This window comes from Bradyrhizobium sp. USDA 4506, assembly GCF_054058795.1.
In genome coordinates this window covers 5,268,239-5,382,955 of record NZ_JBSSBM010000002.1, presented here as the reverse complement: position 1 = coordinate 5,382,955, position 114,717 = coordinate 5,268,239, and the positions used below count along the sequence as shown (strand labels likewise).

General features: G+C 65.3%; 101 protein-coding genes and 2 pseudogenes (1 of these 103 running past the window's edge). 63 read left to right on the top strand and 40 right to left on the bottom strand.

The window, feature by feature from the left end:
• A protein-coding gene (locus ACVIHF_RS27650; protein WP_253607096.1) for an amidohydrolase family protein crosses the window boundary here: on the bottom strand, positions 1-587 show its 5' portion. The gene continues 940 nt to the left of window position 1, outside the view; 587 of the gene's 1,527 nt are visible here — the first part of the coding sequence; its start codon is at positions 585-587; its stop codon lies off the left edge, out of view.
• A gap of 213 nt (positions 588-800) precedes the next feature.
• Here ACVIHF_RS27650 and ACVIHF_RS27645 point away from each other — a divergent pair, with 213 nt between their 5' ends.
• The 4 genes from ACVIHF_RS27645 (at position 801) to ACVIHF_RS27630 (ending at position 4,595) form a co-directional block, all read left to right on the top strand.
• Positions 801-1,817, top strand: a complete 1,017-nt coding sequence (locus ACVIHF_RS27645; RefSeq protein WP_456792883.1) for an alpha/beta hydrolase — start codon at positions 801-803, stop codon at positions 1,815-1,817.
• A 106-nt stretch (positions 1,818-1,923) separates the two neighbouring features.
• Positions 1,924-2,361 (top strand): VOC family protein, encoded by a 438-nt coding sequence (locus tag ACVIHF_RS27640; protein WP_253607098.1) that lies wholly within the window; start codon positions 1,924-1,926, stop codon positions 2,359-2,361.
• A 29-nt stretch (positions 2,362-2,390) separates the two neighbouring features.
• A complete protein-coding gene (locus ACVIHF_RS27635; protein WP_253607099.1) occupies positions 2,391-2,879 on the top strand; it encodes a VOC family protein in 489 nt (162 codons plus the stop codon).
• Between the two features lie 411 nt (positions 2,880-3,290).
• On the top strand, positions 3,291-4,595 hold the full coding sequence (locus ACVIHF_RS27630) for a phospholipid carrier-dependent glycosyltransferase (RefSeq protein ID WP_253607100.1): 1,305 nt from the start codon (positions 3,291-3,293) through the stop codon (positions 4,593-4,595).
• 62 nt (positions 4,596-4,657) lie between these two features.
• Here the strand turns inward: ACVIHF_RS27630 and ACVIHF_RS27625 are convergent, their stop codons facing one another.
• The gene (locus tag ACVIHF_RS27625; protein WP_253607101.1) at positions 4,658-5,290 is read right to left on the bottom strand and encodes an OmpA family protein; all 633 of its coding nucleotides are present in this window, start codon (positions 5,288-5,290) and stop codon (positions 4,658-4,660) included.
• Between the two features lie 159 nt (positions 5,291-5,449).
• Between ACVIHF_RS27625 and ACVIHF_RS27620 the strand changes: the two genes are divergently transcribed.
• From ACVIHF_RS27620 to ACVIHF_RS27555, 14 genes are all read left to right on the top strand, one after another.
• The gene (locus ACVIHF_RS27620) at positions 5,450-5,692 is read left to right on the top strand and encodes a hypothetical protein (RefSeq protein WP_253607102.1); all 243 of its coding nucleotides are present in this window, start codon (positions 5,450-5,452) and stop codon (positions 5,690-5,692) included.
• A 78-nt stretch (positions 5,693-5,770) separates the two neighbouring features.
• Entirely contained in the window at positions 5,771-6,934 is a 1,164-nt protein-coding gene (locus tag ACVIHF_RS27615; protein ID WP_456792882.1) for a winged helix-turn-helix domain-containing protein, read from the top strand.
• Positions 6,935-7,102: 168 nt separating this feature from the next.
• Positions 7,103-8,266, top strand: a complete 1,164-nt coding sequence (locus tag ACVIHF_RS27610; RefSeq protein WP_253605569.1) for an IS4 family transposase — start codon at positions 7,103-7,105, stop codon at positions 8,264-8,266.
• A gap of 316 nt (positions 8,267-8,582) precedes the next feature.
• The gene (locus ACVIHF_RS27605; RefSeq protein ID WP_456792881.1) at positions 8,583-9,908 is read left to right on the top strand and encodes an MFS transporter; all 1,326 of its coding nucleotides are present in this window, start codon (positions 8,583-8,585) and stop codon (positions 9,906-9,908) included.
• Positions 9,909-10,146: 238 nt separating this feature from the next.
• A complete protein-coding gene (locus ACVIHF_RS27600) occupies positions 10,147-11,253 on the top strand; it encodes an efflux RND transporter periplasmic adaptor subunit (protein ID WP_456792880.1) in 1,107 nt (368 codons plus the stop codon).
• A 55-nt stretch (positions 11,254-11,308) separates the two neighbouring features.
• A complete protein-coding gene (locus tag ACVIHF_RS27595) occupies positions 11,309-14,446 on the top strand; it encodes an efflux RND transporter permease subunit (protein ID WP_456792879.1) in 3,138 nt (1,045 codons plus the stop codon).
• A gap of 21 nt (positions 14,447-14,467) precedes the next feature.
• Complete coding sequence (locus ACVIHF_RS27590) at positions 14,468-15,076, top strand: TetR/AcrR family transcriptional regulator (RefSeq protein WP_141340507.1); 609 nt, start codon at positions 14,468-14,470, stop codon at positions 15,074-15,076.
• A gap of 130 nt (positions 15,077-15,206) precedes the next feature.
• Complete coding sequence (locus ACVIHF_RS27585; protein WP_253607107.1) at positions 15,207-15,830, top strand: flavin reductase family protein; 624 nt, start codon at positions 15,207-15,209, stop codon at positions 15,828-15,830.
• A 354-nt stretch (positions 15,831-16,184) separates the two neighbouring features.
• Positions 16,185-17,426, top strand: a complete 1,242-nt coding sequence (locus tag ACVIHF_RS27580) for an SMP-30/gluconolactonase/LRE family protein (RefSeq protein ID WP_253607108.1) — start codon at positions 16,185-16,187, stop codon at positions 17,424-17,426.
• A 210-nt stretch (positions 17,427-17,636) separates the two neighbouring features.
• Entirely contained in the window at positions 17,637-19,904 is a 2,268-nt protein-coding gene (locus ACVIHF_RS27575; RefSeq protein WP_456792878.1) for an acyl-CoA dehydrogenase, read from the top strand.
• Positions 19,904-21,187, top strand: a complete 1,284-nt coding sequence (locus ACVIHF_RS27570; RefSeq protein ID WP_456792877.1) for an acetyl-CoA C-acetyltransferase — start codon at positions 19,904-19,906, stop codon at positions 21,185-21,187. The genes ACVIHF_RS27575 and ACVIHF_RS27570 overlap by 1 nt, the downstream gene beginning before the upstream one ends.
• 2 nt (positions 21,188-21,189) lie before the next feature.
• Positions 21,190-23,286 carry a 3-hydroxyacyl-CoA dehydrogenase NAD-binding domain-containing protein gene (locus ACVIHF_RS27565; RefSeq protein WP_456792876.1) on the top strand — a complete coding sequence of 699 codons (2,097 nt, stop codon included), beginning with the start codon at positions 21,190-21,192 and terminating at the stop codon, positions 23,284-23,286.
• Positions 23,287-23,312: 26 nt separating this feature from the next.
• Positions 23,313-23,744: an acyl-CoA thioesterase gene (locus tag ACVIHF_RS27560; RefSeq protein ID WP_212057558.1), complete on the top strand. Its 432-nt coding sequence runs from the start codon at positions 23,313-23,315 to the stop codon at positions 23,742-23,744.
• Positions 23,745-23,920: 176 nt separating this feature from the next.
• Positions 23,921-24,115 carry a hypothetical protein gene (locus ACVIHF_RS27555; protein WP_057016955.1) on the top strand — a complete coding sequence of 65 codons (195 nt, stop codon included), beginning with the start codon at positions 23,921-23,923 and terminating at the stop codon, positions 24,113-24,115.
• Here ACVIHF_RS27555 and ACVIHF_RS27550 read toward each other — a convergent pair.
• The gene (locus tag ACVIHF_RS27550) at positions 24,091-24,222 is read right to left on the bottom strand and encodes a hypothetical protein (RefSeq protein WP_256521284.1); all 132 of its coding nucleotides are present in this window, start codon (positions 24,220-24,222) and stop codon (positions 24,091-24,093) included. The two genes, ACVIHF_RS27555 and ACVIHF_RS27550, sit on opposite strands and share 25 nt — an antisense overlap.
• Positions 24,223-24,282: 60 nt before the next feature.
• On the opposite strand from ACVIHF_RS27550, the gene ACVIHF_RS27545 reads away from it, so the two are divergent.
• From ACVIHF_RS27545 to ACVIHF_RS27500, 10 genes are all read left to right on the top strand, one after another.
• Positions 24,283-25,092 (top strand): DeoR/GlpR family DNA-binding transcription regulator, encoded by an 810-nt coding sequence (locus tag ACVIHF_RS27545; protein WP_456794131.1) that lies wholly within the window; start codon positions 24,283-24,285, stop codon positions 25,090-25,092.
• A gap of 75 nt (positions 25,093-25,167) precedes the next feature.
• A complete protein-coding gene (locus ACVIHF_RS27540; protein ID WP_456792875.1) occupies positions 25,168-25,965 on the top strand; it encodes a hypothetical protein in 798 nt (265 codons plus the stop codon).
• Positions 25,962-26,231, top strand: a complete 270-nt coding sequence (locus tag ACVIHF_RS27535) for a hypothetical protein (protein WP_456792874.1) — start codon at positions 25,962-25,964, stop codon at positions 26,229-26,231. Before ACVIHF_RS27540 ends, ACVIHF_RS27535 begins: the two co-directional genes overlap by 4 nt.
• 200 nt (positions 26,232-26,431) lie before the next feature.
• On the top strand, positions 26,432-27,976 hold the full coding sequence (gene glpD, locus ACVIHF_RS27530) for a glycerol-3-phosphate dehydrogenase (RefSeq protein ID WP_456792873.1): 1,545 nt from the start codon (positions 26,432-26,434) through the stop codon (positions 27,974-27,976).
• On the top strand, positions 27,973-29,112 hold the full coding sequence (locus tag ACVIHF_RS27525; RefSeq protein ID WP_456792872.1) for an ABC transporter ATP-binding protein: 1,140 nt from the start codon (positions 27,973-27,975) through the stop codon (positions 29,110-29,112). Before glpD ends, ACVIHF_RS27525 begins: the two co-directional genes overlap by 4 nt.
• A 12-nt stretch (positions 29,113-29,124) precedes the next feature.
• Positions 29,125-30,210 (top strand): ABC transporter ATP-binding protein, encoded by a 1,086-nt coding sequence (locus ACVIHF_RS27520; RefSeq protein ID WP_456792871.1) that lies wholly within the window; start codon positions 29,125-29,127, stop codon positions 30,208-30,210.
• A complete protein-coding gene (locus tag ACVIHF_RS27515) occupies positions 30,210-31,112 on the top strand; it encodes a carbohydrate ABC transporter permease (protein WP_028338609.1) in 903 nt (300 codons plus the stop codon). The genes ACVIHF_RS27520 and ACVIHF_RS27515 overlap by 1 nt, the downstream gene beginning before the upstream one ends.
• Complete coding sequence (locus ACVIHF_RS27510; RefSeq protein WP_028333212.1) at positions 31,112-31,918, top strand: carbohydrate ABC transporter permease; 807 nt, start codon at positions 31,112-31,114, stop codon at positions 31,916-31,918. Before ACVIHF_RS27515 ends, ACVIHF_RS27510 begins: the two co-directional genes overlap by 1 nt.
• Before the next feature lie 9 nt (positions 31,919-31,927).
• Positions 31,928-32,254 carry a DUF2160 domain-containing protein gene (locus ACVIHF_RS27505; protein ID WP_304496918.1) on the top strand — a complete coding sequence of 109 codons (327 nt, stop codon included), beginning with the start codon at positions 31,928-31,930 and terminating at the stop codon, positions 32,252-32,254.
• 115 nt (positions 32,255-32,369) lie between these two features.
• Complete coding sequence (locus tag ACVIHF_RS27500; protein ID WP_453965503.1) at positions 32,370-34,112, top strand: ABC transporter substrate-binding protein; 1,743 nt, start codon at positions 32,370-32,372, stop codon at positions 34,110-34,112.
• A gap of 197 nt (positions 34,113-34,309) precedes the next feature.
• On the opposite strand, the gene ACVIHF_RS27495 is transcribed toward ACVIHF_RS27500, so the two are convergent.
• From ACVIHF_RS27495 to ACVIHF_RS27480, 4 genes are all read right to left on the bottom strand, one after another.
• The gene (locus ACVIHF_RS27495; protein WP_057016961.1) at positions 34,310-35,413 is read right to left on the bottom strand and encodes an alkene reductase; all 1,104 of its coding nucleotides are present in this window, start codon (positions 35,411-35,413) and stop codon (positions 34,310-34,312) included.
• Between the two features lie 85 nt (positions 35,414-35,498).
• Positions 35,499-36,359: an SDR family NAD(P)-dependent oxidoreductase gene (locus ACVIHF_RS27490; protein WP_229189532.1), complete on the bottom strand. Its 861-nt coding sequence runs from the start codon at positions 36,357-36,359 to the stop codon at positions 35,499-35,501.
• Between the two features lie 100 nt (positions 36,360-36,459).
• Positions 36,460-36,963, bottom strand: coding sequence for a DUF1993 domain-containing protein (locus ACVIHF_RS27485; RefSeq protein WP_253607114.1), 504 nt, complete (start codon positions 36,961-36,963; stop codon positions 36,460-36,462).
• A 351-nt stretch (positions 36,964-37,314) separates the two neighbouring features.
• Positions 37,315-38,628: a lytic murein transglycosylase gene (locus ACVIHF_RS27480; RefSeq protein ID WP_456794130.1), complete on the bottom strand. Its 1,314-nt coding sequence runs from the start codon at positions 38,626-38,628 to the stop codon at positions 37,315-37,317.
• Between the two features lie 182 nt (positions 38,629-38,810).
• On the opposite strand from ACVIHF_RS27480, the pseudogene ACVIHF_RS27475 reads away from it, so the two are divergent.
• From ACVIHF_RS27475 to htpX, 3 genes and pseudogenes are all read left to right on the top strand, one after another.
• A pseudogene (locus ACVIHF_RS27475) lies at positions 38,811-39,197 on the top strand (hybrid sensor histidine kinase/response regulator); the annotation flags it as partial.
• A 147-nt stretch (positions 39,198-39,344) separates the two neighbouring features.
• The gene (locus ACVIHF_RS27470; RefSeq protein ID WP_456794129.1) at positions 39,345-40,496 is read left to right on the top strand and encodes an ATP-binding protein; all 1,152 of its coding nucleotides are present in this window, start codon (positions 39,345-39,347) and stop codon (positions 40,494-40,496) included.
• A 242-nt stretch (positions 40,497-40,738) separates the two neighbouring features.
• Positions 40,739-41,668: a zinc metalloprotease HtpX gene (gene htpX / locus ACVIHF_RS27465; RefSeq protein WP_141340519.1), complete on the top strand. Its 930-nt coding sequence runs from the start codon at positions 40,739-40,741 to the stop codon at positions 41,666-41,668.
• A gap of 195 nt (positions 41,669-41,863) precedes the next feature.
• Here the strand turns inward: htpX and ACVIHF_RS27460 are convergent, their stop codons facing one another.
• The gene (locus ACVIHF_RS27460) at positions 41,864-42,814 is read right to left on the bottom strand and encodes an aldo/keto reductase (protein WP_253607117.1); all 951 of its coding nucleotides are present in this window, start codon (positions 42,812-42,814) and stop codon (positions 41,864-41,866) included.
• 395 nt (positions 42,815-43,209) lie between these two features.
• On the opposite strand from ACVIHF_RS27460, the gene ACVIHF_RS27455 reads away from it, so the two are divergent.
• Positions 43,210-43,545 carry a GYD domain-containing protein gene (locus tag ACVIHF_RS27455; protein ID WP_028333204.1) on the top strand — a complete coding sequence of 112 codons (336 nt, stop codon included), beginning with the start codon at positions 43,210-43,212 and terminating at the stop codon, positions 43,543-43,545.
• A 569-nt stretch (positions 43,546-44,114) separates the two neighbouring features.
• Here the strand turns inward: ACVIHF_RS27455 and ACVIHF_RS27450 are convergent.
• Positions 44,115-45,368 (bottom strand): Spy/CpxP family protein refolding chaperone, encoded by a 1,254-nt coding sequence (locus ACVIHF_RS27450; protein WP_253607118.1) that lies wholly within the window; start codon positions 45,366-45,368, stop codon positions 44,115-44,117.
• Positions 45,369-45,835: 467 nt separating this feature from the next.
• Positions 45,836-47,278 (bottom strand): helix-turn-helix domain-containing protein, encoded by a 1,443-nt coding sequence (locus ACVIHF_RS27445; protein ID WP_253607119.1) that lies wholly within the window; start codon positions 47,276-47,278, stop codon positions 45,836-45,838.
• A gap of 426 nt (positions 47,279-47,704) precedes the next feature.
• On the opposite strand from ACVIHF_RS27445, the gene ACVIHF_RS27440 reads away from it, so the two are divergent.
• The 3 genes from ACVIHF_RS27440 (at position 47,705) to ACVIHF_RS27430 (ending at position 49,476) form a co-directional block, all read left to right on the top strand.
• Positions 47,705-47,914, top strand: coding sequence for a DUF4170 domain-containing protein (locus tag ACVIHF_RS27440; RefSeq protein WP_016839740.1), 210 nt, complete (start codon positions 47,705-47,707; stop codon positions 47,912-47,914).
• Between the two features lie 211 nt (positions 47,915-48,125).
• Positions 48,126-48,701: a hypothetical protein gene (locus ACVIHF_RS27435; RefSeq protein ID WP_456792870.1), complete on the top strand. Its 576-nt coding sequence runs from the start codon at positions 48,126-48,128 to the stop codon at positions 48,699-48,701.
• 22 nt (positions 48,702-48,723) lie between these two features.
• Entirely contained in the window at positions 48,724-49,476 is a 753-nt protein-coding gene (locus tag ACVIHF_RS27430; RefSeq protein ID WP_456792869.1) for a glycine-rich domain-containing protein, read from the top strand.
• Here ACVIHF_RS27430 and ACVIHF_RS27425 read toward each other — a convergent pair.
• Positions 49,473-50,360: a metallophosphoesterase family protein gene (locus ACVIHF_RS27425; RefSeq protein WP_456792868.1), complete on the bottom strand. Its 888-nt coding sequence runs from the start codon at positions 50,358-50,360 to the stop codon at positions 49,473-49,475. The two genes, ACVIHF_RS27430 and ACVIHF_RS27425, sit on opposite strands and share 4 nt — an antisense overlap.
• Before the next feature lie 147 nt (positions 50,361-50,507).
• Here ACVIHF_RS27425 and ACVIHF_RS27420 point away from each other — a divergent pair, with 147 nt between their 5' ends.
• The 3 genes from ACVIHF_RS27420 to ACVIHF_RS27410 all read left to right on the top strand — a co-directional run bounded on the left by ACVIHF_RS27420 (position 50,508) and on the right by ACVIHF_RS27410 (position 51,979).
• Complete coding sequence (locus ACVIHF_RS27420) at positions 50,508-50,996, top strand: NUDIX domain-containing protein (protein ID WP_016839736.1); 489 nt, start codon at positions 50,508-50,510, stop codon at positions 50,994-50,996.
• A gap of 39 nt (positions 50,997-51,035) precedes the next feature.
• Positions 51,036-51,548, top strand: a complete 513-nt coding sequence (locus ACVIHF_RS27415; RefSeq protein WP_456792867.1) for a GNAT family N-acetyltransferase — start codon at positions 51,036-51,038, stop codon at positions 51,546-51,548.
• Between the two features lie 113 nt (positions 51,549-51,661).
• Positions 51,662-51,979: an EthD family reductase gene (locus ACVIHF_RS27410; protein ID WP_028338624.1), complete on the top strand. Its 318-nt coding sequence runs from the start codon at positions 51,662-51,664 to the stop codon at positions 51,977-51,979.
• A 180-nt stretch (positions 51,980-52,159) separates the two neighbouring features.
• On the opposite strand, the gene ACVIHF_RS27405 is transcribed toward ACVIHF_RS27410, so the two are convergent.
• From ACVIHF_RS27405 to ACVIHF_RS27380, 6 genes are all read right to left on the bottom strand, one after another.
• Positions 52,160-54,529: a TonB-dependent receptor gene (locus tag ACVIHF_RS27405; protein ID WP_456792866.1), complete on the bottom strand. Its 2,370-nt coding sequence runs from the start codon at positions 54,527-54,529 to the stop codon at positions 52,160-52,162.
• 119 nt (positions 54,530-54,648) lie between these two features.
• Complete coding sequence (locus tag ACVIHF_RS27400; protein ID WP_225158576.1) at positions 54,649-55,071, bottom strand: DUF2946 family protein; 423 nt, start codon at positions 55,069-55,071, stop codon at positions 54,649-54,651.
• Between the two features lie 164 nt (positions 55,072-55,235).
• On the bottom strand, positions 55,236-57,299 hold the full coding sequence (locus tag ACVIHF_RS27395) for a hypothetical protein (RefSeq protein WP_253607124.1): 2,064 nt from the start codon (positions 57,297-57,299) through the stop codon (positions 55,236-55,238).
• 120 nt (positions 57,300-57,419) lie between these two features.
• A complete protein-coding gene (locus ACVIHF_RS27390) occupies positions 57,420-60,230 on the bottom strand; it encodes a DUF4159 domain-containing protein (RefSeq protein ID WP_253609896.1) in 2,811 nt (936 codons plus the stop codon).
• Positions 60,230-61,171 carry a DUF58 domain-containing protein gene (locus ACVIHF_RS27385; protein ID WP_456792865.1) on the bottom strand — a complete coding sequence of 314 codons (942 nt, stop codon included), beginning with the start codon at positions 61,169-61,171 and terminating at the stop codon, positions 60,230-60,232. Before ACVIHF_RS27385 ends, ACVIHF_RS27390 begins: the two co-directional genes overlap by 1 nt.
• Positions 61,171-62,175 carry an AAA family ATPase gene (locus ACVIHF_RS27380; protein ID WP_028333192.1) on the bottom strand — a complete coding sequence of 335 codons (1,005 nt, stop codon included), beginning with the start codon at positions 62,173-62,175 and terminating at the stop codon, positions 61,171-61,173. Before ACVIHF_RS27380 ends, ACVIHF_RS27385 begins: the two co-directional genes overlap by 1 nt.
• A 241-nt stretch (positions 62,176-62,416) precedes the next feature.
• Between ACVIHF_RS27380 and ACVIHF_RS27375 the strand changes: the two genes are divergently transcribed.
• The 4 genes from ACVIHF_RS27375 to ACVIHF_RS27360 are packed head-to-tail and all read left to right on the top strand — an operon-like array spanning position 62,417 to position 65,239.
• Positions 62,417-63,058 (top strand): DUF1285 domain-containing protein, encoded by a 642-nt coding sequence (locus ACVIHF_RS27375; protein WP_016839726.1) that lies wholly within the window; start codon positions 62,417-62,419, stop codon positions 63,056-63,058.
• A gap of 32 nt (positions 63,059-63,090) precedes the next feature.
• The gene (locus ACVIHF_RS27370; protein ID WP_371852161.1) at positions 63,091-63,726 is read left to right on the top strand and encodes a CoA pyrophosphatase; all 636 of its coding nucleotides are present in this window, start codon (positions 63,091-63,093) and stop codon (positions 63,724-63,726) included.
• On the top strand, positions 63,723-63,986 hold the full coding sequence (locus ACVIHF_RS27365) for a DUF6111 family protein (RefSeq protein ID WP_253607126.1): 264 nt from the start codon (positions 63,723-63,725) through the stop codon (positions 63,984-63,986). The genes ACVIHF_RS27370 and ACVIHF_RS27365 overlap by 4 nt, the downstream gene beginning before the upstream one ends.
• A complete protein-coding gene (locus tag ACVIHF_RS27360) occupies positions 63,983-65,239 on the top strand; it encodes a CCA tRNA nucleotidyltransferase (protein ID WP_456792864.1) in 1,257 nt (418 codons plus the stop codon). The genes ACVIHF_RS27365 and ACVIHF_RS27360 overlap by 4 nt, the downstream gene beginning before the upstream one ends.
• Positions 65,240-65,394: 155 nt before the next feature.
• On the opposite strand, the gene ACVIHF_RS27355 is transcribed toward ACVIHF_RS27360, so the two are convergent.
• The 6 genes from ACVIHF_RS27355 to ACVIHF_RS27330 form a co-directional block, all read right to left on the bottom strand.
• Positions 65,395-65,643, bottom strand: coding sequence for a DUF2158 domain-containing protein (locus tag ACVIHF_RS27355; protein ID WP_225647785.1), 249 nt, complete (start codon positions 65,641-65,643; stop codon positions 65,395-65,397).
• 141 nt (positions 65,644-65,784) lie between these two features.
• On the bottom strand, positions 65,785-66,525 hold the full coding sequence (locus ACVIHF_RS27350) for an HAD family hydrolase (RefSeq protein WP_283068709.1): 741 nt from the start codon (positions 66,523-66,525) through the stop codon (positions 65,785-65,787).
• The gene (hemF, locus tag ACVIHF_RS27345) at positions 66,516-67,412 is read right to left on the bottom strand and encodes an oxygen-dependent coproporphyrinogen oxidase (RefSeq protein WP_176937031.1); all 897 of its coding nucleotides are present in this window, start codon (positions 67,410-67,412) and stop codon (positions 66,516-66,518) included. The genes ACVIHF_RS27350 and hemF overlap by 10 nt, the downstream gene beginning before the upstream one ends.
• Positions 67,413-67,414: 2 nt before the next feature.
• Positions 67,415-67,780: a 6-pyruvoyl trahydropterin synthase family protein gene (locus ACVIHF_RS27340; RefSeq protein WP_092126881.1), complete on the bottom strand. Its 366-nt coding sequence runs from the start codon at positions 67,778-67,780 to the stop codon at positions 67,415-67,417.
• Positions 67,781-67,807: 27 nt separating this feature from the next.
• Entirely contained in the window at positions 67,808-68,440 is a 633-nt protein-coding gene (gene queE, locus ACVIHF_RS27335) for a 7-carboxy-7-deazaguanine synthase (protein WP_456779282.1), read from the bottom strand.
• Between the two features lie 10 nt (positions 68,441-68,450).
• Positions 68,451-68,936: a tRNA (cytidine(34)-2'-O)-methyltransferase gene (locus ACVIHF_RS27330; RefSeq protein ID WP_456779283.1), complete on the bottom strand. Its 486-nt coding sequence runs from the start codon at positions 68,934-68,936 to the stop codon at positions 68,451-68,453.
• 277 nt (positions 68,937-69,213) lie between these two features.
• Here ACVIHF_RS27330 and petA point away from each other — a divergent pair, with 277 nt between their 5' ends.
• The 3 genes from petA (at position 69,214) to ACVIHF_RS27315 (ending at position 72,746) form a co-directional block, all read left to right on the top strand.
• Positions 69,214-69,744, top strand: coding sequence for a ubiquinol-cytochrome c reductase iron-sulfur subunit (gene petA, locus ACVIHF_RS27325; protein ID WP_016839713.1), 531 nt, complete (start codon positions 69,214-69,216; stop codon positions 69,742-69,744).
• Between the two features lie 72 nt (positions 69,745-69,816).
• A complete protein-coding gene (locus ACVIHF_RS27320; protein WP_026193258.1) occupies positions 69,817-71,889 on the top strand; it encodes a cytochrome c1 in 2,073 nt (690 codons plus the stop codon).
• A gap of 182 nt (positions 71,890-72,071) precedes the next feature.
• On the top strand, positions 72,072-72,746 hold the full coding sequence (locus tag ACVIHF_RS27315; protein WP_092085947.1) for a dienelactone hydrolase family protein: 675 nt from the start codon (positions 72,072-72,074) through the stop codon (positions 72,744-72,746).
• Positions 72,747-72,913: 167 nt separating this feature from the next.
• Here the strand turns inward: ACVIHF_RS27315 and ACVIHF_RS27310 are convergent, their stop codons facing one another.
• Complete coding sequence (locus ACVIHF_RS27310) at positions 72,914-73,909, bottom strand: VOC family protein (protein WP_456792863.1); 996 nt, start codon at positions 73,907-73,909, stop codon at positions 72,914-72,916.
• A 356-nt stretch (positions 73,910-74,265) separates the two neighbouring features.
• Here ACVIHF_RS27310 and ACVIHF_RS27305 point away from each other — a divergent pair, with 356 nt between their 5' ends.
• Both ACVIHF_RS27305 and ACVIHF_RS27300 read left to right on the top strand, forming a co-directional pair.
• Positions 74,266-76,431, top strand: a complete 2,166-nt coding sequence (locus tag ACVIHF_RS27305; RefSeq protein ID WP_456792862.1) for an anthranilate synthase component I — start codon at positions 74,266-74,268, stop codon at positions 76,429-76,431.
• A gap of 115 nt (positions 76,432-76,546) precedes the next feature.
• Positions 76,547-77,086: an adenine phosphoribosyltransferase gene (locus ACVIHF_RS27300; protein WP_018273383.1), complete on the top strand. Its 540-nt coding sequence runs from the start codon at positions 76,547-76,549 to the stop codon at positions 77,084-77,086.
• A 157-nt stretch (positions 77,087-77,243) separates the two neighbouring features.
• On the opposite strand, the gene ACVIHF_RS27295 is transcribed toward ACVIHF_RS27300, so the two are convergent.
• From ACVIHF_RS27295 to ACVIHF_RS27260, 8 genes are all read right to left on the bottom strand, one after another.
• Positions 77,244-77,912 carry a P-loop NTPase family protein gene (locus tag ACVIHF_RS27295; protein WP_076830282.1) on the bottom strand — a complete coding sequence of 223 codons (669 nt, stop codon included), beginning with the start codon at positions 77,910-77,912 and terminating at the stop codon, positions 77,244-77,246.
• Between the two features lie 60 nt (positions 77,913-77,972).
• A complete protein-coding gene (locus tag ACVIHF_RS27290; protein WP_016839706.1) occupies positions 77,973-78,716 on the bottom strand; it encodes a P-loop NTPase family protein in 744 nt (247 codons plus the stop codon).
• Between the two features lie 225 nt (positions 78,717-78,941).
• Positions 78,942-80,168, bottom strand: a complete 1,227-nt coding sequence (locus tag ACVIHF_RS27285) for a M48 family metalloprotease (RefSeq protein ID WP_456792861.1) — start codon at positions 80,166-80,168, stop codon at positions 78,942-78,944.
• Between the two features lie 167 nt (positions 80,169-80,335).
• Complete coding sequence (locus ACVIHF_RS27280; protein WP_016839704.1) at positions 80,336-80,896, bottom strand: LemA family protein; 561 nt, start codon at positions 80,894-80,896, stop codon at positions 80,336-80,338.
• Positions 80,897-81,137: 241 nt separating this feature from the next.
• Positions 81,138-82,103, bottom strand: coding sequence for a small ribosomal subunit Rsm22 family protein (locus tag ACVIHF_RS27275; RefSeq protein ID WP_456792860.1), 966 nt, complete (start codon positions 82,101-82,103; stop codon positions 81,138-81,140).
• A gap of 152 nt (positions 82,104-82,255) precedes the next feature.
• Positions 82,256-85,720, bottom strand: coding sequence for a chromosome segregation protein SMC (gene smc, locus ACVIHF_RS27270; RefSeq protein ID WP_253607132.1), 3,465 nt, complete (start codon positions 85,718-85,720; stop codon positions 82,256-82,258).
• A 334-nt stretch (positions 85,721-86,054) separates the two neighbouring features.
• Positions 86,055-86,711 (bottom strand): DsbA family protein, encoded by a 657-nt coding sequence (locus ACVIHF_RS27265; RefSeq protein ID WP_028338651.1) that lies wholly within the window; start codon positions 86,709-86,711, stop codon positions 86,055-86,057.
• A gap of 122 nt (positions 86,712-86,833) precedes the next feature.
• Positions 86,834-87,313 (bottom strand): DUF721 domain-containing protein, encoded by a 480-nt coding sequence (locus ACVIHF_RS27260; protein ID WP_028334785.1) that lies wholly within the window; start codon positions 87,311-87,313, stop codon positions 86,834-86,836.
• A gap of 142 nt (positions 87,314-87,455) precedes the next feature.
• Between ACVIHF_RS27260 and mutY the strand changes: the two genes are divergently transcribed.
• Both mutY and ACVIHF_RS27250 read left to right on the top strand, forming a co-directional pair.
• The gene (mutY, locus tag ACVIHF_RS27255; RefSeq protein ID WP_076830294.1) at positions 87,456-88,547 is read left to right on the top strand and encodes an A/G-specific adenine glycosylase; all 1,092 of its coding nucleotides are present in this window, start codon (positions 87,456-87,458) and stop codon (positions 88,545-88,547) included.
• Between the two features lie 147 nt (positions 88,548-88,694).
• A complete protein-coding gene (locus ACVIHF_RS27250) occupies positions 88,695-89,114 on the top strand; it encodes a PaaI family thioesterase (protein WP_456792859.1) in 420 nt (139 codons plus the stop codon).
• A 138-nt stretch (positions 89,115-89,252) separates the two neighbouring features.
• Here ACVIHF_RS27250 and ACVIHF_RS27245 read toward each other — a convergent pair whose 3' ends face one another.
• Complete coding sequence (locus tag ACVIHF_RS27245) at positions 89,253-90,518, bottom strand: flavin-dependent oxidoreductase (protein ID WP_456792858.1); 1,266 nt, start codon at positions 90,516-90,518, stop codon at positions 89,253-89,255.
• Between the two features lie 170 nt (positions 90,519-90,688).
• Between ACVIHF_RS27245 and ACVIHF_RS27240 the strand changes: the two genes are divergently transcribed.
• Positions 90,689-91,306, top strand: a complete 618-nt coding sequence (locus ACVIHF_RS27240) for a glutathione S-transferase family protein (RefSeq protein ID WP_456792857.1) — start codon at positions 90,689-90,691, stop codon at positions 91,304-91,306.
• A 165-nt stretch (positions 91,307-91,471) separates the two neighbouring features.
• Here ACVIHF_RS27240 and ACVIHF_RS27235 read toward each other — a convergent pair whose 3' ends face one another.
• A complete protein-coding gene (locus tag ACVIHF_RS27235; protein WP_456792856.1) occupies positions 91,472-92,386 on the bottom strand; it encodes a LysR family transcriptional regulator in 915 nt (304 codons plus the stop codon).
• 151 nt (positions 92,387-92,537) lie between these two features.
• Between ACVIHF_RS27235 and ACVIHF_RS27230 the strand changes: the two genes are divergently transcribed.
• Positions 92,538-92,960: a nuclear transport factor 2 family protein gene (locus tag ACVIHF_RS27230; RefSeq protein ID WP_057016996.1), complete on the top strand. Its 423-nt coding sequence runs from the start codon at positions 92,538-92,540 to the stop codon at positions 92,958-92,960.
• Positions 92,961-93,038: 78 nt separating this feature from the next.
• On the opposite strand, the gene ACVIHF_RS27225 is transcribed toward ACVIHF_RS27230, so the two are convergent.
• Together ACVIHF_RS27225 and ACVIHF_RS27220 are read right to left on the bottom strand one after the other, a co-directional pair.
• A complete protein-coding gene (locus tag ACVIHF_RS27225) occupies positions 93,039-93,725 on the bottom strand; it encodes a glutathione S-transferase family protein (RefSeq protein WP_092087369.1) in 687 nt (228 codons plus the stop codon).
• A 136-nt stretch (positions 93,726-93,861) separates the two neighbouring features.
• Positions 93,862-94,158: a hypothetical protein gene (locus ACVIHF_RS27220; RefSeq protein ID WP_456794128.1), complete on the bottom strand. Its 297-nt coding sequence runs from the start codon at positions 94,156-94,158 to the stop codon at positions 93,862-93,864.
• An 83-nt stretch (positions 94,159-94,241) separates the two neighbouring features.
• Here ACVIHF_RS27220 and ACVIHF_RS27215 point away from each other — a divergent pair, with 83 nt between their 5' ends.
• Positions 94,242-96,194 (top strand): EF-hand domain-containing protein, encoded by a 1,953-nt coding sequence (locus tag ACVIHF_RS27215; protein WP_456792855.1) that lies wholly within the window; start codon positions 94,242-94,244, stop codon positions 96,192-96,194.
• 52 nt (positions 96,195-96,246) lie between these two features.
• Here ACVIHF_RS27215 and ACVIHF_RS27210 read toward each other — a convergent pair whose 3' ends face one another.
• Positions 96,247-97,380: a site-specific DNA-methyltransferase gene (locus tag ACVIHF_RS27210; protein WP_057016998.1), complete on the bottom strand. Its 1,134-nt coding sequence runs from the start codon at positions 97,378-97,380 to the stop codon at positions 96,247-96,249.
• Positions 97,381-97,762: 382 nt separating this feature from the next.
• Between ACVIHF_RS27210 and ypfJ the strand changes: the two genes are divergently transcribed.
• Both ypfJ and moaB read left to right on the top strand, forming a co-directional pair.
• The gene (gene ypfJ / locus ACVIHF_RS27205; RefSeq protein WP_028334795.1) at positions 97,763-98,701 is read left to right on the top strand and encodes a KPN_02809 family neutral zinc metallopeptidase; all 939 of its coding nucleotides are present in this window, start codon (positions 97,763-97,765) and stop codon (positions 98,699-98,701) included.
• A gap of 174 nt (positions 98,702-98,875) precedes the next feature.
• Entirely contained in the window at positions 98,876-99,439 is a 564-nt protein-coding gene (gene moaB, locus ACVIHF_RS27200) for a molybdenum cofactor biosynthesis protein B (RefSeq protein ID WP_225647769.1), read from the top strand.
• Positions 99,440-99,639: 200 nt separating this feature from the next.
• On the opposite strand, the gene ACVIHF_RS27195 is transcribed toward moaB, so the two are convergent.
• Together ACVIHF_RS27195 and ACVIHF_RS27190 are read right to left on the bottom strand one after the other, a co-directional pair.
• Complete coding sequence (locus ACVIHF_RS27195; protein ID WP_456792854.1) at positions 99,640-100,581, bottom strand: bifunctional helix-turn-helix transcriptional regulator/GNAT family N-acetyltransferase; 942 nt, start codon at positions 100,579-100,581, stop codon at positions 99,640-99,642.
• 21 nt (positions 100,582-100,602) lie between these two features.
• A pseudogene (locus ACVIHF_RS27190) lies at positions 100,603-101,197 on the bottom strand (glycosyl transferase).
• A 164-nt stretch (positions 101,198-101,361) separates the two neighbouring features.
• On the opposite strand from ACVIHF_RS27190, the gene ACVIHF_RS27185 reads away from it, so the two are divergent.
• From ACVIHF_RS27185 to ACVIHF_RS27170, 4 genes are all read left to right on the top strand, one after another.
• Positions 101,362-102,528: a PA0069 family radical SAM protein gene (locus ACVIHF_RS27185; RefSeq protein WP_456792853.1), complete on the top strand. Its 1,167-nt coding sequence runs from the start codon at positions 101,362-101,364 to the stop codon at positions 102,526-102,528.
• A gap of 121 nt (positions 102,529-102,649) precedes the next feature.
• The gene (locus ACVIHF_RS27180) at positions 102,650-103,096 is read left to right on the top strand and encodes a VOC family protein (RefSeq protein WP_438078598.1); all 447 of its coding nucleotides are present in this window, start codon (positions 102,650-102,652) and stop codon (positions 103,094-103,096) included.
• 94 nt (positions 103,097-103,190) lie between these two features.
• Entirely contained in the window at positions 103,191-103,967 is a 777-nt protein-coding gene (locus ACVIHF_RS27175; protein ID WP_076830319.1) for a ribonuclease HII, read from the top strand.
• Between the two features lie 321 nt (positions 103,968-104,288).
• Positions 104,289-105,797, top strand: coding sequence for a glycosyltransferase family 39 protein (locus tag ACVIHF_RS27170; RefSeq protein ID WP_456792852.1), 1,509 nt, complete (start codon positions 104,289-104,291; stop codon positions 105,795-105,797).
• A gap of 141 nt (positions 105,798-105,938) precedes the next feature.
• Here ACVIHF_RS27170 and ACVIHF_RS27165 read toward each other — a convergent pair whose 3' ends face one another.
• Positions 105,939-106,775, bottom strand: coding sequence for a uracil-DNA glycosylase (locus ACVIHF_RS27165; protein ID WP_456792851.1), 837 nt, complete (start codon positions 106,773-106,775; stop codon positions 105,939-105,941).
• Between the two features lie 185 nt (positions 106,776-106,960).
• Here ACVIHF_RS27165 and ACVIHF_RS27160 point away from each other — a divergent pair, with 185 nt between their 5' ends.
• The 5 genes from ACVIHF_RS27160 to ACVIHF_RS27140 all read left to right on the top strand — a co-directional run bounded on the left by ACVIHF_RS27160 (position 106,961) and on the right by ACVIHF_RS27140 (position 114,593).
• Positions 106,961-108,619 carry an electron transfer flavoprotein-ubiquinone oxidoreductase gene (locus ACVIHF_RS27160; RefSeq protein ID WP_253607147.1) on the top strand — a complete coding sequence of 553 codons (1,659 nt, stop codon included), beginning with the start codon at positions 106,961-106,963 and terminating at the stop codon, positions 108,617-108,619.
• Between the two features lie 434 nt (positions 108,620-109,053).
• A complete protein-coding gene (locus ACVIHF_RS27155) occupies positions 109,054-110,838 on the top strand; it encodes a tetratricopeptide repeat protein (RefSeq protein WP_212056442.1) in 1,785 nt (594 codons plus the stop codon).
• Positions 110,839-111,149: 311 nt separating this feature from the next.
• Positions 111,150-112,037 (top strand): 4-(cytidine 5'-diphospho)-2-C-methyl-D-erythritol kinase, encoded by an 888-nt coding sequence (locus tag ACVIHF_RS27150; protein ID WP_456792850.1) that lies wholly within the window; start codon positions 111,150-111,152, stop codon positions 112,035-112,037.
• Between the two features lie 329 nt (positions 112,038-112,366).
• The gene (locus ACVIHF_RS27145) at positions 112,367-113,374 is read left to right on the top strand and encodes an IS5 family transposase (RefSeq protein WP_253604163.1); all 1,008 of its coding nucleotides are present in this window, start codon (positions 112,367-112,369) and stop codon (positions 113,372-113,374) included.
• A gap of 292 nt (positions 113,375-113,666) precedes the next feature.
• Positions 113,667-114,593 (top strand): SMP-30/gluconolactonase/LRE family protein, encoded by a 927-nt coding sequence (locus tag ACVIHF_RS27140; RefSeq protein WP_057019121.1) that lies wholly within the window; start codon positions 113,667-113,669, stop codon positions 114,591-114,593.
• Positions 114,594-114,717 lie beyond the last annotated feature (124 nt).

The following is a 114,717-nucleotide window of genomic DNA, read 5'->3' as shown; positions in this document are numbered from 1 at the left end:
TGCTCGTTGGTCAGGAACCAGTCCTGCTCGATATCCGACGGCGCCGAGGAGATCAGCGCGATCTTGGTGTCGGAATCGAGAAACATCTCCTTCTTGTAGTTGTCGAACTTGAGATCCTCGATGGTCTGCTCGTGATCGTTGAGCTCCTTGTTCCAGCCGGCCTTGCCGACCGCCTTGCGCATTTCCACAAAACCCATGATGCGGGTGTCGTCGCGCAGGAAATGCGTGTGCATGTCCATGATGAACTGGTCTTTCAGGGAGTTGGCGCGCTCCTGCGCCATTGCGGGTGTCGCGGCCTCCGCCGGCGTCACGACGAATAGCTCCCCGTAAACCTGGTTCATCGCGACGAAGGAGGCGGCCATGCCGGCCGCGGTCTGGAAGAATCTCCGGCGATCGAGGCCCTGCTTGCCGCCGAGATCGTCGGCCATCGCGAGCAGCCGCGCCTCGACCTCGCGCTGACGTTCGTTCTGCGGGTCGGGATAGAATTCGTCGCTGGAGACGATCTGGGTCGGGATCGGCGTCTGGTGCTGGCACAGTTCGGAGGGCATCAAGGCGGCAAGTTCATCGTCGGTGAGATTGCTGCTCATTCTTCGCTCCCGCTTCTCGCCGGATTTTTCCGGTCGGATCGCGGAGACTAGGACCAAGTCCGCCCGTCGTCCGCGCCGTTTGCCGGAAACCGCATTCACAAAATCGTGCATCGGATTGGCGGACGCGAGATGCGCCCGTCGCGCAACCGGACATGCGCGCTGCTATGCTCGATCGCACCGGATCGGACGAAGAAATCCGGAAGGGAGCGAACCATGATGTCATCTGACCATTCGCGGCGCAGCATGATCAAAGCCATCGGCATTGCAACGGCCGCCGGCGTGTTCGGCGCAGCGTCGGCACAGGCAGTGCCCGCGGTTCCTGTCGAAGGAGAAATATGGAGCAACGAATACTGGGCGAAGAAGGGTGACATCCCCTTGTGGATGTTCCGCAAGCGGATCGGTGCGCCGAAGCCGGGCGAGCCCGCGCGGCCGGTGGTGTTCTTCGTCCACGGCTCGTCGGTGACATCACGGGTGTTCGACCTCACGGTGCCGGGCAAGGGCGAGTATTCGCTGCTGAACACATTTGCCCGCTACGGCTTCGATTGCTGGACCATGGACCACGAGAACTACGGCAAGTCCGGCCGCACCTCGGGCAATGCGGATATCGCGAGCGGCGTCGAGGATCTGAAGGCCGCGGTCGAGGTGATCGCGCGCGAGACCGGGCAGGGGCGATACCACTTCGTCGGCGAATCCTCCGGCGCGTTGCGGGTCGGCGCTTTCGCAATGGCCGCACCCGAGCGCATCGACCGCCTGGTGTTCGCGGCCTTCACCTACAAGGGCGAGGGCTCGCCGACGCTGGCAAAGCGCGCCGAGCAGCTCGCATATTATCGCAGCCACAACATGCGCAAGCGCGACCGCGACATGATCCGCTCAATCGCAACCCGCGACAGGCCCGGCACGTCGGACCCCGCCGTGGTCGAGCTGCTGGCCGATGTCGAGATGCAGTTCGGCGACCAGATCCCGACCGGCACCTATCTGGACATGACCGCCAATTTGCCGGTGGTGCATCCGGAGAAGGTGCTGGCGCCGGTGCTGCTGGTCCGCGGCGAATATGACGGCATCGCCGCGGTTCCGGACCTCGAGGAGTTCTTCAACAAGCTGCCGAACGGCGATCGGCAGTTCATCATCCTGCCCGGCACCGCCCATTCGGTGGCGCTTGCCACCAATCGGGAGCTGTTCTGGCATGTGACGCGGGCATTCCTGACCATGCCGACACCGATTGTGACCTGACGTCACCCTGCGGCAGGACGCCGCAAGAAAAATCGGCGCGGTGATGTCGGGACGCGGCGAGGCGGTTCGTCCTCGGGGCACAACCCCGCGAAAAGGAGCGCCTTTCATGGCCAAGCCGACAATGATCTTCGTCAACCTGCCGGTCAGCAATCTCGCCCACGCGACCGCCTTCTATGAGGCGATCGGCGCGACCAAGAACGCGCAATTTTCCGACCACACCGCCTCCTGCATGGTGATCTCCGACACGATTCACGTCATGCTGCTGACGCACGACAAGTTCCGCGAATTCACCCCGAAGAAAATTGCCGACACCAAGTCCACGAGCGAAGTGCTGATCTGCCTGTCCGCCGACAGCCGCGACGCGGTCGACGGCTACGTCGCCAAGGCGAAGGGCGCGGGCGGCAGCGCCGATCCGTCGCCGCAGCAGGATTACGGCTTCATGTACGGCCGCAGCTTCGAGGATCCCGATGGTCACATCTGGGAAGTGATGTGGATGGACGTCGAGGCGGCGATGAAGGCGCAGTCCGCCGCGGCGACCGCCTGATCGCATCCCGTCATCACGAGGAGCTCAGCATGTCCAAGGTATCTCCCTGCCTGTGGTTCAACGGCGAGGCCGAGGAGGCCGCGAACCTCTACGTCTCGCTGCTGCCCAACTCTCGGATCGAGACGGTCCAGAAGAACGTCATCGACAGCCCCGGCGGAAAGGCCGGCACGGTGCTGCTGGTCGAATTCACGCTCGCCGGTCAGCGCTTCATGGCGCTGAACGGCGGGATGAGGATGGAGCATACCCACGCGGTCTCGTTCGCGATCGACTGTGTCGACCAGGCCGAGGTCGATCGCCTGTGGGATGCGCTGCTCGCGGCCGGCGGCACCGCCGAGCAGTGTGGCTGGCTGCGCGATCGTTATGGCGTCGCTTGGCAGATCGTGCCGGCGGCGGTCCGCCAATATCTCGGCGGGCCCGACGCCGCCGGCGCCGCGCGTGTGATGCAAGCCGTGCTCGGGATGATCAAGCTCGATATCGAAGGTCTGCGCCGGGCCTATCAGGGCGAGGCGGCGGCGTAAGGCAAGGCTTCGCTGGCATCGCCCGGCGCGCCGCCTTCGCTAAAGCTTCGGCGCGTCAGGGATTCGTGGCCTCGTCGAAGCCTTGGCGTAGACGGGACCGGGCGATCCAGCATTCCAGAGACTTCGGTGCTCCGCCGACACGCGGCGTACTGGATGCCCCGCATGAAGCGGGGCATGATAGTGCGCCTGCCACCGTGAACCCGGCTGCGGCCCGGCGGTGCCGTCCAAGGAACGGGTCGGTGATCCAGCCGTTGTGACGCGGAAGCCAAGTCGGCCGCCACAATCGAACCAGCCCTGGTTGCCAATTGTCGGCACGATGGTTCCGTCACATGACCGTGGCGACGGATCGCGGATGCAGCTGATATCGTATATTTGTCGCAAGCTGCGTTCCCCTCGCACCGTGCTTGCCCTTTGAACATCGTATCCAAATCTCCTTCTGTTCCGCGACGTCCCGCCGCGCGCACGGCGATCGTCGCGGCAATCGTCTTCATCGTCGCCCATGTCGTGCTGCTGCTCGGGATCACGGCGCCGGACAAGCTCTATTTCGACGAGGTGCATTACGTGCCGGCGGCGCGGCAGATGCTGCTGCCGGTGCGCGAGGGGGCGATCCTCAACCCGATGCATCCGCCGCTCGCCAAGGAGATCATCGCCCTCTCGATCAAGGCATTCGGCGACGTGCCGCTCGGATGGCGCTATCCCGCGGCGCTGTTCGGTGCGCTGGCGCTGGTCGGCGTCTATCTCGGCGGGCTTGCGCTGTTCGCGTCGCAGCAACGCGCGATCGCTGCCGCGCTGCTCGCCTTCTTCAACCAGATGCTGTTCGTGCAGTCGCGGATCGCGATGCTGGATATTTTCGCACTCGCCTTCGGCCTGTTCGCGATCGCGGCGTTCGTCCACGGCTTCAGGCAAAAGCAGCCGCAATCCGCCTTTGCGTTGGCGGGCCTCTTCGCGGGGCTTGCCAGTGCCTGCAAATGGAGCGGGCTGTTCGTGCTCGCGACCTGCATCGCGATCGTCGCTGTGATCCGCCTGATGCAAGGCTGGCGCACGCGCTTTGCCGACGGCAATGCGGAGGATTGGTACCGGCCGGAGCTATGGCCGGATTTTCGTCTTCCTCACTTCATCGTCTGTTTCGTGCTGATCCCGGCGGCCGTTTATCTCGCGACCTTCGTGCCGCTCTGCGGCCTCTCGTTCACGGATATCATCGAGGCGCAGCGCCGCATCTTTGCCGACAACACCACGACCGCCATCGCGGGCCACACCTATATGAGCTCGTGGCCGTCCTGGCCGTTCCTGCTGCGCCCTGTCTGGTACCTGTTCGAGAAGGTCGGTGATGACAGGTTCGCCGCGATCGTGCTCCTCGGCAACCCGTTGGTGCTGTGGCCGGCATTGATCGCGCTGATCATTGCGCTGCGCGACTGGATCGTCGGGCGCGGCCGTGATGCATTTCTCGTGCTGGCGTTCTACCTCGGCCCGTATCTCGCCTGGGCGCTGCTGCCGCGCACGCTCGGTTTCATCTATTACTATCTCCCCGCGGCGACCACCGCGAGTTTCGTGCTGGTCTACGCCTTGACGCGCAAGGGTGCGCCGCGCTGGCTGCTGTGGGCGTTCGTTGCGGTTGGATGCGCAGGGTTTGTTGCGATGCTGCCGGTCACGGCTGCTGTCATCGAGACGTCGATGGCGACGTTCAACCGGTTGATGCTGTTTCAGGGCTGGATATGACGGTCTTTAAAGCAAAGTGATCCGCCTGCCGGGCATGGCAGGCGGATCGAGGCTGCGGGAGGTTACTGCGAGGCGGTCTTGGTATCCATGTTGACGACCTGCACGCGTCGATTGGTCGGGTCCATCGGCGCGCTCGGGTCCTTCGGCCGGGTCTTTCCGTAGCCGACCGTCACGAGATCCGAGCCGTTCAGGCCGTAATGCTCGACCAGAAATTTCTTGATGGTGTCGGCGCGGCGCTCCGACAGGTCCTGGTTATAGGCCTCGCCGCCGATCGCGTCGGTGTGGCCGGCGACGACGAAGGTCGAGCCCTTCATGCTGGCATCGGACAGTGCCTTGCCGAGCTCCTGCATCGCCTGGGTCGAGCCCTTGCTGATGTCGGCCGAGTTGTAGTCGAAGTGGATCTCCAGATCGATCTTCGGCTTGTTCGCCGCGATGTCGGCGATCTCCTGGCGTTCAACGCGCGACAACGAACGGGTCTGCCGGTTGCGGACGGTGTTGAGGAAGCTTGCCTCCTTGGCGGAAGCCGCGAGGTCGACCTGCGTGCCGGCGGAAAGGCCGCGGGTGGCCGACTTCGGCTTCAGCGCATTGAGAATCTGTGCGGCCGGAACGGCCTCGCTGCCGGCCAGTGCGACGCCCGCCGTCATCGACAGCGCGGCGCCGATTGTCAGAAAAGACAAGGAAAAAGAGCGGGTCATGGTTTTCGTCCTCAAATGTCGGGCTAGCCAATCCGGCTTGCTGTCGTTTTGATGCTGGAAGAATAGGACCGGTTCAAAGCCCGGAATGTGATCTGGGTCACGGTTGGGTGTGCCGCCCCGCCTTGCGCCAGGCAGGGCAGGCGGGAGAGCGAGGACATCATGGCCCACGTCAATCGCGTCCTCCGCTCGATCAATGACGAAGCCGCCTCGCGCTACGTCGATATCTTCCTTCGCCCGGACGGCACCATCGGCTTCGAGGAATATCGGCGGGACGCCGAAGATGGCCGCGGCTGGTTTCCGGTTGGCGGGCATTCGTCCCGCATCTTCCATGGAGAAAGCGCCGCGCTCGCGGCGGCGACCAGGGACGTTCCGTGGTTGCGGCGGGTCGTCGGATCGACGTAGCCGCTCCGAATGATGCGGAGCTGATTTCCGCCGCGCGGCTCTCCACAGCTGCGCGAATCTCACTACATTGCTGGGGCAATGTCCCGCGCCGCCGAACCCCTTTTGTTGAACAATGCTGCCGCCCGCCATATCTGGCTGCGCGCGCAGCGGCTCGATACAAAGGTGCCGTTCGGCGAGGGGGCGTCAGCGGTGGCGGCCGCCGTCGATCATCTCGGCTATGTGCAGATCGACACCATCAACGTGATCGAGCGCTGCCATCACCACATCCTGTTCAGCCGCATTCCGGACTACCGCCGCGCCGACCTCAAGCAGGCGCAGAGCCGGGACAAGAGCGTGTTCGAGTACTGGACGCACGCGCTGTCCTACATTCCGTCCAAGGACATCGGCTTCTTCCTGCCGGCGATGAAGGCGCACAAGCGCGAGGGCCACAAATGGTTCTCGTCGGTGACCCCGGCGGATACGCGCAAGGTGCTGCGGCTGCTTCGTGCCGGTCCGCTGACGATCCGCGACATCGATGACGACGTGCTGACCGAGAAGGAGCATCTCTGGCAGAGCCGGAAGCCCTCCAAGCGTGCGCTGCAGCTCGCCTTCTACGGCGGCGTGGTCACGATCAGCGAGCGCGCCGGCATGCTGAAGACCTATGAGCTGATGACCCGGCACTTCGGCTGGGACAAGCCGCCGAAGCCGGCCCCGGCCTCGGCAAGGATCGCCTATCTGCTCGACCGCGCGCTGCGCTCGCAGGGCATCGTCAGCCTGGATTCTATCTGCCATCTCGATGCGCCGAGCAAGAAGGCGGTGCACAGCCTGATCGAGGCGCGCCTGCGCCGCAAGGAACTGGTCCAGGTCGCGCTGGAAGGCGCTGGCAAGCAGGAGCATTGGGCGCGGCCCGAGGTGCTGGACGCGACCGGCGAGGGTGATCCCACCCTGGTTCACATCCTTTCGCCGTTCGATCCGCTGATCATCCAGCGCAAGCGCACCGAACTGTTCTTCGGCTATGGCCACCGTTTCGAGGCCTATGTGCCGAAGGAGAAGCGCCTGTTCGGCTATTTCGCGCTGCCAGTGCTGGTCGGCGACGACATCGTCGCCGCCCTCGACCTCAAGACCGACCGGCAGAACAAGAAGCTCCTGATGCAGAAATGGAGCTGGGTCGGCAACGGCAAGAAGCAGGCGGCACGCAAGGAGCTGAAGCGCCGCATCGAGGAAGAGCTCGACCGCTTCGAGCGCTTCCAGCTCGCGGACTAGCTTCCATCGATGATCAGATTGGGTTGAGTAAGCATCAGCATCGCATCTGCGTTCCCTCTCCCGCTTGCGCAGGGGTGTCCGGGGAATGATTCACTGTGTCGCGGTGCATGCTCGGCAGGACCGAGGCAAATCGGTCTTTTCTGGTTGTCGAGACACAGAGGGCCGAGCATGCGATATCGCGGTAGCATTTTTGGAAGGCTGCTTGAACCGATCAATCGACGGCAGTTTCAGACGGTTGTGGATCGTCTGGACGGGGATGCCTACGACAAGTCGTTCAGGAGCTGGGATCATCTGGTGGCGCTGATCTATGCCCAGCTTAGCGGCAACAGCAGTCTGCGCGGGGTGGTGACTGGCTTCAACGCCAATTCGCAGCATCACTATCACTTGGGAACCGGCAAGCTGTCGCGCTCGACGTTGTCCGATGCCAATGCCCGCCGTCCGATCGGCATTTTCGCGCAAACCTTTGCGGCGCTGTCGGCGATGGCGCGTCGCCAGCTGCGGAGTGAAGGCATGGAGATGGTGCGTCTGATCGACGCCAGTCCGATCCCGCTCGGCAAGGTCTGCAGTTGGGCGACGTGGAACGGCCGCATCCGCGGCATGAAGCTGCATGTCGTCTACGACCCAAGGAGCGATGTCCCGACCTGCGTCGAGATGACGGCCGCGAACGTCAATGACATCGAGATCGGCCGACAGACCCCAATCCAGCCCGCCACCACCTATGTGTTTGACAAGGGCTATTGCCGTTTCGACTGGTGGCAGAAGATCAATGATAGCAAGGCTTTCTTCGTTACCCGGGCGAAGACGAGCATCCGTCTTCGCTCGCTCAGGCATCGCGCCATCCGCAAGCGTAACGGGGATGGCTTCGAAATCCTTGCCGATGACGAGGTGAAGCTCACCAGCAAGGGCGATTCGCGCCTTCCAATCCCGCTCCGCCGCATCAAGATCAGACGCGAGAAAGGCGGCAAGATCACACTCCTGACCAACGACCTTGTCCGTAGCGCCGTCGAGATCGCCGCCCTCTACAAGAGCCGATGGCAAATCGAGCTGCTGTTCCGCTGGATCAAGCAGCATCTCGATATTCGCAAGTTCCTCGGCGCCAACGACAACGCGATCCGCCTTCAGGTGCTCGCTGCGATGATTGCCTACCTGCTGCTGCGCATCGCCGCTCACACCAACTGCATCAAAATGCTCCCGCTCAGGTTCGCCGAACTCGTCGGCCAGCTCCTGCTCACGCGTCGATCCCTCGCTGCCATCGACAAACCTCCGCCCATCAACCCCAGCCGTCGGAAATCAACCATCTCACCTGACCAGATGGAGCTCCGCTATGCCTGAATTTCCCCGGACACCCCTGCCGCTTGCGGGGCAGGGCTAGGGTGGGGGCTCTCTCCACGAGTCGTATCGCGGAGAGAGCCCCCACCCGGTTCGCATCTGTCGATGCGAACCGACCTCCCCCGCAAGGGGGAGAGGTGCAGCGAGTTCGCCGCGGGACCCGATTCCACCTAACCGCATCGCGCTTCAGCACTGTCGCCGCTGGTCGTCCGTTTGTCGCTTGGGGTTCCCGTTTGCGCTGTGAGCTATGAGTTTTTGCCATTGCTCAAAGCGGAGACAGCCAATAATCCTCACGGCAAGCAACACCCGGGGAAAGCTCATGAGCCAGACAGCAACCATCGCGCCGGATCGCGGCGCCCGCAGCGAGATCGAGACGTCGACGATCCGCGCGATCTCCTGGCGGCTGATCCCGTTCCTGATCCTGGCCTACTTCTTCTCCTATCTCGACCGCGTCAATCTCGGTTTCGCTGCGCTCACCATGAACAGCGAGTTGAAGTTCTCGCCGGTGGTGTTCTCGTTCGGCGCTGGCATCTTCTTCATCGGCTATTTCATCTTCGAGGTGCCGAGCAATCTGGCGCTGGAGCGGTTCGGCGCCAGCAAGTGGATCGCCCGCATCATGGTGAGCTGGGGCATCCTCTCGGCGTTGATGGCGGCGGTCTATGACGAGCACAGCTTCTACGCGCTGCGCTTCTTCCTCGGCGTCGCCGAGGCCGGCTTCTTCCCCGGCATCATCCTCTATCTGACCTACTGGTACCCGGCCGAGTATCGTGCGCGCTTCCTCGCCGCCTTTGCGCTCGCGGTGCCGATCTCGACCGTGATCGGCGCGCCGATCTCCGGCCTGTTGCTCGGCCTCGACGGCGTGATGGGCTTGAAGGGTTGGCAGTGGCTGTTCGTCATCGAGGGCATTCCCTCGGTGCTGCTCGGCATCGTCACCTGGTTCTATCTGACCGACCGGCCGGAGAAGGCCGATTGGCTCTCGGCCGAGCAGAAGGCGTGGCTCAAGGCGAAACTCGACGCCGAGGTCGCGGCCAAGCAGGCGGCGAAGCATTTCACGCTGGGCGAGGCGCTGTCCTCGCCGAAGGTGCTGGCGCTCAGCGCGATCTATTTCGGTTTCGTCGCCTCGCTCTACGGCATGCAGTTCTGGCTGCCGCAGATCGTCAAGGCGTTCGGTTTGACCAACGCGCAGACCGGCTTCGTGACCGCGATCCCGTACGCATTCGGCACCGTCGCGATGATCCTGTGGGCGCGCCGTTCCGATGCCACGCGCGAGCGCGTGTTCCATGTCGGCGCGCCGCTGCTGCTGACCGCGCTGGCGCTCGCCGTCTCCAGCTACATCACCGATCCGGTCATGACGATGGTGGTGCTGACGGTCGCCGCGATCGGCGTGTTCTGCACCTTCGCGGTGTTCTGGACGCTGCCGACCGCCTGGCTCTCCGGCACTGCCGCGGCCGGCGCGATCGCGCTGATCAACTCGATCGGCAACCTCGCCGGTTTCGGCGGGCCCTATCTGATCGGCTGGGTCAAGGAGGCCACCGGCAGCACGTCGACCGGCCTGCTGGTGCTGTCGCTGTTGCCGCTCGCCGCGGGCCTGCTGGTTTTCCTCGGTAGCCATGAGACCAAGACCGAGTTCGCCGGCGCGAAGTAGCTCGCCCTCAAATCACGTGCTCCCGTAGCCCGGATGGAGCGCAGCGCAATCCGGGGACCCTCCCGCCACCGGTGAGGTCCCGGATTTCGCTCCGCTTCACCCGGGGCTACGCATTTTCCGAACTCCGCACCCGCCAAATCCGATCCCGCTCACGAATTGGTTATCACTGACGAATATTGACATTTATCAGTGATAAATCGATACTCTTCATCAGTCGTCAGCCCGATGGAGATTTCAGATGTTCGTTCGTTCCGTTTTCTCGAGCTATTACAGGCTCTTAACCGGAGCGTCGCTGGCTTTCGCGGTGTTCGCGCTGACCGGCTGCAATGAAAAGGCGGCTGAAAACGCCGATCCGGGACGCCCCGTTCTGGTGGCGACCGTCCATTATGAAGCTGAAACCCCTGAGCGCAGCTTTGTCGGCACCATCAAGCCCCGTATCGAAGCCGATATGGGCTTTCGGGTCGCCGGCAAGGTGGCCAAGCGGCTGGTCGAGGTCGGACAGACAGTCGACGTCGACCAGCCCTTGGCCACCCTCGACGAGGTCGACCTGAAGCTGCAGGCCGAGCAGGCGGAGGCGGAATTCCGCGCCGCCACCGGCGTGCTGGCGCAGGCCGCCGCCGCCGAGCAGCGCGCCAAGGATCTGAAGGCCAAGGGCTGGACCACCGACGCGGCACTCGATTCCGCCAAGGCTGCCGGCGACGAGGCCCGCGCGCGGCTGAACCGTGCCGAGCGCTCGGTCGAGCTGACCAGAAATTCCCTCTCTTATGCAACGCTGGTGGCCGACACCCGGGGTGTCGTCACAGCGACCATGATCGAGCCCGGCCAGGTGGTTGCCGCGGGCCAGGCTTCGATCCGTGTCGCCCGACTTGGCGAGAAGGAAGCTGTCGTCGCGATCCCAGAGACGCTTCTTGCTCGTGCCAGGTCGGGCGTAGCCACGGTGACGCTGTGGTCGGACGCCAAGAAGAGCTATGCCGCCAGGCTGCGCGAGGTCGCGCCGCAGGCCGATCCCGCCACCCGCACCTATCTCGCAAAATTCTCGCTGCCGGACGCGGACGAGGCGGTCTCGCTCGGCATGACCGCGACGCTGACGCTGGCCGACAAGGCGAGCGAGCGCGTCGCCAAGTTGCCGCTGTCGGCGCTGTACAGCCAGGGCGGCGATCCCTCGCTCTACATCGTCGACGACAAGGGCGACATCGCGCTGCAGCCGGTCAAGGTGAAGGCGTATGAGAGCAACAACGTCGTCATCTCCGGCGGCGTCGACGATGGCGCCAAGGTGGTCGCCCTCGGTGTGCAGAAACTCGATCCGAGCCAGAAGGTGCGGGTCGTGTCGTCGCTGTCGTTCTAACCCTCGCATAGCAGCGGAAACGGTTCTGGGACTGGTCTAGAACTTGGAGAGTTCGATGAAGCGCTTCAACCTTTCAGCCTGGGCGGTCAGCCATCCGACGCTGGTCCTGTTCCTGATGATCATCCTCGCCGCCGCCGGCTTCTTCTCCTACGAGAAGCTCGGCCGCGCCGAGGATCCGTTCTTCACCGTCAAGGTGGTGAACGTCTCGGTGATGTGGCCGGGCGCGACCTCGCAGGAAATGCAGATGCAGGTCGCCGATCCCATTGAGAAGAAACTGCAGGAGCTGCCGTTCTTCGACAAGGTGCAGACCTATTCCAAGCCGGGCTTCACGGCGATGCAGGTCTCCTTCAAGGATTCGACTTCGCCGAAGGACGTGCCCTATCTCTTTTATCTGTTGCGCAAGAAGCTGGTCGACGTGCAGGGCGAGCTGCCCTCCGGCATCCTCGGTCCCGTCGTCAACGACGAATTCTCCGACGTCGATTCGATCCTCTATATGATGACCGGCGACGGCGCCAATTATGCGCAGCTCAAGAAGGTCGCGGAGGGTTTTCGTCAGCGCCTGCTGAAGGTGCCGGGCGTCACCAAGATCGATCTCTACGGCACCCAGGACGAGCGTATCTTCGTCGAGTTCTCGCATGCCAAGCTGGCGACGCTCGGCATCACGCCGCAGGCGCTGTTCGATTCGCTCGCCAAGCAGAATAACGTCACCCCGGCCGGTACCGTCGAGAGCTCATCGCAGCGCGTGCCGCTGCGCGTCACCGGCGCGCTTGACGGCGTCAAGGCGGTTGCCGAGACGCCGGTCGAGAGCAACGGCCGCGTGTTCCGGCTCGGCGATATCGCGACCGTAAGCCACGGCTATGTCGATCCGCCGAGCTTCAAGGTGCGTCAGGAAGGCAAGCCGGCGCTCGGCATCGGCGTCGTCACCGCCAAGGGCGCCAACATCCTCGAGCTCGGCAAGGAGGTCCAGAAGGCGACCGCCGAGTTCCTGAAGGCGGTGCCGCAGGGCGTCGATGTCCAGCAGATCGCCGACCAGCCCAAGGTGGTCGAGCACGCCGTCGGCGAGTTCGTGCACTCCTTCGTCGAGGCGCTCGCGATCGTGCTGTTCGTCTCCTTTGTCGCGCTCGGCTGGCGCACCGGCATCGTGGTCGCGCTGTCGGTGCCGCTGGTGCTCGGCATCGTCTTCATCGTGATGAACGCAATGTCGCTCGACCTGCACCGTATCACGCTCGGCGCGCTGATCATTGCGCTCGGCCTTTTGGTCGACGACGCCATTATCGCGGTCGAGATGATGGTGGTGAAGATGGAGCAGGGCTGGGACCGCATGAAGGCGGCGTCCTTTGCCTGGGAATCCACCGCGTTTCCGATGCTCACGGGAACGCTGGTCACGGCCGCTGGCTTCCTCCCCATCGGCTTTGCCAATTCTGCGGTCGGCGAATATGCCGGCGGCATCTTCTGGATCGTGGCGATCTCGCTGGTCGCCTCCTGGTTCGTCGCGGTGATCTTCACGCCCTATATCGGCGTCAAGCTGTTGCCCAACATCAAGGTGCACCAGAACCACGATCCGCACGCGATCTACGAGACGCGGATGTATCGCGGCCTGCGCAGCGTCGTGCAGTGGTGCGTCGATCACCGCATCAAGGTGGTGGCGGCGACCGTCGGCGTCTTCGTTGCCTCCATCGTTGCGTTCGGCCACGTCCAGCAGCAGTTCTTCCCGCTGTCGGAGCGGCCCGAGTTGTTCCTGCAGCTGCGTCTGCCCGAGGGTACCGCCTTCAACGTCACCGAGAAGGCGGTGAAGCAGGCCGAAGGGCTGCTGAAGGGCGATGACGACATCCAGACCTACACCGCCTATGTCGGCCAGGGCTCGCCGCGCTTCTGGCTCGGCCTCAACCCGCAGCTGCCGAACGAGGCGTTTGCCGAGATCGTGATCCTCGCCAAGAACGTCGAGGCGCGCGAGCGCGTCAAGGCCAAGATCGAGCAGGCCGCCGCCGACGGCGCTTTGAACCAGGCGCGGGTCCGGGTCGACCGCTTCAATTTCGGTCCGCCGGTCGGCTTCCCGGTCCAGTTCCGCGTGATCGGCCCCGATGCCAACAAGGTGCGCGACATCGCCTACCAGGTGCGCGACGTCATGCGCCAGAACAAGAACGTCAAGGACGTCCAGCTCGACTGGAACGAGCAGTCGCCCTACCTGAAGCTCGCCGTCGACCAGGATCGGGCGCGCGCGCTCGGCCTGACCCCGCAGGACGTCTCGCAGGCGCTGGCGATGCTGATCTCGGGCGCGCCGGTCACCACGATCCGCGACGGCATCGAGAAGGTCGGCGTGGTCGCCCGCGCGGTGCCGTCCGAGCGGCTCGATCTCGGCCGCGTCGGCGATCTCACCATCACCACGCGCAACGGCGTAGCCGTCCCGCTGCAGCAGATTGCCAAGATCGAATATGCGCATGAGGAGCCGATCCTGTGGCGGCGCAACCGCGACATGGCGATCACCGTACGCTCCGACGTCGTCGACGGCGTGCAGGCGCCCGACGTCACCAACCAGATCTCGCCGAAGCTGAAGGACATCCAGGCCCATCTCGAGCCGGCCTACCGGATCGAGCCGGGCGGGGCGTTCGAGGAATCCGCCAAGGGCAATGCGTCGATCTTCATCCTCTTCCCCGTGATGGTGATGGTGATGCTGACGCTGCTGATGATCCAGCTGCAGAGCTTCTCGCGCCTGTTCCTGGTGTTCCTGACCGCGCCGCTCGGCATCGTCGGCGCCTCGCTGGGGCTCAACGTCGCCAACCAGCCGTTCGGCTTCGTGGCGCTGCTCGGCCTGATCGCGCTCGCCGGCATGATCATGCGCAACGCCGTGATCCTGGTCGACCAGATCGAGAGCGACGTGGCGTCCGGCCTGACCCGGCGCGAGGCGATCGTCGAAGCCACCGTCCGGCGCGCCCGGCCGGTGGTGCTGACGGCCCTGGCCGCCATCCTCGCCATGATCCCGCTGTCGCGCTCGGCATTCTGGGGCCCGATGGCGATCACCATCATGGGCGGTTTGTTTGTTGCGACTTTCCTGACCTTGCTGTATCTGCCGGGCCTTTACGCCCTCTGGTTCCGCAAGACCCTCGAGGAAAGCGGCTCCGAGCAAACCGATACTGCGCCGCAGCATGCCGGCGATGCGCAACGCGCATTTCCACTTGCTGAGGCGGCCGAATAATTGAAGATTGAGCAGGCCAACATGACACTGATCTCGGAACATAGCGAAACCGACACCCGCGAGCGGATTCTCGTGGTGGCGGAGCGCTTGTTCCGGCAGATCGGCTATCAGAAGACGACGGTCGCCGACATCGCCAAAGAGCTGCGGATGAGCCCCGCCAACGTGTACCGCTTCTTCGATTCGAAGAAGTCGATCCACGAGGGCGTGGCCCGCGGCCTGATGGGCGAGGTCGAGATCGAGGCCCGGCGCATCGCGCGCTCGGAAGGGCCGGCGGCGCCACGCTTGCGCCAGATGATGACGACCATCAATCGCATGAACACCGAGCGCTATGTCGGCGATTCCAAGATGCACGAGATGGTCGAGATCGCGATGCAGGAGGACTGGGACGTCTGCGTCGCCCATATGGAGTGTATCGCCTCCATTATCGGCGAGGTGATCGCGCAAGGAGCCGCGTCGGGGGAGTTCGAGATCAAGGACCTGCAGCTCGCCTCGCTGTGCGCCTGCACCGCGATGATGCGGTTCTTCCATCCCCAGATGATCGCCCAATGTGCCACCAAGCCGGGCCCGACCATCGACCAGATGATCGATTTCGTGATCGCCGGCCTGTCGCCGCGCGGCCGCGCCAATTGAGCGCCAGGGCTGACATTTTCGTCAGTTGACTTCCTTGTCATTCCGGGGCGATGCGTAAGCATCGAACCCGGAATCTCGAGATTCCGGGTCTGGTCCTTACGGACCATCCCGGAATGACGAGGACGCAATCGTGACCGTCAAAGACCTGCATTTCTACGAGCCGAAGAACGGCCACGGCCTGAAGCACGACCCGTTCAACGCCATCGTCGCGCCGCGGCCGATCGGCTGGATCTCCTCGCGCGACAAGGGCGGCAACGTCAACCTCGCGCCCTACAGCTTCTTCAACGCGTTCTGCTATGTGCCGCCGATCATCGGCTTCTCCTCCACCAACTGGAAGGATAGCGTCGCCAACATCCAGGACACCGGCGAGTTCGTCTGGAATCTGGCGACGATGGATCTCGCCAGACACATGAACGCGACCGCGGCGCATGTCGCGCGCGATGTCGACGAATTCAGGCTCGCGGGGCTTACGCAGGTCGCCGGCAAGCTCGTCAACGTGCCGCGGGTCGCCGAAAGCCCGGTGTCGTTCGAATGCAAGGTGAGCCAGATCGTCCAGCTCCAGGGCGCCGACGGCAAGAAGGCCGAGGCCTGGCTGACGCTCGGCGAGGTCGTCGCCGTCCACATCGACAAGGCCTTCATCAAGGACGGCGTCTACCAGACCGGCCTCGCGCGCCCGATCGTCCGCGCCGGCCGCCGCGGCGACTACTTCGAGATCAAGCCGGAAAACATGTTCGAGATGATCCGGCCGGATTGAGTGCTGCTCTATCCTCCCTCTCCCCGTTCTTCACGGGGTCGAGACGAGCGAAGCTCGCTCTTAGAGGGTAGGGTGAGGGGCTGCTTCCACCAGTTGTGATGGTCGTGAGACCTGTACCCCTTCACCCTAAATTCAAGCTGCGCTTGAATTTCGACCTCTCCCCGCGAGCGGGGCGAGGTAAGGGACGTTGCTCCGCTGCGGATTCGTGCGCTCCGCAACGACGGCCCGCACCACAACAATGTGAAATTTCCGCGCGCGGGGATGAAAAACCGTCACTCGCAACCTCTCCGAGAGCAGTCTAACCTCCACCCGCCAGGCCGGATCAACGGCCGGCCAACAGAGTGGGAGGATGCGATGACACGCCACGAGCGGAGCGATCCGAACGAAGAACAACGCGATCCGAATGTTTCACGGCGCACGCTGGTTCAGGGACTTGCGGTTTCCGCCGCTGCCGTAGCTAGCATCGGCAACGCGCTGGCCCAGAACGCGCCCGCGCCGGTCGGGCCGCCGACGACGATCACCAGCCCGCCGCGCGACTTCAGTCCGCGCGGTGCGCCGACCACCTATTTCTGGGACCCCGACATCATCGCGGTCGATCCGTCCTTCAACGACCTTGCCCAGCCCAACACCTCGATCAAGCGCCTCTATACCGGCCTGTTGTGGGCGGAAGGCCCGGCCTGGAGTTCGCAGGGCCGCTATCTGCTGTGGAGCGACATCCCTAACAACCGGCAGATGCGCTGGTCGGAAGATGACGGCCATGTCAGCGTCTTCCGCATGCCGTCGAACTACTCGAACGGCAATTCGTTCGACTTCCAGGGCCGCCAGCTGTCCTGCGAGCATCTCACCCGCCGCGTGACGCGCTACGAGAATGACGGCACCGCGACCGTGCTCGCCGACAACTATCAGGGCAAGCGGCTGAACTCGCCGAACGACGTCGTCGCGCATCCGGACGGCAGCTACTGGTTCACCGATCCGCCCTATGGCGGCCAGCTCTATGAGGGCGAGCCTGATGCCGCGGGCGGCCCGAGCAATCCGGCCGGCAAGCTCAATCCCCGGATCGGCCAGCCGGCGGGCTTCGTCCCGGCCAAGCGCGAACTGCCGACCAATTGCTACCGCATCGATCCCTCGGGCCGCGTCGATCTCGTGGTCAGCGAGGACCAGGTGCCGGATCCGAACGGCCTCTGCTTCTCGCCCGACTACAAGAAGCTCTACGTGGTCTCGACCGGCAAGGGACCGGGCGATAGCGGACCCGGCGGCAAGGGTGACGTTTTCGTGTTCGATGTCGGCGCCGACAACAAGCTTTCCAACGGCAAGCGGTTCAGCGATTTTACGATCGACGGCGTGAAGTGCGGACCGGACGGTATCCGCTGCGACGTCAACGGCAATGTCTGGTGCTCGAGCAATGCCGGCCGCGCGGTCGGTTACAGCGGCGTGACGGTGTGGTCGCCGGAAGGCAAGCTGCTCGGCCGTATCCGGCTGCCCGAGGTCTGCGGCAACATCACCTTCGGTGGTCCCAAGCGCAACCGCCTGTTCATGGCCGCAAGCCAGTCGCTCTACGCGGTCTATACCGCAACCCAGGGAGCGGGACCCGCCTAGCTCGTCCTGCATGGGGATGGCGTCTGCGCCATCCCCGGCTACCTGATTGTCGCAGCTCAGCTTTCGGAACTGAACGCGTGGCGTGCCGTTAACAAAATGGCGCCTGGGCCGCGTCAATTTCGCTTTATCTGCGAAGCGAAGTGTTCACCGGTGAACGGCACTTTCCGATAAGATCACCCATCCGCGCCGCCGTTTCATGAGGGATCCGCCATGAGCTTCCGCCGCGACTATATGACAAAACCGATCTTCTCCTGGGCGCGTGGCGTGCTGCCGACGATGTCGGACACCGAGCGCGAGGCGCTGGAAGCCGGCGACGTCTGGTGGGACGCCGATCTTTTCACCGGCAATCCCGACTGGTCGAAATTGCTGGCGTTCGCGCCGGCCAGATTGACCGAGGAAGAGCAAGCCTTCCTGCACGGTCCGGTCGACGAGCTCTGCAGGATGCTCGACGAATGGAAGATCAACTGGGAATGGCGCGACCTACCGCCCGAAGTCTGGGCCTTCATCAAAGCCAAGAAATTCTTCGGCATGATCATCCCGAAGGAATACGGCGGCCTCGGCTTCTCGCCCTACGCGCATTCCGAAGTGGTGCGCAAGATCTCGTCGCGCTCGCTGACCGCGGCCGTCACCGTGATGGTGCCGAACTCGCTCGGGCCGGGCGAACTCTTGATGCGCTTCGGCACCAAGGAGCAGCAGGACAAATGGCTGCCGCGCCTCGCCTCCGGACAGGACATTCCATGTTTCGGCCTGACCAGCCCGGAGGCAGGCTCCGACGCCGCCTCGATGATCGACACCGGCATCATCTGCAAGGGCAATTTCGAAGGCCGTGAGGTGCTCGGCTTGAGGCTCAACTGGCACAAGCGCTACATCACGCTCGGCCCGGTCGCGACGCTGCTCGGCCTTGCCTTCAAGGCCTATGATCCCGATCACCTCGTCGGCAGCGAGGAAGAGCTCGGCATCACCGTCGCGCTGATCCCGACCCATCTGCCGGGCGTGTCGATCGGCCACCGCCACCTGCCGGCGATGCAGGTGTTCCAGAACGGCCCGAACTGGGGCAAGGACGTCTTCATCCCGCTCGACTACATCATCGGCGGCGAGGCACGGCTCGGTCAGGGCTGGAAGATGCTGATGACGGCGCTTGCCGCCGGCCGCGGCATCTCGCTGCCGTCGCTGTCGGCGGCCGGCGCTGCCTATGCCGCGCGTACCACCGGCGCCTATGCCCGCGTCCGCGAGCAGTTCGGCATCTCGATCTCGAAATTCGAAGGCATCGAGGAGCCGCTCGCCCGCATCGCCGGCACGGCCTATCTGCTCGACGCCGCGCGACGGCTGACCTGCGCCGCACTGAACGAGGGGCATCATCCCGCCGTCATCTCCGGGATCATGAAGCTGCACGCCACCGAGAGGATGCGGATCGCGATCGACGACGCCATGGACATCCATGGCGGCAAGGCCGTGATCGACGGGCCGCAGAATTATCTCGGCGGGCTCTACCGCTCGGTGCCGGTCGGCATCACGGTCGAGGGCGCCAACATCCTGACCCGCAATCTGATCGTGTTCGGGCAGGGCGCGATCCGCGCGCATCCCTATCTGTTGCTGGAGATGAACGCGCTCGGCGAGACCGACCGCGACAAGGGTCTGACCGCGTTCGACACCGCGTTCTGGAAACATATCGGCCACAGCTTCGCGACCATGTTCCGCGCCTGGGGCCGCAGCTGGAGTTTTGGGATGTTCGCACCGGCGCCGGATGCCGGCGATGCGACCGAGTTCTATCGCCAGCTGTCGCGCTACTCGTCGGCGTTCGCGCTGTGCGCCGACATGGCGCTGCTCACCCTCGGTGGCGCGCTGAAGCGCAAGGAGATGCTCTCCGCGCGCTTCGGCGACATCCTGTCCGAACTGTATTTGCTCTCCGCCGCGCTCAAGCGCTGGCAGGACGAGGGCCGGCAGAAGGAGGATCTTCCCGCGCTCGAATGGTGCATGGCATCCGGCTTCAAGACCATCGAGAACCGCTTTGCGGAAATCTTCGCCAATCTGCCGAACCGCCCGGTGGCGTGGCTGCTGAAATTCCTGATCCAGCCGTTCGGCGCGCGCGTCACCGGCCCGTCCGATCGCGTCGTGCAGCAATGCGCGCAGCTCGTGCTGTCGCCGTCGGCGGCGCGCGATCGGCTGACGCCGGACCTCGCCTTTGTCGAGGATGACGGCGGCATCGCGCGGCTGGAGAAGGCCTTCCGCCTCGTCACCGAGGCCGAGGACGCCGCCAAGCAGTTGCGCGCGGCGCGCCTGCATGACTGGAAGGAGGCGGTCAAGAAAGGCGTCATCACCGAGGCCGACGGCGAGAAGCTTGCCGCTGCCCACGAGGCCGTCGCCAAAGTCATCGAAGTCGATGATTTTGCGCCGGAGGCGCTGTCCCCGATTTACAAGAAATCCGCCGACGTGCATCAGTTCTTCCAGGAGCTTGGTGAGCAGAGGGCGGCGAGCTGATGGCGCGACCAGTCTTTATTGTCGACGGCAGCCGGACGCCGTTCCTGAAGGCGCGCTCCGGTCCCGGCCCGTTCACCCCGGTCGATCTTGCCGTGCAATGCGGCCGGCCGCTGCTGGCGCGGCAGCCTTTCGCGCCCACCGCCTTCGACCAGGTGATCCTCGGCTGCGTCAACGTGATCGCCGATGAGATGAACCCGGCACGCGTTGCGGCGCTTAGGCTCGGCATGGGCGAGCAGATGGTCGCCTTCACGGTGCAGATCAATTGCGGCTCCGGCATGCAGTCGATCGACACCGGCTACCGCTACATCCGCGAGGGCATCTCCGACCTGATCCTCGCCGGCGGTGCCGAAGCCTTGAGCCACGCGCCGCTGGTCTGGCCCAATTCCGGCGTGCGCTGGTTTGCCGGCTTCGCCGGCGCCAAGGGGCTCGGCGCCAAGATCGCCGCGGCGCTGAAGGTGAAGCCGAGCTACTTCAAGCCGATCATCGGCCTCGAGCGTGGACTGACCGACCCGATCACCGAGCTCAACATGGGGCAGACCGCCGAGAAGGTCGGCCATCTCTTCGGCATTACGCGCGCCCAGTCCGATGCATATGCTGCCGAGAGCCATCAGCGGCTGGCCAACGCGCAGAAGCAGGGCTTTCTCAAGGGCGAGGTCGAGACCGCGTTCTCCCGCGACGGCAAGTTCTTCGACCATGACGACGGCGTCCGACCGGACTCGACCGCCGAGACCCTGGCGAAGCTGAAGCCGGTGTTCGAGCGTCCGTGGGGCCAGGTCACCGCCGGCAATTCCTCGCAGATCACCGACGGCGCCTCCTGGGTGATCCTGGCGTCCGAGAAGGCGGTGGCCAAGCACGGGCTGACGCCGAAGGCCGTCATCCTCGACAGCCAATGGTCGGCGCTCGATCCCTCGATCATGGGCCTCGGTCCGGTGCTGTCGGCGAGCGCGCTGCTCAAGCGCAACGACCTCACCTTGCAGGATGTCGAGACCTGGGAGCTCAACGAGGCCTTCGCCACCCAGGTGCTCGGCTGCCTCGCGGCGTGGAACGACGAGACATTCTGCCGCGAGATTCTCGGGCTCGATGGCGCGGCCGGCGAGATCGACCGCGCGAAGTTGAACGTCGACGGTGGCGCGATCAGCCTTGGCCATCCCGTCGGCACCAGCGGCAACCGCATCGTGCTACATCTGGTCAATGCGATGAAGCGGCTCGGCACCAGGCGCGGCGTCGCCACCGAATGCATCGGTGGCGGGCAGGGCGGCGCGATGTTGATAGAGACGGTGTGATCATGGATTCACGGATCATGGACCTTCTCGCCGATCGCGTGCTCGAACTCGGACCGAAGCCTGCCGCTGACGGTCCCTACAGGAATTTCAAGCTGACGCGCGATGAGGACGGCATCGCCTGGCTGCTGTTCGACCGCGCCGGCGCCAGCGCCAACACGCTGTCCGCCGATCTACTCGAGGAGCTCGATGCTGTCGTCGCGGCGCTGGAGAACCAGCGGCCGACCGGCCTCGTGGTGCGCTCGGCCAAGCCAAGCGGCTTCATCGCCGGCGCCGATGTCAATGACTTTCGCGGCGCCAGCGATTCCAGCGCGGTGGAGACCGCGATCGGCAGCGCCCATGCGGTGATCGACCGGCTCGAGGCGCTGCGCGTGCCGTCGGTCGCCGTCATCCATGGCTTCTGCCTTGGCGGCGGCCTCGAGGTCGCGCTGGCCTGCCAGATGCGGATCGCGATCGACGACGCGCGGTTCGGCTTCCCCGAGGTGATGCTCGGCCTGCATCCCGGTCTCGGCGGCACCGTGCGCTTCACCGAGCTGGTCAACCCGATGCAGGCGATGACCTTGATGCTGACAGGCAAGACCATCGACGCGCGCCGCGCCAAGGCGCTCGGCCTGGTCGACGCCGTGACCCAGGAGCGCCATGTCCGCAACGCGGTGAAGGATGCGGTGTTCGGCCGGCTGAAGCGCGCCAGGCCGGGCGCGCTCAACTCGATTCTCAATCTTGGTCCGGTCAGGGGCTTCCTCGCCTCGCGGATGCGCAGCGAGGCCGAGAAGGCCGCGCCGCGCAAGCATTACCCGGCGCCCTATGCGCTGATCGATCTGTGGGAGAAGCACGCCGGCAACCGCGCGGCGATGCTGAATGCGGAGAAGGCCTCGTTCGCCAATCTGATGGTGACGCCGACCGCGCAGAACCTGATCCGTGTGTTCTTCCTGCGAGAGCAGATGAAGAAGCTCGCCGGCAGCGGCAACAAGGTTGCGCACGTCCATGTTATCGGCGCCGGCGCGATGGGCGGCGATATCGCGACCTGGTGCGCCAACCAGGACATGCTCGTGACCTTGGCCGACATGAAGGCCGAGCCGATCGCGGGCGCCATGAAACGAGCGTCAGAGTTGTTCGGCAAGATCATGCGCAAGCGGATCGACCAGCGCGACGCGCTCGACCGGCTGATCCCCGACATGGACGGCGAGGGCGTCCGCAATGCCGATCTGATCATCGAGGCGGTGCCGGAAAAGCTCGAGCTGAAGCAGAAGGTCTATGCCTCTCTCGAGCCGAAGATGAAGCCCGGCGCGATCCTCGCCACCAATACGTCGAGCATCCCGCTGCAGGATCTGCGCACCACGCTGGCACGGCCGGAGCGGCTGCTCGGCCTGCACTTCTTCAATCCGGTGTCGCGGCTGCAACTCGTCGAGGTCGTCAGCCATGACGGCACCGATGCGGCGATGCTCAAGGAGGCGCTCGCGTTCGTCGGCGCCATCGACCGCCTGCCGCTGCCGGTGAAGAGCTCGCCGGGCTTCCTCGTCAACCGCGCGCTGACGCCCTACATGCTGGAAGCGATGATGATGCTGGACGAGAAGACCGACCAGCGCCTGATCGACGCGGCCGCCGTCGAGTTCGGCATGCCGATGGGGCCGATCGAACTCGCCGACCAGGTCGGCCTCGATATCTGCCTCGATGTCGGCGACATGCTGCGCTCGAAGTTCGGCGACACGCTGCCGCCGACGCCTGCATGGTTGCGTGAAAAAGTCGCCAAAGGCGAGCTCGGCCGCAAGACCGGCAAGGGCTTCTACACCTGGAAGGACGGCAAGGCGGAAAAGGCGCCGCTGCCGGAGACCGGTCCCCGGGTCACCGATGAGATGATCGACCGCTTGGTGCTGCCGATCTCGAATGTCTGCGTCGCCGCCTTGCGCGAAGGCATCGTCGACAATCCCGATATGGTCGACGGCGCGATGATCTTCGGCACCGGCTATGCCCCGTTCCGCGGCGGCCCGCTCAACTATGCGCGCAGCCGAGGCGTCGACGATGTGGTGTCGGCCATGCAGGCCTTGATGCGCAAGTTCGGCGGACGATTTGCGCCGGATCCCGGCTGGGAGGCATTCAAGTGAGCGCTTCGCAAGTGACCGGCTCGCAAGTGACCGACGCCCATGCTCACGCGCCGCTGAGCGCTGACGCCGAGCCGAAAGGCGATCTCTGCATCCGCACGCTGGCGATGCCGGCCGACACCAATGCCAATGGCGACATCTTCGGCGGCTGGCTGCTCAGCCAGATGGATCTCGGTGGCGGCGTGTTCGCCTCCAAGGTGGCGAAGTCGCGCACCGTGACGGTCGCGATCGACGCGATGAACTTCCGCAAGGCGGTCAATGTCGGCGATCTCGTCTCCGTCCACGCCAATCTGGTGCGCATCGGCCGCACCTCGATCACGGTGCATCTCGAGGCCTGGGTGCTGCGCCGCCGCGAGCAGCAGTCGATCCTCGTGACCGACGGCAATTTCACCTATGTCTCGATCGACGAGCAGGGCCATCCGCAACCGATTCAGCGCGACGGCGCGACGATCGAAACCTGACATCCTCCGCGCGCCAGTGCCGCTGATTCGGTGGGAAAGGAAACGCGTCGAAACTGAGTCCGGAGCGTGGTTTGATTGCAAAAACCCGGAGTTTTTGGCGCTTCGCCGCGCAAAATAATCGAGGAACAAACAGCCAGCGACTCCGTTGTCGGGCCGAAGTCAAACCGAGGCTGACAATGTCCGACAGTTACGTGATCGAAGTGAGTTCGCAGACGGCGGGTATCGTGGTGCGCGATACGCGTGGTTATCAGTTCTTTGCTGCATCGCACCTTTTTGACCGCCTTGAAGGCCAGATCTTCCGCAATGCGCGCGAGGCCGAGCGCGCGGCGCGCCGGCTGCTCGCCGGTCAATCCATGCAGATGGCATCGTAGAACGCCTTCGCGTCATTGCGCATGGCCCGGGCGAAGCGTCCACCTTCGCCCAGGCCTTCCCTGACCCGGCACTGCACGTTGACCTCCGTGCCGAACGGTCGCACCATGGGCGACTCGCCGTTTCAAGGGGGCCGCCGTGGCCGGACTCTCCCAATCGCCAGACTGAAATCCTCAACATCGCGCGCGCGTTCGGCCGGGTCATGGTCGAAGACCTCGCCAAGCGGTTCGAGGTGTCGGCGCAGACCATCCGCAAGGACCTCAACGATCTCTGCGACCAGCGCTCGCTGACCCGCATCCATGGCGGCGCGATCATCGCCTCGGGCGTCGAGAACCTCGCTTACGAGGCGCGCCGCTTCGTCGCCGCCGAGGAAAAGAAGGCGATCGGCGCTGCCGCGGCGGCACGGATTCCGAACGGCTGCTCGCTGTTCATCAATATCGGCACCACCACGGAAGAGGTCGCGAGCGCGCTGACCTCGCATGAGGACCTGCTGGTCATCACCAACAACCTCAACGTCGCGATGCTGCTCTACCGCCATCCGCGCATCGAGGTGGTGGTGGCCGGCGGCACGGTGCGCCGCGCCGACGGCGCCGTGGTCGGCTCCACCGCGACCCAGCTGATCGGCCAGTTCAAGGTCGACTACGCCATCATCGGCGCATCCGCCATCGACGAGGAGGGCGCGCTGCTCGACTTCGACTATCGCGAGGTGCAGGTCGCGCAGGCGATCATCGCCAATGCGCGCAACGTGATGCTGGTCTCGGACTCGACCAAGCTGCGCCGCAGTGCGCCGGTGCGGATCGCCCATATGAGCCAGATCCAGACCTTCGTGACCGATTCACCGCTTCCTGCGGGCCTCGCCAATATCTGCCACAGCCGCGGTATCGAGGTGGTCGTCGCGATGGACAAGCCGCAAGTCGATCTCGACGACAACGCCGCCGACGCGGCACCCGCGGCGCTGCGCAGCGCGCAAGGCGCTTGATCTCTCAAGTTTTAGCGAACCTGTTTCGGATGCCTTTCGGCCGCTGTTGTAGCCTGCCTGAGGTGGAGCGGTTCATTGGTCAGCACGCAATTCAAGATCGTCACGGCATTGGGCATGGCGGCGATGTTCGGCGTCGTCTCGTTTGTCCTTGGCTTTAACGTCGCATCCGCGTGCGCGACGGCGCTGGCCGGCGCTGTTTCTGCGCTTGTGGTCATGCGTGCGTTCGATGGTGAGACCCAGCCGCCATCGAAGAGCGTCCGTGCCGACATCTTTCGCCTCGGCAGCGAGAGCCGCCAGGCCTGGCTTTCGGAACTGGAACAGCAGAACGGCCGTGGCAGGAAACTGCTTTACGGACTGTCGCGGATCTTCCTTTCGGGATCGCCGTGTCAGCGCATCGCGAGCGGGGGCTTCCTCGCGCAGTCGGTAATCGGCCTGGTGGCGATCGTCCTGTTCTGGCTTGGCCAGGCGATGGGCTTTGACATGCGGCTGTTCGCAATCCCGCCGTTCGGGAGCCTGTTTGCGGATGGCATCCCGATGTCGGCTGAAGCAATCGCGGGGGTGAGGTTCGAGCACCTCTTCCTGCCGCTGGTCGCGCTCTACGCCGTCACGTTTTCCCTGTTCCTGATCGCATTGCTTGGCGATCTCGCGACCATCCTGCGCGACTGGCGAGAGCAGTGGAAGTATCTCACGATGCCGCTGTTCTGCTTTGCATTCTGGGCACTCCTGGCGCACCGAAAATCATCGGGATATAGCGCCCTGCAAGTCGCGCTCGGCGGCGGACACCTCGGGGCCTATGTCGCGATCTTCGTGTTCTTTCCGCTTTTCTTTCTCGTGCTGTCGGCGTCGCTGCCAGGCAATCGGGCGATCCGATGAACAGGGCTCGCTCGATCGGGCGAATCTATCTCCGCTTCGCGCTCAAATGGTATGCGATCCTTTTCGTCGCATCGTTGGTCTTCTACGTCCTGTTCGCCAGCGGTCACACATTCGTCGCGTCGACCGGTGTGCTCTTGCTCGCCGTCTACTTTGTGCGCGACAGCCGAGCTTGCGCCAAGCGGGTAGGCGGTGAAGTTCACCGTACCTACGATCCCGAAAAGGCTCTGCCGGAATTGCGCGTCGGACGATCGCCACAGCGTCCCTGACCGTCCGCCACCGCCTTGCCTGGCGTCACGCCAAGCGTCGCTCGTCCCGTCCCTCCAAAAGCCCTGACCACGGGCACTCCGCCCAAAGAATCCCCAGCCCGAGTTCCCCATTTTCACTTTGCTTTCGTTTTTGGTTGTGATTTACTCCAATGCGAAAGTAAAACCGTCAAAGCGAAGGCGGTTGCCGGGGGAAGCGTTCTTTGGACCAGATTTACGACCTCGCCATCATTGGAGGCGGCGTTAATGGCTGCGGCATCGCACGCGATGCGGCGGGCCGGGGTAACTCTGTTTTCCTCTGTGAAATGAATGACTTGGCTAGCGGGACGTCGTCCTGGTCGACCAAGCTCGTGCATGGCGGTCTGCGCTATCTCGAATATTACGAGTTTCGTTTGGTGCGCGAGGCGCTGATCGAACGCGAAATCCTCTGGCAGATCGCGCCCCACATCATTCGGCCGCTACGTTTCGTTTTGCCGCACCATGCCGGCCTGCGTCCGGCCTGGCTGCTGCGGCTCGGCCTCTTCCTCTACGACCATATCGGCGGCCGGCATTTGCTGCCGGCGACACGCTCGGTCGATCTGACGCGCGACGTGGTCGGCAAGCCGCTGATCCCGGGCCGCTACACCAAGGGCTTTGAATATTCCGACTGCTTCGTCGACGACGCCCGGCTGGTTGCGCTGACCGCGCGCGATGCCGCCGATCGCGGCGCCGAGATCCGCACCCGTACCCGCGCGGTCGAGATCAGGCAAGTCGACGGCGTCTGGCACGTCACGGTCGAGGACAGCGTCACGGGTGCCCGCGACACGATCCAGTCACGCGTGCTGGTCAATGCCGGCGGTCCCTGGGTCGAACAGGTCCTGGCCTCGGGCGCCGGCGTCAACGCGCGCGCCAAGGTGCGGCTCGTGCAGGGCTCGCACATCGTGGTGCCGAAGCTCCACGACCACGACCGTGCCTACATCTTCCAGAATGCCGACGGCCGCATCATCTTCGTCATTCCCTATCAGAACGACTTCTCACTGATCGGTACCACCGATCGCGACTATGACGGCGATCCGGCCAAGGTGAAGGCGACGCAGGAGGAGATCGAATATCTCTGCGCGTCCGCCAGCGCGTATCTCGCCAAGCCGGTGAAGCCCGAGGACGTGGTCTGGAATTATTCCGGCGTGCGTCCGCTCTATGACGACGGCGCGAGCGAAGCCAAGGCCGCGACCCGCGATTACGTGTTCGAGCTCGATACGCCCGGCGGTGCGCCGCTACTGTCGATCTATGGCGGCAAGATCACGACCTATCGCCGCCTCTCCGAAGAGGCGCTGGAGCGGCTGTCGCCTTATCTCCGCGGCACAAAGGCGCAGGAGGGCTGGACCGGCAAGGCGCCGCTGCCCGGCGGCGACATGGATGTATCCGCGGTCGCGGCGCTGAGCGCCGAATTGATCCGCACCTATCCGTTTCTCGCGCAATCGCACGCCAATCGTCTCGCGCATGCCTATGGCACGCGCGCCAGCAAAGTCTTGGGCAATGCAACATCGACGGCCGATCTCGGCCGCTCCTTCGGCGCCACCTTGACGGAAAGCGAAGTCAGGTACCTGATGGCGAACGAATGGGCTCGGACTGCGGACGATGTCGTCTGGCGACGATCCAAGCTGGGCTTGCGGATGACGGCGGGTGAAATCGCCGCGCTCGACGAGTGGATGCTCGCCAACCGCGTGTCCGGTGAACGTCCCCTCCGCGAAGCGGGAGGACGGGCATGAGCGTCACACTGCAGAATGTCACGCGAACCGTGGATGGCATTCCGACCATCCGCGACGTGTCGCTGACGCTGGAGCGTGGCACGCTCAGCGTGCTGCTCGGGCCGACGCTGTCGGGCAAGACCTCGATCATGCGGCTGCTCGCCGGCCTCGACAAGCCGACCACCGGCCGCGTGCTGGTCGACGGCAAGGACGTCACCGGCGCCGACGTGCGGCAGCGTTCGGTCGCGATGGTCTACCAGCAGTTCATCAACTATCCCTCGCTGACGGTCTACGAGAACATCGCCTCGCCGCTGCGCGTGCAGGGCAAGCCGCGCGCCGAGATCGAGCGGCGGGTGGCGGAAGCGGCCAGCCTGTTGCGGCTCGAGCCGTTCCTGAAGCGCACGCCGCTGCAGCTCTCCGGCGGCCAGCAGCAGCGCACCGCGATCGCGCGGGCGCTGGTCAAGGGCGCCGACCTCGTGCTGCTCGACGAACCCTTGGCCAATCTCGACTACAAGCTGCGCGAGGAGCTGCGCGCCGAGCTGCCGCGCATCTTCGAGGCCTCCGGCGCGATCTTCGTCTATGCCACCACCGAACCGTCGGAAGCGCTGCTGCTCGGCGGCGACACGGTGTGCATGTGGCAAGGCCAGGCGCTGCAAACCGGCGCGACGCCGAAGGTCTACCGCCATCCCGACACGCTGCGCGTTGCCCAGGTGTTTTCCGATCCGCCGCTCAACATCATCGGCATCGAGAAGAAGGGCGCGCAGGTGATCTATGTCGGCGGCGAGCAGGCGCCCGCGGCCGGCCTCTATGCCAATCTGCCCGACGGCCGCTACCGGACCGGCTTCCGCGCGCACCAGCTCGAGGTCGGGAATGTCGCGGCCGGCCGCCACAAATTTTCCGCCGCGGTGACGGTGACCGAGATCACCGGGTCGGAGAGCTTTGTGCACGTCCATGTCCACGGCTCGAACTGGGTCGCGGTGCTGCACGGCGTGCACGAATATGAACCCGGGCAGGTGCTCGATGCCGCGCTCGATCCCGACAACATCTTCGTGTTCGACGCCGCCGACCGCCTCGTCGCATCGCCCGCGACCTCGTTTTCGGGCAACGTGCATCGCAGTGCGCGCGCTGCAAACGCGTCAGCCGGCAACGGCAAGTGAGGGAGATGCTTCATGGCCCGCATTGACCTCGTCGATCTCGCGCACTCCTACGGCGGCAACGACGCGCCGCAGGAATCCTTTGCGCTGAAGCCGGTCACCATGACCTGGCGGCAGGGCGGCGCCTATGCGCTGCTCGGGCCGTCCGGCTGCGGCAAGACCACGCTGCTCAACCTGATCTCCGGCATCGTGACGCCGTCGCGCGGAAAGATCCTGTTCGACGGCCGTGACATCACGCCGCTGTCGACGCAGAAGCGCAACATCGCGCAGGTGTTCCAGTTCCCGGTGATCTACGACACCATGACGGTCGGCCAGAACCTGGCCTTCCCGCTGAAGAATCGCGGCGTCGCGAAGGCCGAGGTCGACGCGCGCGTCAGGCAGATCGCCGATCTGCTCGACCTCACGCCCTATCTCAAACGCAAGGCGACACGGCTCACCGCCGACGCCAAGCAGAAGATCTCGCTCGGCCGCGGTCTGGTGCGCTCCGACGTCGCGGCCGTCCTGTTCGACGAACCGCTAACGGTGATCGATCCCGAGCTGAAGTGGCAGCTGCGCTCCAAGCTGAAGGCGCTGCATCGCGAGCTCGACCTCACGATGATCTACGTCACCCACGACCAGACCGAGGCGCTGACCTTCGCCGACACCGTCGTCGTGATGCACGACGGCCGCGTGGTGCAGAGCGGCACGCCGGCCGAATTGTTCGACAAGCCGGCGCATACGTTCGTCGGCTACTTCATCGGCTCGCCCGGCATGAACATCGTGCCCGCCGAAGTCAGTGGTCACGAGGCGCGGGTCGACGGCCATGTCATCGGCCTGCATCGAAACTATGGTGTGCTACCTGCGGGCAAGAAGATCGAGATCGGCGTGCGGCCGGAATTCGTCGATGTCGTGGCGCCGGCGTCAGGGCTGCTGTCGGCCACCATCGAGCGGATCGACGATCTCGGCCGCATCCAGTTCGCCCGCGTGCGGGTCGGCGATACCAAATTCGCCGCGCGCGTGCCGCCGGGCTTCTCGGTCTCCGGCGACACCGCCGGGCTGATCTTCAATCCCGCGCACGTCCACGTCTATGCCGACAGCCATTTGGTGGAGGGGGTCGCCTGATGGACAAGACGATCAACCAAAAAGCCTGGTTCCTGGTGCTGCCGGTGTTCCTGGTGGTGGCGTTCTCGGCGGTGCTGCCGCTGATGACCGTCGTGAACTATTCGATGCAGGACACCTTCGGCAACAACCAGTTCTTCTGGAACGGGGTCGGCTGGTTCAAGGAGCTGCTCGATCCATCGACCGATCTCGGCGGGCGCTTCCTGGCCTCGCTCGGCCGCAACCTGTTCTTCTCTGCGGTGATCCTCGCGATCGAGGTGCCGCTCGGCATCATCGTCGCGCTGTCGATGCCGCGCGAAGGCTGGAGCGTCGCGGCCTGCCTCGTCATCCTCGCCTTGCCGCTGCTGATTCCGTGGAACGTGGTCGGCACCATCTGGCAGATCTTCGGCCGGCCCGATATCGGCCTGCTCGGCTATGTGCTGAACCACCTCGGCCTCAACTACAATTACGTGTCCAATGAGGTCGACGCCTGGGTCACGGTCATCGTGATGGACGTCTGGCACTGGACCAGCCTCGTCGCGCTGCTCTGCTACGCCGGGCTGAAGTCGATCCCCGACGCCTATTACCAGGCGGCGCAGATCGACGGTGCCTCGCGCTGGGCGGTGTTCAAGGCGATCCAGCTGCCGAAGATGAATCGCGTGCTGCTGATCGCGGTGCTGCTGCGCTTCATGGACAGTTTCATGATCTACACCGAGCCGTTCGTGGTCACCGGCGGCGGCCCCGGCAATTCGACGACCTTCGTCTCGATCGAGCTCGTCAAGATTGCGCTCGGCCAGTTCGACCTCGGCAAGGCCGCGGCGCTGTCGCTGGTCTACAATCTGATCATCCTGATCGTGTGCTGGGTATTCTACACCGTGATGGTCAATGCCGGCTCCGAGCGTCCGGCCAAGGAAGGAGCGGCGTGATGCATTCGATCCCCGGCCGCCGCCTGATCATGGCGCTGTTTTTGATCTTCCTGCTGTTGCCGATCTACTGGCTCGTCAACATGAGCTTCAAGACCAACGCCGAGATCGTCTCGACGATGACGCTGTGGCCGCACACGCCGACGCTGCAGCACTACAAGCGCATCTTCACCGACGAGAGCTGGTATTCGGGCTACATCAATTCGCTCGAATACGTCGTGCTCAACACCATCATCTCGATCGCGGTGGCGTTGCCGGCGGCCTACGCGTTCTCGCGCTACCGCTTCCTCGGCGACAAGCATCTGTTCTTCTGGCTGCTGTCGAACCGCATGGCGCCGGCGGCGGTCTACGCGCTGCCGTTCTTCAACCTCTATTCGGCGATCGGCCTGTTCGATACGCCGTGGGCGGTCGCGCTCGCGCACTGCATCTTCAACGTGCCGCTGGCGGTGTGGATCCTCGAAGGCTTCGTCTCCGGCGTGCCGCGCGAGATCGACGAGACCGCCTTCCTCGACGGCTATTCGTTCCCGCGCTTCTTCATCAAGATCCTGGTGCCGCTGATCGCGAGCGGCATCGGCGTCGCCGCCTTCTTCTGCTTCATGTTCTCCTGGGTCGAGCTGCTGCTGGCGCGCACGCTGACCTCGGTGCAGGCCAAGCCGATCGCGGCGATCATGACGCGCACGGTCTCGGCGGCCGGCATGGACTGGGGCCTGCTCGCCGCCGCCGGCGTGCTCACCATCATTCCGGGCGCGCTGGTGATCTGGTTCGTCCGCAACTACATCGCGCGCGGCTTCGCGCTCGGCCGGGTCTAGGAGGCGATCATGGAATCCATCGCATGGATGGCCTGGACGCTGCCGACCGCGATCTTCTTCGTGCTGCTGGCCTCGACGCTCGGCGTGATGACCTTGCTCGCGGCGGTTTATCCCGAGGCCGAGCGGGTCGGCGTGCTGCGTATCCCGACCACGCGCGGCGATCGTTTGTTCATTTCGCTGGTACTGGCGGCGGTGATCCACTTGGTGTGGATCGGCCTCGTCGGCACCGATCCGATCCTCACCCTGCCGATCGGCGAGGGCGTGGAAATTTCGAGCCTGTGGCTCGCAACGCTGATTTCGCTTCTTTCAGCCGTGGCGATCTTTCGCACCGTCTGACGAAAGCGAAGAAGAGCAGATCCGGGGTCTACCCGGGCCTGGGGTTTTGTTTGTCGCTGCAACCGGAGGAATCATAATGCGACATTTGAGAACGACAAAGGATAGTCTTTTGACTATGACCAGCGCCGCCGCGCTGATCGCGGCCTCGCTCGCGGTCGCCACGCCGGCCCGCGCCGCCGACGATGCCGTGATCCAGAAGTGGATCGCGGAATTCCAGCCCTCGACGCTGTCGAAGGAAGACCAGAAGAAGGAGCTTGAGTGGTTCGCCAAGGCCGCCGAACCCTTCAAGGGCATGGAGATCAACGTCGTCTCGGAAACGATCACGACGCACGAGTATGAATCACAGACGCTGGCCAAGGCGTTCTCCGAACTGACCGGCATCAAGCTCAAGCACGACATCATCCAGGAAGGTGACGTCGTCGAGAAGCTGCAGACCCAGATGCAGTCGGGCAAGAACGTCTATGACGGCTGGATCAACGACTCCGACCTGATCGGCACCCACTTCCGTTACGGTCAGACCATCATCCTGTCGGACTACATGAAGGGTGAGGGCAAGGATGTCACCGACCCGATGCTCGACGTCGACGACTTCATCGGCAAGTCGTTCACCACGGCGCCGGACGGCAAGCTGTATCAGCTGCCCGACCAGCAGTTCGCGAACCTCTACTGGTTCCGCTACGACTGGTTCACCAACCCCGAGTACAAGGCCAAGTTCAAGGCCAAGTATGGCTACGAGCTCGGCGTGCCCGTGAACTGGTCGGCCTATGAAGACATCGCCGAGTTCTTCACCAACGACATCAAGGAGATCAACGGCGTCAAGGTCTACGGCCATATGGACTATGGCAAGAAGGATCCCTCGCTCGGCTGGCGGTTCACCGACGCCTGGCTGTCGATGGCCGGCAACGGCGACAAGGGTATCCCGAACGGCCTGCCGGTCGACGAGTGGGGTATCCGCATGGAAGGCTGCCGTCCGGTCGGCTCCTCGGTCGAGCGTGGTGGCGACACCAACGGCCCGGCCGCGGTCTACTCGATCACCAAATATCTCGACTGGCTGAAGAAGTATGCCCCGCCCCAGGCCCAGGGCATGACCTTCTCGGAAGCAGGTCCTGTGCCGGCGCAAGGCAACATCGCCCAGCAGATGTTCTGGTACACCGCCTTCACCGCCGACATGGTGAAGCCGGGCATCGCCGTGATGAACGCGGACGGTACGCCGAAGTGGCGTATGGCTCCGTCGCCGCACGGCGCTTACTGGAAGGAAGGCATGAAGCTCGGCTATCAGGACGCCGGCTCCGTGACGCTCCTGAAGTCGACCCCGCCGGATCGCCGCAAGGCAGCCTGGCTCTATCTGCAATTCATCATCTCGAAGTCGGTGTCGCTGAAGAAGAGCCATGTCGGTCTCACCTTCATCCGTGAGTCCGATATCTGGGACAAGTCGTTCACCGAGCGTGCGCCGAAGCTCGGCGGCCTGATCGAGTTCTACCGCTCGCCCGCGCGCGTGCAGTGGACCCCGACCGGCAACAACGTGCCCGATTATCCGAAGCTCGCGCAGCTGTGGTGGCAGAACATCGGCGATGCGTCGTCCGGTACCAAGACGCCGCAGCAGGCGATGGACGCGCTGGCCGCGGCCCAGGATTCGGTGATGGAGCGTCTTGAGAAGTCCGGTGTGCAGGGCGCCTGCGGACCGAAGCTGAACAAGAAGGAATCCGCCGAGTTCTGGTACAAGAAGGCCGAGAAGGACGGCACCATCGCTCCGCAGCGCAAGCTCGCGAACGAGAAGCCGAAGGGCGAGACGATCGACTACGACACGCTGATCAAGTCGTGGCCGGCCAACCCGCCGAAGCGCGCCGAAGCGAAGTAAGGCGTAACAGCCCGCGCCATCCGAAGACGACGAAAGGCCGGGAGCGATCCCGGCCTTTTTGCTGATTGCCAGGTCATTCCGGGATGGTGCGCAAGCACCAGACCTCAGGTGCGCAACTGCGCACCGGGGAATCTCGAAATTCCGGGTTCGATGCTTCGCATCGCCCCGGAATGACGATGTGGAGAGAGGAGCGCTCCCTACTCCGCCGCCTCGGTCGCCTTCAGCGTCGGATAATCCGTGTAGCCCTTGGCGCCGCCGCCGTAGAAGGTCGCCTTGTCCCACTCGTTGAGCGGCGCGCCGGTCTTGAGCCGCTCGACCAGATCGGGGTTGGAGATGAACGGCTTGCCGAACGCGATCAGGTCAGCCGCCCCGGCTTCTAGCACCTTCTCCGCCAGCGCGAAGTCGTAACCGTTGTTGGCGACATAGGCCTGCTTGAAGCGCTTGCGCAGCGAGGCGTAGTCGAACGGCGCGATATCGCGCGGGCCGCCGGTTGCGCCCTCGACGACGTGGAGATAGGTCAGCTTCAGCGCACTGAGCTGGTCGACGATGTAGTCGAACAGCGCTTGCGGATTGGAGTCGGTGATGTCGTTGGCCGGCGTCACCGGCGAGATCCGGATGCCGGTGCGATCGGCGCCGGCCTCGGTGGCGACCGCCTTGGACACGTCCAGCATCAGCTGGGCGCGGTTCTCGATTCCGCCGCCATAAGCGTCGGTGCGCTTGTTGGTGCCGTCGCGGGCGAACTGGTCGAGCAGATAGCCGTTGGCGCCATGGATCTCGACGCCGTCGAAGCCGGCCGCCAGCGCATTCGCCGTGCCGCGCTTGAAGTCCTCGATGATCCCGGGAATTTCCGACAATTCGAGCGCGCGCGGCTCGGACACGTCGGCAAACGTGCCGTTCACGAAGGTCTTGGTCTTGGCCTTGATGGCGCTCGGCGCCACCGGCGCGCCGCCGTTCGGCTGCAGTGCGACATGCGAGATGCGGCCGACATGCCAGAGCTGGATGAAGATGCGGCCACCGCGCTCATGCACCCGATCGGTGACCCTGCGCCAGCCCTCGACCTGTTCCTTCGAATAGATGCCGGGCGTGTCCTGATAGCCCTGGCCCTGCTGCGAGACCTGGCTCGCCTCGGTGATCAGAAGGCCGGCGGAGGCGCGCTGGCCGTAATAGTCCACCGCGAGCGGGCTCGGCACCATGCCGGGCGGCACCGCGCGGTTGCGCGTCAGTGGCGCCATCACCAGGCGGTTCGGCAGCGTCAGCGCGCCGAGCTTGTAGGGCTCGAGAAGTTTGGTCGATTGGCTCATGTAAATGTTCCAGAGAATGACTGATGAAGGACAATTGTGCATTGCCGCGACGAGCGCAATGCCCGAGGCATTCGCGCTCCGCAGACTAGCCGCGCACAATTCCGCCCATGTGGCCGGCATCGAGGAACAAGGTGTGCGCGTTGACGTAGGAGGATTCATTCGAAATCAGGAACAGCGCAGTATAGGCGACCTCCCAGCCGGTGCCCTGGCGGCCGAAAGGCACTGTCACGGCGCGGTCCGATCGCCTGCGGCTGGCGTCGCGCCCCATCGGCGTGTCCATGAAGCCGGGCGCGATCACATTGCAGCGAATGCCCTTGTCCTCGCCGGCCCGCGCGATCGCCCGCCCCAGCGCGATCTGCGCCGCCTTGGAGGATTCATAGGCCGGGTTGCGGCCGCCGGCGCGCTGGCTCGCCATTGAGGAGATCAGGATGATCGCGCCGCCCGGCGCCATCACCTCCAGCGCCTTCTGCGCGAACAGCATGTGGCTGCGCACATTGACGGCATAGTCGCGGTCCCAGGCTTCGGCCGTCATCTTGGGCAGCGACAGGCCGGAGGAGATGCCGACATTGAGCGCCAGCCCGTCGAGCCCGCCGAGCCGCTGCGCGCAGCGTTCGACCGCGGGCGCGATCGCCGCGACGTCGGCGACATCGACCACGTCGGTGAAGGCCTTGCCGCCTTCGCCTGTGATCTGCGCGACGGTGTCGTCGGCGGCGTCCTTGTTGACGTCGAGGCAGGCGACCGACGCGCCCTCGCGCGCGAACAGCACGCTCATGGCGCGGCCGTTGCCGATCGGCGGGGCTTCATCCACGGTTGTGCGCTGTCCCGCGCCGACCACGATGACGCGCCGCCCGGCGAGGCGGCCGTGGTTCTTCGCCAGTCCGAGCGCTTCGGCATGCAGCGAAGCGGACGGATCGATGGCTTTCGGTGCGTGGGTTGTGGTCGACATGGCGTGCTCCCTGACGTCTTGTTGTTGTCAGGGAGCAGTAGCACGGGCGAGGGCGTGAAGCGAAAATCCCGTCGCGGGGAATATGGATCGCCGAAGCGCGTCAGCTGACGCCGAGGAAATCGCGCTTGCCGATCTCGACGCCGTTGTGGCGCAGGATGTCGTGCGCGGTCACGGCGTGGAAATAGAAGTTCGGGAACGAGAACGCGCTGAGGAATTGCTGACCCTTCAGGGTCATCGTGCGATCGGGGCCGATCGGGAAGGTGACGTCCCTGGCGTCGGCGCCGTCGAACTGCTCCGGCTTGAACGACTTCACATAGTCGATGGTCTTGGCGAGCCGCTGCTTCAGTTCACCGATGCTCTTCTCGGTGTCGGGCGTCGACGGCACCTCGCTATGGGTCAACCGCGCACAGCCGCGTGCGGCGTGATCGCAGACCAGCTGCACCTGCTTGGTCAGCGGCAGCATGTCGGGATAGAGCCGCGATCCCAGCAGCACCTCGGGCGCGATCTTCTTGGCCTCGCAATGCGCCTCGGCCTTGGTCAGCTCGCCGGTGAGGCTGTTGAGGATCTGCAGGTAGGCGGGGACGACGGCGTCATGAAAGGACATGTGATGCTCCCTGTTCTGATGAAATCCGGATGTTACCGAACGGCGATGCTGCAAGTGGGGCGGCAAGGGGAAGAATACAACTGCGGGGAGCTGTAACACTTGGTCAAATATTTCCCGCGGGCGGCATTCTTGATCCCGTCATCCTGAGGAGCGCGAAGCGCGTCTCGAAGGATGCACGGCCCCAGTGTGGCCGATTCATCCTTCGAGGCTCGCTCCGCTCGCACCTCAGGATGACGGATCGCCAGAGTCTGCGTAGCCCGGATGGAGCGCAGCGCAATCCGGGGAGGCGCATCGGGGCTTGTCCCGGATTGCGCTGCGCTGCATCCGGGCTACGGAAAATGGGCGTTTGCTCTACCGCATCCCCGGTGCCGCGGCATCGGCGGCAGGCTGGGTGCGGCCGCCGCGCATCCGCGCCAGGAGCTCCGCGGTCGGCCAGGAATCCGCCGGCAGGCCGTATTTCATCTGCATCGCCTTCACCGCGCTGCGGCTTGCCTGTCCGAGCACGCCGTCGATCTTGCCGACGTCGTAGCCGGCGCGCGCGAGCAGTCCCTGCAGCTCCTTGATGTCATTGAACGGCAATTGCGCGACCGGACCGTGCGGCCGCTGCATCGGCGGTGCGCCCGCGATGCGGCCGGCGAGATAGCCGGCGGTGGTCGAATAGATCAGCGAGTTGTTCCACTCGGTGTAGGCGGCGAAATTCGCATAGGCGAGGAACGCCGGACCCATCCGGCCCATCGGCAGCAGCAGCGAGGCCGGCATCTCGTCATTCGGCAATGGCTTGCCGTCGGTCAAGCTGACGCCAAGCGATACCCATTTCGATCGCGGCAGCTTGATGGTGAGGTCGGCCTGGTCCCACGGGAAATTTGCCGCCTGCGGCACGCGCACCTCCTGCAGCCACGGCTCGCCGCGCCGCCACTTCAACCCGGTGGCGATGTAGTTGGCGGTCGAGCCGATCACGTCGGGGCCGCTTTGCAGGAGATTGCGATGGCCGTCGCCGTCATAGTCGACCGCGTAATTGAAATAATGCGTCGGCAAGAATTGCGTCTGGCCGAGCTCGCCGGCCCATGAGCCGATCATCTCGTCGGGTGTCAGGTCGCCGCGCTCGATGATCTTCAGCGCGGCGATGGTCTCGCCCTGGAACATTTCGGAGCGGCGGCAATCATAGGCCAGCGACACCAGCGATTTCAGCGTCGGCAAATTGCCCATCTGCACGCCGAAATCGCTCTCCAGTCCCCAGAACGCGGCGATCACCGCCGGCGGCACGCCATGCTCCTTCTCGGCGCGCGCGAATGCCGCGGCATAGGTCCGGATGTATTGCTGGCCCTGCTGCATGCGATAGTTCGCGGCCATGCGGCCGGCGAACTGGGTGAAGATCTGCCCGAACACGCGCTGGCCGCGGTCGCGGTTGACGATGCCCTGGTCGTAGATCAGGTAGGGCGCGGCCTCCGCGATCGTGCGCTGCGAGACGCCAGCGGCGACCGCCTTCTGCTTCAGCTCGGCGAGGAAGCGATCGAAGTTCTGCCCGTTGTGGCAGGACGCAGCCCGCGGCGAGGCGACGGCGGCCGGGCGCGGCCTGACCGGCGCGGGATTTAAGGGGCTGGGCAACGGCTGCTGCGCCGAGGCGAGGGTGGAGAGCGCCAGCGCCCCCGCGATCGCTGCGATCATGATCGGGGCGCGGAGGGGAGAGGCTGGCATCGATGTCACCGGCTGGAAAAAGGGGAATTGAAGCCCAATCTGCATACACCAGGGCGACACCGGGCAACAACGGGGGTAGCGCCGTTAGACCAATTGGGCTGAGGTAGGTTGAGCCGCCACCGCTATGATCGGCCGGTGATTCGCGGGCAGGGGTGTCGGCGGATCGATCACGCCCGGAGGGACCCATTTGGAGTTTTCTCGAGCGTCTCTTGGATTCGTCGACGTTTTCGCCGCACGGCATCTGCCCGTTGTGGGAACCGGAGCTGATCTGGCTCCGCGTGATTTCAGACGCGATCATTGCCGCTTCGTATTTCTCGATCCCGTTCGCGCTGGCGATCCTCGTCTCCAAGCGGCGCGATTTCCAGTTCGGCTGGATGGCCTGGCCGTTCGCCACGTTCATCCTCGCCTGAGGCCTCACCCATGTGTTCTCGATCTACACGCTGTGGGTGCCGATCTACGGTCTCGAGGGCCTGCTCAAGGCGCTGACCGCTGTCGCCTCGATCTTCACCGCAGTGCTGCTCTGGCCGCTGATCCCGCGGATTCTCGCGATCCCGACCGAAGAGCAGTTGCGCGAGGCCCATGTCGCGCTCGCCGAGGAGGGACGCCAGCGCCAGCGCTCGGAATTCCTGCTCGAGCGCTTTCGCGAGGCCGAGGCGAATGAGAGCAAGATCCGTCAGGCGCAGAAGATGGAAGCGGTCGGCCAGCTCACCGGCGGCATTGCGCACGACTTCAACAACATCCTCACCGTCATCACCGGCACGATCGACATCCTGGCCGAGGCAGTCACTCACAACCGCCAGCTCACGGAGATCACCGCGCTGATCCGCGACGCCGTCGAGCGCGGCGCATCGCTGACGCGGCATCTGCTCGCCTTCGCGCGCAAGCAGCCGCTGCAGCCGAGCGACGTCGACGTCAACGCGTTGATGGTCGACACCATAGAGCTGCTGCGGCCGACCATCGGCGACCATGTCGACATCGATTTTCGCGCCGCACCCGATCTGCCGCGCGCACTGGTCGATGGTAACCAGCTCGTCACCGCGATCATCAACCTTGCGCTCAACGCGCGCGACGCGATGCCGAAGGGCGGCCGGCTGACGATCGAGACCCGCACGGCCGAGCTCAAGCCATCGGACGTGAGCGGCCATGACGGGCTTGCCGCCGGCGACTATGTCGCGATCGCGCTGACCGACAACGGCCGGGGCATTGCGGAAGTCGATCTGGCCAAGGTGTTCGAGCCGTTCTTCACCACCAAGGACGTCGGCAAGGGCACCGGGCTCGGCCTCAGCATGGTGTACGGCTTCGTCAAGCAATCCAACGGCCACGTCGTGCTCGACAGTGAGATCGGTCGCGGCACCAGGGTGATGCTCTATCTGCCGCGCGCGGCAGTGGTCTCAGCGGCAGCAGTGCCCGAACAGCGGCAGCCGGACGCGCGCGGCGCGCGGGAAATCGTGCTCGTCGTCGAGGACGACAGACTGGTGCGCTCCTATGTGCTGACCCAGATCGAGAGCCTCGGCTACACCACGCAGTCGGCCAATAATGGCCGCGAAGCCCTTGCCGTGCTCGACAGCGGCGCGCCGATCGATCTGTTGTTCACCGACGTCATCATGCCGGGCGCGATGAACGGGCGCGACCTCGCCACCGAGGCGCGGAAGCGCCGCCCGGGTCTCCGCGTCCTCTTCACGTCGGGCTATACCGATGACGCCATCGACCAGGACGGCAAACTCGTGCAGGGCATCCTGTTCCTGGCAAAACCCTACAGCCGCGCCGAGCTCGCCCGCATGTTGCGCGTCGCGCTGCGCGAGGAGGGGGTGGTGATCGCGCAGGAGCCGGCGGCGTAGCGTGCTTCCGAACCGGCGGCGTAGGCACGATCTCGTAGCCCGGATGAGCGAAGCGATATCCGGGGCGGTGCCCCCGCATGTCGCTTCGCTCATGTGGGCTACGGACGGCGCCGCACATGACCAATCATTAACCCGCGCCGCGTCGCTGCGACGCACTGGTTCCCCTTGCGGCTTCCGCGGCAAAATCCCTACCTCAGCGACGTCAGTTGTGGCAGCATTCCGCTCGCCGTGAGGGAACAACGATGAATTATTTCCGCACCGCGCTCCTGCTTGCCGGCCTCACCGCCCTGTTCATGGGAGTCGGCTATCTGATCGGCGGCGGCACCGGCGCCGTGATCGCGCTGATGGTCGCGGCTGCGACAAATCTGTTCACCTACTGGAATTCCGATCGCATGGTGCTGTCGATGTACGGCGCCCATCAGGTCGATGCGGGCTCGGCGCCCGAACTCTACAATCTCGTCGCCGAGCTCGCACAGCGCGCCGCTCTCCCGATGCCGCGCGTATTCCTGATGGACGAGGCGCAGCCCAATGCGTTCGCGACCGGCCGCAACCCGGAGAACGCGGCGGTCGCCGTCACCACGGGCCTGATGCAGCAACTCAGCCGCGAGGAGCTTGCCGGCGTGATCGCGCATGAGCTTGCGCATATCAAGCATCACGACACGCTCACCATGACGATCACGGCGACGATCGCCGGCGCGATCTCGATGCTGGCGCAGTTCGGTATGTTCTTCGGCGGCAACCGCAACAACAACGGCCCCGGCATTGTCGGATCGATCGCGATGATGATCCTGGCGCCGCTCGGCGCCATGCTGGTGCAGATGGCGATCAGTCGCACCCGCGAATACGCCGCCGACAATTATGGCGCACGCATCGTCGGCCAGCCGATGTGGCTTGCCTCCGCGCTCGCGAAGATCGAGAACGCCGCGCATCAGGTGCCGAACATGGAGGCCGAGCGCAATCCGGCCACCGCGCACATGTTCATCATCAACCCGCTGTCGGGCCACGGCGTCGACAACCTGTTCGCGACCCACCCCTCGACCGCGAACCGCATCGCCGCGCTGCAGCAGCTCGCCGCCGAGCTCGGCACCCAGACCGCGCCGCGCCCGGCCGGTGGAAGCTATCCGCCGCGCAGCCCGTGGGGCGGATCCGGCCAGCGCGGCCCGTGGGGGTAGGGTGAGACCAAGCCGTAGCCGCGAAGGCGGTGTACTCCCTCGCCCCGTTCTTAGGGGAGAGGGTTGGGGTGAGGGGCTGTCTCCGCAAATACGGCGATAGCTGCATTCGCGGAAGCTCCCCCTCACCCGGAACGCATCTAGCGATGCGTTCCGACCTCTCCCCGCACGCGGGGCGAGGTGAAGTGAAGGCAGCTGCTACGCGCTCGCGGCGTCCAGCCGTTCGACCTGATCCTTGCTCAGCTCAAGTTTGGTCGCCGCGACCAGCGTTGCGACCTGCTCGGGCCTGGTGGCGCTGACAATCGGCGCGGTGACGGAGGGTTTTGCCATCAGCCAGGCGAGCGCGACCGCGGCCGGCTCGGCGCGGGTTTCCGCGGCGACCTCGTCGAGACCGGCCAGGATGCGCATGCCGCGCGGGTTCATGTATTTTGGAATGCTGCGTGCCCCGCGCGGGCTCTTGGCGAAGTCGCTCTCCGAGCGATATTTGCCGGTCAAAAATCCGGCGGCGAGCGAGAAGAATGTGATCACGCCGACGTCGTTCGCCTCGCAGACGCGTTGCAGCGCGCGTTCGTAGCTTGAGCGTTCCGCGAGGCTGTATTCGGGCTGCATGCTCTCGTAGCGCGGCAGGCCGTTCGCCTTGGCAATGTCGAGCGCGCTCTGGAGTCGCTCCGCCGAGAAGTTCGAGGCGCCGATCGCCCTGACCTTGCCGGCCTTGACCAGTTTGTCATAGGCCGCGAGCGTCTCTTCCTGCGGTGTCGTCTCATCGTCCTTGTGGGACTGGTAGAGGTCGATGAAATCGGTCTGCAGCCGCCGCAGCGAGTCCTCGACGGCGCGCGCGATGTAGTCCGGCTTCAGCCCGACATTGCCGCCGCCCATGTCCATGCCGACCTTGGTGGCGAGGATGACGCGGTTGCGGTTGCCGCGCGCCTTCATCCATTTGCCGATGATCGTCTCGGATTCGCCGCCGCTGTGGCCCGGCACCCAGCGCGAATAGACATCCGCCGTATCCAGGAATGTCAGCCCCTGATCGAGCACGGTGTCGAGCAGGCGAAACGACGACGTCTCGTCCACGGTCCAGCCGAATACATTGCAGCCGAAGCACAGGGGAGGGACAGTGAGGCCGGAGCGGCCGAGCGCGCGATGCTTCATGAGTTTTCTTTCGCTTGTTCTTGATAGCGGGCGCCGGACACTGAGGCAGATCGCCCTTGTTTGCAAGGCGTTGTGCCGCAACCGCCTGGCAGGCGCTTGGCGGACGCGGATGGATCGGGACCGCTCGTCGGTCAGGTCAGGCACGCTGCCCCTCGACGCTGCATCGACTAAGGAAGAGATTCTGTCGCAGAGCAGAAACGCGATTTTATTTGCCGCGGGTCTGATGTAGATTGCGCGGCGAGCTGCCACCGGTTGCGCCGAAATCCGGAGAATGAGCGGCAGCGCGACTGGCCATCGGCAGGCCATTTCTTCTCATTTTTCAGTACGAAATGCTCTGCCCGGGCCGCGCGCCTGGGTGAAAGTTTTTTTCATTTCAACCAAACGGAGCGATTGCCATGCATTTCTGCTTCTCTGGTGAATACACCCCGCGTTCCCTGAACAACATCATGGAAAACCCGACGACCAATCGATACGAGGCCGCGAAGAAGTTGATCGAGGCCGCCGGCGGGAAACTGATTTCGATGTACAGCACGGCGACCGATGGCCCCGGCGTGATGGTGATCTTCGACGTGCCGGATCCGAGCTTCGCGCCCGCGATCAGCGGCGTGGTGGTTGCGGCCGGCGCCATGCAGAACGTGAGGCTGGTCCGGCTCTTTACCCAGGACGAGATCAAGGTGGTGCGTCAGCACGCGACCAAGCTCAAGACCGCTTACACGCCGCCCGGTGGCTAGCAGACCGAGCGATCCAAAACGGCGCAGATTGATCTGATGGCCGGTGTCACTCTCGCGCGGCGGCGCTTGCTGGCGTCCCGCGCGGAGGCGAGGGCCGTTGCGCGCCGCTGATCCGGGGCGTCAACGGATGGGCACCAGCTCAGGCGGATGTCCTGGCTACGTGCATGCCGGCCACAGCCCCGGCCGGTTGTGCCGTCGCATGACGTCCGCCGCCTCGCTCGGCCTCCGCTTCAGCAAGACGAGCGCAGTACGCGCTAAGGCGCGATGAGATCAGGGCGTGTACTCATGAATTCTTCGCGTCCGCTTTGATCTCGGAAGCTGACGTTGAGGCCGACATCGCCGTATGTCGGCCTTGGGCCAATAAGCAACATCCAAAGAAGTTCAGTTGACTACGTGCGGGCCTCAAAGTTCATGTTGAACGGCGTCTCGGTCGCGCGACCGAACTACTTAGAGCCCGCCCCTATAACGCATGCTCGCATGTCCAGCCCTTCTTAGCGGACGACTAGCAAATGCGACAGGGGATGCGAAGTATCGCCTTGGCCGACCAGCGCCGCTTGGGGATGGAAAAATCACACCCCCCGCTTCTTCAGACCGAGCCCCTCGAACTGCGTCTTCTGCTCGTCACTCAGGTTCCAACGGAAATCGTCGACCGCGTCGTTCACGCTGATGATCGCCTCTCTCATCGCTTCCAACCGCGCCTTTGCGGCCTTAAGGCGGGCCGGCGGGGTGAGCGCGTCCTTTGGCGGGCATGGGTTTAAGGCTTCCATGGTGCCCATCGTGGTATCCTGCACCACTTCGAGCGCTGCGCGTTGCGTATCGTTCAGTTTCAGGCTGGCGACGATGTCGTCGAGGGGCCATTGCTGGGCGACGAGCTGGCGGTATTGCTTTTCGGCCTGTTGCTCGTCTTGCGGTTCACGGCTCGCCTGGCAGGCGGCGTCCTGCATCTCCTTCAGCTTCGCGGCCGCAGCGTTAGCGCGGCGGTCGCGTTCGGGCGAGTTGAGCTGGGCCTTCTGTTCATCGCTTAGGAGATCGTAGAATTTTTGAAATGGCGGCATAACGGTCGCAACTGCGCTCAGCATCGCGTTGACGCGGCTCTGCATGGCCGCGAATCGCTCCAGCGCGGTGGTTGCGGTCTGTGCTGGACAGGAAGCGCGGATGGTGTTGCCGGCGGAAATCCAGGCGCTCGCGAGCTCGTCGAAGGCTGCGCGCTGCGCCTCGTTCGCCGCGACCGCCAGGCCGATCCGCTCGAGGGGAAGGCCGGTCGTCTCGGCGGTGTCGCCGCTACAGAATTCCTGCACCGAGGGCGCTTTGCGATGCCGCCTCCCGGCGGGGCGCTCGGCCGCAAACGCTGAGAGATCGCTCGCAGCGTAAGGCGAGAAGATCGCGGCGTAGAGATCGCCGTAGCCATAGGCCCAGAAGCCGGTGCCATCATTGAGAAGCGCGTAGTCATAGAGATCGCTATAGGCAAACGGCCAGAAGAGCGGACCGACCCAGCCGTATGAACCGTCGGAGTGCTGCCACCAGCCTTGCGCAGCTCGGCCGCCCTGCCAGCCGGCCAGCGCGGCGACGGCAGTGAGCTGCGCGCGCTCACTCGGGCCGATCGACTCGGCGGCGGGGCGAAGATCTTGCGGTCTTAGAGCAGCCATGCGGACGCGGCTGTGGCGCGCCGCTATGCGTGCGTGGCGGAGACCTGCGACCGACAGCACGCCGGCCATCGCGAAGCGCGCGACACCCACGGGGCCGCCAACGCGCAGGCGGAAACCCGCCTCGGCCGCGCTCGGCAGCGCTCCCAGAACGCCAATTACAACGCCGGCCGCAGCCATTCCAAGGCGGGACTTTGACATGATCTCTCCCTCGGTCTCTCCCTTGGCGGTCCAGGCCACATCGCGTCACAAATATGACTCGCAGCGGAACCGAAAGTTCCTCCCGCCGTTTTCATTGGGTGAACCTGCGGTCAGGTGACGACGTCAACGGATTAGTCGCGTCGAGTACACGCGCTGGGTCGAATCGTCATCGCGCTTTAGTTTGGTGTGTGATTCGCGCAAACGCGTTGTCGCGAGGGAAAGCCGCTTCGCACTTTTCCGGATCATGCTTTAGCGCACGTCGTCCTCGGTCGAATCCTCCTCCGTTTTCGGCGGCCAGGCGCCGCGCCGGACCAGCGCCTCGTGCAGGAGATGTGCACGCTGTTCGTCGCACCCGATGGCTGCAAGGTGGTCGAGGGCGCGATCGGCAAGGACGGCTGGTGCAAGGCTTTTGCCGCGGTGGATTGATCGGTGGATTGATCCTTGGCTCACAACTCCCGCGCATTCGAGAACGCGAACGAGGACACGCGCCGCGTGGTCTCGTCCAGGATCAGGGTGCGCGTGATCGGCGGCTCGGCGCGCTGGCTGCAATTCTCGCGCTCGCAAAGCCGGCAGTTGACGCCAATCGGGGTGCCCTCGACCTTTTCCAGATCCATGCCGGTGGCATAGACGAGTTTTGCCGCATGACGGATCTCGCAGCCGAGCCCGATCGCAAAGCGCGGCTGTGGCCGCGGGTAGGGCGCCACCGGCCGGCGCACCATCTGCGCGATGGAGAAGTAGCGCGTGCCGTCCGGCAATTCGATCACCTGGCTGAGCAGGCGATCCGGCATGTCGAAGGTCGAATGCACGTTCCAGAGCGGGCAGGTGCCGCCGAACTTGGAGAACGGGAAGGTGCCGGAGGAGAACCGCTTCGACACGTTGCCGGCATTGTCGACGCGGAGCAGGAAGAATGGCACGCCGCGCGCGTTCGGCCGCTGCAGCGTGGTGAGGCGGTGGCAGACCTGCTCGAAGCCGGCGTTGAAGCGCTGCGCCAGCACGTGGACGTCGTAGCTCAAGGCTTCGGCTGCGGAATGAAACGCCTGATAGGGCATCATCGCGGCGGCTGCGAAGTAATTGGCGAGCGTGATGCGGTAGAGCCGGCGCGCGGTATCGTCGAGCGGACCGGCGCGGCTGACGATGGCGTCGATCGCGGCGCCGCACTCGACAAAGCCGATCTGCAGCGCAAGCTGGAAGCTGCGGCCGGAGCTGTCGACGAGTTCGGAGATCAAGAGCTGCCGGCGATGCCGATCGAAACGGCGCAGCGTCTCGCGCATCACGTCGACCGGCATCACGCGGGTCAGAATCGAATGTTTTTCGCGCAAGCGCGTGGTCAGCGCCGTGAACAGGCCTTCGGTCGGCACGTTGAGCTCGTCGCGTAAGTTCTCCGCGGCGGTCTCGAGCTCCGGAAAATAGTTGCGGTTGGCCTCGATCAGGTCACGCACCCGCTCGATCGGATTGGCGTCGAATTGCGAGCCTTCGCGGTCGGCCATCTGCGCCGCCACCAGCGTTTCGCCGCGGCGCGCCTCGGTGTAGGCGGCGTAGAGCCGCTGCAGCGCATGCGTCACGCCGGGGCAGAGTTCGGCGAGGTCCCGCAGCTCCTGCTTCGGCAGGTCGATCTGGCGGAACAGGGGATCGGAGAAGATCTCGTTGAGTTCCGCGAAGAAGCGGTCCTCGTCGGCGGTGGCGAGGTCGCGCAAGTCGAGGTCGTAGGTCTCGGCCAGCCGCAGCAGGATCTGCGCCGTCACCGGGCGCTGGTTGCGCTCGATCAGGTTGATGTAGGAGGGCGAGATGCCTAGCCCCTCGGCGATCTGGGTCTGCGACAGCCCCAATTGCTGGCGGATCCGCCGGAAGCGCGGACCCACGAATAGCTTCTTTCCGGATTCACCGGGCACGGGTTGGTCTCGCTTGCCGCAGCAAATTCTGACCGCCTCGCCCCGCGCGCGGGGAGAGGCCGGATCGCATCGCCAGATGCGATCCGGGTGAGGGGGACTCTCCGCGAGTCTCGCTGCGGAGACAGCCCCTCACCCCAACCCTCTCCCCGTAAGAACGGGGAGAGGGAGAAGAAAAACCGGCGGGCATGGCAGGCTTCCTGACCTATTTTGTGACAGAATTTACAAATCGACATTTATTACAAGTTCAGATGTTACATGACATCACCAATAAAAAACAAGGCATCTGTACGAACTTCTTGTTTTCGCGTTTATCTCCTGACACGCGGTTCGCAATGCTCTGTCAAGAATGTCGATGCGAGCAGGTTGCGGGAATTAAGGTACAGGCGGCTGGGCAAAGGCAGCCCGATTTTTTGAAGGAGACTGACGATGAGCAAGGGCAGCAATTTCTGGGTGATCGGCGGCGAGTTCGGGTCGATGAACTTCCACAAGCTCGTCGAAGGCTCGGCCCAGGTCCGCGGTCCGTTCAAGACCCGCAAGGAAGCCGAAGAGTGCTGGAAGGAAGTCTCGGAAGAGAGTCGCCACAAGGCCGGCGTGCGCTTCTCCATCGTCGAGGAGCCGTCGCGGGTTTCGGCCTGAGCGCCAGAATTTTCAGAGCTAAGAAAACGTCCAAGGACGGCGGCCCCATCCGGTTTCATCCGGGTGGGGTCGACCGCTTTTGGGACAGCGTCAGGTCTTTGATTTGGGGATAAGTGGCGGTCTAAGTGCTTGGGAACCAACGCCCTTTGCGGACATCTTGGTTGCTGATAGGTTAATGCGCAGGAAACCCGTCACCACGAGACCGTAAGGCATGTCCGATCCGCAGAACACCGGCAGCGAGGCGCGCGAGATGCGGCCGACGCTGCGAGAGGCGTTGCGACGGGCGCGGATCGAGGCGGCCGATCGCACCGGTGTCGTCGTCGAGTTGCGCGACGCCGAGGTGGCGCGGCTCGAGATCCTCAACGATGCGCTCGATCCGCTGTTCGCGCAGGTGCCGGACAAGGTCGATCTGTTCGACCGCGGCATCAGCCAAGGCGAGACGCCGCGGCTGTGGATCGACGTCGTCGCGCATGTGCTGATGGGGCGCGACAAGCGGATCTACCGCTTCGTGCAGGACACGAGGTTCGGCCGCATCGTGCTCGCCGAATCGCATGACGTGGCCGCGATCGTCGATGCCGTCACCGATTATGTCGCGCGCCGCCTGATCGAGCGCGAGCATGCGATGGTGGCAACGCCGCTTCCGGTTGCCGAGCCGCCGGCGCCGCCGCCCGTGCCGGTGACGCCGGCGAGGCGCCGCGGCGGGATCGGCATGTTCGTGTTCGGCTTCGTCATGGGCGCGCTCGCGCTGTTCGGTCTCGCGCTGTATGCGAGCTTGCAAAACTTCTAGCCGCTCGAGGGGCGGGGGCATCGTGGTCATAACACCCGCCTCGGCATTTTTCGGCGTCCTGGCGGCGGCCGCGGTGGTCGGCAGCGCCGTGCTGTTCGGCAAGTGGCAGAAATTGCGGCGCGCCGAATACATCCGCACTTTTCACTGGCCCGCGGGCCTGTTGGCGCGGCTCGAGAAGCGTCACCCAGGCTTTACCCGCAAGGACAGCGCGCTGGTCTCGCGCGGCCTGCGGCAGTTCTTCCTCGCCTATCTGATGAGCGGCAAGCGCTACGTCTCGATGCCGTCGCAGGCGGCCGACGACCTCTGGCACGAATTCATCCTCTACACCCGCGAATATGACGCGTTCTGCCGCCGCGCCTTCGGCGGCTTCCTGCATCACACCCCCGCGGTCGTCCTGGTGAAGGAGCGGCGCAGGAGCAATGAGGGGCTGCGCCGGGTCTGGTGGTACTGCTGCAAATACGAGAACATCGATCCGGTCAGGCCGACCCGGCTGCCGCTGCTGTTCGCGCTCGACGCCAAGCTGAACATCGCGAACGGCTTCATCTATCACACCGACTGCGAGGCGCTGCGCCGCAGCGGCATCGGTGGCAGCAGTCCCTATTGCGGCGGCGATTTCTCCGACTCCTCGATCGACGGATCGTCAGCCGGCTTCGGCGATGCCGGCAGCGACGGGAGCAGTGGCAGCGATGGCGGTGACGGCGGCGGCGATGGTGGCGGCGGTGACAGCGGAGGCGGCTGCGGCGGTGGGTGTGGTGGCGGCGGGGGCGGCGATTAGGCTAGTCGTGCTTGCTTCAATTCGCGAATGCCGGCGTGATCGCCGAGCCCGCGCACGGTCTGCTCGCAGCGCCAGCCATTGCCGTCACGCTCGATCGTGAACAAATTGTAGGCCGCCGCCGGATAGTGCTTGCGCGCCAGCGCCGATGCCGACGGCACGCCGATCGCCGGGATCTTCCGCTCCGGGCCGTCGAACCACATCGTCGAATGGACGTGGTCGTGGCCATGCAACACCAGCTCGACGCCGTGGCGCCTGAGCAGCGCCAGCAGCTGATGCGAATCGGTCAGCCGCTTGGCGCGGCCGTCGGAGTGCAGCGGGTGATGCACCAGGAGGACGCGGAAGGCGTCCTCCTGCGACAGCTGCGCGAGGATCGCATCAAGCGCATCGAGCTGGGGATGGCCGAGCCAGCCGGTCGCCATCAGCGGCGGCGTCGGCACCGCCGAGGAGACGCCGATCAGTGCCACCGGCCCGCGGCGGCGCACGAACGGAAAATGCGTTGCCGCGCCGTCGGCGTCGCCGCGCAGGTAGTCGCCGAAATGACTGACGAAGCGATGCCGGGTCGCGCGCACATAGGCGTCGTGGTTGCCGGGGACCACGGTGACGTCGGCAGGCGAACCTACCTCCTCCAGCCATTGCCGGGCCGGATTGAACTCGGCATCCAGTGCCAAATTGACCAGATCTCCGGTCACGGCGATGTGGTCCGGCTGCTGCGCCTGCATGTCCGACACCAGCGCATCGAGCACGTCGCGGCGGTGATATTTATGACGGTTGCGCGTCCAGTTCAGGTAGCCGAAGGCGCGCTTGCCGGCCAGATCGCGCAGCCGCGCCGCCGGCAGCGGCGGCAGATGCGGGTCCGACAGATGCGCGAGGCGGAACGCCGCCATCATGCGATTCCCTTCGGATTGTCCGCGAAAAGTGGCCGGCAGCCGGTCATGTCGTGCTATCCCGAACGTCCTGCCCTGTATTGGCAAGAGCCGCGCAGGCGCGCAAGGATCAAAGCACGGATCAAGCACCATGATGTCGAGGGTTCAGTGACGGTCCTGCTCGATTTACGCAAGCGCTACGAGCCGCAGATCAGATGGGTGTTTCATTTCTACTGGCGGCTTGTCCGCAGCATGACGCTCGGGGTCCGTGCCGTCGTGCTCGATGCCGACAACAGGGTGTTCCTGGTCAAGCACAGCTACGTCCACGGCTGGTATCTGCCCGGCGGCGGGGTCGAGGTCGGCGAAAGTTTTATCGAGTCGCTGCGGCGCGAATTGGAGGAGGAGGGGCGGATCGAGCTCAAGGGCGAGCCGGTGCTGCATGGCATCTTCCACAACAGCCACGTCTCGCCGCGCGATCATGTCGCGGTCTACGTCGTCAGGAACTACCGGCAGGACCGCCTGCCGGAGCCGAATCGCGAGATCGTGGCCTGCGGCTTCTTCGATCCGGCTGATCTGCCTGACGAGACCACCCCGGGCACGCGGCTGCGGATCGCGGAGGTGCTCGAGGGCAAGCCGCCGACGGCGACATGGCGGTGATGGACCGCGCCCGCGCCAGATGCTATCCCGCGCCCCACAATGACCGAATTGTCCCTGACCATCCTGCCCGAGACCCCGAAAGACGCCCAGGCGATCGAGCGTCTGCACGAGCGCACCTTCGGGCCCGGCCGCTTCGTGCTCAGCGCCTACCGGCTGCGCGAGCATGTCGATCATCTGCTCGATGTCTCCTTCACGGCGCGGATCGGCACGCTGCTGGTCGGCTCGGTGCGCCAGCTGCCGGTCACGATCGGCGATACGCCGGCCCTGATGCTTGGGCCGTTGACGGTCGAGCCGCCGTTCCGCAGCCGCGGCGTCGGCCGTGCGCTGCTCGAGCGTGCGATCAACGACGCCCGCGCCAAGGGCCACCGCCTGATCGTGCTGGTCGGCGACGAGGCGTACTACGCGCGGGTCGGCTTCAAGCCGGTCCCGAAGGGACGAATGACCATGCCCGGCCCGGTCGATTACAGTCGCCTGCTTGTCATGGAACTGGTCGACGGCGCGGCCGAGGGCGTGTCCGGGCCGATCCAGCCGGACTGGAGCAAGGCGATCTGACATCCGCGCGAGCGGTGCCGGAACGGTTGCGCACCATCGGAAACTGAAGCACAGTTGAGGCAAGCGCCGGGACAAGACCGGCGCATGTCATATCAACAGGGAGAGTGCGCGCCATGATCAAAGTCAGTGTGATGTATCCGAACAATCCAGGCGCACGCTTTGATCACGACTATTATCGCGACAAGCACATGCCGCTGGTGAAGGCGCGCCTCGGCGACGCGTGCAAATACTACACCGTCGACAAGGGTCTCGCCGGGGGCGCGCCGGGGCAACCTGCAACCTATGTCGGAATGTGCCACATCTTCTGTGACTCGGTTGAGGCCTTCGCGGCCGGCATGGGCAAGCACGCCCAGGAGATCTTGGGCGACATCCCGAACTACACCGATCAGCAGCCGGTGATCCAGATCAGCGAAGTCGTTGTCGGCCACTGATCGTCCAGACCGAGCAGGTTACGCAGCTCCCTTCAGAGACGCTCGTAGCCCGGATGGAGTGAAGCGAAATCCGGGATCAGTCTCACCGCGGGAGCAGTCCCCCCGGATCGCGCTGCGCTTCATCCGGGCTACGTGATCGCAAATTCCCTCTGCCGCTGGCGGCAGAGGGATACGCACGTCTCAGAACTTCAGGTTGGCGAACGCCCGTATGCCGAGGCCCGGCATCAGCACCTCGTCCTTGGTATAGGAGACGGAGTTGCGGATGTTCTGGTTGAGCAGGTTGTTGCCGACCAGACCAAGCGTCATCTCGCGCGCGCCGATCCATGACGAATTCAGCTTGGTGTTGTAGGTGATCTCCGCGTTGAGGAGATTGTAGCCCGCGGTCGGGGTCTCGCCGATGACAGCGATGTCGTTCTGCGCGAAGGCGTGCACCAGATTGATGCGGGTCAGCCAGTTGCTGTCGCGCCAGTAGAAGCCGCCGCCAAGCCGCATCGGTGGAATCCGCGGCACGTTGGTGCCGTCGGTGAAGGTGGCGCGCACCACGTCGAACTGGTTCTCGATGCCCCAGATGCCGCCGTTGAGCGGGCCGATGTCGAGCTGGCTCTGGAACTCGGCGCCGCGGAAGATGGCGTCACGCTGCGAGTAGCGCGCCTGGTTCAGTTCGAGGCCGGGGCCGAGCTGGCACGCACTCTCGTCACACGTGTTGCCCGTCAGCCGGCGGAATATGAAGCCGTCGAACCTGGTGTAGTAGCCGGTGAGTTCGAACCGCAGCGGTCCGGTCGCCCGCCGTAGTCCGATCTCGATCGATTTTGCGGTTTCGATGCCGAGATTGGGATTGCCGATGTCGAACGTGGCGGTCGCATCGTGTGGGCCGCGCGAGAAGAGCTCGGCCGGTTTCGGCGCGCGTTCGACGTATTGGGCGGTCGCGCTTGCTACCAGATCCCACGGCAGATTCTGGATCAAGCCGATGCTGCCGCTCTTGGGTGTGAAATTCGGATTTTGCGGTGTCGCTGGACCGATGCTTGCGGGGTCGGTGGCCACGTCGAACACGGGGGGAATGAAGGCCGGCGTTGTGCCGGAGAGATCGACGTGTTCGATCCGCCCGGCAATCTGCGCCTTGGTGGTGTCGGTGAACTTCAGCTCGTTGAACACGTAACCGGCGACCCTGTTGTTCTTGTTGGGGTCCCATAATCCGTTGAGCGGGCTGGTCGGATCGTCCGGGCTTGGTGCGGTCAATTCCTGGTGCCCGCCCTGCAGGCCGAATGCCGTGGTCACGGTGGCGAAGCGCGCGTTGAACGGCATCATCTGCACCTCGACGCGCGCCTCCTGCTCCTTGTTGGTGAAGGTCTGTCTCACGCCGTCGCTCAATGGATCGGTCGGATCGGCAAGGCCAATCTCGTTGTGCCGATAGTCGGTCGCGCCGACCCAGAACCGCACGGCGTCGATCGCCTCGGCATCGGGCCGGTACTCGCCCTTGACCGCGATCTTGGTCTGGTGCGCGTCGATCCGGGTCTGGTGATCGGTGCCGTCGATACCGGGGATGTGGTAGAGCGAGTCGTTCTGGGTGATCGCCGCGCCGATAAAGCCGCCCTGGAAGAAATAGGAGGCGCCGACCGACGCGCCGTCCGACTGCGTCGCGGAGTTCGGCTGGCGGCCGTTGAATGGCTGGCCGGGCACAAATAAATAGGGATAGCTCGGGATACTGTAGTCGCTGGTGGTGCGGCCGTAGACGTCGGCATGCACGGCGACATTGTTGCCGCCGGCGTCCAGCAGCATGCCGCCGTCGACGCCGCGATTGACCGAACTCACCGACGTGCGCGTCTCGACATTGAGGCAACCCGGGCCGCCGACATCGGCCAGCGGCGCCTTCACCGGCAGCCCGTAGGATTGGAACGGCGCCGCCGCGCAGGTCGGCATCGCGTCGGGGATGCGGTTGTTGGTGGCGCTCACGACGCCGCCGATCGAGGTCGAGCCGTAGCGCAGCGCGGCCGGGCCGCGCACCACCTCGATCTGATTGGTCGAGAGCGGATCGATCGGCACGAAATGATCCTCGCCGAGATCCGAGGCGCCGCCACCGCCGAGACCATTCTCGACAATGCCGACGCGGTTGACGTCGAGGCCGCGGATGATCGGCCGGCTGGATGCGCCGGGGGCGAAGCTCGATCCGGTGATGCCGGGCTTCGAGAACAGCAGATCGCCAAGCGTGGCGGCGCCTGAGCGCCGCAGTTCCTCGTTCGGGATCACGGTGACGGTGGCGAACTGGTCGGTGACGACAGGCAGCACGCCCTGCTGCGGTGCCGGTGCCGGTGGAGCGGGCGCCGGTTGCGCCGCGGCGGTGCGTTCGCGGCTGCGGCTCGGCGCAGCTCGGACAACACGGGTCGGCGTGCGCGTCGGCGCAGTCCGGTGCCGCTGGATCGGGCTCGGCGCCGTCACGGTGATGTCAGGCAGTTGCGTCGGCGTCTCCTGGGCCAGCGCGCCGCTACTCATTGCGCCCAGCAATAGCCAGCTCGCGCTCCCGATGTGGAATGCTCGTTTCTTCTGAAGTGTCATTGTCCCGATCCAAGTCCCGATCCAGGCCCGTCGAAATGACGGATCGATCCCGATTTGCCCCGCTGGAGCAGGCCGCATGTGACGGCCGTCCGCTCAGGGCGTGCAGCAATCAGTCGATGTCAGGACAGGGGAGGTGCGCGGGAGCGGAAGGCCGCCGGCGCCGATTTCAGATGGGCGAATTCGGCATTGGTGGTACGGAACAGAAGCTCGATGGCTTCCGGCAGCAACAGCACCGGCGGCGCCGTGAACAGCATGCTGCTCGCGAGCGAGATGACGGCGCAGATCGCGCAATTGTCGGCCGGATGCCGGTCGTTGTCGGGATTGGCGGGCTGTGGCGTCCCGGTCACCTGGACCGCGAGGTCCGGCGTCGCCGAGGTCCCGATATAGGCGAGATCGACCAGCGACAGCCCGGTCTGGACCGCGGGCGCCGCTTGCGCAGCCGCGATCGGATGGAAATGCCCGAACGACAGCATGAACTGGACGGCGAGCGCGAACAGCGCCAGCCGCGAGCCAGTCTTGATGTGTCGCCGGAACCACTGCATGCCTGATGACGCCCGCCCAATCGGGAGCGCATCAACATCCCAGCGCCCCGATGTTACATTATAACATCGGATGGCATGCGCGATGTCAACCGGCGTTCAGACAAACCGTATCGATGCATTGCCTGTGTGTGCTTGATGCAACGCAGACGTGAGCCCGGCCGGGCTCAGCGTCCCTCGCGCAGCCATGTTGCCGCGAATGCGCCGAGCAACAGCAGCAGGCCGACCAGGCCGGCGAACATCGGCAGCACGCCGACACCCTTGACGACGCTGGCGTCGCGCATCTTGACGCCGAGCCAGCCGTCGCCGCGGAAGATCGAGGAGGAGCGCACCGGCACGACGCGCGGCATGTCGAGGCTCGAACCGTCGACGATGCGCCGGGCGTCGCCGCCGGTTGCCTGCGCCAGCGGCTTCAGCATGTCGGTGGTCGAGGTGACCTCCGAGAATTCCTTTGGGTTGGTCGGGCCGACATTGATTAGCGCCTTCAGCGCGCCGTCGGTGGCCTGCCACAGGCCGAGTTCGTTGGCGGGCAGCGTCGCGCGCCACTCGCCGGGATCGCCGGCGGTGAGCGTCAGTTCATGCGTGGTGCCGCTCGGCGACGTCACGGTGACCGGCGACACGGTGTCGGCCATGGTCTGGCGGACCACCATGAGATCCTTGCCCTGCACCTGCATGCGCAGCGCCTCTTCATCGAGGTCGGGCTGCTTCATCAGCCAGTGCGACACCCGCCGCAACAAATCGAGATGCGGGCCGCCGCCCTCGTAGCCGCGCGCCCACAGCCAGATGTGGTCGGAGAGCAGCAGCGCGACGCGGCCTTCGCCGAAGCGCGACAGCAGCAGCAGCGGCTTGCCGTCGGCGCCGGTCATGACCGGCGGATTGATCGCGTTGCGGGTATCGACGGTGCGGAAGAACCGGCTCCAATGCGGCGGCTCGGCATTCGAGCCTTCCAGCCCGCGCGTCACCGGATGGCGCTTACCGGCATCGCTCAGATGCGCGTAGAACGGCTTCTCGGTCACGCCGACCGGTTCGGCCGGCAGCACGGAGTCCAGCGGCGTGCGCCAGATGCTGGTGGTCGAGGCGTAGTCGGGACCGGCGGACACCAGCACCGCGCCGCCGGCGCGGACATAGCGCGCGATGTTGTCGAAATAGGCGATCGGCAGCACGCCCTGGCGGGCGTAGCGGTCGAAGATGATCAGCTGGAATTCGTTGATCTTCTGCTGGAACAGCTCGCGGGTCGGAAATGCGATCAGCGACAGCTCGTTGATCGGCGTGCCGTCCTGCTTCTCCGGCGGCCGCAGAATGGTGAAGTGCACGAGATCGACGCTGGGGTCGGACTTCAAGAGGTTGCGCCAGGTGCGCTCGCCGGAATGCGGCTCGCCGGACACCAGCAGCACGCGCAGCTTGTCGCGCACGCCGTCGATCGCGACCACGGCGCGGTTGTTGACCGGCGTCAGCTCGTTCTCGAGCGGCGAGGCCTCGATCTCGACGATGTTGGGCCCGGCGTGCTTGATGTCGATGTCGACGCTCGAAGTCTGGCCGCTGGTCAGCGTGCGCTCGTTGATCACTTCGCCGTCGCGGCGGATCGTGACCTTGGCGCGCTCGCCGGTGACACCCTGGTCGTCGAGCCGGAAGGTAATGGTCTGGGTCTGGCCGACGATGCCGAAGCGCGGCGCGGCGGTGATCGCGATGCGGCGGTCGCGCTCGTCCTTGCGGCCGGTGATCAGCGCGTGCACCGGCGCCTGGAAGCCGAGCGCCTGGGCGTTGGCGGGAATGTCATGCACGCGGCCATCGGTGATCATGAAGGCGCCGGCGACGCGCTCGACCGGAACGTCCGACAGCGCCGACGTCAGCGCCCCGAACAGCTTCGTTCCGTCGGTCTCGCCATCGGCCTGACCGGCCTCGACGACGCGGACCTCGAGGCCCTTGATCTGCTTCAGGCTGTCGACCAGCGCCTGCCGCGCCTTGTCGGTCTCCTGGTTGCGCGTGCCGAAATTCTGGCTCGGGCTCTTGTCGACCACGACGGCAGCGACCGAGGACAGCGGCTCGCGGTCCTCGCGGGTGAAGGAGGGATTGGCCAGTGCCAGCAGGATCAGCGCCAGCGCCGCGACCCGCACCGCGGCGCCCCGCGCGCGCGACACCAGGAGCAGCACGGCAATGACGACGATCGCGCCGAGCGCGAGCCACAGCACGAGCGAAGGAACCAGCGGTGTGAACGCGATGCCGTAGTTCATGACGTCACTCCGTCATTCCGGGGCGATGCGAAAGCATCGAACCCGGAATCTCGAGATTCCGGGTCTGGTCCTTCGGACCATCCCGGAATGACGGTGTTGGCAGCTGAAGCACTTGCATCTCTATTGTCCCAGCCGCTCGATCAAGGCAGGCGCGTGCACCTGGTCGGCCTTGTAGTTGCCGGTCAGCGTGTACATCACGATGTTGACGCCGGCGCGGAAGGCGAATTCGCGCTGGCGCGGTTCGCCCGGCGTCAGCGGCAGCATCGGCTGGCCGTCGGGGCGGATCGCCCAGGCGCCGGCGAGGTCGTTCGACGTGATGATGATCGGCGAGACGCCGTCGCCGCCGCGCGCCGGGCGCTGCGCAGCCTCGTCGTCGTCTTCGCGCGGCAGCGCCTCGACCCAGGTCTGGCCGGAATTGAAGCGGCCGGGGAAGTCGCGCAGCAGATAGAACGTCTTGGTCAGCACGTGCTCGCGCGGCACCGGCTCGAGCTCGGGCACGTCGAGGGTCGACAGCAATTCGCGCAGCGTCTGCATGCCGGGCGTTTGCGATGAGCCGTTGTCCCCCGGCGGCGCTTCGACGGCGTCACGGGTATCGAAGATGACGGTGCCGCCCTGCTTCATGTAGGCGTCGATCTTGTTGATGGCGTCCTGCGGCGGCTTCGGCGCGCCCGGCACGATCGGCCAGTAGATCAGGGGGAAGAACGCCAGCTCGTCGCGCGCGGGATCGATGCCGACGGGATCGCCGGCTTCCAGCGCGGTGCGCTGTCCGAGGAACAGCGTCAGTCCGGACATCCCCGCCTTGACGATGGAATCGACGTCGGCATTGCCGGTCACGACGTAGGCCAGCCGCGTCTGCGACACCGCCTTGATGGCGAAGTCGTCGCTGCTGGCGTTCTGCGCGCGGCTCGGCGAGGGCACCATCGTGGTCGCAAGGATGAAGGCCAACGCGAGCACGGCCGGTGCCGCGCGCCGCCGGATCAGCGCGGCAAGGCCGCCGCCGAGCATGGCCACCACGATCGCATCGAGCAGGAACAGCGCCAGCGCCGTCGACAGCATGATGCCGCGCAAATCGCGCGGCTCGGCGTTGGTGTAGCTCGCACGCGTCGCGCGCAGGGCCGAGGTGTCGAGCGGCGCGATGCGATCGGCGGAGGCGAGCGTGTTGACCGCGATCGGGCTCTCGGCAGTGCCGTAGAAGCCGGGCGGATGGTCGGCCGTGCCGCGATCGCGATAGTCCGCCGACATCGGCTTGGCGCTCGAGGGCGGCGGGCCGAAGATGCCGAAGCCGTCGAGTGTGCGCAGCGGCGCAACCGTCTCGGCATTGGGATCGCTGGCGACGCCGGGGCCGGGCTTCGAGGTATAGCCGGACATGTCGATCAGCCGGCGCAGCATCTCGACGAAGGTGCCGGACATCGGCAGATCCGACCAGCGCATGTCGGCGCCGACATGGAACAGGCTGACCACGCCCTTGCCGCGACGCTCGCCGGTGACCAGCGGCGTGCCGTCCTCCAGCGAGGCCCAGCTCTTGGTCGAGAGCACGGCGTCGGGCTCGGCCAGCACCTGGCGGTTGACGGTGATGTCCTTCGGCACGGTGAGGCCCGAGAACGGGCCATCGGCGGCGAACGAGGCCATGTGCTGCGGCTTCTCCCAGGTCAGGCTGCCGCCGAGCGTGCGTCCGCCGCGGCGGAGCTTGACGGGAACGAGGTCGTCATCGGCCTGGGCGAGGCGCGGACCTGCGAAGCGCACCAGCACGCCGCCCTGCTCGATCCAGGCATTGAGCCGGTCGCGGATCTCCGGCGACAGCGTGCCGACGTCGGCCATCACGATCATCGGCAGCCGCTGGTCGAGGAATTGCCCGATCACCTGCTGTGGCGCGCCGCGATCGCCGAGCCTGACATCGGCGAATGGCGATAGCGCGCGCGAGAGATAGAAGGTCGACGCCAACAGTGGCTGCGCGGTGTCGTTACTCGCACCCGAGACCACGCCGATGGCGCGGCGGCGCCAGCGCCGGTCGAGCAGCTGCACGGCGCCGGCCGAATGCTCGCCGGAAATTTCGAGCCGTGCGATGTCGTTGCGCAACTCGACCGGAAGATCGAAGGCGGCTTCGGTCTCGCGATCCTGCGGTCCGAATGTGTAGCGCGCCTCGCCGATCGGCGAGCCCTTGGCGTCGACCGCGCGCACCGTTCCCGCCGCGATGCCGCTCTCGGTGCGCAGCACCTTCACCGTCATCTTGGCGGCGGCGTTCTCGGCCGCGACCAGCGCCTGCGCCGACTGCGCTCCGCCCGCATAGATCGTCAGATTGCGGCTTTCGATCACCTTGCCGAGCCCCTCGGTGAATTCGCTGCCGCGTCCGGTGTCGACGCCGTCGGACAGCCAGGCGATGTCGCAGTCGCCGGTCGATTTGAGGAAACGTCCAAGAGCGCCGAGGGTTTCAACCCGATCGACCGAGTAGGGCTTCGGCGCGAGCTGGCGCAGCGCGACGCGCGCGGCGCCGGCCGGCATCAGCGTAATGTCGCGCGCGGGCTCGGACAGCGGCACCAGCGCGACGCCGCGGCGGTCGCTGTCGGCGTTGGCGATCAGTTCGTCCGCGGCCCTGATCCGCGCGTCCCAGCTCGAGGCCGCGCTCCAGCCGTCGTCGAGCAGGATCACCAGCGGCAATTTACCGGCGGCAACGCCGGTCTGCGGATTCCAGATCGGGCCGGCAGCGGCGAAGATGACGAGCGCGGCGGCGGCGAGCCGCAGCAGCGTCAGCCACCACGGCGTGCGCGACGGCGTCTCCTCCTTGGGCGCGATGTCGAACAACAGCCGCGTCGGTGGGAATTCGATCCGGCGCGGCCGCGGCGGCATCACGCGCAACAGCCACCACAGCGCCGGCAGGCTGACCAGCCCCAGCAGCAGCAGCGGTTCGGCGAAGGAGAGGGGGAGGCCTGCGATCATGCGCTGCGTCCCGCCTTGACTATTGAGCGGCCACCGCCCTTGCTCACCATCATGCCGGCATGCAGGAACAGCAGCAGCTCGGCCGCGGAGCGGCTGGTGGTGTGGGTCGAGAACAGCCAGTCGAGCCGATTGGTCTCGCCGCGGATCTGGTCGCGATGCAGCGCGACCCGGGCGACATAATCGCTCGCCCAGCTCTCGGCGCGGCCCGCGGTGATGACGCTGCCGATCTCCGGCTCGACGAATTCGACCCGGCCGGAATAGGGGAAGGTCTCTTCGGCGGGATCGACGACCTGGATCAGGGTGCCGTGCGCGCCGGAGGAGGAAAGCCCGGCCAGCATCGCCGTGATCTCCGTGATCGGCGACCAGAAATCCGACAACACGACGACTTCGGCCAGCGACGATGGCACGAAGGACGGCGGCAGGCTCGCGCGCGTCGTCTCGTCGTGCAACATCGCTTCCGCCATCTTGTCGATCACGTTGAGGCTTGCGGTCGGGTTCAGCAGGCCGGGAATGCCGACGCGTTCTCCGCCCGCAACGAGCAACTCTGCGAGCGCGAAGGCTACGATCAGTCCGCGCTCCAGCTTGCTGTCGCGCGCCTCGCGCGAGGCAAAGGCCATTGACGGCGAGCGGTCCGGCCAGATCCACACCGTGTGCGCGGCTTCCCACTCCTGCTCGCGGACATAGAGATGGTCGTCGCGTGCCGAGCGGCGCCAGTCGACGCGCTGCGACGGCTCGCCGGAGACGAAGCGGCGGTATTGCCAGAAATTCTCGCCCGAGCCGGCGCGGCGGCGGCCGTGCAGGCCATGGATGACGTTGGCAGCGACACGGCGGGCCTCAAGCACCAGACGCGGCAGCGATGCGGCGAGCGTTCGGCTTTCGCCATCGGCACGTCGAACCGCAAGGATCTCCTCGTTCTGGTGCCTGTTGTCTGCGGCCATCAACCGATCCGGGTCTTCAGTTGCTTGATCACGTCGGGAATGGTGCGGCCCTCGGCGCGCGCCGAGAACGTCAGCGCCATGCGGTGCTTGAGCACGGGCTCGGCGAGATCGAGCACGTCGTCGATCGACGGCGCGAGTCTCCCGTCGAGCAATGCACGGGCGCGCACCGCGAGCATCAAAGCCTGGCTGGCGCGGGGACCCGGGCCCCAGGCGATCAGCTTGCCGGCCTCGCCGCCCTCGGTGCCGGGACGCGCGGCGCGGACCAGCGTCAGGATCGCCTCGACCACGGAATCACCGACCGGCAGGCGCCGTACCAGACGTTGCGCGGTGAGCAACGTCTCGGCGTCCATCGACGGCTTGGCCGCGGCCTCTTCGGCGCCGGTGGTTTCGAACAGGATGCGCCGCTCGGCGTCGCGATCGGGATAGTCGACGTCGATTTCCATCAGGAAGCGGTCGAGTTGCGCCTCGGGCAGCGGATAGGTGCCTTCCTGCTCGAGCGGGTTCTGCGTCGCGAGCACGTGGAACGGCTTTGGCAAATCATGCCGCGCGCCGGCAATGGTGATGTGCTGCTCCTGCATGGCTTGCAGCAGCGCCGACTGGGTGCGCGGGCTGGCGCGGTTGATCTCGTCGGCCATCAGCAACTGCGCGAACACCGGACCTGCGATGAAGCGAAACGAACGCTTGCCCGCCGAGCTCTCGTCGAGCACTTCGGCGCCGAGAATGTCCGACGGCATCAGGTCGGGGGTGAACTGAATGCGCTTGGCATCGAGGCCGAGCGTGACGCCGAGGGTCTCGACCAGCTTGGTCTTGGCGAGGCCGGGCACGCCGATCAACAGCGCGTGGCCGCCGGACAGGATCGTCACCAGGGTGTTTTCGATCACTTGGTCCTGGCCGAAGATGACGGTCGAGACCGCTTCCTTGGCGGCCTTGATCTGGCCCGCGACCTGCTCGGCCGAACGGACGATCACATCCTCCAGTTTCTCGACGCTGTCTGCACCAGCCATTCGATCCGCTCCTTCTTGACGATGCGCGCACGTCGGCGCGTCGTCATCATCTGTCGTCATCTCGGCCCTCATGCTAAACCTGAGCGAAGGCCATGTATTCGTTGAATTAAACTATCCCCACCTTATCGGTGTTTCAGGGTATGAACGGCATCACGATGTGGCGAGGATGACATCCCGACCACATCTCAGGATATGTGCACCAAACGTGCCAGATTGAAGGTAGGAAACCTTAAGGCAAACAATGGCGAAGCAAGGGCAGAGCGATTCCGGCAGGGAAACTACGGGCCTCGGGAGCAAGGGTCTCGAAGGGCTCACCACGGCCGCCAATCAAGCTGCGACATCGGGTCCGGCCGGACGCAAGGGTCTGCCGCCGGTTCACCTGTGGAATCCGCCATTCTGCGGCGATCTCGACATGCGAATCGCGCCTGACGGCACCTGGTTCTACATGGGAACGCCGATCGGCCGCCCCGCGCTGGTGCGGCTGTTCTCCACGATCCTGAAGCGCGAGGACGGCAAGCACTTTCTCGTGACACCGGTGGAGAAGGTCGGCATCCGCGTCGATGACGCGCCATTCCTTGCCGTGGAAATGCAGACCGGGGAAGACGCGCGCGGCCGCCTGCTCAGGTTCCGCACCAATGTCGACGATTGGGTCGATTGCGAAAAAGGCCACGGCCTCAGATTCGAGGCGGCCGAGGACGGCGGATTGACGCCCTATCTGCATGTCCGCGCCGATTTGTGGGCCAAGGTCACCCGCGCGCTCTATTACGATCTGGTTGACATGGGCGAGCAGCGGATGGTCGATGGTCAGGAGATGTTCGGCATCGAGTCCGGCGGCGAGTTCTTCGCGATGGCCGATGCCAGTCAGGTGAGGGACGCACTTTGAACGAGCCGTTGCTGAAGGTGGAGCCGGCGACGATCAGCTCGACGGAATTCTTCGCGCGGGCCCGCACGCGGCTCACTTTCGATGTGCCGCCGGGCCTGGTCGATCCGCATATCATTCCGCGCACCGGAGACTCCGGCAACGACCGCATGCTCGAGATCGTGGCGCAGGAGCAGCCGGTGCGGCCGGCCGCGGTGCTGATCCCGGTGGTCGATCACCCCGAGCCGACCGTGCTGTTGACGCAGCGCTCACCCAATCTGTCGAGCCATGCCGGCCAGATCTCGTTTCCCGGCGGCAAGATCGACGCCACCGACGCCTCGCCGCTCGATGCCGCGCTGCGCGAGGCTTGCGAGGAAGTCGGACTGAAGCGGGAATTCATCGACCCGGTCGGCTATCTCGACCTTTATGGCACCGCGTTCGGCTTCCGCATTCTGCCGACGGTCGCCAAGGTGAAGCCGGGATTCACGCTTGCGATCAACGAGGCGGAGGTGGTCGATGCGTTCGAGGTGCCGCTCGCCTTCCTGATGAATCCCGAGAATCATCAGATCCACACCAAGGAATTCCGCGGCATGGACCGATCCTATTACGCGATGCCGTTCGCCGAGCGCTACATCTGGGGCGCGACCGCCGGCATCCTGCGCGTGCTGTATGAGCGGATCTATCTGTCATGATCCGCACGGTATTGACCGAGATCGGAATCTTTCTGATCCCCTTCGCGGTCTATGCCATCTTCCTCATCGCGACGCGGTCCGGCGTGACGCTGCCGGCGTCATGGCCGCTCGACATGATCGCAAAGCTGACGCTGGTGGCGCTGGTGATGGTCATCGTGAGCTTCGTGCTGCTGGCCGAATTGACTGGCGCGCCGCCGAATTCGACCTACGTTCCTGCCCATATCGAGAACGGCAAGCTGGTGCCGGGAGTTGAGAAATGAGCGAGGTGCGCCTGTTGTCCGACGCGCCATGGCTCGCTTCCGGGCCTGCGGCGCGCGTGCTCGGCCTGCTCAATGCCGACGGCGAGGAAGCGCGGGTGATCGGCGGGGCCGTGCGCAACGCCTTGATGCAGATTCCGCTCGCCGACATCGACATCGCCACCACGGCGCTGCCGGAGGAGGTGATCCGCCGCGCCAAGCGGGCGGGCATCAAGAGCGTGCCGACCGGCATCGAGCACGGCACGGTGACCCTGGTCGTCGACAGCCAGCCCTTCGAGGTGACGACGCTGCGCGAGGATACCGAGACCTATGGCCGCAAGGCCAGGGTGGCGTTCGGTCGCGACTGGGTGCGTGACGCCGAGCGGCGCGACTTCACCATCAACGGCCTGTCGGTCGACGCTTCGGGCGTCGTGCACGATCACGTCGGCGGCCTCGCCGACATCGAGGCGAGGCGGGTGCGCTTCATCGGCGATCCCGCGCAGCGGATTGCCGAGGACTATCTGCGCATCCTGCGCTTCTTCCGTTTCCATGCCGCCTATGGCGCGGGCGAGGTCGATCGCGCCGGCTATCTCGCCTGCATCGGCGGGCGCGCCGGTTTGAGCGGCCTGTCGGCCGAGCGGATCCGCATGGAGATGCTCAAGCTCGTGGTCGCGAACGGCGCCGCAAGTGCAGTTGTCGCGATGGGTGACGGTGGTTTGCTGCAGCCGCTGTTCGGCGGCGTCGCCTATACCGGGCCATTCGCGGCGATGATCGAGATCGAGCAACTGATGAAGCTCGCGCCGAGCGCGATGCGAAGGCTCGCCGCGCTGACGGTCGCCGTGACCGAGGACGCGCGGCGTATCGCCAGCCGGCTGCGGCTCTCCAACGCCGAGGCCAAGGCGCTCGATTCGATGGGCCATCGCTGGTGGCGCCTGCCCGGCATGGACGAGGCGCATGCCAGGCGCAGGCTGTACCGGCTCGACGAGGAGCCGTATCGCGACCGGGTGCTATTGGCCTGGGCGCGAACCGGCGCGGGCCGCGATGTCGATCAGTGGCGCGAGCTCGCCACGCTGCCAGAGCGCTGGCGCGCGCCGCACTTTCCGTTGCGGGCATCGGATTTCATCGCGCGCGGCATTGCCGAGGGACCGGCGCTCGGACATGTCCTGACCCTCGCGGAGGATGCCTGGTTGGCCGCGGACTTTCCGCTGGAGCCGAAGATACTGTCCGATATCGCCGACCAGACCGCGGCCCGTTTCACCCGCGACCATCGGCTTTGAATTCTCTTTGAGTTTTCTCTGAGTTTTCTCGCCGACGTCTCGATGCCGCCGTGATCAGCGGCGGCACGGTGACGATTGGCTGAACGACGATCGGTCGAACGTCGCATGGAGGCGATGCTGCCGGCATCTGCCAGTCAGCATCGCGCCAACGGATCTCACGCCGCCTTGCGCTTCTTCTTGCGGTCGCCGTCGTCGTCTTCGTCCTCGTCGTCCTCTTCTTCCGCGTCGTCCTCGTCTTCGTCGTCTTCCTCTTCATCGTCCTCCGGATCGAGCTCGGTCGATTCGAGTGCGACAAGCGGCAAGGTTTCGCGAAACAGATCGCCGTCCGTACCCATCCACAGGCACGCGACCTTGTCCTCGTCGATTTCGACGACCGTGATCGGATGGCCGCCGGACTTCAGCATGACAACATCGCCTGGTTTCAGTTCCATGATTTTCCCTCCGCGCTGGATGACGCGGGCGGCAGGCTAGCGACCGGTGATGACAGCCAAATCACGGCCGGCGCCAGCTTCAATGGAATTGACGTGGAAAACGGCCGCGATGCGCTATTTGCGCGCGGCAGGAACCAGTTCGCTCAGCGAGCGGATGATGCGGTCGGGCTTGATGGTCGATCCCGGCGGCAGCCCGACACCGTGCACGTCCATCCAGATCGCATAGATGCCAAGCCGCTGCGGCGCCACGACTTCCCACTCGAGATTGTCGCCGATCATCCAGGTGTCCGGTGCGGTGACGCCGAGCGCTTCCATCGCGTGCAGGTAGGCGCGCTCCTCCGGCTTGCCGAAGCCGTGCTCGCCCTCGATCTGGATGTGATCGAAACGATGGCCGAGCGCGAAGCGCTCGACCTTGGCGCGCTGCATGTCGGCGGCGCCGTTGGTGACCAGCGCGAGCTTGATGCCAAGCGCCTTCAACGCATCGATCGCTTCATGCGCGCCGGGGAAGACGAACATCTCCTCCTCGCGGTAGGCAGTGAAGCGATCGGCGATGCGGTCGGCGAGATCGTCGGGCAGCGCGCGGTGACCGGCCGCCGCAAGCGCCGCGAAGCCGCCCTTCACGGTGAGCCGCCGCGCCTCGCCGAGCTTGATCCGCCAGATCGGCTCGGCGGTCGACCAGAATTGCCTCGCGTAGGCCAACAGCGCCGTCGCGACCTGATCCGGGGGCAGGGGCGCCAGCTCCGCGGCGAACTCCGTGGTGATCGTGTTCCAGGCGATCTCGGGGCGTCCATAGGCCGACAGGATGGTGTCATCCATGTCGATCAGCATCGCGCGCGGCAGGTTCATCACGGCCATTTCACCTCCGGCGGCAGCGACGACAGGATCGAATCCACATTGCCGCCGGTCTTCAGGCCGAAGATCGTGCCGCGGTCATAGAGCAGGTTGAACTCGACATAGCGTCCGCGGCGGACCAACTGCTCGTCACGATCCTCCGCGCTCCAGGCGGCCGCGAAATTGCGCCGCACCAGGTCGGGATAGATCTTCAGGAAGCTGCGCCCGACGTCCTGGGTGAAGGCGAGATCGGCTTCCCAGTCGCCGCTGTCGTGCCAGTCATAGAAGATGCCGCCGATGCCGCGGGCTTCCTTGCGGTGCGGCAGATAGAAATACTCGTCGCACCATTTCTTGTACTTGTCGTAGTCGGCAACGCCGTTCGGCCCGCTGCACGCTTCTTTCATCGCGGCATGGAAGGCGACCGTATCGGGGTCCTCCTGGGTGCGTCGGCGGTTCAGCACCGGCGTCAGGTCGGCGCCGCCGCCGAACCACGCCTTGGTGGTGACGACGAAGCGGGTGTTCATGTGCACGGCGGGCACATTCGGATTGCGCAGATGCGCGATCAGCGAAATGCCCGACGCCCAAAATCGTGGATCGTCGGCGGCACCTGGAATCTGCGCGCGGAATTCGGGGGCGAACTCGCCGTGCACGGTCGAGCAGTGCACGCCGACCTTCTCGAACAGCCGGCCCTTCATGATCGACATCACGCCGCCGCCGCCCGGCTTGCCGGTGTGGTCGGTGCGGTCCCAGGGGGTCCGCGCGAACCGGCCGGCGGCGCCGGGATAAAGCGTGGACGGGGCGTCGTCCTCGAGCTTCTCGAAGGCCGCGCAGATGTCGTTGCGCAGCGCCTCGAACCAGCCGCGCGCACGCGCCTTGCGGTCCTCGATGATGGCGGGGTCTGTTGGCAGCATGACTAACCTTGCGGGCCGAAGTATGTGCAGCTCTCGTTGCAGCTGTCGCGATGGACGCTGACGCGGGTCAGCTTGCCTGCGTGTTGCAACCGCTCCCAGATGAAGCGCGACAGATTCTCCAGCGTCGGCACGCCGATCGCCTCGATCTTGTTCAGGAACTTGTGGTCGAGCGTCTTCTGCACCTCGGCCATCGCGCGTTCGAGCAGGCCGAGATCGACTACCATCCCGGTTTTCGGATCGGGCGTGCCGCGCACGGTGACTTCGGCGCGAAAGGAGTGGCCGTGAATCTCCTCGCTGGCGGTGCCAAAGGTCGTTCCGGACAGCGCGTGCGCAGCCTCGAACCGAAACGCTTTCGTCAATTCCCACATCTCGTTCAACAATCCGATTCTGTTAGTTCATCTAATCCCGAGCGTCTTGTGCGTCTGCACGCTAAGGCGCCACTGCGGGTGCTTCAGGCAATAGGCGATCGCCCGCTCGGTATTCTCGATCACGTCGGGGCCGTCCATCGGCTGCAGCGAGAAGCGCTCGAAGGCGAGGCCTGCGAAATCCTCCGGTGTGTTCTCCACCTGCGGATAGACCAGTTTGAGCTCGTGCCCCTTGCGCACCACGAGCTCGGCTGCAGCCTTGGGACTGACGCAGATCCAGTCGAGCCCGTCGGGCGGGACGATGGTGCCGTTGGTCTCGATCGCGATCGCAAAGCCGTGGCCGTGCAGGGCATCGATCAAGGCCGCGTCGACCTGCAGCAGCGGTTCGCCCCCAGTCAGGACGACGTAGCGGTCGGCCTCGCCTCCTGTCCATTGCGCGGCAATGGTGCCGCCAAGCTCTTCCGCGGTCGCATAACGGCCGCCCAGCGTGCCGTCGGTGCCGACGAAATCGGTGTCGCAGAACTTGCAGACAGCGCCGGCGCGGTCCTGCTCGCGGCCGCTCCAGAGGTTGCAGCCGGCGAAGCGGCAGAACACGGAAGCGCGGCCCGCATGGGCGCCTTCGCCCTGCAGGGTGAGAAAGATCTCCTTGACCGCGTAGCTCACCAAAAATCCCTTAAGTTGCCGAACCGGCAATTCCCGAACCGGCGCTTCCTGAACCGGTCTGCCGCAGCGCCTCGCCGACGGCCATGGCCGCCGTGACGGCCACATTGAGCGAACGCATGGTCGGCCGGATCGGAATCACCAGCCGCGCATCTGCGGCGGCCACCACCGCATCGGTCACCCCTGCCGTCTCGCGCCCGAACAGCAGGACATCGGAGGCCGTATAGGCGAAATCAAGATAGGATTTCGCCGCCCTTGTCGTGAACAGCACCAGCCGGCATCCGGCCTCGGCCCGCCATTCCTCGAATTTCGACCATGAGTCGTGACGCTTCAACCGCACATGGTCGAGATAGTCCATACCCGCCCGCCGGAAATTCCGGTCCGAGGTGTCGAAGCCCGCCGGTTCGATGATATGGGCTGCCACGTCCAGGCAGGCGCAGAGGCGCAGAATCGTCCCTGTATTCTGGGGAATGTCGGGCTGGAACAGCGCGATCTGCATGGTGCGGGCGGCCTGTGAAATCCGGATGAAATTGTCTCAATAAAACATCGCTCGGCGCGGATTTCGTGCATTGCACGTGTGCGAGCCGATAGCGGGCTTGCGCTCGTCCGGCAAGGGTGCCAATAGAACGATTCTGGACTGCTGTTCCGCCATTTGGGGTGGGGAATAGCGGTTTTCTGCCGCCGCGGGGGCCGCGGGCGCCGGCAGCCTTTCTTGGGGCGCGTCCTGCGTCTCCAGGGCGGTTCCACCGGCTGCAGAAAAGAAAGGGCTAGGAATCGTGACGACAGCGTCTTCGGCGGACCATCCGACACGCCGTGATTTTCTCTTTGTTGCAACCGGAGCTGCCGCCGCGGTCGGCGCAGCCGCCACCGTCTGGCCGCTTGTTGCGCAGATGAACCCGGATGCCGCGACGATCGCGGCCGGCGCGCCGATCGAGGTCGATCTTACGCCGATCGCCGAGGGCCAGGACATCAAGGTCTTCTGGCGCGGCAAGCCGATCTACATCAGCCATCGCACCAAGAAGCAGATCCAGGAGGCCCAGAGCGTGGCGCTGTCGAGCCTGCCCGATCCGCAGCCCGACTCGGCCCGCGTCAAGGCCGGCCACGACCAGTGGCTGGTTGTGATCGGCATCTGCACCCATCTCGGCTGCATCCCGATCGCCCATGAAGGCAATTACGACGGCTTCTTCTGCCCCTGCCACGGCTCGCAGTACGACTCCTCCGGTCGTATCCGCCAGGGGCCGGCGCCCGCCAACCTGGCGGTGCCGCCTTACGCCTTCCTTTCCGACACCAAAATCCAGATCGGCTAAGTCCCGGCCCCTCCGGGATTTCAGCTTCCACTTGGACCCATCGCGTCGTTTTTCTTCTTCAGGATCGCATCAATGAGCGGACCATCTGATTTCCAACCGAGCAACCCCGCCTTGAAGTGGATCGAACGGCGCCTTCCGATCTTCGGCCTGATCCACTCCTCGTTCGTGGCCTATCCGACGCCGCGCAACCTGAACTACTGGTGGACCTTCGGCGCCATCCTTTCGATGATGCTGGCGCTGCAGATCCTGACCGGCGTGATCCTGGCGATGCACTACACGCCGCACGCCGACCTCGCCTTCAAGTCGGTCGAACTGATCGTCCGCGACGTCAATTACGGCTGGCTGCTGCGCAACATGCATGCGTGCGGCGCGTCGATGTTCTTCTTCGCCGTCTACATCCATATGTTCCGCGGCCTCTATTACGGGTCGTACAAGGAGCCGCGTGAGGTGCTGTGGATCCTCGGCGTCATCATCTACCTCCTGATGATGGCGACGGGCTTCATGGGCTACGTGCTGCCGTGGGGCCAGATGAGCTTCTGGGGCGCCACCGTCATCACCAATCTGTTCTCGGCCGTGCCCTATTTCGGCGAGAGCATCGTGACCCTGCTGTGGGGCGGCTATTCGGTCGGCAACCCGACGCTGAACCGCTTCTTCTCGCTGCACTATCTGCTCCCGTTCGTGATCGCCGGCGTGGTCGTGCTGCACGTCTGGGCGCTGCACGTCGCCGGTCAGAACAACCCGGCCGGCGTCGAGGCCAAGACCGAGAAGGATACCGTTGCGTTCACGCCGTATGCGACGATCAAGGACATGTTCGGCGTGTCCTGCTTCCTGATCTTCTTCGCCTGGTTCATCTTCTACATGCCGAACTATCTCGGCGACGCCGACAACTACATCCCGGCGAACCCGGGCGTGACGCCGGCGCACATCGTGCCTGAATGGTACTACCTGCCGTTCTACGCGATCCTGCGTTCGATCCCGAACAAGCTCGCCGGCGTCGTGGCGATGTTCTCGGCGATCATCATCCTGTGCTTCCTGCCCTGGCTCGACAGCGCACGGACCCGTTCGTCGAAGTATCGCCCGCTGGCCAAGCAGTTCTTCTGGATATTCGTGGTGGTCTGCATCCTGCTCGGTTACCTCGGCTCGCAGCCGCCGGAAGGCATCTATGTGATCGCCGGCCGCATCCTGACGGTCTGCTACTTCGCCTACTTCCTGATTGTGCTGCCGCTGCTCGCCCGCATCGAGACGCCGCGTCCGGTGCCGAACTCGATCGCCGACGACGTGCTGGCGAAGAGCAAGGGCAGGGCCGCGACCGCGGCCTCTGTGATGCTCGCGATGGTCGTGGCCGGCAGCCTGCTCGTCGGCGGCACCCAGAACGCCAAGGCCGAGGAGGGTGGCAACGCGCCGCCGGCCCAGAAGTGGTCGTTCTCCGGTCCTTTCGGCACCTATGACCGTGGCTCGCTGCAGCGCGGCTTGAAGGTCTACAAGGAAGTCTGTGCCGCCTGTCACGGCCTGTCCTATGTCGCGTTCCGCAACCTCGCCGATCCCGGCGGTCCCGGCTATTCGCCGGCGCAGGCGGCGGCGTTCGCGTCCGAGTACAAGATCAAGGACGGCCCGAACGACCAGGGCGAGATGTTCGAGCGTCCGGGCCGCCCGGCGGATTACTTCCCGTCGCCGTTCCCGAACGAGCAGGCCGCGCGCGCGGCCAATGGCGGCGCGGCGCCGCCCGACCTCTCCCTGATCACCAAGGCGCGGTCCTACAAGCGCGGCTTCCCGCAGTTCGCGATCGACTTCTTCACCCAGTACCAGGAGCAGGGACCCGACTACGTCGACGCCATCCTGCAGGGCTTCGAGGACAAGGCTCCGGCCGGCGTCACGATCCCGGAGGGCTCGTATTACAACAAGTACTTCCCCGGCCACGCCATCAAGATGCCGAAGCCGCTGTCCGACGGTCAGGTGACCTTCGACGACGGCTCGCCCGCGACAGTCAAGCAGTACGCGCATGACGTCACCACGTTCCTGATGTGGGCCGCCGAGCCGCACATGGAGGAGCGCAAGCGGATCGGCATGCAGGTGTTCTTCTTCTTGGTCGTCTTCGCCTTCCTGATGTACTTCACCAAGCGCAAGGTCTGGGCCAACGCCCACTGATCTCGGGTACGGCATAGCGAGTTTGAAAAAGCCCCTTCGGGGGCTTTTTTGTTTGCAATCTCTCCGTCATTCGGGGCGATGCGGTAGCATCGAACCCGGAATGACAGTGTCGTCAATTGCGTCGGCCGCCGAGTGCGGACAAGATGCCGGCCAATCAGCCGGCAAACATTGCGGAGGAACTCATGGGTACCAGCATCAGCTTCAAGCGTCCGGACGGCAAGGATGCGTCGGGCTATCTCGCCAATGCGGCGCGCGGCAACGCGCCCGGTGTCGTGGTGATCCAGGAATGGTGGGGCCTGTCGGACCAGATCAGGGGCCTGTGCGACCGCTTCGCGGTGGCCGGCTTCGATGCGCTGGCGCCCGATCTCTACAAGGGCAAGGTGGTGCCGTATCACGACACCGACGCCGCCGGCAAAGAGATGAATTCGCTCGACTTCATGGACGCCACCACGCAGACGGTGCGTGGCGCCGCGCAGTATCTCGCCAAGAACGGCGCCAAGGTCGGCCTGACCGGCTTCTGCCTCGGCGGCGCGGTGACCATCATCGGCTCGGTGCACGTGCCGGAATTGACCGCGGGCGTCGTGTTCTACGGCATCCCGCCGGAGCAGGCCGCCAAGCCCGCCGATGTCAGGATTCCGCTGCAGGCGCATTTCGCCAACAAGGACGATTGGTGCACGCCGGAGCTCGTCAGCAATTTCGAGAAGGCGATGAAGGCCGCCGGCAAATCGCTCGAGCTGTTCCGCTATGACGCCGAGCACGCCTTCGTCAACGAGCAGCGCCAGTCGGTGCACGACCGCGAGGCCGCCGAACTCGCCTGGGGCCGCGCCACGGACTTCTTCAAGAAGCACCTGGGGTAAGGCGATTGCCAAAACCACCGGCGTCGTCCCGGCGAAGGCCGGGACCCATACGCCGTGGCTTTTGCAATGGGCACGCTGGCAGTCATCTCGCCAAATAACTAGGCCCTGTGGTTATGGGTCCCTCCTCCCGTGCGCAATTGCGCACTAGGCAGGGACGACGGCGAGACTTAACTTTCCTTCACCCCGTCCCACCACGGGCAGGTCCCGGACATCAGCCTGAAATTGCCTTCCATCACCTGCACCGGTGCGCGCTTGCCCTCGGCGGCGGCGCGCATCCGCATCTCGCGCGCGACAGCGCGGTCCTCCGGCGACAGCCAGACCCGCTCGTGGCCCCACAGGCTCGGGCCGTCATGCATCTCGAACGGTGTCCAGTTCACCGGATCGATCTCGCGGCCGCCCCAGCCGCACTCGACCATGAAGGCGGACGGCGACCTGGCGTAGAACGACGTCATCAGATCGTTGGTGTGACGGCCGAGCGTGACGTTGACCCGGTCTTCCTGCTGCGCGACGTCATAGGCTTGGCCGACATCGTCGAGTGAGAACAGCTCGACCATCAGATGATGCATGCCGTTCGTGCCGGTCTCGATCAGCGCCAGCGAGTGGTGGCGAGCATTGACGTGGAAGAAATAGGCGCGGAACGGTTTTTCGATGTAGTCGCTGAGGCCGAAGCCGAGCACGTCGACATAGAAGCTCATCACCGGGGCGATGTGCTCGACGGTCAGCACGACGTGGCCGAGGCCGAGCGGCCCGGTGCGGAAGCCGGAGATCGAGCGCCCCGGCCTGAACGGCGTGTCGTCGATCTCGGCGCCATGAAACGCCTCGAGGCGGTTGCCGGCGGGATCCCGAAACGAGATCAAACCGCGCACCCGCCTGCTATCTACGAGCGCCTGCGGCTCTGATGTCACCGCGACGCCGGCGCGCTCCAGCCGTGCCGCCAGCGCGTCGAGGGCCGCACGGTCAGCCACCTCCCAGCCGAAGAACCGGGTGCCTTCGCCCTGGGCGCGGTCGATCACGATGCGCTGCTTGCGGTCGTCCATCCGGAACGCGAGCAACGAGTTGCCGCGTTCGACCGCCTGCAGCCCGACGAGGCCGGTGCCGAACTGCCGCCAGTCGTCGAGCGCGTCGGAGCCGAAGCCGGCATATCCGAGACCCAAAATCGCCATCTGCGCCTCCGCTATCTGTCTGTTTTTTGGGCGGCCGGCCGGCCGCCATTTCGGCAAATGCTACGCGGTTTCTTGCCCCTTCAAACCCCGAAAATGCCGTCCAGGGGGCGTCCCGCCTTGGGGCAGGGCTGCCGGGCCATCCCTTGACACGGCCCGCGCCGGGTGGTGAGTAACGGGCATGAGCACCGTTGCCAGCCCATCCCGTCGTTGGTGGCCCACCTTCTCATAGGTGGCCGGTGCGTTTTCTTTTTTCACAAACGTCGAAGGTCGCCATCGCAGTGCGACCGATGGTTAGTTTATTTGCCCTTCGTTTGTCCTGTGTGGCGCTCTCTCGGCAAGTCTCGTAAGAGGATCACATGAACAGGACAGTCTTCTCCCTGCCGGCTCGAAGCGAATATCTGACCAATGGCGGCCTTGCGGTCGCGCGCGTGGTCGAGCAGTTCACCGGCGGCGCCAACCGCCTCGACGATTTGATCGCGCTACTGGACCGCCGCCGCGGCGTGGTGCTGTCCTCGGGCACGACGGTACCGGGCCGCTACGAGAGCTTTGACCTCGGCTTTGCCGATCCGCCGCTGGTGCTGGAGACGTCAGGTACGAACTTCTCGTTGCAGGCGCTGAACCCGCGCGGCGAGGTCCTGATCGCCTTCCTCGGCGACGTGCTGCGCGAGCCCTGCGTCGTGATCTCAGAGCGGAGCGCAACGCGGCTCGCCGGCCACATCATCCGCGGCGCCGCGCCGGTCGAGGAAGACCAGCGCACCCGCCGCGCCAGCGTGATGTCGCTGGTGCGCGACATGGTGGCGGCGTTCACCTCCAATGCCGATCCGCTGCTCGGCCTGTTCGGCGCCTTCGCCTACGACCTCGTGTTCCAGATCGAGGACCTCGTGCAGAAGCGCGCCCGCGAGGCCGACCAGCGCGACATCGTGCTCTACGTGCCGGACCGCCTCTTGGCCTATGACCGCGCCACCGGCCGCGGCGTGGCGCTCACTTACGAGTTCGCGTGGAAGGGCAAATCCACCGCCGGCCTGTCGCAGGAGACCGCGCCGAGCCTCTACGCCAGGAACGGCCGGCAGGGCTTTGCCGATCACGCCCCGGGCGAGTACCAGGCGACCGTCGAGGTCGCGCGCGCGGCGTTTGCCCGCGGCGATCTGTTCGAGGCGGTGCCCGGGCAGCTGTTTGCCGAGCCCTGCGAGCGCTCGCCGGCGGAAGTGTTCCAGCGGCTCTGCCGCATCAACCCGTCGCCCTACGGCGCGCTGATGAATCTCGGCGCCGGCGAATTCCTGGTCTCGGCGTCGCCGGAGATGTTCGTCCGTTCCGATGGCCGCCGGGTCGAGACCTGCCCGATCTCGGGCACCATCGCGCGAGGTTCGGATTCGATCGGCGATGCCGAGCAGATCCGAAAGCTGTTGAACTCGGAGAAGGACGAGTTCGAGCTCAACATGTGCACCGACGTCGACCGCAACGACAAGGCGCGCGTCTGCGTGCCCGGCACCATCAAGGTGCTGGCGCGGCGTCAGATCGAGACCTACTCAAAGCTGTTCCACACCGTCGACCACGTCGAAGGCATGCTGCGGCCGGGCTTCGATTCGCTCGACGCCTTCCTGACCCACGCCTGGGCCGTGACCGTGACCGGCGCGCCGAAACTGTGGGCGATGCAGTTCGTCGAGGATCACGAGCGGTCGCCGCGGCGCTGGTATGCCGGCGCGATCGGCTGCGTCAATTTCGACGGCAGCATCAACACCGGGCTCACCATCCGCACCATCCGCATGAAGGACGGTCTCGCCGAGGTGCGCGTCGGCGCGACCTGCCTGTTCGATTCAGATCCCGCCGCCGAGGATCGTGAGTGCCAGGTCAAGGCGGCGGCGCTGTTCCAGGCGCTGCGCGGCGATCCGCCGAAGCCGCTGTCGGATTTCGCGCCCGACGCCACCGGCTCCGGCAAGAACGTGCTCTTGATCGATCACGACGACAGCTTCGTGCACATGCTGGCCGATTACTTCCGCCAGGTCGGTGCCAACGTCACCGTGGTCAGGCATATCCATGCCCAGGACATGCTCAAGAAGAAGGGCTGGGACCTCCTGGTGCTGTCGCCCGGGCCGGGGCGCCCGGAGGATTTCGGCATCGCGAAGACCATCGACACCGCGCTGGAGAAGCAGCTGCCGATCTTCGGCGTCTGCCTCGGCGTGCAGGCGATCGGCGAGTATTTCGGCGGCCAGCTTGGCCAGCTCGGCCAGCCCGCGCATGGCCGTCCCTCGCGCGTCCAGGTGCGTGGTGGCCGGCTGATGCAGAACCTGCCCAATGAGATCGTGATCGGCCGCTACCACTCGCTCTATGTCGAGCGCGACAGCGTGCCCGAGGTGCTGGCGGTGACCGCGACCACCGAAGACGGTGTCGCGATGGTGATCGAGCACAAGACCCTGCCGGTCGGCGGCGTGCAATTCCATCCGGAATCGCTGATGTCGCTCGGCAACGAGGTCGGCCTGCGCATTGTCGAGAATGCATTCCGGCTTAATGTGAGTAGCAAGTGAAGGCTAAGTTTAACCATCGTCATTCCGGGATGGTGCGTTAGCACCAGACCCGGAATCTCGAGATTCCAGGTTCGATGCTTCGCATCGCCCCGGAATGACCCTCAGAGCGAGACCAATGACCTTCGACCACGACATCAAGGCGACCGTTCGCACCATCCCGGACTACCCGAAGAAGGGCATCCTGTTTCGCGACATCACGACGCTGCTGGCGGATGCTCGCGCCTTCCGCCGCGCGGTCGATGAGCTGGTGCATCCCTGGGCGGGGGCGAAGGTCGACAAGGTCGCCGGCATCGAGGCCCGCGGCTTCATCCTCGGCGGCGCGGTGGCGCATCAGCTCTCCGCCGGCTTCGTGCCGATCCGCAAGAAGGGCAAGCTGCCGCACACCACGGTGCGGATTGCCTATTCGCTTGAATACGGCATCGACGAGATGGAGATGCATGCCGACGCCGTGCAGCCCGGCGAGCGCGTGATCCTGGTCGACGATCTGATCGCGACCGGCGGCACCGCGGAGGGCGCGGTGAAGCTGCTGCGCCAGATCGGCGCCAATGTGGTCGCCGCCTGCTTCATCGTCGACCTGCCTGACCTCGGCGGCGCGGCCAAGCTGCGCGCGATGGACGTTCCGGTGCGCACGCTGATGGCGTTCGAGGGGCATTGATCTCTTAGCCTCGCCCCGCGTGCGGGGAGAGGCCGGATCGCATCGAAGATGCGATCCGGGTGAGGGGACTCTCCGCGCACTCCAATCTCGGTCGAATTTGCGGAACCAGCCCCTCACCCCGACCCTCTCCCCGCAAGAGCGGGGCGAGGGAGCAGAGTCATCCCCGCTGCAGCAGCATGCTCAATTCGAGATCGCGGAACGTCGTGTAATTCCGCCGGATCCATTGATGCAGCTCGGTCGATGAATCCCTTTCCTGGCGCAGATAGCCGGTGAAGGAGAAGTTCAGCCGGTCGATATAGGTCTTCAGGAACACCGGCAGCGCGCGGAAGCGCAGCACCCGGCTGGCGGTCATGACCGGCGGCAGCTCGCCGCGCACCACGAACTCGTTGTCGATGACGATCAGCGCATTCGGCGGGATCGTGCCGAGCAGCGTCTGGTAGCCGCGCACCGAGGCGCGGTCGGTATCGGCGACGTACAGGATCACGGGTGAGACGCGGCGGCGCAGCGCCTCCTTCATCAGCCCGATCTCGTCGCACATTTTGAAGAATTCGTCGAAGGCGTGGTAGCCGAGGTCGATCACCTTGCCGATGCCGTCATTGACGATGACGCGGTCCATCAGCTGCATCTTGCCGTAGGTGTCGATCACATCTGCCGTTTCGGTGATCCGCGGCAGGTAGTCGAGCAGCGACGGCTCCTTCAGATTGATGTCGTAGCAGACCACGTCGCCGTTCTTGAGCAGCAGGAATTCGCCGAGCAGCCGCGCGATCAGCGTCTTGCCGACCTGCGGGCGGGGCGAGCAGATGATGTAAACGGGCGTCGATGACATCGCCCGCTATATCAGGCCAAATTTTCGCCTAATCCAGCCCCATCAAGGTCGAAGGTCCGACTATTTTTCGCCTTTGGCCGACTTGGCGCCGACCAGGTCGGTCAGCTTGATCCGGTCGTACTCGCTCCAGACATTGGCGAGCCAGTGCCGGACATAGCCGCGCAGCACGAAGGAGTAGTTGGCGGCGTCGTCGTTGATGCCCTTGTTGGCGACGAATTTCAGGAACGGAACCGAGGAGACCTCGACCTGCTCATAGGCCATTTCGTTGAGCTTCGGGATGGTCAGGTCCACGGCATCCTTGATGCGGTGGAAGTAGGAATTGTAGGTCGCCTGGTCCCACTGGAAGAACTGGGTGTCGTTGATGAAGTTCTTCACCAGGAAATATTTCGCGCCGCTCATGAAGTTGGCGGTTTCGGCGATCTCGTCCAGCGAAGCGATCGACGGGCCGAGGATATGGAACACGGCGAAGGTGATCTGGCCGGAACGCGCCGCGTCGAGGAAGCCGATATCGCGCAGCGAGGCCAGCGCGGGCGACAACAGGCCGGCGCGGACGTCGATCACGGTAACCGAGGGCCCCGAGTTCAGCGTGTCGAAGATCTTCATCTGGTCCGCGGTCGTCGTCATGTCGACGATCTCGGTGATGTCAGGATGGAAGCGCTTCAGCGTGCCGCGCGGCGATTCGGTGTCGAACGCCCGGGTCTGCACGTTATTGGCACTGAAATAGTCCAGGAGCGTCCGCGAGACGGTGGTCTTGCCGACCCCGCCCTTGTCGGCGCCCACCACGATCACAACCGGCTTTGCCATGGAAGTCCCTTAAAGCGCGCTCCCGATCGCGATGGCGATCGGCAAGTCCCCACACTGCTTTGGGCGCGAACATGGCAGAAACGAGGGAGAATTCAATTCCTTAAGGCGTCCACGATCGGTTTGGTGGGAATTTCCTTAATGGACTGAGTAAGCTAGGGCCATGATCCGGAAAAATGCGCAGCGGTTTTCCGAGACAATCATGGTCAAATCAAACCGCTACAGCGGTCAGCGGCGCGGGCCCCAAGGGCCCTGGAGCGGACCTTGAAGCGGACCAAACGGTCCCTGCCTCGGAGTTGTGTCCGGCAGCGGCGGCGGATTGTCCGGCTGTGCCGTCGGCGTATCGCCCCATGGGCCATGGGTCGCCGGCGGAGGCTGGTCGCCCGCCGCGGACGGCTCATCCTGCGGCTCCGTCTCGTCCGGCAGCGCCAGCGGTCCGGGATCGTGGCCGCCGGCGTATTTCACCAGGGCATCGACCCGGGACTTGACCGAGGGATGGGTGGCAAACAGGTCGGCAAACCCCTCGCGCGGATTGTCGACGCAGAGTTCCATCACCGCCGAGGTGGCGTCCGGCAGCTCGCCGCGGTTCTCGATCTTGCGCAGTGCAGAGATCATCGCGTCGGGGTTCTTGGTCAGCTCCACCGATCCGGCATCGGCGAGGAATTCGCGCGAGCGCGACAGCGCGAGCTTGACCACTTGCGACAGCAGCCAGGCCAGCACGATCAGCGCGACCGCGATGATGATCACGATGATCGCGCCGCCACCGGAGCCCTTGCTGTCGCGGTCCGAGGAGGATGACGACGATCGTGAGGATGACGACCAGCCGCCACCGCCGCCGCTCGAGTTCCACGACAGGTTCGTGAACAGGCGGAAGAACAGCTCGCCGAAGAAGCCGACCACGCCGGCGATGATCACGGCGATCACCATCAGCTGCACGTCGCCGTTCTTGATATGGGTGAGCTCGTGGCCGAGCACGGCCTCGATCTCCTTATCGTTCAGCGCCTTCAACAGGCCGGTGGTGGCGGTGATGGCGTATTGGCTCCGGTTCAGTCCGGTCGCGAACGCATTCAGCGCCGGGCTGTCTATCACCTTCAGCCTCGGCATCGGGATGCCGCGCGAGATGCAGAGATTTTCCAGGAGATTGTAGAGCCGCGGCTCTTGCTGCCGCGTCACGCTCTCGCCGCCGGTGACGGCATCGATCATCTTCTGGTGGAAGAAATAGGCGATCACGATCCAGGCCGCTGCCGCGATCGTCGCCCACGGCAAGGCCGAGACCAGGTCGCGCAAGGCCCGCGTCAGGTAATAGTCGACGGTGCGGCCGCTATCGATCATCACCTCCGCGACCAGCGCGCCGGCATAGACCAGCACGTAGATCAGCAGGAACAGGCCGGCAAGAAGCAGCATCGAACGAAACTTGTTCGATGCGATATGCGTGTAGAGACCATAGGCGGCCATGGTGCGCGTCCGCTCTCACCGTCATTCCGGGGCGCGCGGCACGCGCGAACCCCAATGCGCAATTGCGCTTTGTGGAATCTCGAGATTAGTGAGTGAGATGAGATTCCGGGTTCGATGCGTTGCATCGCCCCGGAATGACCGAAGGGGCGTCATCTCGAAGGAAGTAATCAGAACTTCACGCTGGGCGCCGCCTCGACTTCCGTGCGGCTGGCGCCGAGGTCGAAGAAATCCTTGCGGGTGAAGCCGAACATGCCGGCGAACAGCGCGGCCGGCATCTGCTGGATGCCGGTGTTGTATTCCTGGACCGCATTGTTGAAGAAGCGGCGGCTGGCGGCGATCTTGTTCTCGAGATCGGAGAGCTCGGAGGCGAGCTGCTGGAAATTGGCGTTGGCCTTGAGGTCCGGATAGGCCTCCGACAGCGCGATCAGCCGGCCGAGCGCGCCGGAGAGCTGGTTTTCCGCCGCCGAGACCTGGGCCGGACCCTGCGCCGACATCGCCGAATTGCGCGCCTTGATGACGTCGTCGAGCGTGCCGCGCTCATGCGCAGCATAGCCCTTCACGGTCTCGACCAGGTTTGGGATCAGGTCGTGACGCTGCTTGAGCTGCACGTCGATGTCGGCAAAGGCCTGTCCGACCCGCTGGCTGAGCGCCACGAGGCGGTTGTAGGCGCCGAATGCAAACAGCACGAGAAGCACGATGACGCCGATAACGATCCAGCTGGTCGACATGACGGGGCAGCTCCTGATGGACGAGACGGCGGCACCGTAGCCCAAGATCGTGGCGCAGGGCAGCCCGCCGCGGAAAGGTGGGCAAGCGTTAGTCGGTGATGGCCGCAAATTAGTTCAATATCGTCCCGGCGAAGGCCGGGACCCATACGCCGCGGCCCGCGGAAGGGGCGCAAGCGGCGACGGCTTCACTCGCAACAAACCTCGGTGGTTATGGGTCCCGGCCTTCGCCGGGACGACGTAACTAGACCGCATCGCCCCAGCGCCAGCGCCGGGCGCGGGCGTAATCGGTTTTGGCACGGCGCGGGATCCGCGCAACCGATACGCCCTCGGGCGTGCACAGTTTCGCCGCGATCTCGACCTTGCCGACGTCCGGCTGCGCCAGCACGCGCGATGGCCTGTTCTCAACGCGCGCGCGGCTCAGCGCGACATAGGCGAAGCGCTCGTCCTCGAAGGGTAGCTCCGCGCCCTTGACCTGCTTGTGCGCGCGCGAGCGTTGCAGGCGCTGCGAGAAGTGGCACCAATCGGGCGCGACCAGCGGACAGCCACCGTCATGCGGGCAGGGTGCCACGACGTGCGCGCCGGCGGCGATCAGGCGTGCGCGCAATGCGATGATCCGCGCATAGCCGGCGGGCGTACCGGGCTCGACGACCAGCAGCGTGTCGCTGGTCTTCGACCACAGCGCATCGGCCAGCGCCCCGCGCTCGGCATCGCCGAGTTCGCCGATCATGTAGCTGGCGACGACGAGGTCGGCGGGCTCGGCCTTGTCGAGCAGGGCGCGCGCCTCGCCGCGTTGATAGCTGGCGTCGTGCAGGCGAATGCTGCCGTGAAACAGCTCCTCGGCGAGCGTCCGCAACGCGCCGTTGGCATCAAGTAGGGTGAAGTCCCGCAGCGACGTGAACGCTTCCGCGGCGGCCCAGGTCGCGGTCCCCGGACCGGCACCGACATCGAGCAGGCGCGCCGGCGCGAAGTCCGGCCTGATCTCCGTCAGGGCGTTGAGGCTCGCTGCGACGGCGGCATAGGTCGCCGGCATCCGCGCCAGCGCATAGGCCAGCGCATCGGTCTCGGTCCTGATCGTCGAGGAGCCGCCGCCCTCGCGATAGGTCTGCGAGATCACCGCCGCGCGGCCGGCGGCGTCGCTGCGCGACAGGCCTTCGAGCCTGGCGTTGAGGGCTGCGCGCAGTTCGGCGGGGAGATCGGGTGAGGTCATGTGACGGACTATCCCACGTCATTGCGAGCGGAGCGAAGCAATCCATAGCGCCGCGTGCTGAGGCATGGATTGCTTCGTCGCTATCGCTCCTCGCAATGACGATGCGGAGGCGCGGGTATCAAGAAAATGACGTCGACGCGTAGGTGCTACGCCTAAGCCACGTTCTGGTCGAGGATGTCCACCGCGCCCTGCAGGTCGACCGACACCAGCTGCGACACGCCGCGCTCGGCCATGGTGACACCGAACAGCCGGTTCATCCGCGCCATCGTGATCGGATTGTGCGTGATGATGATGAAGCGTGTCTCGGTCGAGCCGGTCATCTCGTTCAGCAGGGTGCAGAACCGTTCGACGTTGTGGTCGTCGAGCGGCGCGTCGACCTCGTCCAGCACGCAGATCGGCGACGGGTTGGTCAGAAACACCGCGAAGATCAGCGCGAGCGCCGTCAGCGCCTGCTCACCGCCCGAGAGCAGCGAGAGCGTCTGCGGCTTCTTGCCGGGCGGCTTGGCGATGATCTCGAGGCCGGCCTCGAGCGGATCGTCGCTCTCGATCAGATGCAGCGCGGCTTCGCCGCCGCCGAACAGCTCGGTGAACAGCCGCTTGAAGTGGTTGTTAACGGTCTCGAACGAGGTCAGCAGGCGCTCGCGCGCCTCGCGGTTGAGGCTCTGGATGCCCTGGCGCAGCCGCTTGATCGCTTCGACCAGATCGTCGCGTTCGGTGGTCAGCGCGGTGTGCTGGGTCTCGACTTCCTTGAGCTCTTCCTCGGCACGCAAATTGACGGCGCCGAGCCGCTCGCGGTCGCGGCGCAACTTTTCGAGCTCTTCCTCGACCTGCGTGACCGGCGGCAGCTCCTGGCCGGGTTCGATCTCGGCCATGCCGACGACCGCGCTGGGCTCGACCTCGAGCATGTCGTGGATCTCGCGCTCGATGTCGGCGAGGCGGCGGCGGGTGCCTTCCATACGCTCCTCGGCGCGCGCGGTAGCTTCGCGGGATGAGGACAGCGCTTCGAGCGAGGCCTTGGCGAGGCGATCGGTTTCCGCCATCGCGGCTTCCGCGGTCGCCAGCGCGTCGGCGGCGATGCGGCGATCGCCTTCGGCGTGCTCGATCTCCGTGATCAGCGCGCTGCGCTTCTCGGCGAAAACTTCGGGCGCATTGGCGAGTTCCTCGCGCTCGGCCGACACCTCGGCGATGCGCGCCTCGACGGTCTCGACCTGCGAGGCGGCGCTGGTCTTGCGGGTCTGCCACTCATTGCGCTCGGCAACGATCGCCTGCACGCGGCGGTCGGCGAGCTCGGCCTCGCGGGCCAGCGCCTGCGCCTCGGCGCGGACTTGCGCCGCGGCCCGGCGCTGGTTGTCGATCTCGGCGCGAACCGCGGCGAGCTGGGCCTCGGTCTCGACACCCGGCGGCAGTTCGGCGAGCGCGGCAGCCGCGCTCTCATGCGCGGCTTCGGCCTCGGCGCGGTCGGCGGCGACGCGGCTGTGCGCCTCGGTCAGCGCCGATTTGCGCGCGGCGTGGCGGTTGATCTCGCGCTCGGTGGCGGCATGACGTTCGCGCGCGGCGTCGGCCTCGCGGCGGGCGGCGCGGACGGCTTCGCGCGAGGCACCCTCGGCGGCGGACGCCGAGCGCAATTCCTCTTCAGCCGTCTCCAGCGCCTGGCGCTTGGTGGAGGCATCGATGCGGGCCTGTTCCAGCTCGTGCTCGATGTCGACAAGACGGGCGCGCTCGGCAAGACGGCGGGCGGCGCCGGTCGGGGCATGCGCGTCGGCGACGAAGCCGTCCCAGCGCCAGACGTCGCCTTCGAGCGACACCAGCCGCTGGCCGGTCTTCAGCTGCGACACCAGCGCCGCGCCGCGTTCCTTGGCGACGACGCCGATCTGGGCCAGGCGGCGCGCCAGTTCCGGCGGCGCCTGGACATGGTCGGCCAGCCGCTCGACGCCATCCGGCAGCGCCGGATCTTCGCCGGCCACGCCTATATTGGTCCAGCGCATCGGCGCGGAGGAATCCACCGGCGCATCGAGGTCGTCGCCAAGCACGGCGCCGATCGCCTTTTCATAGCCCTTGGCGACGGTGATGCCGTCGATGATCGGCGGCCACAGATTCTTGGTCTCGCTCGTGACGAGCTTGGAGATGGTGCGGGCTTCCGTCTCGAGCCGCTGCACGCGCTTCTCGGCTTCGGTGAGCGGATTGCGCGAGGCTTCCAGCGTCTGCCGCGCGGCGGCGTGATGCGCCTCGCTGGTCTGCACGGCGGCCTCGGACTCGGCGAGCGTCTGCTGCGCCATCTCCATGGCAGCGGCCAGCGCGTCGATGTCGCCGAGATTGCCGGTCTCCTGCGCGAGCCTGGATTCCTCGGCCTGGACGCTGGCGATCTCCTGATCGAGCCGCGCGAGGCGATCGCGATGCGTGCGCACGCCGGCTTCGAGCTGGTTGCGCTTGGCGGTGAGATCGGCGAGCTGCGTGGTCAACTCGGAGAACTGACGCTCGGTCGCGGCCAGGATCTCCTCGGCCTCAGCGACGCGCTCGTCGACGCCAGAGCGCTTCTCGACGCGCGACTTGATCTCTTCCTTCAGCTCGGCGTCTTCCGTGTCGAGCCGCTGCAGCGCGATGTCGGCATCCGAGGTCTGCTGCTGTTCGCGCGCGATGTCCTGGGCGAACTGGGTGAGACGGCGATCGAGCTCGCCGACGCGCTCCTTGGCGCGCTGCTCCTCGCGGTCGAGCATCTCGCGCGCGTTGGTCAGGCGCTGCAAGCCGGCGGCGGCGCGCGCCTCGGCATCGCGCAGCGCCGGCAGTTCGGCAGCGCGGATCGCCTGGATGCGGGCGGATTCGGCCTGCTCGCGGGTGCGCTCGGCCATCTCGCGCACGGAGATATCATGGGTCTGCGCGGCGTCGTTGACGTCGGCATTGGCCTCGATCCAGCGCAGATGGAACAGCATGGCTTCGGACTTGCGCACCTTGGCCGCGACCTCACGGTAGCGGATCGCCTGGCGCGCCTGCTTCTTCAGGCCTTCCATCTGGCCTGTGAGCTGGCCGATCACGTCCTCGACGCGGGTGAGGTTGGTTTCGGCCGCCTTCAGCCGCAGTTCCGCCTCGTGGCGGCGGGCATGCAGGCCGGCCACGCCGGCGGCGTCTTCCAGCACGCGGCGGCGCTGCTCGGGCTTGGCCTGGATGATCTCGCCGATCTTGCCCTGGTGGACCAGCGCCGGCGACCGCGCGCCGGTGGCGGCGTCGGCGAACAGGATCTGCACATCTCTTGCACGGACATCGCGGCCGTTGATGCGGTAGACTGAGCCGGCTTCGCGCTCGATGCGGCGGGAGATTTCCAAGAGCTGGCTGTCGTTCACCGCGGCCGGCGCCGAGCGATCGGAATTGTCGATCGTCATCACGACTTCGGCGTGATTGCGTGCCGGACGGTTGCCGGAACCGGCGAAGATCACCGCGTCCATGTCGGCGGCGCGCAGCGACTTGTGCGAGGTCTCGCCCATCGCCCAGCGCAGCGCTTCGACGAGATTGGATTTGCCGCAGCCATTCGGTCCGACGACGCCGGTCAGGCCCGGCTCGATCATGAAATCGGTGGGTTCAACGAACGACTTGAAACCGTGCAGGCGGAGGCGCGTGAGCTTCATGTACACAAATCTCGTTTGGCCGGGCACGAATCTCCCTGCCGTGACAATACCATGGAAGGCAATGTCGGTGTGTGGGTGAGTTGCTGCGTGCAGCTCTCATGAGCGGCGACAATGGCGATGCGAGCGCGTCAGGGCAACCGCTTGAGCAAGCTTTTCCCAAGGGATTTGCAGGGTTTTATGGCCCTTGCATGTCCTCGATGATTCGCATCGCGCGAATCAGGTTTTCAACAACCAAATGATGCGACGGGCGCGTGCCGTGATCGCAAATCATCCACAATGATCGTGCCTCGACTCGAAAGCGAGGCACGAAGACGTCAGGTTCGCGGGCTCCCGATCAGCTCTTCAGCAGCGGATCGATGTGTTTGCTGAATTCCTCGAACGAGGTCTCGCCCTTCAGCATCTCGCCGTTGACGAAGAAGGTCGGCGTCGAGTTCACCTTCAGCACCTCGTTGGCGTATTTCTGGTCGGCCGCGATCTTGTCGAGCAGCTTCTGATCCTTCAGGCAGTCCTCGACCTGCTGCTGGGTGAGGCCGGCCTGCTTGCCGATCCGGGTCAGTGTCTCGGTGGTGTTCTTCACCACCCAGTCGTTCTGCTGGCGGAACAACAGGTCGATCACGGCAAAATACTTCGGCGCGTCGTCCTTGGCGATACAGCGCGCCAGCATCGAGCCGGCGGCGGCCTTGATGTCGAGCGGGAATTCGCGGAACACGTAGCGGACCTTGCCGGGGTCGATGTAGGTCGACTTGATCTTCGGGAACACGGTCTCGTTGAAATTGGCGCAGTGCGGGCAGGTCATCGAGGCGTATTCGACGATCGTCACCTTGGCGTCCTGCGGGCCGAGCCCCATGTCCGGCAGCGACTGCGGCTTGGCGACCTCGGCGGCGGTCTGCGCGAACGCGTCGGTGATCAGGCGCAGCGGCGACAGGCCGGCGAGGGCGGCAAGCCCGGTCAGCGAGAGAGCGGTGGTGAAGGCGCGGCGCGTGATGATCAAGGTCAGCTCCCGGATTGGCGCATTCACGCCACAATGAAGGGGTCCCGAAAAAGAAGCCTTCGCTAGCTTGAAACGGCCATTGTGGCAATGCCGCGGTCTTGCGGCGGGCCTGCCGAAAAGCGTCAATTTCGCTTGATCGAGGCACCCAAACGGGCCAGCGCCGCGCGCAGATCGTCGTCCTCGACGGCCGCAAGGTTGGCCGCCTCCCGGGCCACGGTTTTGGCGTCCGGCGGGCGCGGCCGTACCGGGCGGCTGCGGCGCGAGAGCGGCGCCTGCCGGATGGTCAGGCGGCCGACCGCATGCCAGCCGAAGAAGCGGTTCACCCGTTCCAGGATGACGTCGGAGGAGTGCTGGATCTCCAGCGCCATCGGCCCTTCGACCCGCAGCACCAGCGTCGCCGGCTCCTGCGGCTGTCCCTCCACCGGCCGCGGCCACTGCATCTTCAGCGGCTCGCAATAGGCGGCAATTCGCTCGCCCGCGATCTCGGTCCAGCGCGTCACCAATTCGCGCGCGGCAAAGCCCTGCTTGGCATAGGCGTCGGTGAAGACGTCGCTGAGCAGGATCGACAGGGGCTTGGCGCTGATCGGGCCGGGTCTGGACATGGGAGGGTTATAGCAGTGGTGGTGATGTGGCTGAAACCGTGTTCATCATTGTGGCGGCGTTTTCCGTGCCGGGCGAAGAAAGACGTGGATGCCCGGGTCAAGCCCGGGCATGACATGGCGAGATGTGGCTTAAGATGCGTTCATGAGTTCTCGCGCTGCCGCCAAAATCAAATCGACCGATCAGCAGGCCGACCGCCCGGCGCGTCTGCTCGCCTGGTATGACCGGCATCGCCGGACGCTGCCGTGGCGCGCGGTGGCGGGGGAGCGGGCCGATCCGTATCGCGTCTGGCTGTCGGAGATCATGCTGCAGCAGACCACGGTGCGGGCAGTCGGACCGTATTTCGAGAAATTCGTGTCGCGCTGGCCCGATGTGACCGCGCTTGGGCGTGCCTCGCTCGACGACGTCCTGAGGATGTGGGCCGGGCTCGGCTATTATTCGCGGGCGCGCAATTTGCACGCCTGCGCGGTCGCGGTGATGGGCGACCACGGCGGGGTGTTTCCGGACACCGAGGAGGGCCTGCGCGCGCTGCCCGGCATCGGGCCGTACACCGCGGCCGCGATCGCCGCCATCGCCTTCGACCGCCGCACCATGCCGGTGGACGGCAACATCGAGCGCGTGGTCAGTCGGCTCTACGCCATCGAGGAGGCGCTGCCGCAGGCCAAGCCGCTGATCAAGGAGATGGCGGCGACATTGCTCGGCCCGTCCCGCGCCGGCGACAGTGCTCAGGCGCTGATGGATTTGGGCGCGACGATCTGCACGCCGAAGAAGCCGGCCTGCGCATTGTGTCCGCTGAATGACGACTGCGCGGCGCGCACGCGCGGCGATCAGGAAACGTTCCCGCGCAAGGCACCGAAGAAGAGCGGTATCTTGCGCCGCGGCGCGGCCTTCGTGGTGACGCGCGGCGGCGAGCTTCTGGTGCGCTCGCGCGCGGAGAAAGGCCTGCTCGGCGGCATGACCGAGGTGCCGGGATCGCAATGGCTGGCCGAGCAGGAGGACGCGGCGGCGCTGGCGCAGGCGCCGGACCTGAAGGGCGTCACGCGCTGGCACCGCAAGGCGGGCGTTGTCACCCACGTGTTCACGCACTTCCCGCTGGAGCTCGTCGTCTACACTGCCAGCGTGCCGCCGCGGAGCCGCGCGCCGGATGGCATGCGCTGGGTGCCGGTGGCGACGCTGGACGGCGAGGCGTTTCCGAACGTGATGCGCAAGGTCATCGCGCATGGGCTCGATCTCTGACGATGCGATGAATCACATCATCGGCTCATTTTTTTGAGCATGATTTTTTCGGAAAACCGGTTCCCACTTTTCCGGATCATGCTCTGACCTGCTGACACCATGCTGGCAGCAGGGCTTCGCTATCACCTCCGGAAACCGGAGGCCGCCATGATCGTAACCGCACTCGACCGCATTCCGATGCCGCCCGTCGCAAAGCTACTGGGTTGGCACGTGGTCGACGCCCGTCCGCAGGAGGGCTGGATCAGGATCGTGTTCGACGGCAAGCCGGAGTTTTGCAATCCGGCCGGCTTTATCCAGGGCGGCATGCTCTCGGCGATGCTCGACGATACGATGGGGCCGGCGGTGTTCGTGATGACCGAGGGCCGGCTCTTCACCACGACCATCACGATGACCGTGAATTTCCTGGCGCCGGCAAAACCCGGGCCGATCACCGGCGAGGCGACGGTGACGCAACTCGGCAAGACCATCGCCTTCGTCGAGGGAAAGCTGATCGCCGCCGACGGCACACTGCTCGCCACCGCGAGCAGCAGCATCCGCCTGGTGGAGGCGGCGCGCGCGTTGCGGTGAAGCCGCGCCGGCATTGGTAAGTCCGTCATGCTGAGGTGCGAGCGGAGCGAGCCTCGAAGCATGCCGGCCACCAGCCGGGCCGTTCATCCTTCGAGACGCCGCTTCGCGGCTCCTCAAGATGACGGGTCGAGAGTTGCCTCAGCCTGCCCGCTGCACGATCGGCGGCTTGGCGTTCAGTCCCTCGACCTGGAAACCGGCGACGCGCTTGTAGTTGGCGGCGATGTCTTCCAGCTCCTGCTGCGACAGCACGTCGGTGACGACCTTGAAGCCGTCAGGCGCGCGCTCCTCGACCAGCTGCATCACCTGCTCCGGGCCGTTGCGGCGGTTCAGCATCACGAGGTCTGTGGTCGCAGGCCGCCGCTCGGCCTCATAGGCCGCGAGCGCCGCCTGCGTCGGGCCACGCGCCAACATCTCGCGCGTCAGCACGCGCGCATCCAGGATCGCCTGCGAGGCGCCGTTGGAGCCGATCGGATACATCGGATGCGCGGCATCGCCCATCAGCGTGACGCGGCCGAAGGTCCATTGCGGGATCGGATCGCGATCGACCAGCGGATATTCGTAGGCATGCGGACAGTTCCGGATCAGGCCGGGGACATCGAGCCAGTCGAAATTCCAGCTCTCGAACCACGGCAGGAACTCGTCGAGCCTGGCGGTCCGGTTGTAGTCCTCGCGGCGCCATTGATAGGTCGGCGGCATGTGCCGCTCGGCGACCCAGTTGATGTCGAACTTGCCGTCGGGGCCGGCCTCCTTCGCGATCGGGTAGCAGACGAATTTCAGGATCTCGTGGCCGGCCATGATCATGGTGCGGCCGGTCAGGAAGGCATCGCCGCGGGTGATGCCGCGCCACAGGATGCGGCCGTTCCAGATCGGCGGCCCCTCCTGCGGATAGAGCTTCTCGCGCACCGCCGAATGGATGCCGTCGGCGGCGATCAGCACCGCGCCGTCATAGCTGCCGGCGGGCTTGCCGGTGGCGCGGTCGATGAAATCGGCGCGGACGCCGTCGGCGGTCTCGGTCCAGCCGGTGAGGTGATGGCTGGTGAGAATGTTCGCAGCCCCCAGCCGTTCGGTCGCGGCATCGAGCAGCAGCTGTTGCAGCCGGCCGCGATGGATCGAGAATTGTGGCCATTTATAGCCGGCCTCGAGCCCGCGCGGCTCGCTCCAGATCGGCTTGCCGTGCTTTGAGAAATAGGCGAGCTCGCGGGTGCGCACCGCAGAAGCGTCGAGCACATCGTGCAGGCCGAGCTCGATCAGTTCGCGCACCGCATGCGGCAGCACGTTGATGCCGACGCCGAGCGGCCGCAGCTCGGGCACGCTCTCGAAGACGCGGGCCGGCACGCCGATCTGGTGCAGGCTGAGCGCCAGCGTCAGCCCGCCAATTCCGCCACCTGCAATGAGCACAGTCATAAAAAATCCCCTCAATTGGCCATGGTCATCGCACGACGGCACCGCCGCGGGCAAGGTCCGCGGCGCGCGGGGTGGACGGCCAAGGGGGCTGCCGCTAACCTCCGCGCCGTCAGAACAAGAACCAGAGCCGCGTTCGCAACGAACCGACAAGGCTCGGAGAGGACAGCAACATGCTCAAGCTCTATTTTGCCCGCGGCACCTGCGCGCTCGCGTCCCACATCGCGCTGGCCGAGGCCGGCGCGCCCTACACGACCGAGAAGATCGACTTCAAGACCAACCAGCAGAACAGCCCGGAATACCTGAAGATCAATCCGAAGGGCCGCGTGCCCACTTTGGTGACCGATCGCGGCGTGCTGACCGAGACGCCGGCGATGCTGGCCTATATCGCGCAGAGCTTTCCGCAGGCGAAGCTCGCGCCCGACGACGCCTTCGAATTCGCCAGGCTGCAGGCCTTCAACTCCTATCTGTGCTCGACGGTGCATATCTGTCACGCCCACAAGATGCGCGGTCCGCGCTGGGCGACGCAGGAGACGTCGTTCGCCGACATGAAGGCGATGGTGCCGAAGACCATGGGCGCCTGCTTCAACCTGATCGAGCGCGACATGCTGAAGGGCCCGTGGGTGATGGGCGAGAACTACACCGTCGGCGATGCCTATCTCTACACGCTGACCCTGTGGCTCGACGGCGACGGCGTCGACATCGCAACGCTGCCCAAGGTGAAGGCGCATCGCGCGGCGATGGAGGGCCGCCCGGCGGTGCAGAAGGTGCTGGCGGAGCAGAGGGCGTAAGGCCCAAAAATTCGGTGTCGTCCCGGGCAAGCGCAGCGCGACCCGGGACCCATAACCACCAACGATCGTTGTTACGCGACGCCGGGGCCGCAGCTCACTCTCACAACGCAACCCTGTGGTTATGGGTCCCGGCCTTCGCCGGGACGACGTGTGGAGAGAGCTGGGCTACACCTTCCGCGTCCCCAGCTCGCGTCCGGTCTCCAGCATCAGCTTGCGCAGCCACAGCGAGCCCGGGTCCATCTGGGCACGCGTCGGATAGAACATGTGCTGCGCGTCGATCCCTGGATCGAGCGGCGGCGTCACCGTCATCAGCGACAATTGCTTCGACAGCGCCGAGATCAGCCGGCGCGGCACAAAGGCGACGAGGTCGGTGCGCGCGGTGACGTGCAGCGCCTCGATATAACCCGGCACCACCAGCGCGATCCGCCGCTCGATGCCCTTGGCGCGCAGCCAGGTGTCGATCAGGTCCTCGTTCTGGCCGCGGATGATCACGGCGACATGGCGCGCGGCGAGGAAGGCCTCGCGCTTCTTCAGCTTCGTGCCGACGCCGTGGTCGCGCCGCACCGCGAGTGCATCGCTGTCGGTGTAGAGCCGCTGGCGGTGAAAGCCCTTGAAGGAGTCGCCGATCGAGATCACGAGATCGATGGTGCGGGCGAATTCGGGCGTGAAGATCGCAGGTCCCCGCCACGGCACCACGTCGATGGTGACGTTCGGCGCGATCAGCGTCACCTTCTCCATCAGCGGCGGCATCAGGAGCTCGACCGCGAGGTCGGGCATCATCAGGCGAAAGTGCCGGTCGCTGCGCGCGGCGTCGAAATCGTCGGAAACAAACAGCCCGCGCACCTGGTCGAGCGCATGGGCCAGCGGCGAGCGCAACGCCTGCGCCCGCGGCGTCAGCTCCATCCGCGCGCCGGTGCGCACCAAAAGCGGATCGCCGATCAGGTCGCGCAGCCGCTGCAGCGCGTGGCTGGTCGCCGGCTGCGACAGATTGAGCCGCATCGCGGCGCGGCTGACATTGGCTTCGCGCAGCAGGGCGTCGAGCGCGACCAGCAGATTGAGGTCAAGCGAATTCAAATTCATCGAGTGAATATATATCATACTACCTATCGATTGGAAGAATGCGCGCAGGCGCCGCAGGATTGCGGGCAAGGCGTTTTTCACGAGAGCCGAAGACCGCATCGCGTGAGGAAACGCCTGAAATCAGGGTCTACCAATCGCAAGGAGACGCGCCATGAGCGCAGCCGACAACAAGAAACTGGTGCAGGAGATGTTCGTGATCGCAGGCAGTCCCGATCCTGCGGTGCGCGAGAACTCGCTGTTCATGGCAACGCTTGCCGACGACGCGATCTGGACCGTGACCGGGCAATATTCCTGGTCGCGTACCTTCACCGGCAAGCAGTCGATCATCAACGATCTGCACGGCCATGTCCGCTCGAAACTGGTCGAGCGCGGCCGCACCGTCGCCCATCGCATCATCGCCGACGGCGACATCGTCGTGATCGAGGCCAAGGGCGACAACCTCACCAAGCAAGGTCAGCGCTACGACAACGACTATTGCCTGGTGTTCCGTTTCGACGGTGGTCGGATCAAGGAGGTGCGGGAATATTGCGACTCGGTCCTGACCGAGAAGGCGCTCGGCGCGTTTCCGGCGTAGCAGTCCGCCGCCAACGGGCGGCACAAACGAAGACGGCGCCCATCCGGGCGCCGTCGTCTTGCCGTTGTGTGGATTGGCTTACGCCACCTTGGACTTGAGGTGGCCGAACATGATGTCGCGGGCCGCGTCGTCCATCTCGGCCTTGAAGGTGTGCCTGTCCTTCAGCGCGATCGCGCGCGCCGCCGCCGGCCGCGCCGAGATCTCGTCGACCAGCCGCTTGACGTTCGGATATTTGGCGTAGCCTTCCTCGCCGAGGATGAACGCCGCCATCCGCGCCCAGCCCCAGAACGCCATGTCGACGATCGTGTAGCTGTCGCCGACCATGTAGCGCTGTTTCGCCAGGTGATCGTCGAGGATCTTGTAATGGCGGTGCGCCTCGTACTGGTAGCGGTTGTTGGCGTAGTCGAGATCCTTCGGCGCGAAGTGCTTGAAGTGCACGGCCTGGCCGGAATAGGGGCCGAGGCCGGTCGCGATGAACATCAGCCAGGACAGCGTCGCGGCGCGATTGGCCGGCGTATTGGCGGGCAGGAACTTGCCGTGCTCCTCGGCGAGGTAGAGCAGGATCGCGTTCGAATCGAACACCAGCACGCCGTCATCGTCGATCGCCGGCACCTTGCCGTTCGGGTTGACCTTGAGGAATTCCGGCGCGAACTGCTCGCCCTTGCGGGTATCGACCGGAATCGCCTCGAACGGCAGGCCGGACTCTTCGAGGAACAGCGCGACCTTGTTCGGGTTCGGCGCACCATTGAAATAGAATTTGATCATGAAGGGACTCCCTTGGTTCTTGTAGCCGGCGAGATCGCGACGCGGCGGGGAAGGCCGCAGACCGGCTCCTCTTGCGCAAATTTCACGCCGCGGCGCAAGCGACGAGTTTGTGAATCAGGGTCGCGTGGCGCGCTGGTCAGCCGGCCCAGAAGAAGCCCAGGATACCCGCGACGACCAGCGCGATGCCCGCGACGTCCAGCGCGGCGGCGGAGCGGGTCGCAGCACGCAAATGGGAGACCTGCGCCGCGTGTTCTGATCCCCGCGCGTAGCCATGGACGATGATCTCTTCATTGAACTCGCCATGCGCCTCGAGGGCGAGCGTCAGGCCGACGCAGACGAGCAGGATGCCGAAAATGATCAGGCCGAAGAATCCGAGCAGGCCGATCAGCAGCATCGGAAACATGCCGAGCAGGAAGACCGGCAGCAGCGGCACCAGCAGCAATGTCTCGGATTGTCTTCGCATCGGCGACCAATCGAAACGGGCAAGTGACGGGACAGCGTAGGCCCGCTTCGCCAGTGCATCAAGGCGAAGGCATTCAATACCCCGTCATTCGGCGCACCGTGACAATCGGCCGCGAACCGCGACGAACGATACTTAACGTCGCCGCATGGACATCGGCGGAGGGTCGGATACCGCCTCAAGCCGACATTTACCGTTCCCGGATTCAACAAAAGGTAGCGGCTTGTGCGTTACGCACGCGCGGCCTATGCCTGAGGATCGGGAGAACGCGCATGCTCATGGTATCATCCCTCCGTCATGCCGGCCTGGCCGGTCTCGTCGTCGCCTGCGTCGGACAGCCCGCTGTCGCGCAAGCGCCAGTCGCGCCGGCCGGATCGCCGCCTTCCCCCGCAAAGGCTGTCGAGGAGCAGCTGCTATTGCGGGTACCTGCAGGGCAGTCCCTTGATCGCTACCTCGAGCAGCTTCGCGGCGAGTTCTTCAACCTCGATGCCGACGGCGACGGCAAGCTCACGCAGCGCGACGTGGAGTTGCACGCCGCCATGGAAGCAGTCCAGGTCAGGAGCGTCGCCTGGATGAGCGTGCTGCGCTACGATCTCGATGGCGACGGCTTCGTGACCGAGGACGAGGTTCGCAGAAGCGCAGCCTACGAGTCGCGTTGGGCGCGCGCCCAGTCGGTAATCGGCAAGTCCCCACTCGGCGGCAGCGCGGAGTCGACCGAGCGTATGGTCACGACAATCATGGCGCTCGATGTCAACAGGGACGGCAAGGTCAGCCTTGCCGAAGCAGCGAAGTTCAACGAGGCAAACCAGCGGGTCGCTTCCTTGAGCGGCTATGCGGCAAAGACCCGTCTTGCATTGGTGCTCGAAACGGCGACGGCCGGCGAGCTGTCCCGTGCCGCCTACGAGGCCACGGGAGAGGCGCTGTTCCGTAAGGTCGATACCGACAGTGACGGCAAGGTCTCGCAACAGGAGCTCATGGAATTCAGGCGCACTCCCGCGCCTCCTTCGAGTGATCCGGATGTGGCGCAGAAGCGCCAGCACGAACAGGCCGAACTCGCCCGCAAGCGGCAGCGGGCGATCGACGCCGAACGTGCGGTCTGCGCGATGCCGGCCGTCTCCGAGAAGGCCCGGGTCGTGTTGCTCAGTGCGTATCAGACTGAGTCGCTGTCGAGCGTGACCATAGGCTCGCAGGATGCGGTAGTGCACGCCGGGCGGATCAATGTCGAGCCGGGTAGCGATCCGCTCTATGTGGTGATCGCAAGCTTCAGCCCGACCATCTGGCAATTCGGCGGCGCGGTAGAGCGGATCGAGCGCGTGGTCGTGACGAGTTTGAGCACCGGCGGCAAGAGGGGCGATCCGACGCAGGGGCCGCTAACCGGCGCGACAGGCGTCGCGCGCGACCGCGTCAGCTTTCTCGGCCGCGCCAACTGCCTGACCTACTTTCACGAGTTACCGTCGAGCGGCTCGCTGCAAGCCGTTGGCGCTGTCCGCGACGCGACGGGCAGGGCGCCTGATGTCGTCGCCGCCAAATATGCAGTCTCCACCTTCAACGTTCCCTCCGGCGGGATCGACACGCTCAAGGGGCAATCCGGCCAGGGCCTCGTAATCCGCAAGAGCGGAGGCACACTCAACATTGTGGGCAATCCCGGCAACGTGGTCATCGAGACAGGTCCGAGCCGTGCGCACGATGATCTGCAACGTTACTGGCCCGGCGGGGTGGTGGACATCGATCCCGCTTCCGTCGTCGCGAGTGGTCCCGTCACACCCTATGAGGTGCTCCCCGCGCAGGCCGGGCTGGTTCAGCTGCTCGCGAACGGCAGTGTCACCCAGAACGGCGCCGGCGAATTCGTTGTTCGCAAGAAGATCCGGTTCCCGTCCGGCCTCCACGGGGCCCATTCGGTCACCTTCCTGGTGGTGAAAGGCACGCCATATCCCGATGGCGATCCCGGACATTCCTGCGTGATGGTCGAGGATACCGGCGAGAAGAGCGCAGGCTGCCCGTCGCGCTGACACCGCGCGCCACGTTGGCGTGACGCATCAAGTAACTCGGCCGGCGGGCCGCTCAGCCCGCCGCCATCTCGGAGCGGATCTCGGCGCGCAGTTCGTCGATCAGCCGCAGGCCGCTCTTGGTCTCGACGTGCCAGAAGGTCCAGCCGTTGCAGGCGCCGGAGCCCTGCGCGACCGCGCCGATGCGGTGGATCGAGCCGACCTTGTCGCCGAGCATGATGGCGCCGTCGGCGCGCACCAGGGCGCCGTGGCGCTTCTTGGCGTCGACCAGCCTGGCGCCCGGCACGATCATGCCGCGTTCGATCAGTTCGGAGAACGCCACCCGCGGTGCCTCGCGCGCGGTCATGAACGGCGCCAGCGTTGCTTCCGGCAGCGGCTCGATCGCGGCGATGCGCGCCTCGGCGGCGGCGGCATAGGCCTTGTCGCGCTCGAAGCCGATATAGCTGCGGCCGAGGCGCTTGGCGACGGCGCCGGTGGTGCCGGTGCCGTTGAACGGATCGATCACGAGATCGCCGGGCTTCGAGGACGACAGCAACACGCGGGCGAGCAGCTGCTCGGGCTTCTGCGTCGGATGCACCTTCTTGCCGTCGCCGTCCTTGAGGCGCTCCTCGCCGGTGCACAGCGGGATCAGCCAGTCGGAGCGTGCCTGCACGTCCTCATTGGACGCCTTCAGCGCTTCGTAATTGAAGGTGTAGCCCTTGGCCTTCTCGTCGCGCGCGGCCCAGATCATGGTCTCGTGCGCATTGGTGAAGCGGCGGCCGCGGAAGTTCGGCATCGGATTGGACTTGCGCCACACGATGTCGTTCAGGAGCCAGAAGCCGAGGTCCTGCATGATCGCGCCGACGCGAAAGATGTTGTGATAGGAGCCGATCACCCACAGCGTTGCCGACGGCTTCATCACGCGGCGGCAGGCCAGCAGCCAGGCGCGGGTGAAATCGTCATAGGCAGCGAACGACGAGAACTTGTCCCAGTCGTCGTTGACGGCATCGACATGCGACTCATCGGGGCGCTTGAGGTCGCCCTTGAGCTGCAGATTGTAGGGAGGATCCGCGAAGACCAGGTCGACCGAGCCGGCCTGAAGCTTCGACAATTCGGCCACGCAATCGCCAATGACGATGTGGCTCGATGGGGCACTCTCAAATTTAGTGCGGGGCGCCCTTGCAGACGCCCCGCGACGCGACACTACCATGACTCAAGAACTCTGACTCAGGCGACGCTGTCGGCGACGCGGGACTAAACAACCGACTGGCGTCACATTGACCCGGCAAAGTAAAAATCGACTTAATTGGAAATCTTCATGCAAAAGATTGCAGCATCTTTTGCGCGGCATGGCGCAGTGCCGTCGGCGTTGTGCCGCAACATCAGAGCATTCGGCGAAAAAATTTGCGGATCATCAAACCGGCACGATTCGCGCGGTAGATTCGCCCTCATTCGCAGCCGTTTGCACCGCAAGGGATGCGCCTCTTCCGGACTAGGCAATTATTGCCGGGCAGGATATTGATTAACAGAATGGAAATTTTAAGTTGGAGTGTCCCGCGTTGGGTCGCCGACTGGAATGAAGGGAAACCACCATGCGCTATGATGATTTCCGCCGCAGCGACGACATCGAAGACCGTCGCGATGAAGGCGGGATGGGCGGAGGGGGCGGTGGCGGCTTCGGCATTCCGATGGGTGGTGGCGGCCTCGGCATCGGCACCATCATCGTCCTCGGCCTCCTCGGCTACGCCTTCGGCATCGACCCGCGCATCCTGATCGGCGGCGCCGAGATTCTCACCGGCGGCGGCCAGGCGCCGACCTACCAGACCGACCGGCAGTCGTCGGGCGGGCAGGCCAAGCGCGGCGCGCCGACCGACGAGATGGGCAGCATGATCGCCGGCATCCTGGGCGAGATCGACGATCGCTGGAGCGAGATCTTCAAGGCCAGCGGGCAGACCTACACCGGTCCGAAGATCGTGCTGTTCCGCAATGCCACCAATGGCGGCCGCTGCGGCATGGCGCAGTCGGCGATGGGACCGTTCTACTGTCCGCCGGACAAGACCATCTTCCTTGACACCGGCTTCTTCCGCGAGGTCGAGACGCGCTTCCGCGGCTGCTCGGGCAACGCCTGCAAGTTCACCGCGGCCTATATCATTGCGCATGAAGCCGGGCATCACATCCAGAACCTGCTCGGCATCATTCCGCGCGTGAACCGGCTGCAGCAGCAGGCCGGCAGCAAGGCCGAGGCCAACGCGCTGCAGGTCAAGGTCGAGCTGCAGGCCGATTGCCTTTCCGGCGTCTGGGTCAACCGCGAGGAGAAGAAGCGGCCGGGCTTCCTCGAGGCCGGCGACATCGACGCCGCGCTGACCACCGCGAACGCAATCGGCGACGACACGTTGCAGCGGCAGGCGACGGGCAGGGTGGTGCCTGATTCATTCACCCACGGCTCCGCGGCGCAGCGCAAGGAGTGGTTCATGAGGGGCTACCAGCAGGGCACAGTGCAGGCCTGCAACACGTTCGGCGGTAGCTTGTAGCCGTGTGCCGGTAGCGTCATCCCCGGATGAGCGCGAATGCGCTCACTCGGGATATGTTCGCCTCTTGGCGGGCCTCGAAGGATTGCGGAGCCCGCGGCCCATCCTTCGAGGCTCGCTCACCGGTGCAAGTGCACCGTAAGGCGAGCACGTCAGCGGGATGGGAAAGAGGTGTAAATGTCCTCACTCGACGAATCCAAATCATTCATTCCGCTCAACATCGCGGTGCTGACGATTTCCGACACCCGCTCGCTGGCGGATGACAAGTCGGGCACCACGCTGGCCGACCGTCTCACCGCGGCCGGCCACAAGCTTGCGGCGCGCGAGATCGTCACCGACGATGTCGAGGCGATCAGAGGCGTGATCCGGCGCTGGATCGCCGATCCTGCCGTCGATGCCGTCATCACCACCGGCGGCACCGGCTTCACCGGTCGCGACGTGACGCCGGAGGCGGTCGAGCCGCTGTTCGAGAAGCGGATGGACGGCTTTTCGATCGCCTTCCACATGCTGAGCCACGCCAAGATCGGGGCGTCGACGATCCAGAGCCGCGCCACCGCCGGCGTTGCGGGCGCGACCTTCATCTTCTGCCTGCCCGGCTCGCCCGGCGCCTGCCGCGACGGCTGGGACGGCATTTTGGCCGCGCAGCTCGACTACCGCACGCGGCCCTGCAATTTCGTCGAGATCATGCCGCGGCTGGATGAACATCTGCGCCGCCCGAAGGCGAAAGGCGCGAGCGCTTAGCCGCTGCTTTTTTGTCATCCCGACGCGCAATTGCGCATCTGAGGGCATGTGAACCACGAATCCGAATCTCAAGGGTGAGCTTCCGTAGCCCGGATGGAGCGAAGCGAAATCCGGGGCAGTCTCTTCCGCGGCAGCACCGCTCCCGGATTGCGCTTCGCTCCATCCGGGCTATGCAGTCCAGACGTCTCGGCGCTGCGGCTTCACAACTCCAGCTCCCAGGTCTCGCCGACCAGGTCGACGCCAAAACTGTGATGCTTCTCTTCCTTGACCCGCTGGAAGCCGGTGCGGGCGTAGATGCCGCGCGCGGCGACCAGGATGCTCTGGGTCCAGAGCGTCATCTTCGTGTAGCCCTTCTCGCGCGCGGCGCGGATGCATTGCTCCACCAGGGCGCGGCCGACGCCGAGCCCGCGCGCCTTTTCTTCCACCAGCAGCAGCCGCAGCTTGGCGACCCCGTCGCCGCCGTCGACCAGGAAGACCGAGCCGACCGGCTCGCCGTCGACCTCAGCGATCCAGCAATGCTCGCGGGCCGGATCGAACGATCGCAGAAACTGCGCGCAGATCTCGGCCACCAACGCCTCGTAGCTGATGTCCCAGCCATATTCCTCCGCGTAGGCTTGTCCCTGCCGCGAGACGACCCAGCCCATGTCGCCGACGCGATGGCTGCGCAGCAGGAAGCCGACCGGCTTCTCGGCCGGTGGCTCCAGCGATTGCTCGATCGTGCCCATGGCGCGCACCACCGCCGCGCGACGGTCGCCGTCCATCTGCTTCAATAGCGCCCCGACCTCGCTGCGCGAGCGGCGGTCGAGATCGGCGGCTGCGGTGCGGCCCTTGGCGGTGAGGGCCACCTCGTTGACGCGTTTGTCGGCCTTCGACGGCTTCCGCGTCACGATCTGGCGCCTTTGCAGCGCCGCCAGCGTGCGGCTGACGAAGCCGGCATCGAGGTCGAGATCGCGCACCAGGTCGGTTGCGGTGCAATTTTCGCGGTGCGCGAGCTCGTAGATGATCCGCGCTTCCTGCAGCGTGAATGTCGAGTGCAGCAGCTTCGGCTCGATGATGCCGAGCTTGCGGGTATAGAACCGGCTGAAGCCGCGGACCGCGGCGACCTGGTTCTCGAGCGTGGTGTCATAGGAATTTGATTTCATCAAATATATTATTTGACGGAATCAAATAATCCGCAAGCGCTTTGTTCCGGCCACCATGATCCGGCTCCGCAGCATGGTGCGGGAGGAACGGCCGAGCCGGCGCAGCAGGCGCGCCTCGGAGCGGCGGGCGTCGGGCCGGTAGCCGCCGATCCGCTCGTAATGCTCGCGCGCGATCAAAAGGCCCTGTTTCGGCCGAGGGCCCGGTGATCATCCGGGCAACGAATTTGAGGCCGTCGCGCAGGCCCGGGTCGGTGTAGGGTGCGCGGGCGTAGCGGAAGATGCCGGCGCGGTCCTTGCCGCTGGCCGCCACCATCTGGATGAACTGGGTGGTTTCCTCGATCCAGCCGGCATCGAGCACTGCGCCCGGATGCAGGAACATCAGCCAGGGCGACCGCGCCTGCCGCGCGCCTGCCGCAAGCGCCGCGGCGCGCGTGCCCTCGAAGCGCATGAAACGGCAGCCGGCCACGTCGGCGACGCGCTCCATCACATCGCTGTTGCTGCGGTCGACCAGCAGCACTTCGCGGATGACGCCGGCGGCCGCGCCCGGCACCAGCGCCGCCAATGTTGCGACCGCGGTGCGCTCGACGCCGTCGGTTGGAATGATCACGCTCAGCATGATTTTGAGGCTTCGATGGCTCAAACGGTGGAGAAACTCCGGCCGTGTTATCACCTTGTCATATTCAAAGCAGCCTGTTCGCCTGCAGAATTTTGTAGCAAGGTTCTGTGGAATTTCTCTGTTCGCGTTCTTGATTTGTTCTCGTGCTGTGTTAGCGTCAAAGCATGAGCCGAGCATCCTCTCATGCCCTCAAGCACCCGCCGGTAACGGCGCCCTCCGATAACCCGGCGGGTGCACCTTCCCCTTTTCCCGAGCTTGCGGTCGCGATCGAGCGCGAGCGGCGGCGCGGCCGCGGCGCGCAGTCCAACGCCAGCGGCCGCTACGAGGCAGAGGCGCGCGTTGCCTTCGACGACGGCTGGCAGAGCCTCGAGGACCTGCCGCCATTTGCGACCAGCGTGGCGCTCGACACCTCGCGCAAGGTGATCACCCGCAACGACTCGCCCGACATCGGCTTCGACCGTTCGATCAATCCCTATCGTGGCTGTGAGCATGGCTGCGTCTATTGCTTCGCGCGGCCGACCCACGCCTATCTCGGCCTGTCGCCGGGGCTGGACTTCGAATCGAAGCTGTTCGCCAAGCCGGACGCACCCGCGCTGCTCGAGAAGGAGCTGGCGGCGCCGGACTACGAGGCGCGGATGATCGCGATCGGCACCAACACCGATCCCTATCAGCCGATCGAGCGCGACCGGAAGGTCATGCGCGGCATCCTCGAGGTGCTGGAGCGCGCCGGCCATCCGGTCGGCATCGTCACCAAGTCGGCGCTGGTCACCCGCGACATCGACATCCTGGCGCGGATGGCCAAGCGCAATCTCGCCAAGGTCGCGCTCTCGGTGACGACGCTCGACCCGAAACTCGCCCGCACCATGGAGCCGCGCGCCTCGACCCCGCCGAAGCGGCTCGAGGCGATCAAGCGGCTCACGGATGCCGGCATCCCGACCACGGTGATGGTCGCACCCGTGATCCCGGCGCTGAACGACTCCGAGATCGAGCGCATCCTCGATGCCGCCGCGCATGCCGGCGCCAGGGAGGCGAGCTACGTGCTGCTGCGGCTGCCGCTCGAAGTGCGCGATCTGTTCCGCGAATGGTTGATGGCGAACTATCCCGACCGCTACCGTCACGTCTTCACGCTGATCCGCGACATGCGCGGCGGCCGCGACTACGACTCGCAATGGGGCACCAGGATGAAGGGCACCGGCCCGATGGCCTGGATGATCGGCCGCCGCTTCGAGATCGCGTGCGAGAAACTCGGCCTCAACAAGCGGCGGACCAAGCTGACCACCGATCACTTCGCCAAGCCGAAGCGTAACGGGCAGCAACTCAGTCTATTCTAGGCGAGGGCGTAGCCCGGATGGAGCGCAGCGAAATCCGGGGTCCCGTGTTAGCGGCTGAAGCTTTCCCGGATTGCGCTTCGCTCCATCCGGGCTACGAAGACGTCAAACAGTGAGTGCAAACATGAGTAACACCCCGACCGCACGCTTCACCGTCCTCACGCTGGGCGTCAGCGACATGCGCGCCAGCATCGGCTTTTATGAATCGCTCGGCTTCTCCAGGAAGATGCGCGCGACCGGCGAGGAGGTCGCCTTCTTCGAGACCGGCGGCACCGTGCTCGGCCTGTTCCCGTGGCATCTGCTCGCTGCCGATGCCGGGCTGCCGGATCAGCCACGGCCTTCAGCGTTCCGCGGCGTCGCGATCGCCTGGAACTGCAACGACGACGCCGAGGTCGATCGTGTGATGGCGTTCGCGCTGTCGAAAGGCGCCAGGCTGCTGAAACCCGCGCAGCCGACCAGCTATGGCGGCTATTGCGGTTATTTCGGCGATCCCGACGGCCACGCCTGGGAAGTGGTGCGCGCGCCGGGCTTTGAGGTTCGCGACGACCGCCGGGTGTCAATCCCCGATTAGAGCGCCGATCCCGATTAGGGTGGCGGATTGAATAACGGGGAAGGGCGCCAGGTTCCCGGTTGCGCCGCGGGCCGGGCTTGATCACGATCCCCGCATGATTCGGGACAAGTCCAATCGCACGTCAAAGACCGCGTCGAAGAAGAAGCCGGCCGAGCCGGCCAAGCCGGACAAGCGCGTCATCGTGGTGACGCGGCCGAGCTTTCGGCGCGAGCGCGCGCTGATCAAGCGCGGCGTCTGGCCGGTCGCCGGCTGCGACGAGGCCGGGCGCGGGCCGCTGGCGGGTCCGGTGGTCGCCGCCGCCGTGGTGCTGGACCCAAATCGGATACCCAAGGGCCTCGATGATTCGAAGCGGCTGACCGTCGAGCGCCGCGAGGAACTGTTCGAGGAAATCTGCGCGACAGCAGCGTTCTCGGTCGCGGTGGCGTCACGGGCGCGGATCGACCGCGACAACATCCTGCGCGCCTCGCTGTGGGCGCTGGCGCGCGCGGTGCATGCGCTGCCGGAAATGCCGAAGCACGTCTTCGTCGACGGCCGCGACAAGCTCGCCACGCCCTGCGACTGTGATGCCGTGATCGGCGGCGACGGCATCGTGGCCTCGATCGCGGCGGCCTCGATCATCGCCAAGGTGACGCGCGACCGCCTGATGTGCGCGCTGGCGCTGGATTGCCCCGGCTACGGCTTCGAGCAGCACAAGGGCTATGCCGTCCCCGAGCACCTCGAGGCGCTCGATCGGCTCGGCCCCAGCAGCCATCACCGCAGCTTCTTCGCTCCCGTCGTCGCGGCGCGGCTGAAGCATTTCCCGGTCCCGGCGGAGCCCGACCTGTTCACGGTGGACGCCGAAAGCGAAGCCGCGGCATCCGAAGCGGCGTAAAGCGCGGCGGCGCCGCACTCTCGGTGTCATCGCCCGGCTCGCCGCCTCCGCGAAAGCTTCGGCGCGCCAGGGGGCCGTGGCCTCGTCGAAGCCTTGGCGAAGACGGGACCGGGCGATCCAGTATTCCAGAGACCGTTGTGCTCAAGCCTGGCCGCCGCGGCGTACTGGATGCCCGCCTTCGCGGGGCATGACAGCGATGTTTGACTTTGCACCGTGGACACATCCAGCCCGGTTGCCTCCACCGCCGCCGCCGTTTATCAAAAACGCTCGGGATCAGATGGCGCCGCTTGATACGGGTGGCTGGGGCATTTCAGGCGTTTCATGCGGTTTACCTCCCTGGTTGTCGAACTGATCCGCGCCCGGCCGCGCCTCGTGGTCTGGATCGTGGTGCTGGCGCAGGCCGCGATCTGGCTGTTCCTGCCGGCCATCTTCTACGGCAGTCCGCCCGGCAACCTCGCCACCATCCTCGCCTTCGGCCGCGAATATCAGGTCGGCACCGACATGGGGCCGCCGCTCGCGTTCTGGCTCGCCGACATCGCCTTCCGCGCCGTCGGCAATCACGTGTTCGGCGTCTATCTCCTGGCGCAGGTCTGCGAAATCGTCACCTTCATCGCCTTCTACGTCCTGGCGCGCGCCATCGTCGGCGGCCCGCAGGGCGTGCTGGCGGTGCTGCTGTCGATGACGGTGGTGGTGTTCTCCTCGCCAAGCGTCGAGTTCGGCCCGCTGATCCTGGCGCGCCCGCTCTGGGCGCTGCTGCTGCTGCATTCCTGGCAACTGATCGGGCAGAACCGGCGCAACGCCTGGTTCGCCTGGTCGATCGATTGCGGGCTCCTGCTGCTGACGACGCCGGCGGCGATCGGCATGATTCTGCTCGTGACAGGCTTTGCGCTCGCAACCGAGCGCGGGCGGCGCATGCTCAAGTCGGTCGATCCGATCTACGCGCTGCTGGTCATCATCGTGCTGGCGCTGCCCTACCTGATCTGGCTGCTCCGCGCCGACGTGCTGGCGCTGCCGGCCTTGCCGGCATTCGCCGATCTCAGGGCGCACGCGCTGCGCTGGGGCGTGGTGCTCGGCGGGCTGATCGTGGCGACCGCCGCGATCGCGCTGCTGGCGATCCTCAATTCGCGCTGGTTCGCCCGCGATACGGAGGATGCTCCGATCATCAACCGCCCGCCGGTCAGTCAGCTGGCGCGGCAATTCGTGTATTTCTTCGCGTTCGCGCCGGCGATCGCGAGCAGCTTCGTCTCCGGGCTGTTCAATCTCGATCGCGCCTTCGGCGGCGCCGGCGTGGTGCTGCTGATGTCCGGGCTCGCCGTCGTGGTCGCGACCGGCGACCTGATCCCGCTCAGGCGGCAGCGGCTGCTGCGTTCGGTCTGGGCCCTGGCGGTCGCGGCGCCGGCCGCGCTGGCGCTGGCGGCGGCCCTGTTCCTGCCCTGGACCAGCACCACGGAGGCGTCTACCTCGTTGCCGGCAGCCGCGATGGGCCGCTTCTTCGATGACAGCTATGAGCGTCGCACCAACCAGCGCCTGCGCGCGGTGGCCGGCGATCCCGAACTTGCCAGCCTGATTGCAATGAACCGCCGTCGCCCGCATCTTTTGCTCGACGCCACGCCGCAGCGGACGCCGTGGCTGTCGGTCGCAAAATTCAACGAGACCGGCGGCGTCGTGGTGTGGCGCGCACAGGACACCGCCGGCACGCCGCCGCCCGACATCGCGCAGCGTTTCCCCGGCCTCGTGCCGGAAGTGCCGCGTTCGTTCGACCGGCTGGTCAACGGACGGCAGCCGGTGCTGCGGATCGGCTGGGCGATCGTGCGGCCGAAGGGGACGTGATTTGACGTGGAGCCGTAGCCCGGATGAAGCGGAGCGAAATCCGGTGCCGCTCGTTTACGCCACCTGATCCACCCGGATTGCGCGGAGCCTGTCATCGGGCGCGCGTCCGCGCGACCCGTTGGCTCCATCCGGGCTACGAAGCTACGCGCTCGCCACCTGCAGCACCTTCGCGATCGCGCGCAGATCCTGCCACGACAGCCGCTTGTACGACGGCGAGCGCAGCAGATAGGCCGGATGGAAGGTGGCGACGGCGCGGATCGTGCGCGTGCCGGTGTCGTAGTCGATCCATTTGCCGCGCGTCCGCATGATGCCCTCGCGGGTGCTGAGCAGCGCCTGCGTCGAGGGATTGCCGAGCGTCACCAGCACGTCGGGATTCACGAGTTCGATATGGCGCTGGATGAAGGGCAGGCACACCTGCGTCTCCTGCGGCGTCGGCGTGCGGTTGCCGGGCGGCCGCCACGGGATCACGTTGGCGATATAGGCTTTGCTGCGGTCGAGCCCGATCGCCGCGATCATGCGGTCGAGCAGCTTGCCGGAGCGGCCGACGAACGGCAGGCCCTCGATGTCCTCGTCGCGGCCCGGTGCCTCGCCGACGAACATCACGCGCGCCTGCGGGTTACCGTCGGCGAACACCAGCCTGGTCGCGGTGTGCTTGAGCGCGCAGCCGTCGAAATTCTCCATCAGCGTGCGCAGGGCTTCAAGCGTCGGCGCAGTCCGCGCAGCCTCGCGCGCGGAGGCGATCGCGGCATCCGGCGCCACGGTGATTTCGCTGCGCGGAACTGACAGCATCGGCGGCGGACGCAGCGGATTGAGCGCAACTGATGGACGCGGTGCGGCTGGGGCGGGAACTGGCTCCGGCTCCGGCTCCTCGAGCCGGTTGATCGGCGCATCGCCGAGCGCGCAATCGACTCCGGCCTCGAGGTAAAAGGCCAGCAATTGCTGCAGTGTAGGGGTGGGCTCGGGCGGCAGGGCCATCATGGGCGCAATCTAGAGCATCGACCAGAAAAGTGGAGGGCGGTTTTCGGAAAAGATTATTCTCTTGCGGTACCCGGGCCGTGCAAACCCATGGAAGCGCAATTCCATGGTTGTCCTTCCGCCAAAAATCGGAAACAACGACCCCTGAAAAGCTTAGAAGCGTTCTCAATGGGCTGAGATCAAAGATCATGAGTGCTGAAGACCTTCCTCCGCGCGAGTCTATGGAATTCGACGTCGTCATCGTCGGCGCCGGCCCGTCGGGCCTGTCGGCAGCGATCCGGCTGAAGCAGCTCAATCCGGAGCTCTCGATCGTCGTGGTGGAGAAGGGCTCCGAGGTCGGCGCGCACATCCTCTCGGGTGCGGTGATCGATCCGGCCGGGCTCGACAAGCTCGTGCCCGACTGGCGCGAGGATGCCGACTGTCCTCTGAAGACGCAGGTCAAGGACGACCGCTTCTACTGGACGACGTCGCAAGGCTGGTTCCGCCTGCCGAACTTCATCATGCCGCCGCTGATGAACAATCATCACTGCTACATCGGCTCGCTCGGCAATGTCTGCCGCTGGCTGGCACCGAAGGCGGAAGCGCTCGGCGTCGAGATCTATCCGGGCTTTGCCGCGGCCGAAGTGCTTTATGACGACAAGGGCGCGGTGCGCGGCATCGCCACCGGCGACATGGGCATCGCCAGGGACGGTAGCCACAAGGATTCCTACACCCGCGGCATGGAGCTGCTCGGCAAGTACACGCTGTTCGCCGAAGGCGCACGCGGCTCGCTGTCCAAGCAGCTGATCGCGAAGTTCAATCTCGATGCCAACTCCGAGCCGCCGAAGTTCGGCATCGGCCTCAAGGAGGTCTGGCAGATCGACCCGGCGAAGCACAAGAAGGGTCGGGTTCAGCACACGCTCGGCTGGCCGCTGAACGACAAGACCGGCGGCGGCTCGTTCCTCTATCACTACGACGACAACCGCGTCGCGGTCGGCTTCGTGGTGCATCTGAACTACAACGATCCGTATTTGTCGCCGTTCGACGAATTCCAGCGCTTCAAGACCCATCCCGATGTCCGCGAGCTGTTCGAGGGCGGCAAGCGGCTCGCCTATGGCGCGCGCGCCATCACCGAGGGCGGCTACCAGTCGGTGCCGCGGCTCTCGTTCCCGGGCGGCGCGCTGATCGGCTGCGCGGCGGGCTTCGTCAACGTGCCGCGCATCAAGGGCGTCCACAATGCGATGGGCTCCGGCATGCTCGCCGCCGAGCATGTCGCGGCCGCGCTCGGCGCCGGCCGCGCCAATGACGAGCTCGTCGAATACGAGAACGCCTGGCGCTCGTCGGCGATCGGCAAGGACCTGTTCAAAGTCCGCAATGCCAAGCCGTTGCTGTCGAAGTTCGGCAACCTGCTCGGCATGGCGCTCTCCGGCTTCGACATGTGGTGCAACACGCTCGGCTTCTCGCTGTTCGGCACCCAGTCGCACGCCAAGCCGGACCGCAAGACGCTCGATCCGTCCAAGCAGCACCAGCCGATCGCCTATCCGAAGCCGGACGGCAAGATCTCGTTCGACAAGCTGTCGTCGGTGTTCCTGTCCAACACCAACCATGAGGAGGACCAGCCGGTCCATCTCAAGGTCGCCGATCTCAATCTGCAGAAGACCTCGGAACACGACGTGTTCGCCGGTCCTTCCAACCGCTATTGCCCGGCCGGCGTTTATGAATGGGTCGAGGAATCGACGGGTCCGCGCTTTCAGATCAACGCCCAGAACTGCGTCCACTGCAAAACCTGCGACGTGAAGGACCCCAACGGCAACATCACCTGGGTTCCGCCGGAGGGCGGCGGCGGTCCGAACTACGAGGCGATGTAAGGCCAGGGTGAGCTCAAGGCGGCCGACCACATTTGCGTGAGGCGGCTGCGCGAGTTGCCGCAACCTCCGCTTGGCCTCTCCGCACGTGGAGCGGCCGGATTGCACCCCCGGTTACAACAGAAGGCGCGAAAAGGGGTGCCGTGGCGCCCTTATCTCGCGCCTTTTTGCGTCCGCGCGCGAATATGCCCGGCCCGGTCACGATACCGCCATAGTGGAAGCGTCTTGCGGGGGCTGGCTGGATCGGCGGGCCTAAAGGCCTAATCTGCCAATTGATTCGTCATGGGTTGCCTTTGGGCGATCCTTGCGGATGAGCGCCAAAAGCGGCATTGTCCCCCGCCGTGATGCCGCCGCTTGGGTTCGCATTTTGAGACTGATCGCAAGATCTTGGCCATAAAATCCATCTTGGCGTAAATCCCTGGAGCAAGGCGACCGTGATGCTGTCCACCCGATTCCACCGCCTGACGATTGCCGTTCTCGCTGCCGCGGCGCTTGCCGTGCCTGCGCAGCTTGCAGCGCAAACGCCGGACCATCCGACCGACAATACCGCGCAATTCCCGTCCAAGAACGACCTGAAGTCGCTGACCACCGCCGGCAGCTATCTCGCCGCGCGTCACGCCAGCGTCGAGCGCGATGCGACCTCGGCCGCGGCGTTCTACCGTTCGGCGCTGCGCACCGACCCGAAGAATTCCGAGCTGCTCGACCGCGCCTTCATCTCCTCGCTTGCCGACGGCGACATCGAGGAGGCGGTCAAGCTTGCCGACCGCATCCTGACCCAGGACAAGGCCAACCGCGTCGCGCGCCTGGTCGTCGGCGTGCGCGATCTCAAGCTGAAGAAATATGCCGCCGCGCAGTCCAACATCAACCAGTCGGTGCGCGGCCCGATCACCGATCTCGTCGCGACGCTGCTGTCGGCCTGGGCCGCCTATGGCGCCGGCGACAGCAAGGCCGCGGTCGCCTCGATCGACAAGCTGACCGGCCCCGAGTGGTACCCGATCTTCAAGGACCTCCATGCCGGCATGATCTACGAGCTGTCCGGCAAGGAGAAGGATGCCGGCGCCCGCTTCGAGCGCGTCTACAAGCTCGACGATTCGATGCTGCGCACGGTCGACGAATATGCGCGCTGGACCTCGCGCAACAAGGACGCGGCCGCCGCGACCGCGATGTACGAAGCCTTCGACAAGAAGCTGCCGCGTCACCCGCTGGTGCTGGAAGGCATCAAGGAGACCAAGGCCGGCAAGAAGCTGCCGCCGCTGGTCGAGTCGCCGCAGGCCGGCGCGGCCGAGGCGCTGTACGGCATCGGCGCGACGCTGACCCGCCGCGGCGGCGAGGACCTCGCGCTGGTCTATCTGCAGCTCGCGCTCTATCTGCAGCCCAACCATCCGCTGGCGCTGCTGTCGCTCGCCGATCTCTATGAATCGGTGAAGAAGCCGCAGATGGCGATCAAGGTCTACGAGCGGATGCCGGCGTCCTCGCCGCTGAAGCGCAACGCGCAGATCCAGCTCGCGACCAATCTCGATGCCGCCGACCGCAGCGACGAGGCGATCAAGATCCTCAAGGAAGTCACCTCGGATCAGCCGAAGGACATCGAGGCGATCCTGGCGCTCGGCAATATCGAGCGCGGCCGCAAGAAGTTCGCCGACTGCGCCACCACTTATTCGCAGGCGATCGACGCGCTGCCGGCCGGCGGCGACAAGAACGCCTGGGTCACCTATTACTATCGCGGCATCTGCGAGGAGCGCTCCAAGCAGTGGAACAAGGCCGAGGCCGACATGCGCAAGGCGCTCGAGCTGCAGCCCGAGCAGCCGCATGTGCTGAACTATCTCGGCTATTCCTGGATCGATCAGGGCATCAACCTCGACGAAGGCATGAAGATGATCAAGCGTGCCGTCGATCAGCGCCCTGACGACGGCTACATCGTGGACTCGCTCGGTTGGGCCTATTACCGGATCGGCAATTACGAGGAGGCGGTCAAGAACCTCGAGCGCGCGATCGATCTGAAGCCGGAAGATCCGACCATCAACGACCATCTCGGCGACGCCTACTGGCGCGTCGGCCGCACCCTGGAAGCCAAGTTCCAGTGGGCGCATGCCCGCGACCTTAAGCCCGAGCCGGAAGAGCTGCCGAAGATCCAGGCCAAGATCGACAACGGCCTGCCGGACGACACCTCCAACGCCGCCGCTGCCGAGAAGAAGAAGGACGACGACGGCAAGGGAGGCTGAGCGGCGGTCGTCGCGCTGCATCTTCATAAAATACCGTGATGCCCGGGCAAAAGCGCGAAGCGCGTCTTCGCGCAAGATGTCCGTGGCATTGACGTTTGCCCGTCATGGCCGGGCCATCCATCCCTTCGAGAAATTGGTTCTTGGTTGATAGATGCCCGGGTCATAAGGCGAGCGGAAGCGACGCCGTCCTTCAGACGGCTATGCCCGGGCATGACGAGTCAGAGCGGAATTTCCATCCAAACAAAGGGATAGGATCGTGCGGCGATTTACGCTAATCGCATCACGATGTTTGTTTTTAGGGGTTTATCGCCGTGCCGGCGCTGATTGAAGAAGGGCGTGCCAAGGTCAACCTGACGCTGAAGGTTGTCGGGCGGCGCGTCGACGGGTTTCACGACTTGGAGAGCGTCGTCGCGTTTGCCGATTGCGCCGATCGCCTGACGCTCGAGCCGGGACCGGGGCTGTCGCTTTCGATGGCGGGGCCGCTGGCCGATGCCTGCGGCGATACATCGGACAATCTGGTGCTGAAGGCCGCGCGGCTGCTCGGCGAGCGCGTCGCGGACCTCGAGGTCGGCCACTTCACGCTGGAGAAGGTGCTGCCGGTTGCGGCCGGCATCGGCGGCGGCTCGGCGGACGCCGCGGCGGCGCTGCGGCTGTTGGCGCGGCTCAATGAGCTCTCGCTCGACGATAGCCGGATCATGGAGGTCGCGCTGCAGACCGGCGCCGACGTGCCGGTGTGCGTCGCCTCGCGGGCCTGCGACATGACCGGCGTCGGCGAAGGCCTGCTGCCGCTCGACCTGCCGAAAATGCCGTGCGTGCTGGTCAATCCGCGCGTGCCGGTTGCGACCAGGGACGTCTTCAATGCGCTCGGTCTGCGCAACGGCGAGCTCCTGATCGGCGCCACCGACGTCGTGATGCAGGCGCCGTCATGGCCGGAAGCCGGCCGCGCGATCGACGATTGGATCGCGGCGCTGGAGCGCGGCACCAACGATCTCGAAGCCCCCGCGGCGCGCATCCAGCCCGTCATCAGTGACGTGCTGTCCGCGCTGCGTGAGACCCGGGGCGTTCGTCTGGTGCGCATGTCGGGCTCGGGCGCGACCTGCTTTGCCGTGTTCGGAACCGACGCCGACGCCGAGGCGGCCGGCGAACAACTCCGCGCCGGTCACCCCGGCTGGTGGGTGCATGCGGGCACGCTGAGCTAGCGCGCGCCCATTCTCTCTCCGTCATTCCGAGGCTCGCGCCAGGAGGCGCGCCCTCAGGCGCGCAATTGCGCACTGGGGAATGACGACGGAGAGGGGTGCGACAAAACAACCCGACGGGCAACTCAGCAAAACCTGTCAATCCTCGCGCGCGAAAATATTTCGCTTTATCCGAAGCGCGAAGCTCGGACAGTGTCGCGAGAACGCGGAAGTTTGACTCACTGACCGTGCCACCTACTCGGTGTCGTCCCTGCCTAGTGCGCAATTGCGAGGGCTTTGCAGAAGTCGCCCGGGATGATTCTCTTTTGGTGAAGGATTCGCCGGAGGGTCGGATGGCGGAGCGCCAGATTGGTCAATTGAGCTTTACAGATGGGCTGATGAATGACGCGGCCAGGGCCAATGCGCCATTGCAGCGAGTGTCGGAACTGGTCGACTGGAACGCGATTGAAGCGCTGCTGAGCGGCTTGCGCAGCGGGTCGATGGGGGCGCCAGCTTACCCGTCGCTGGCGCTGTTTAAGGCGCTGTTGCTGCAGCAATGGTATGGTCTGTCGGATCCGGGACTTGAGGAAGCACTGGTGGACCGCCTGTCGTTCCGGCGCTTTCTGGGCCTGTCGCTGAGTGAGCCGGTGCCGGATCATTCCACGCTGTGGCGTTTCCGCGAACAACTGGCCAAGAGCGGGCTGGCGGAGCGCGCTTTCGCCCTGATTACGGCGCAGATCGAGAAGTCCGGCTTCGTCTTGAAGCGCGGCACATTGATCGACGCTTCGCTGATCCGCTCGGCGGTAAATCCACCCGAACCACCGGATCCCGATTTGCCCCCGGATGCGGACGGGCGGCCGGCCAGCAAACTGGTCAAAAGCGCGCACGATCCTGACGCTGCCTGGACCAAGAAGGACGGCAAATATGCCTTCGGCTACAAGATGCACGTGGCGATGGACCAAGGCAGTCGCATCATCCGGCGCCTCGCCTTTACGCCAGCCAATGTCAACGACACCGTGCCCGCCGACGGGCTGATCTGCGGCGACGAGGCAACGGTCTACGCTGACAAAGCCTACGATACCATCGCGCGACGCGTGCGGTTGAAGGAGATGGATATTCGCGACGGCATCATGCGCAGACACAACCGCTGGCTTCGCTTGGGACCTTGGGCGGTGCGTCGTAATGCGGTCATCTCGCATCGACGCGCGCCGATCGAGCCGTTGTTCGCATTGCTCAAGCGCGTCTACGGTCTGGCGCGTGCCCGCTATCGGGGCCTGATGCGCAATGCCGCAGCTTTCCAGCTCGCCGCGACTGCGATCAATCTCCAGCGATGGGCCAGGACGCCACCCCAGATCGCCTAACCAAACCAGCCATCCAGCCATCATGGCTGACCCATCCAAGCCACTAACAGGCCCAAACAACCAGCGCCCGCCCCTGTCGATTGCTCGACTTTCGCAAAGCCCTCGCAATTGCGCACTAGGCAGGGACGACAGGGGCATTTGCGGCGCGCCCATCCCGCCCCAACGCCGGGCAGCCTTGCGGGGCCATTGCTTGGCAAGCCAAACCCCGTTTGCCATAACAGGACGAAACAACAACGTTGCGCGTGCGGGGCCGTTCGGAATCCGCCTGCAGCCAAAGAGCCGGGAGGATGCCATGGCCAATATCCGAGTTCTCGCCACCGATCTGGAGTTTCCCGAAGGTCCCGTCGTCATGCCCGACGGTTCGGTCGTGCTGGTCGAAATCCGCGGCCAGCGGCTGACGCGGGTCTATCCCGACGGGCGCAAGGAGATCGTCGCCAAGGTGCCGGGCGGCCCGAACGGCGCGGCGCTCGGTCCCGACGGCAAGATGTACATCTGCAACAATGGCGGCTTCTCCTGGATTCCGACCCGCAACATGATCATGCCGGGGCCGCAGCCCGAGGATTATCTCGGCGGCTCGATCCAGCGCGTCGATCTGCAATCCGGCAAGGTCGAGACCGTGGTGACTAAATGCGGCGAGCACGCGCTGCGCGGGCCGAATGACCTGGTGTTCGACAGGCAGGGTGGCCTGTGGTTCTCCGACCTCGGCAAGCGCCGCGCCCGCGACATGGATGTCGGCGCGTTCTATTATCTGAAGCCCGGCATGAACGAGATCGTCGAGGCCGTGCACGGCATCCTGCCGGCCAACGGCATCGGCCTGTCGCCGGACGAGAAGACCGTCTACATCGCGGAGACGCCGACCGCGCGGCTGTGGGCGTATGAAGTTTCCGAGCCCGGCACCGTCAAGCCGCGCGACGTGATCTATCGCGGCGAGCGCGGCAAGCCGATCGCCGGCCTCGGCGGCTACCAGATGTTCGACTCGCTCGCGGTCGAGGCATCGGGCAATGTCTGCGTCGCGACGCTGGTGTCGGGCTGCATCTCGGTGATCGCGCCCGACGGCACCGTGGTCGAGCAGGTGCCGACCGGCGACCGCGTCACCACCAACATCGCCTTCGGCGGCCCCGAGCTGAAGACCGCCTACATCACGCTGTCGGGCAAGGGCGAGCTGATCGCGATGGACTGGCCGCGGCCGGGATTGCCGCTGAATTTTCTGAATAGATGACGATTGCGGTTCGCGAAGCGCAATCGTCATTCCGGGATGGTGCGAAGCGCCAGACCCGGAATCTCGAGATTCCGGGTTCGATGCTGCGCATCGCCCCGGAATGACAAAGATGGAGAGATCTCGA

Coding starts and splice junctions, on each gene's coding strand:
- ACVIHF_RS27645 (WP_456792883.1), top strand. CDS start 801: ATGATGTCATCTGACCATTCGCGGCGCAGCATGATCAAAGCCATCGGC.
- ACVIHF_RS27640 (WP_253607098.1), top strand. CDS start 1,924: ATGGCCAAGCCGACAATGATCTTCGTCAACCTGCCGGTCAGCAATCTC.
- ACVIHF_RS27635 (WP_253607099.1), top strand. CDS start 2,391: ATGTCCAAGGTATCTCCCTGCCTGTGGTTCAACGGCGAGGCCGAGGAG.
- ACVIHF_RS27625 (WP_253607101.1), bottom strand. CDS start 5,290: ATGACCCGCTCTTTTTCCTTGTCTTTTCTGACAATCGGCGCCGCGCTG.
- ACVIHF_RS27620 (WP_253607102.1), top strand. CDS start 5,450: ATGGCCCACGTCAATCGCGTCCTCCGCTCGATCAATGACGAAGCCGCC.
- ACVIHF_RS27615 (WP_456792882.1), top strand. CDS start 5,771: ATGTCCCGCGCCGCCGAACCCCTTTTGTTGAACAATGCTGCCGCCCGC.
- ACVIHF_RS27610 (WP_253605569.1), top strand. CDS start 7,103: ATGCGATATCGCGGTAGCATTTTTGGAAGGCTGCTTGAACCGATCAAT.
- ACVIHF_RS27605 (WP_456792881.1), top strand. CDS start 8,583: ATGAGCCAGACAGCAACCATCGCGCCGGATCGCGGCGCCCGCAGCGAG.
- ACVIHF_RS27600 (WP_456792880.1), top strand. CDS start 10,147: ATGTTCGTTCGTTCCGTTTTCTCGAGCTATTACAGGCTCTTAACCGGA.
- ACVIHF_RS27595 (WP_456792879.1), top strand. CDS start 11,309: ATGAAGCGCTTCAACCTTTCAGCCTGGGCGGTCAGCCATCCGACGCTG.
- ACVIHF_RS27590 (WP_141340507.1), top strand. CDS start 14,468: ATGACACTGATCTCGGAACATAGCGAAACCGACACCCGCGAGCGGATT.
- ACVIHF_RS27580 (WP_253607108.1), top strand. CDS start 16,185: ATGACACGCCACGAGCGGAGCGATCCGAACGAAGAACAACGCGATCCG.
- ACVIHF_RS27575 (WP_456792878.1), top strand. CDS start 17,637: ATGAGCTTCCGCCGCGACTATATGACAAAACCGATCTTCTCCTGGGCG.
- ACVIHF_RS27570 (WP_456792877.1), top strand. CDS start 19,904: ATGGCGCGACCAGTCTTTATTGTCGACGGCAGCCGGACGCCGTTCCTG.
- ACVIHF_RS27565 (WP_456792876.1), top strand. CDS start 21,190: ATGGATTCACGGATCATGGACCTTCTCGCCGATCGCGTGCTCGAACTC.
- ACVIHF_RS27555 (WP_057016955.1), top strand. CDS start 23,921: ATGTCCGACAGTTACGTGATCGAAGTGAGTTCGCAGACGGCGGGTATC.
- ACVIHF_RS27550 (WP_256521284.1), bottom strand. CDS start 24,222: ATGGTGCGACCGTTCGGCACGGAGGTCAACGTGCAGTGCCGGGTCAGG.
- ACVIHF_RS27535 (WP_456792874.1), top strand. CDS start 25,962: ATGAACAGGGCTCGCTCGATCGGGCGAATCTATCTCCGCTTCGCGCTC.
- ACVIHF_RS27525 (WP_456792872.1), top strand. CDS start 27,973: ATGAGCGTCACACTGCAGAATGTCACGCGAACCGTGGATGGCATTCCG.
- ACVIHF_RS27520 (WP_456792871.1), top strand. CDS start 29,125: ATGGCCCGCATTGACCTCGTCGATCTCGCGCACTCCTACGGCGGCAAC.
- ACVIHF_RS27515 (WP_028338609.1), top strand. CDS start 30,210: ATGGACAAGACGATCAACCAAAAAGCCTGGTTCCTGGTGCTGCCGGTG.
- ACVIHF_RS27510 (WP_028333212.1), top strand. CDS start 31,112: ATGCATTCGATCCCCGGCCGCCGCCTGATCATGGCGCTGTTTTTGATC.
- ACVIHF_RS27505 (WP_304496918.1), top strand. CDS start 31,928: ATGGAATCCATCGCATGGATGGCCTGGACGCTGCCGACCGCGATCTTC.
- ACVIHF_RS27500 (WP_453965503.1), top strand. CDS start 32,370: ATGACCAGCGCCGCCGCGCTGATCGCGGCCTCGCTCGCGGTCGCCACG.
- ACVIHF_RS27495 (WP_057016961.1), bottom strand. CDS start 35,413: ATGAGCCAATCGACCAAACTTCTCGAGCCCTACAAGCTCGGCGCGCTG.
- ACVIHF_RS27490 (WP_229189532.1), bottom strand. CDS start 36,359: ATGTCGACCACAACCCACGCACCGAAAGCCATCGATCCGTCCGCTTCG.
- ACVIHF_RS27485 (WP_253607114.1), bottom strand. CDS start 36,963: ATGTCCTTTCATGACGCCGTCGTCCCCGCCTACCTGCAGATCCTCAAC.
- ACVIHF_RS27480 (WP_456794130.1), bottom strand. CDS start 38,628: ATGATCGCAGCGATCGCGGGGGCGCTGGCGCTCTCCACCCTCGCCTCG.
- ACVIHF_RS27470 (WP_456794129.1), top strand. CDS start 39,345: ATGGAAGCGGTCGGCCAGCTCACCGGCGGCATTGCGCACGACTTCAAC.
- htpX (WP_141340519.1), top strand. CDS start 40,739: ATGAATTATTTCCGCACCGCGCTCCTGCTTGCCGGCCTCACCGCCCTG.
- ACVIHF_RS27460 (WP_253607117.1), bottom strand. CDS start 42,814: ATGAAGCATCGCGCGCTCGGCCGCTCCGGCCTCACTGTCCCTCCCCTG.
- ACVIHF_RS27455 (WP_028333204.1), top strand. CDS start 43,210: ATGCATTTCTGCTTCTCTGGTGAATACACCCCGCGTTCCCTGAACAAC.
- ACVIHF_RS27450 (WP_253607118.1), bottom strand. CDS start 45,368: ATGGCTGCGGCCGGCGTTGTAATTGGCGTTCTGGGAGCGCTGCCGAGC.
- ACVIHF_RS27440 (WP_016839740.1), top strand. CDS start 47,705: ATGAGCAAGGGCAGCAATTTCTGGGTGATCGGCGGCGAGTTCGGGTCG.
- ACVIHF_RS27435 (WP_456792870.1), top strand. CDS start 48,126: ATGTCCGATCCGCAGAACACCGGCAGCGAGGCGCGCGAGATGCGGCCG.
- ACVIHF_RS27425 (WP_456792868.1), bottom strand. CDS start 50,360: ATGGCGGCGTTCCGCCTCGCGCATCTGTCGGACCCGCATCTGCCGCCG.
- ACVIHF_RS27415 (WP_456792867.1), top strand. CDS start 51,036: ATGACCGAATTGTCCCTGACCATCCTGCCCGAGACCCCGAAAGACGCC.
- ACVIHF_RS27410 (WP_028338624.1), top strand. CDS start 51,662: ATGATCAAAGTCAGTGTGATGTATCCGAACAATCCAGGCGCACGCTTT.
- ACVIHF_RS27405 (WP_456792866.1), bottom strand. CDS start 54,529: ATGACACTTCAGAAGAAACGAGCATTCCACATCGGGAGCGCGAGCTGG.
- ACVIHF_RS27400 (WP_225158576.1), bottom strand. CDS start 55,071: ATGCAGTGGTTCCGGCGACACATCAAGACTGGCTCGCGGCTGGCGCTG.
- ACVIHF_RS27395 (WP_253607124.1), bottom strand. CDS start 57,299: ATGAACTACGGCATCGCGTTCACACCGCTGGTTCCTTCGCTCGTGCTG.
- ACVIHF_RS27385 (WP_456792865.1), bottom strand. CDS start 61,171: ATGGCCGCAGACAACAGGCACCAGAACGAGGAGATCCTTGCGGTTCGA.
- ACVIHF_RS27380 (WP_028333192.1), bottom strand. CDS start 62,175: ATGGCTGGTGCAGACAGCGTCGAGAAACTGGAGGATGTGATCGTCCGT.
- ACVIHF_RS27375 (WP_016839726.1), top strand. CDS start 62,417: ATGGCGAAGCAAGGGCAGAGCGATTCCGGCAGGGAAACTACGGGCCTC.
- ACVIHF_RS27365 (WP_253607126.1), top strand. CDS start 63,723: ATGATCCGCACGGTATTGACCGAGATCGGAATCTTTCTGATCCCCTTC.
- ACVIHF_RS27360 (WP_456792864.1), top strand. CDS start 63,983: ATGAGCGAGGTGCGCCTGTTGTCCGACGCGCCATGGCTCGCTTCCGGG.
- ACVIHF_RS27355 (WP_225647785.1), bottom strand. CDS start 65,643: ATGCTGAAGTCCGGCGGCCATCCGATCACGGTCGTCGAAATCGACGAG.
- ACVIHF_RS27350 (WP_283068709.1), bottom strand. CDS start 66,525: ATGGCCGTGATGAACCTGCCGCGCGCGATGCTGATCGACATGGATGAC.
- hemF (WP_176937031.1), bottom strand. CDS start 67,412: ATGCTGCCAACAGACCCCGCCATCATCGAGGACCGCAAGGCGCGTGCG.
- ACVIHF_RS27340 (WP_092126881.1), bottom strand. CDS start 67,780: ATGTGGGAATTGACGAAAGCGTTTCGGTTCGAGGCTGCGCACGCGCTG.
- ACVIHF_RS27330 (WP_456779283.1), bottom strand. CDS start 68,936: ATGCAGATCGCGCTGTTCCAGCCCGACATTCCCCAGAATACAGGGACG.
- ACVIHF_RS27320 (WP_026193258.1), top strand. CDS start 69,817: ATGAGCGGACCATCTGATTTCCAACCGAGCAACCCCGCCTTGAAGTGG.
- ACVIHF_RS27315 (WP_092085947.1), top strand. CDS start 72,072: ATGGGTACCAGCATCAGCTTCAAGCGTCCGGACGGCAAGGATGCGTCG.
- ACVIHF_RS27310 (WP_456792863.1), bottom strand. CDS start 73,909: ATGGCGATTTTGGGTCTCGGATATGCCGGCTTCGGCTCCGACGCGCTC.
- ACVIHF_RS27305 (WP_456792862.1), top strand. CDS start 74,266: ATGAACAGGACAGTCTTCTCCCTGCCGGCTCGAAGCGAATATCTGACC.
- ACVIHF_RS27300 (WP_018273383.1), top strand. CDS start 76,547: ATGACCTTCGACCACGACATCAAGGCGACCGTTCGCACCATCCCGGAC.
- ACVIHF_RS27295 (WP_076830282.1), bottom strand. CDS start 77,912: ATGTCATCGACGCCCGTTTACATCATCTGCTCGCCCCGCCCGCAGGTC.
- ACVIHF_RS27290 (WP_016839706.1), bottom strand. CDS start 78,716: ATGGCAAAGCCGGTTGTGATCGTGGTGGGCGCCGACAAGGGCGGGGTC.
- ACVIHF_RS27285 (WP_456792861.1), bottom strand. CDS start 80,168: ATGGCCGCCTATGGTCTCTACACGCATATCGCATCGAACAAGTTTCGT.
- ACVIHF_RS27280 (WP_016839704.1), bottom strand. CDS start 80,896: ATGTCGACCAGCTGGATCGTTATCGGCGTCATCGTGCTTCTCGTGCTG.
- ACVIHF_RS27275 (WP_456792860.1), bottom strand. CDS start 82,103: ATGACCTCACCCGATCTCCCCGCCGAACTGCGCGCAGCCCTCAACGCC.
- smc (WP_253607132.1), bottom strand. CDS start 85,720: ATGAAGCTCACGCGCCTCCGCCTGCACGGTTTCAAGTCGTTCGTTGAA.
- ACVIHF_RS27260 (WP_028334785.1), bottom strand. CDS start 87,313: ATGTCCAGACCCGGCCCGATCAGCGCCAAGCCCCTGTCGATCCTGCTC.
- mutY (WP_076830294.1), top strand. CDS start 87,456: ATGAGTTCTCGCGCTGCCGCCAAAATCAAATCGACCGATCAGCAGGCC.
- ACVIHF_RS27250 (WP_456792859.1), top strand. CDS start 88,695: ATGATCGTAACCGCACTCGACCGCATTCCGATGCCGCCCGTCGCAAAG.
- ACVIHF_RS27245 (WP_456792858.1), bottom strand. CDS start 90,518: ATGACTGTGCTCATTGCAGGTGGCGGAATTGGCGGGCTGACGCTGGCG.
- ACVIHF_RS27240 (WP_456792857.1), top strand. CDS start 90,689: ATGCTCAAGCTCTATTTTGCCCGCGGCACCTGCGCGCTCGCGTCCCAC.
- ACVIHF_RS27235 (WP_456792856.1), bottom strand. CDS start 92,386: ATGAATTTGAATTCGCTTGACCTCAATCTGCTGGTCGCGCTCGACGCC.
- ACVIHF_RS27230 (WP_057016996.1), top strand. CDS start 92,538: ATGAGCGCAGCCGACAACAAGAAACTGGTGCAGGAGATGTTCGTGATC.
- ACVIHF_RS27225 (WP_092087369.1), bottom strand. CDS start 93,725: ATGATCAAATTCTATTTCAATGGTGCGCCGAACCCGAACAAGGTCGCG.
- ACVIHF_RS27210 (WP_057016998.1), bottom strand. CDS start 97,380: ATGGTAGTGTCGCGTCGCGGGGCGTCTGCAAGGGCGCCCCGCACTAAA.
- ypfJ (WP_028334795.1), top strand. CDS start 97,763: ATGCGCTATGATGATTTCCGCCGCAGCGACGACATCGAAGACCGTCGC.
- moaB (WP_225647769.1), top strand. CDS start 98,876: ATGTCCTCACTCGACGAATCCAAATCATTCATTCCGCTCAACATCGCG.
- ACVIHF_RS27195 (WP_456792854.1), bottom strand. CDS start 100,581: ATGAAATCAAATTCCTATGACACCACGCTCGAGAACCAGGTCGCCGCG.
- ACVIHF_RS27185 (WP_456792853.1), top strand. CDS start 101,362: ATGAGCCGAGCATCCTCTCATGCCCTCAAGCACCCGCCGGTAACGGCG.
- ACVIHF_RS27180 (WP_438078598.1), top strand. CDS start 102,650: ATGAGTAACACCCCGACCGCACGCTTCACCGTCCTCACGCTGGGCGTC.
- ACVIHF_RS27175 (WP_076830319.1), top strand. CDS start 103,191: ATGATTCGGGACAAGTCCAATCGCACGTCAAAGACCGCGTCGAAGAAG.
- ACVIHF_RS27170 (WP_456792852.1), top strand. CDS start 104,289: ATGCGGTTTACCTCCCTGGTTGTCGAACTGATCCGCGCCCGGCCGCGC.
- ACVIHF_RS27165 (WP_456792851.1), bottom strand. CDS start 106,775: ATGATGGCCCTGCCGCCCGAGCCCACCCCTACACTGCAGCAATTGCTG.
- ACVIHF_RS27160 (WP_253607147.1), top strand. CDS start 106,961: ATGAGTGCTGAAGACCTTCCTCCGCGCGAGTCTATGGAATTCGACGTC.
- ACVIHF_RS27155 (WP_212056442.1), top strand. CDS start 109,054: ATGCTGTCCACCCGATTCCACCGCCTGACGATTGCCGTTCTCGCTGCC.
- ACVIHF_RS27145 (WP_253604163.1), top strand. CDS start 112,367: ATGGCGGAGCGCCAGATTGGTCAATTGAGCTTTACAGATGGGCTGATG.
- ACVIHF_RS27140 (WP_057019121.1), top strand. CDS start 113,667: ATGGCCAATATCCGAGTTCTCGCCACCGATCTGGAGTTTCCCGAAGGT.